The 115,343-nt window shown below is 54.8% G+C and carries 91 protein-coding genes, 1 tRNA gene and 1 other annotated feature (2 of these 93 running past the window's edge); of the genes, 55 read left to right on the forward strand and 37 right to left on the reverse strand.

Annotated features, from left to right (window positions below; translation table 11 throughout):
- From ABWQ15_RS12770 to ABWQ15_RS12870, 21 genes are all read left to right on the forward strand, one after another.
- A protein-coding gene (locus ABWQ15_RS12770) for a U32 family peptidase (RefSeq protein WP_353909158.1) crosses the window boundary here: on the forward strand, window positions 1–1,909 show its 3' portion. Its footprint begins 218 nt before the window's first position; only the last 1,909 of its 2,127 coding nucleotides appear in the window; its start codon lies off the left edge, out of view; the stop codon is at window positions 1,907–1,909.
- 72 nt (window positions 1,910–1,981) lie between these two features.
- Window positions 1,982–2,410, forward strand: coding sequence for a dUTP diphosphatase (locus tag ABWQ15_RS12775; RefSeq protein WP_353909159.1), 429 nt, complete (start codon window positions 1,982–1,984; stop codon window positions 2,408–2,410).
- An 87-nt stretch (window positions 2,411–2,497) separates the two neighbouring features.
- Window positions 2,498–3,076 carry a Maf family protein gene (locus ABWQ15_RS12780; protein ID WP_353909160.1) on the forward strand — a complete coding sequence of 193 codons (579 nt, stop codon included), beginning with the start codon at window positions 2,498–2,500 and terminating at the stop codon, window positions 3,074–3,076.
- 34 nt (window positions 3,077–3,110) lie between these two features.
- Entirely contained in the window at window positions 3,111–3,953 is an 843-nt protein-coding gene (gene mreC / locus ABWQ15_RS12785) for a rod shape-determining protein MreC (protein WP_353909161.1), read from the forward strand.
- Between the two features lie 12 nt (window positions 3,954–3,965).
- On the forward strand, window positions 3,966–4,490 hold the full coding sequence (locus tag ABWQ15_RS12790; protein WP_353909162.1) for a hypothetical protein: 525 nt from the start codon (window positions 3,966–3,968) through the stop codon (window positions 4,488–4,490).
- Window positions 4,491–4,608: 118 nt separating this feature from the next.
- Window positions 4,609–6,666, forward strand: coding sequence for a penicillin-binding transpeptidase domain-containing protein (locus tag ABWQ15_RS12795; RefSeq protein WP_353909163.1), 2,058 nt, complete (start codon window positions 4,609–4,611; stop codon window positions 6,664–6,666).
- 111 nt (window positions 6,667–6,777) lie between these two features.
- Complete coding sequence (locus ABWQ15_RS12800; protein ID WP_353909164.1) at window positions 6,778–8,649, forward strand: glycoside hydrolase family 13 protein; 1,872 nt, start codon at window positions 6,778–6,780, stop codon at window positions 8,647–8,649.
- A gap of 390 nt (window positions 8,650–9,039) precedes the next feature.
- Window positions 9,040–9,795 (forward strand): ParA family protein, encoded by a 756-nt coding sequence (locus ABWQ15_RS12805; RefSeq protein WP_353909165.1) that lies wholly within the window; start codon window positions 9,040–9,042, stop codon window positions 9,793–9,795.
- 18 nt (window positions 9,796–9,813) lie between these two features.
- Window positions 9,814–10,698 (forward strand): ParB/RepB/Spo0J family partition protein, encoded by an 885-nt coding sequence (locus ABWQ15_RS12810; protein ID WP_353909166.1) that lies wholly within the window; start codon window positions 9,814–9,816, stop codon window positions 10,696–10,698.
- A gap of 13 nt (window positions 10,699–10,711) precedes the next feature.
- Entirely contained in the window at window positions 10,712–11,245 is a 534-nt protein-coding gene (locus ABWQ15_RS12815) for a hypothetical protein (protein WP_353909167.1), read from the forward strand.
- A gap of 76 nt (window positions 11,246–11,321) precedes the next feature.
- Entirely contained in the window at window positions 11,322–12,629 is a 1,308-nt protein-coding gene (serS, locus tag ABWQ15_RS12820) for a serine--tRNA ligase (protein WP_353909168.1), read from the forward strand.
- Window positions 12,630–12,833: 204 nt separating this feature from the next.
- A complete protein-coding gene (gene mscL / locus ABWQ15_RS12825) occupies window positions 12,834–13,241 on the forward strand; it encodes a large-conductance mechanosensitive channel protein MscL (protein ID WP_353909169.1) in 408 nt (135 codons plus the stop codon).
- Window positions 13,238–13,936: a 16S rRNA (guanine(527)-N(7))-methyltransferase RsmG gene (rsmG, locus tag ABWQ15_RS12830; RefSeq protein WP_353909170.1), complete on the forward strand. Its 699-nt coding sequence runs from the start codon at window positions 13,238–13,240 to the stop codon at window positions 13,934–13,936. The genes mscL and rsmG overlap by 4 nt, the downstream gene beginning before the upstream one ends.
- 127 nt (window positions 13,937–14,063) lie before the next feature.
- Entirely contained in the window at window positions 14,064–14,807 is a 744-nt protein-coding gene (gene minD, locus ABWQ15_RS12835; RefSeq protein WP_353909171.1) for a septum site-determining protein MinD, read from the forward strand.
- Between the two features lie 14 nt (window positions 14,808–14,821).
- Window positions 14,822–15,235, forward strand: a complete 414-nt coding sequence (locus ABWQ15_RS12840) for a methylglyoxal synthase (protein WP_353909172.1) — start codon at window positions 14,822–14,824, stop codon at window positions 15,233–15,235.
- A gap of 320 nt (window positions 15,236–15,555) precedes the next feature.
- Window positions 15,556–16,911 (forward strand): histidine--tRNA ligase, encoded by a 1,356-nt coding sequence (gene hisS, locus ABWQ15_RS12845; protein ID WP_353909173.1) that lies wholly within the window; start codon window positions 15,556–15,558, stop codon window positions 16,909–16,911.
- 5 nt (window positions 16,912–16,916) lie between these two features.
- Entirely contained in the window at window positions 16,917–17,474 is a 558-nt protein-coding gene (locus ABWQ15_RS12850) for a hypothetical protein (RefSeq protein WP_353909174.1), read from the forward strand.
- Window positions 17,475–17,569: 95 nt separating this feature from the next.
- The gene (gene aspS, locus ABWQ15_RS12855) at window positions 17,570–19,345 is read left to right on the forward strand and encodes an aspartate--tRNA ligase (RefSeq protein ID WP_353909175.1); all 1,776 of its coding nucleotides are present in this window, start codon (window positions 17,570–17,572) and stop codon (window positions 19,343–19,345) included.
- Between the two features lie 36 nt (window positions 19,346–19,381).
- Window positions 19,382–20,581 carry a glycoside hydrolase family 3 N-terminal domain-containing protein gene (locus tag ABWQ15_RS12860; protein WP_353909176.1) on the forward strand — a complete coding sequence of 400 codons (1,200 nt, stop codon included), beginning with the start codon at window positions 19,382–19,384 and terminating at the stop codon, window positions 20,579–20,581.
- Between the two features lie 98 nt (window positions 20,582–20,679).
- Window positions 20,680–21,567 (forward strand): hypothetical protein, encoded by an 888-nt coding sequence (locus ABWQ15_RS12865; protein WP_353909177.1) that lies wholly within the window; start codon window positions 20,680–20,682, stop codon window positions 21,565–21,567.
- A 51-nt stretch (window positions 21,568–21,618) separates the two neighbouring features.
- Window positions 21,619–22,773, forward strand: a complete 1,155-nt coding sequence (locus ABWQ15_RS12870; protein ID WP_353909178.1) for an alanyl-tRNA editing protein — start codon at window positions 21,619–21,621, stop codon at window positions 22,771–22,773.
- Between the two features lie 72 nt (window positions 22,774–22,845).
- On the opposite strand, the gene ABWQ15_RS12875 is transcribed toward ABWQ15_RS12870, so the two are convergent.
- The 7 genes from ABWQ15_RS12875 to rpmH all read right to left on the reverse strand — a co-directional run bounded on the left by ABWQ15_RS12875 (window position 22,846) and on the right by rpmH (window position 29,629).
- Window positions 22,846–24,768: an LTA synthase family protein gene (locus ABWQ15_RS12875; protein ID WP_353909179.1), complete on the reverse strand. Its 1,923-nt coding sequence runs from the start codon at window positions 24,766–24,768 to the stop codon at window positions 22,846–22,848.
- 87 nt (window positions 24,769–24,855) lie between these two features.
- Complete coding sequence (locus tag ABWQ15_RS12880; RefSeq protein ID WP_353909180.1) at window positions 24,856–26,274, reverse strand: glycine--tRNA ligase; 1,419 nt, start codon at window positions 26,272–26,274, stop codon at window positions 24,856–24,858.
- Between the two features lie 54 nt (window positions 26,275–26,328).
- Window positions 26,329–26,538: a binding site (T-box leader), on the reverse strand.
- A 227-nt stretch (window positions 26,539–26,765) separates the two neighbouring features.
- Window positions 26,766–27,599 (reverse strand): RNA-binding cell elongation regulator Jag/EloR, encoded by an 834-nt coding sequence (jag, locus tag ABWQ15_RS12885; RefSeq protein ID WP_353909181.1) that lies wholly within the window; start codon window positions 27,597–27,599, stop codon window positions 26,766–26,768.
- Window positions 27,600–27,612: 13 nt separating this feature from the next.
- A complete protein-coding gene (gene yidC / locus ABWQ15_RS12890; protein WP_353909182.1) occupies window positions 27,613–28,764 on the reverse strand; it encodes a membrane protein insertase YidC in 1,152 nt (383 codons plus the stop codon).
- 34 nt (window positions 28,765–28,798) lie between these two features.
- A complete protein-coding gene (gene yidD, locus ABWQ15_RS12895; RefSeq protein ID WP_502919128.1) occupies window positions 28,799–28,993 on the reverse strand; it encodes a membrane protein insertion efficiency factor YidD in 195 nt (64 codons plus the stop codon).
- Window positions 28,994–29,004: 11 nt separating this feature from the next.
- Complete coding sequence (rnpA, locus tag ABWQ15_RS12900; protein WP_353909184.1) at window positions 29,005–29,352, reverse strand: ribonuclease P protein component; 348 nt, start codon at window positions 29,350–29,352, stop codon at window positions 29,005–29,007.
- A gap of 136 nt (window positions 29,353–29,488) precedes the next feature.
- Window positions 29,489–29,629, reverse strand: coding sequence for a 50S ribosomal protein L34 (gene rpmH, locus ABWQ15_RS12905; RefSeq protein ID WP_295857800.1), 141 nt, complete (start codon window positions 29,627–29,629; stop codon window positions 29,489–29,491).
- 380 nt (window positions 29,630–30,009) lie between these two features.
- Between rpmH and dnaA the strand changes: the two genes are divergently transcribed.
- The 7 genes from dnaA to gyrA all read left to right on the forward strand — a co-directional run bounded on the left by dnaA (window position 30,010) and on the right by gyrA (window position 39,098).
- Window positions 30,010–31,323, forward strand: a complete 1,314-nt coding sequence (gene dnaA / locus ABWQ15_RS12910) for a chromosomal replication initiator protein DnaA (RefSeq protein ID WP_353909185.1) — start codon at window positions 30,010–30,012, stop codon at window positions 31,321–31,323.
- Between the two features lie 281 nt (window positions 31,324–31,604).
- On the forward strand, window positions 31,605–32,717 hold the full coding sequence (gene dnaN, locus ABWQ15_RS12915) for a DNA polymerase III subunit beta (protein WP_353909186.1): 1,113 nt from the start codon (window positions 31,605–31,607) through the stop codon (window positions 32,715–32,717).
- Between the two features lies 1 nt (window position 32,718).
- A complete protein-coding gene (locus ABWQ15_RS12920) occupies window positions 32,719–32,934 on the forward strand; it encodes an RNA-binding S4 domain-containing protein (protein WP_353909187.1) in 216 nt (71 codons plus the stop codon).
- Window positions 32,924–34,030: a DNA replication/repair protein RecF gene (recF, locus tag ABWQ15_RS12925; RefSeq protein WP_353909188.1), complete on the forward strand. Its 1,107-nt coding sequence runs from the start codon at window positions 32,924–32,926 to the stop codon at window positions 34,028–34,030. The genes ABWQ15_RS12920 and recF overlap by 11 nt, the downstream gene beginning before the upstream one ends.
- Before the next feature lie 79 nt (window positions 34,031–34,109).
- Complete coding sequence (gene remB, locus ABWQ15_RS12930; protein ID WP_353909189.1) at window positions 34,110–34,376, forward strand: extracellular matrix regulator RemB; 267 nt, start codon at window positions 34,110–34,112, stop codon at window positions 34,374–34,376.
- Between the two features lie 192 nt (window positions 34,377–34,568).
- On the forward strand, window positions 34,569–36,521 hold the full coding sequence (gene gyrB / locus ABWQ15_RS12935; protein WP_353909190.1) for a DNA topoisomerase (ATP-hydrolyzing) subunit B: 1,953 nt from the start codon (window positions 34,569–34,571) through the stop codon (window positions 36,519–36,521).
- A 15-nt stretch (window positions 36,522–36,536) separates the two neighbouring features.
- Complete coding sequence (gyrA, locus tag ABWQ15_RS12940; RefSeq protein ID WP_353909191.1) at window positions 36,537–39,098, forward strand: DNA gyrase subunit A; 2,562 nt, start codon at window positions 36,537–36,539, stop codon at window positions 39,096–39,098.
- A 66-nt stretch (window positions 39,099–39,164) separates the two neighbouring features.
- On the opposite strand, the gene rnhA is transcribed toward gyrA, so the two are convergent.
- The 3 genes from rnhA to rpsT form a co-directional block, all read right to left on the reverse strand.
- Entirely contained in the window at window positions 39,165–39,602 is a 438-nt protein-coding gene (gene rnhA, locus ABWQ15_RS12945) for a ribonuclease HI (RefSeq protein ID WP_353909192.1), read from the reverse strand.
- A 33-nt stretch (window positions 39,603–39,635) separates the two neighbouring features.
- Window positions 39,636–41,558, reverse strand: coding sequence for an NAD(+) synthase (locus ABWQ15_RS12950; RefSeq protein WP_353909193.1), 1,923 nt, complete (start codon window positions 41,556–41,558; stop codon window positions 39,636–39,638).
- A gap of 390 nt (window positions 41,559–41,948) precedes the next feature.
- Window positions 41,949–42,212, reverse strand: coding sequence for a 30S ribosomal protein S20 (gene rpsT / locus ABWQ15_RS12955; RefSeq protein ID WP_040660521.1), 264 nt, complete (start codon window positions 42,210–42,212; stop codon window positions 41,949–41,951).
- 193 nt (window positions 42,213–42,405) lie between these two features.
- Here rpsT and gpr point away from each other — a divergent pair, with 193 nt between their 5' ends.
- A complete protein-coding gene (gene gpr / locus ABWQ15_RS12960) occupies window positions 42,406–43,302 on the forward strand; it encodes a GPR endopeptidase (RefSeq protein WP_353909194.1) in 897 nt (298 codons plus the stop codon).
- Between the two features lie 31 nt (window positions 43,303–43,333).
- Here the strand turns inward: gpr and ABWQ15_RS12965 are convergent, their stop codons facing one another.
- Entirely contained in the window at window positions 43,334–44,086 is a 753-nt protein-coding gene (locus ABWQ15_RS12965) for an exodeoxyribonuclease III (protein WP_353909195.1), read from the reverse strand.
- A gap of 151 nt (window positions 44,087–44,237) precedes the next feature.
- Between ABWQ15_RS12965 and ABWQ15_RS12970 the strand changes: the two genes are divergently transcribed.
- The 5 genes from ABWQ15_RS12970 (at window position 44,238) to spoIIP (ending at window position 50,409) form a co-directional block, all read left to right on the forward strand.
- Complete coding sequence (locus ABWQ15_RS12970; protein WP_353909196.1) at window positions 44,238–45,602, forward strand: MATE family efflux transporter; 1,365 nt, start codon at window positions 44,238–44,240, stop codon at window positions 45,600–45,602.
- A 99-nt stretch (window positions 45,603–45,701) separates the two neighbouring features.
- On the forward strand, window positions 45,702–47,663 hold the full coding sequence (gene metG, locus ABWQ15_RS12975; protein WP_353909197.1) for a methionine--tRNA ligase: 1,962 nt from the start codon (window positions 45,702–45,704) through the stop codon (window positions 47,661–47,663).
- A 77-nt stretch (window positions 47,664–47,740) separates the two neighbouring features.
- Window positions 47,741–48,508, forward strand: a complete 768-nt coding sequence (locus ABWQ15_RS12980; protein WP_353909198.1) for a TatD family hydrolase — start codon at window positions 47,741–47,743, stop codon at window positions 48,506–48,508.
- 5 nt (window positions 48,509–48,513) lie between these two features.
- Window positions 48,514–49,140: a TatD family nuclease-associated radical SAM protein gene (locus ABWQ15_RS12985; protein WP_353909199.1), complete on the forward strand. Its 627-nt coding sequence runs from the start codon at window positions 48,514–48,516 to the stop codon at window positions 49,138–49,140.
- 102 nt (window positions 49,141–49,242) lie between these two features.
- Window positions 49,243–50,409, forward strand: a complete 1,167-nt coding sequence (gene spoIIP, locus ABWQ15_RS12990; RefSeq protein WP_353909200.1) for a stage II sporulation protein P — start codon at window positions 49,243–49,245, stop codon at window positions 50,407–50,409.
- Window positions 50,410–50,464: 55 nt separating this feature from the next.
- Here spoIIP and ABWQ15_RS12995 read toward each other — a convergent pair whose 3' ends face one another.
- The 4 genes from ABWQ15_RS12995 to ABWQ15_RS13010 form a co-directional block, all read right to left on the reverse strand.
- Window positions 50,465–50,887, reverse strand: a complete 423-nt coding sequence (locus ABWQ15_RS12995) for a hypothetical protein (protein WP_353909201.1) — start codon at window positions 50,885–50,887, stop codon at window positions 50,465–50,467.
- A gap of 121 nt (window positions 50,888–51,008) precedes the next feature.
- Window positions 51,009–51,350: a hypothetical protein gene (locus ABWQ15_RS13000; RefSeq protein ID WP_353909202.1), complete on the reverse strand. Its 342-nt coding sequence runs from the start codon at window positions 51,348–51,350 to the stop codon at window positions 51,009–51,011.
- Between the two features lie 119 nt (window positions 51,351–51,469).
- Window positions 51,470–52,681, reverse strand: a complete 1,212-nt coding sequence (hemW, locus tag ABWQ15_RS13005; protein WP_353909203.1) for a radical SAM family heme chaperone HemW — start codon at window positions 52,679–52,681, stop codon at window positions 51,470–51,472.
- Window positions 52,682–52,921: 240 nt separating this feature from the next.
- Entirely contained in the window at window positions 52,922–53,326 is a 405-nt protein-coding gene (locus ABWQ15_RS13010; RefSeq protein ID WP_353909204.1) for a PaaI family thioesterase, read from the reverse strand.
- Window positions 53,327–53,479: 153 nt separating this feature from the next.
- Here ABWQ15_RS13010 and ABWQ15_RS13015 point away from each other — a divergent pair, with 153 nt between their 5' ends.
- The 3 genes from ABWQ15_RS13015 (at window position 53,480) to ABWQ15_RS13025 (ending at window position 56,118) form a co-directional block, all read left to right on the forward strand.
- Window positions 53,480–53,842: an ArsR/SmtB family transcription factor gene (locus ABWQ15_RS13015; protein WP_353909205.1), complete on the forward strand. Its 363-nt coding sequence runs from the start codon at window positions 53,480–53,482 to the stop codon at window positions 53,840–53,842.
- 64 nt (window positions 53,843–53,906) lie between these two features.
- Entirely contained in the window at window positions 53,907–54,125 is a 219-nt protein-coding gene (locus ABWQ15_RS13020; RefSeq protein ID WP_353909206.1) for a cation transporter, read from the forward strand.
- 106 nt (window positions 54,126–54,231) lie between these two features.
- Window positions 54,232–56,118, forward strand: coding sequence for a heavy metal translocating P-type ATPase (locus tag ABWQ15_RS13025; protein WP_353909207.1), 1,887 nt, complete (start codon window positions 54,232–54,234; stop codon window positions 56,116–56,118).
- Window positions 56,119–56,195: 77 nt separating this feature from the next.
- On the opposite strand, the gene ABWQ15_RS13030 is transcribed toward ABWQ15_RS13025, so the two are convergent.
- The 14 genes from ABWQ15_RS13030 to ABWQ15_RS13095 form a co-directional block, all read right to left on the reverse strand.
- Window positions 56,196–57,575, reverse strand: coding sequence for a cation:proton antiporter (locus ABWQ15_RS13030; protein ID WP_353909208.1), 1,380 nt, complete (start codon window positions 57,573–57,575; stop codon window positions 56,196–56,198).
- Between the two features lie 409 nt (window positions 57,576–57,984).
- A tRNA-Gly gene (locus ABWQ15_RS13035) sits at window positions 57,985–58,060 on the reverse strand.
- A 48-nt stretch (window positions 58,061–58,108) separates the two neighbouring features.
- On the reverse strand, window positions 58,109–58,816 hold the full coding sequence (locus ABWQ15_RS13040; protein ID WP_353909209.1) for a hypothetical protein: 708 nt from the start codon (window positions 58,814–58,816) through the stop codon (window positions 58,109–58,111).
- Between the two features lie 48 nt (window positions 58,817–58,864).
- Window positions 58,865–59,458: a lactate utilization protein gene (locus tag ABWQ15_RS13045; protein ID WP_353909210.1), complete on the reverse strand. Its 594-nt coding sequence runs from the start codon at window positions 59,456–59,458 to the stop codon at window positions 58,865–58,867.
- A gap of 1 nt (window position 59,459) precedes the next feature.
- The gene (locus ABWQ15_RS13050) at window positions 59,460–60,302 is read right to left on the reverse strand and encodes a YitT family protein (RefSeq protein WP_353909211.1); all 843 of its coding nucleotides are present in this window, start codon (window positions 60,300–60,302) and stop codon (window positions 59,460–59,462) included.
- A gap of 69 nt (window positions 60,303–60,371) precedes the next feature.
- Window positions 60,372–62,615: a DNA gyrase subunit A gene (locus ABWQ15_RS13055; protein ID WP_353909212.1), complete on the reverse strand. Its 2,244-nt coding sequence runs from the start codon at window positions 62,613–62,615 to the stop codon at window positions 60,372–60,374.
- A gap of 181 nt (window positions 62,616–62,796) precedes the next feature.
- Window positions 62,797–64,782 carry a DNA gyrase/topoisomerase IV subunit B gene (locus ABWQ15_RS13060; protein WP_353909213.1) on the reverse strand — a complete coding sequence of 662 codons (1,986 nt, stop codon included), beginning with the start codon at window positions 64,780–64,782 and terminating at the stop codon, window positions 62,797–62,799.
- A gap of 353 nt (window positions 64,783–65,135) precedes the next feature.
- Window positions 65,136–65,573 (reverse strand): stage V sporulation protein AC, encoded by a 438-nt coding sequence (gene spoVAC / locus ABWQ15_RS13065; protein ID WP_353909214.1) that lies wholly within the window; start codon window positions 65,571–65,573, stop codon window positions 65,136–65,138.
- A 123-nt stretch (window positions 65,574–65,696) separates the two neighbouring features.
- The gene (locus ABWQ15_RS13070; protein ID WP_353909215.1) at window positions 65,697–66,917 is read right to left on the reverse strand and encodes a sensor histidine kinase; all 1,221 of its coding nucleotides are present in this window, start codon (window positions 66,915–66,917) and stop codon (window positions 65,697–65,699) included.
- On the reverse strand, window positions 66,914–67,600 hold the full coding sequence (locus ABWQ15_RS13075; RefSeq protein ID WP_353909216.1) for a response regulator transcription factor: 687 nt from the start codon (window positions 67,598–67,600) through the stop codon (window positions 66,914–66,916). Before ABWQ15_RS13075 ends, ABWQ15_RS13070 begins: the two co-directional genes overlap by 4 nt.
- A gap of 90 nt (window positions 67,601–67,690) precedes the next feature.
- Entirely contained in the window at window positions 67,691–68,785 is a 1,095-nt protein-coding gene (locus ABWQ15_RS13080; protein ID WP_353909217.1) for a DUF4340 domain-containing protein, read from the reverse strand.
- Window positions 68,786–68,804: 19 nt separating this feature from the next.
- Window positions 68,805–70,226 carry a Gldg family protein gene (locus tag ABWQ15_RS13085; protein WP_353909218.1) on the reverse strand — a complete coding sequence of 474 codons (1,422 nt, stop codon included), beginning with the start codon at window positions 70,224–70,226 and terminating at the stop codon, window positions 68,805–68,807.
- 15 nt (window positions 70,227–70,241) lie between these two features.
- A complete protein-coding gene (locus ABWQ15_RS13090) occupies window positions 70,242–71,108 on the reverse strand; it encodes an ABC transporter permease (protein WP_353909219.1) in 867 nt (288 codons plus the stop codon).
- Window positions 71,105–72,217: an ABC transporter ATP-binding protein gene (locus ABWQ15_RS13095; RefSeq protein WP_502919127.1), complete on the reverse strand. Its 1,113-nt coding sequence runs from the start codon at window positions 72,215–72,217 to the stop codon at window positions 71,105–71,107. The genes ABWQ15_RS13090 and ABWQ15_RS13095 overlap by 4 nt, the downstream gene beginning before the upstream one ends.
- A 554-nt stretch (window positions 72,218–72,771) precedes the next feature.
- Here ABWQ15_RS13095 and ABWQ15_RS13100 point away from each other — a divergent pair.
- Together ABWQ15_RS13100 and ABWQ15_RS13105 are read left to right on the forward strand one after the other, a co-directional pair.
- Complete coding sequence (locus tag ABWQ15_RS13100; protein WP_353909220.1) at window positions 72,772–74,292, forward strand: 4Fe-4S dicluster domain-containing protein; 1,521 nt, start codon at window positions 72,772–72,774, stop codon at window positions 74,290–74,292.
- A 211-nt stretch (window positions 74,293–74,503) separates the two neighbouring features.
- A complete protein-coding gene (locus ABWQ15_RS13105; RefSeq protein WP_353909221.1) occupies window positions 74,504–77,524 on the forward strand; it encodes a phosphodiester glycosidase family protein in 3,021 nt (1,006 codons plus the stop codon).
- A gap of 154 nt (window positions 77,525–77,678) precedes the next feature.
- Here ABWQ15_RS13105 and typA read toward each other — a convergent pair whose 3' ends face one another.
- Window positions 77,679–79,502, reverse strand: coding sequence for a translational GTPase TypA (typA, locus tag ABWQ15_RS13110; protein ID WP_353909222.1), 1,824 nt, complete (start codon window positions 79,500–79,502; stop codon window positions 77,679–77,681).
- Window positions 79,503–79,898: 396 nt separating this feature from the next.
- Between typA and ABWQ15_RS13115 the strand changes: the two genes are divergently transcribed.
- Window positions 79,899–81,065 carry a phosphoglycerate dehydrogenase gene (locus ABWQ15_RS13115; RefSeq protein WP_353909223.1) on the forward strand — a complete coding sequence of 389 codons (1,167 nt, stop codon included), beginning with the start codon at window positions 79,899–79,901 and terminating at the stop codon, window positions 81,063–81,065.
- Window positions 81,066–81,207: 142 nt separating this feature from the next.
- On the opposite strand, the gene ABWQ15_RS13120 is transcribed toward ABWQ15_RS13115, so the two are convergent.
- Window positions 81,208–81,387, reverse strand: a complete 180-nt coding sequence (locus ABWQ15_RS13120) for a hypothetical protein (protein WP_353909224.1) — start codon at window positions 81,385–81,387, stop codon at window positions 81,208–81,210.
- A gap of 198 nt (window positions 81,388–81,585) precedes the next feature.
- Here ABWQ15_RS13120 and ABWQ15_RS13125 point away from each other — a divergent pair, with 198 nt between their 5' ends.
- The gene (locus ABWQ15_RS13125; RefSeq protein ID WP_353909225.1) at window positions 81,586–82,278 is read left to right on the forward strand and encodes an iron-sulfur cluster assembly scaffold protein; all 693 of its coding nucleotides are present in this window, start codon (window positions 81,586–81,588) and stop codon (window positions 82,276–82,278) included.
- An 18-nt stretch (window positions 82,279–82,296) separates the two neighbouring features.
- Window positions 82,297–83,295 (forward strand): GGGtGRT protein, encoded by a 999-nt coding sequence (locus ABWQ15_RS13130; RefSeq protein ID WP_353909226.1) that lies wholly within the window; start codon window positions 82,297–82,299, stop codon window positions 83,293–83,295.
- Between the two features lie 844 nt (window positions 83,296–84,139).
- Here the strand turns inward: ABWQ15_RS13130 and ABWQ15_RS13135 are convergent.
- Window positions 84,140–84,448, reverse strand: a complete 309-nt coding sequence (locus ABWQ15_RS13135) for a hypothetical protein (protein ID WP_353909227.1) — start codon at window positions 84,446–84,448, stop codon at window positions 84,140–84,142.
- A 15-nt stretch (window positions 84,449–84,463) separates the two neighbouring features.
- Window positions 84,464–84,754 carry a TetR family transcriptional regulator gene (locus tag ABWQ15_RS13140; protein WP_353909228.1) on the reverse strand — a complete coding sequence of 97 codons (291 nt, stop codon included), beginning with the start codon at window positions 84,752–84,754 and terminating at the stop codon, window positions 84,464–84,466.
- Between the two features lie 180 nt (window positions 84,755–84,934).
- On the opposite strand from ABWQ15_RS13140, the gene ABWQ15_RS13145 reads away from it, so the two are divergent.
- From ABWQ15_RS13145 to ABWQ15_RS13160, 4 genes are all read left to right on the forward strand, one after another.
- On the forward strand, window positions 84,935–86,257 hold the full coding sequence (locus ABWQ15_RS13145; RefSeq protein ID WP_353909229.1) for an SDR family NAD(P)-dependent oxidoreductase: 1,323 nt from the start codon (window positions 84,935–84,937) through the stop codon (window positions 86,255–86,257).
- 22 nt (window positions 86,258–86,279) lie between these two features.
- Entirely contained in the window at window positions 86,280–88,241 is a 1,962-nt protein-coding gene (locus ABWQ15_RS13150; RefSeq protein ID WP_353909230.1) for an oxidoreductase, read from the forward strand.
- Between the two features lie 450 nt (window positions 88,242–88,691).
- Window positions 88,692–88,847 (forward strand): SH3 domain-containing protein, encoded by a 156-nt coding sequence (locus ABWQ15_RS13155; RefSeq protein ID WP_353909231.1) that lies wholly within the window; start codon window positions 88,692–88,694, stop codon window positions 88,845–88,847.
- A 303-nt stretch (window positions 88,848–89,150) separates the two neighbouring features.
- On the forward strand, window positions 89,151–89,297 hold the full coding sequence (locus ABWQ15_RS13160) for a helix-turn-helix domain-containing protein (RefSeq protein WP_353909232.1): 147 nt from the start codon (window positions 89,151–89,153) through the stop codon (window positions 89,295–89,297).
- Window positions 89,298–89,361: 64 nt separating this feature from the next.
- On the opposite strand, the gene ABWQ15_RS13165 is transcribed toward ABWQ15_RS13160, so the two are convergent.
- Window positions 89,362–92,145, reverse strand: coding sequence for an AfsR/SARP family transcriptional regulator (locus tag ABWQ15_RS13165; RefSeq protein ID WP_353909233.1), 2,784 nt, complete (start codon window positions 92,143–92,145; stop codon window positions 89,362–89,364).
- 822 nt (window positions 92,146–92,967) lie between these two features.
- On the opposite strand from ABWQ15_RS13165, the gene ABWQ15_RS13170 reads away from it, so the two are divergent.
- Window positions 92,968–100,731 carry an S-layer homology domain-containing protein gene (locus tag ABWQ15_RS13170; RefSeq protein ID WP_353909234.1) on the forward strand — a complete coding sequence of 2,588 codons (7,764 nt, stop codon included), beginning with the start codon at window positions 92,968–92,970 and terminating at the stop codon, window positions 100,729–100,731.
- Between the two features lie 379 nt (window positions 100,732–101,110).
- Here ABWQ15_RS13170 and metG (ABWQ15_RS13175) read toward each other — a convergent pair whose 3' ends face one another.
- Window positions 101,111–101,470 (reverse strand): methionine--tRNA ligase subunit beta, encoded by a 360-nt coding sequence (gene metG / locus ABWQ15_RS13175; RefSeq protein WP_353909235.1) that lies wholly within the window; start codon window positions 101,468–101,470, stop codon window positions 101,111–101,113.
- A 16-nt stretch (window positions 101,471–101,486) separates the two neighbouring features.
- Window positions 101,487–103,193: a sigma-54 interaction domain-containing protein gene (locus ABWQ15_RS13180; protein WP_353909236.1), complete on the reverse strand. Its 1,707-nt coding sequence runs from the start codon at window positions 103,191–103,193 to the stop codon at window positions 101,487–101,489.
- A 321-nt stretch (window positions 103,194–103,514) separates the two neighbouring features.
- On the opposite strand from ABWQ15_RS13180, the gene ABWQ15_RS13185 reads away from it, so the two are divergent.
- From ABWQ15_RS13185 to ABWQ15_RS13215, 7 genes are all read left to right on the forward strand, one after another.
- On the forward strand, window positions 103,515–104,309 hold the full coding sequence (locus ABWQ15_RS13185) for an SDR family NAD(P)-dependent oxidoreductase (RefSeq protein ID WP_353909237.1): 795 nt from the start codon (window positions 103,515–103,517) through the stop codon (window positions 104,307–104,309).
- Between the two features lie 44 nt (window positions 104,310–104,353).
- On the forward strand, window positions 104,354–105,748 hold the full coding sequence (gcvPA, locus tag ABWQ15_RS13190) for an aminomethyl-transferring glycine dehydrogenase subunit GcvPA (protein ID WP_353909238.1): 1,395 nt from the start codon (window positions 104,354–104,356) through the stop codon (window positions 105,746–105,748).
- 18 nt (window positions 105,749–105,766) lie between these two features.
- Window positions 105,767–107,332 (forward strand): aminomethyl-transferring glycine dehydrogenase subunit GcvPB, encoded by a 1,566-nt coding sequence (gene gcvPB / locus ABWQ15_RS13195; RefSeq protein WP_353909239.1) that lies wholly within the window; start codon window positions 105,767–105,769, stop codon window positions 107,330–107,332.
- Window positions 107,329–108,429 (forward strand): ATP-NAD kinase family protein, encoded by a 1,101-nt coding sequence (locus ABWQ15_RS13200; RefSeq protein ID WP_353909240.1) that lies wholly within the window; start codon window positions 107,329–107,331, stop codon window positions 108,427–108,429. The genes gcvPB and ABWQ15_RS13200 overlap by 4 nt, the downstream gene beginning before the upstream one ends.
- A gap of 17 nt (window positions 108,430–108,446) precedes the next feature.
- Window positions 108,447–109,232 (forward strand): SDR family NAD(P)-dependent oxidoreductase, encoded by a 786-nt coding sequence (locus ABWQ15_RS13205; protein WP_353909241.1) that lies wholly within the window; start codon window positions 108,447–108,449, stop codon window positions 109,230–109,232.
- Window positions 109,233–109,372: 140 nt separating this feature from the next.
- Entirely contained in the window at window positions 109,373–110,815 is a 1,443-nt protein-coding gene (gene nhaC / locus ABWQ15_RS13210; RefSeq protein WP_353909242.1) for a Na+/H+ antiporter NhaC, read from the forward strand.
- 19 nt (window positions 110,816–110,834) lie between these two features.
- Window positions 110,835–112,433, forward strand: a complete 1,599-nt coding sequence (locus tag ABWQ15_RS13215) for an amidohydrolase (RefSeq protein WP_353909243.1) — start codon at window positions 110,835–110,837, stop codon at window positions 112,431–112,433.
- A 386-nt stretch (window positions 112,434–112,819) separates the two neighbouring features.
- Here the strand turns inward: ABWQ15_RS13215 and ABWQ15_RS13220 are convergent, their stop codons facing one another.
- Window positions 112,820–113,611, reverse strand: coding sequence for a DeoR/GlpR family DNA-binding transcription regulator (locus ABWQ15_RS13220; RefSeq protein WP_353909244.1), 792 nt, complete (start codon window positions 113,609–113,611; stop codon window positions 112,820–112,822).
- 456 nt (window positions 113,612–114,067) lie between these two features.
- Between ABWQ15_RS13220 and ABWQ15_RS13225 the strand changes: the two genes are divergently transcribed.
- A protein-coding gene (locus tag ABWQ15_RS13225; protein ID WP_353909245.1) for a Na+/H+ antiporter NhaC family protein crosses the window boundary here: on the forward strand, window positions 114,068–115,343 show its 5' portion. It continues 71 nt past the right edge of the window; only the first 1,276 of its 1,347 coding nucleotides appear in the window; its start codon is at window positions 114,068–114,070; its stop codon lies beyond the right edge, outside the window.

The raw sequence follows: 115,343 nt of genomic DNA on the forward strand, positions 1-115,343 counted from the left end.
ACTGGACGCGGCGCTTCAGTGTGCCAAGACGGCCTCCGCCCTGGGCGTGGACGCGGTGCTGGTGCAGGATCTGGGCCTTTTTGACCTGATGCGCTCCGTGCTGCCCGACCTGCCTCTTCACGCCAGCACGCAGATGAGCCTGTTTACCTCCGGCGGCGCCTGTGAGGTCGCCGCAGACGGGTGCGAGCGGGTGGTGATCGCCCGGGAATGCTCACGGGAGGATACCGCCCGAATCATTAAGCGCTGCCCGGCGGAGATCGAGGTCTTTGTCCATGGGGCGCTTTGCATGTGCTACTCGGGCCAGTGCGCCATGAGCGCGCTGATCGGCGGACGGTCTGGAAATCGGGGTCGGTGCGCCCAACCCTGCCGTCTGCCCTATACGCTGGCGGAGCTGCCCGCAATGGGCGGGACCCGTCAGGCGGACCCGCCTCCCCTGCGGGGAAAGCCGGGAAAAAACGATTATCCGTTGAGTCTTAAGGATAACTGTCTGGCCGGTGAGCTTGCGGATATGGCCCGGATGGGCGTGGCCTGTCTGAAGCTGGAGGGGCGCATGAAGCGCCCGGAGTATGTGGCGGTGGTCACCGGGGTCTATGCCCGGCTTCTGCGGGAGCAGCGGGGCCCCACGGCGGCGGAATTCTCCGCGCTGGAGGCTGCTTTTTCCCGCTCCGGCTTTACCGACGGATACTGGCAGGGGATGACCGGCCCCGCTCTGTTCGGCGTTCGCCTGGCGGATGCACCCGAACCGACGGAACTGTTTGCCGAGGTAAAGGCCAACCTGGACAAGGGCGGAATGCGGACGGTTCCCGTCACGATGGAGGCGTCCTTCCAAATGGACGCTCCCTGCTCGTTGACGGTGCGGGACGGGGACGGCCATGAAGTGACGGTTTCCGGCCCCGTGCCGGAGACGGCCCGGAACCGGGCCGTGACAGCGGAGGAGCTGGAGTCCCGACTGAAAAAAACCGGCGGCACCGCCTATCGCTGCGAGGCCGTAACGGTGACGGCAGACGAGGGCATTTCCCTCCCCGCTGCGGCGGTGAATGCCCTGCGGCGGGACGGGCTTGCCGCCTTGTCCGCGCTACGGACCGCGCCGCCGAAGCGGCGCGTCCTGCCCAGTCCCCCTTTGCCGGAGATACTTGAGGCCTCCGGGGGACCGGCGCTGACCTGCTCCATTGCCCGGGCGGACCAGTTGACGACGGAGCTGCTGCACTGCGGCCCCGCGCGGGTCTGCCTCCCTCTTGAACTGTTTGAGACGCTGAACGCCCTGCCGGAATTCGGCGGGGAGTACTGCGCCGCTTTGCCCCGCGTCTGGCGGGATCGGGACGAGACGCGGCTCCTGGCTCTGCTGGACCGGGCGAAAGCGCTGGGTGTCTCCGCCGCACTGGTGGGAAATCTGGGGCACCTGCCTCTGCTGCAGGAAAAAGGTCTTTCCCTTTACGGGGATTTTGGTCTGAACGTTTTCAATGGGCGGGCGCTGGGCTATCTTGCGGGCAAAGGCCTGAAATCCGTAGCGCTGTCCTTTGAGCTGCGGGGGGCCCAGATCCGTGACCTGCCAAAAATTCTGCCGACGGAGGCCATCGTATACGGGCGGCTTCCCCTGATGATTGCGGAAAACTGCCTGATCCGCAATGGGAATGGCTGCTCCTGCGAAAATCCCCACACACTGGTGGACCGCACCGGCGCGGCCTTTCCGCTTCTTTCCGTCTGGGGCCACCGGACAGAAGTGGAAAATTGCAAGCCACTGTATCTCGGTGACCGGGACGACTGGAAGCAGCTGGGCCTGCACTATGCCCGGCTGCGGTTTACCACCGAGTCCCCGGCGGAATGCGCGCGGATTTTCCGCGCCTATCAGACCGGCGAAACCGCCCCGGCGGAATTTACCCGGGGTCTGTTCGACCGGGGCGTCGAATAAGAGCGTTTTTAGTCCTTTTTGTTATATTTACAGTTTATTTTACAATTTGTATTCGTTTTGGAGTATTATTTTATGAATATCAAAGTCCGATATCTCTGCGGCGATCTGGAGCCTCTCCGCTATGTGGACGGAAAATCCGACTGGATTGATCTTCAGGCATCGGAGACGGTGGTTCTGAAGGCGGGGGAATTCCGCCTGATCCCTCTGGGCGTGGCCGTCGCCCTGCCGGACGGCTACGAGGCCCACATCGTTCCCCGCAGCTCTACTTTTAAGAATTACGGCATTCTGCAGACCAATTCCATGGGGGTTGTGGACAACAGCTATTGCGGGGACAACGATCTGTGGCGTTTTCCCGCCTATGCCACCCGGGACGTGACGGTGGAAAAAGGGGCCCGCATCTGCCAGTTCCGCGTAATGGAACACCAACCCAGGCTGGAATTTACTGCGGTAGCGCATCTGGACGGTCCCGACCGGGGCGGCTTTGGGTCCACGGGGAAATGACCCCCCTCGCTCACACCAAACAGCGACACGGGATTAACCAGCAGCTCTCAGGCGACTTTGGCCGCTTTTGAATAAGGAGGACACAGCATGTCTAAAATCATATTGGCTTCCGGCTCTCCCCGGCGGCAGGAGCTGCTTCGGCGCATGGGGGTAGCCGATTTTGAGATTCGGGTACCCGCGGTAGATGAGAGTTACCCTGCCGGGCTGAGTCCGCAGCAGACGGTGGAGTATATCTCCCGGAAAAAGTGCGATGCGGTGGCGGCAAAGAGCGCTCCGGACGAGATCATCATTGCCGCCGACACCATGGTATTCGTGGACGGCGAGCATCTGGGCAAGCCCGCCGACGAGGCGGACGCCCTGCGGATGCTGACGCAGCTGCAGGGGCGCAGGCATCTGGTTTGCACCGGCGTGACGGTCCACGCTCTGGCGGAGACTCTGACCGAGTCGGAGTCCACCGAGGTCATTTTCCGTTCCGCCTCTTCGGCGGAGCTGCTGCAATATATTCACACCGGCGAGCCTATGGACAAAGCCGGAGCCTACGGGGTCCAGGACCGGGGCGCGCTGCTGGTGGAGGGTATCCACGGTGATTTTTACAACGTGATGGGCCTGCCTATCCTGCGGCTGAGCCGAATTCTGGCGCGGTTCGGCGTCAGCTTTTTCAGCTGATTTGAATTTCTGAGAATTTGTTGAGGTCATTGATTTGAAAGAATTTCTGAAGCGGTACGGACTCTGGGTCCTGTTTGCCACGGCGGTAATCGCCGTTGGACTTGCGCTGCTGTCCGTGTTCAGCACCACCTCCTCCCCGCTTGTAAATTTTGCACAGACGGTCACCTCCCCCTTCCGTGCGGCTTACACCTCCGTGGCGGACTGGGTGCAGGATAAGCAGAACTATTATGAGGATACCACCGCGCTGAAGGCAGAGAACGAGGAATTAAAACAAGAAATTGCCAAAATGGAAGCCGATATGCGCCAGGCCCAGAGCGACAGCGAGGAAAATAAGCGCCTGCGGAATCTGCTGAATCTTCGGGAGCAGCGCCGGGACCTCAGCGACTTTGAGGCCGCCACCATTACGGAGCACTCCACCTCCAACTGGACCAGCTACCTGACCTTAAACCGGGGCACCGACCATGGCGTCGAAAAAAACGACTGCGTTATTACAGACAGCGGATATCTTGTGGGGGTGGTCAGCGACGTTGGGAATAACTGGTGTACCGTGCTGAACATCATTGATACGGACACCTCGCTTGGCGCTCAGGTCTTCCGGACGGACGACATCGGCGTGGCCGAGGGAGACTTCGCCCTGATGGGCAAGGGACGGCTGCGGCTGGATTTTCTCCCGACCGGGGCACAGCTCTTAAATGGCGATCTGGTGGTAACCTCCGGACTCGGTGGATATTACCCCTCCGGTCTGGTGATTGGCACGGTGGAGGAAGTTCAGACCGACGACTCCGGCGCCACCTCCTATGCCGTCCTGCAGCCCAGCGCGGATTTCGACTCTCTTAGCGAGGTCTTTATTATCAAATCCTTCGACATTGTGAACTGAAAGGCGGCTTTTATGACTCCCCGACAGGAAACCATTTATAAATGGGGGCTGTACACTCTGGTCACACTGCTTTGCTGTGTATCGCAGGGGCTGGTGCTGCAATATGTGAAGGTGCTGGGCGTGTTCCCCTTTATTTACCCCATTCTCGCCGCGGTCCTTTCCACGCTGGAAGGTCCCCTCTCCGGGATGATCTATTCACTGGCGTTGGGGGTAATCTGCGACCTGACAATCTCCGCTCCCATTCCCTGTTTTTATACGTTGATCTTTCCTCTGGCTGGGCTACTTGCGGGAACACTGGCCCGGAGCGTACTGTCCTCCGGCTTTCTCAGCGCGCTGGTGACTTCTGCGGCCGCGTTCCTGCTCACCGGCGCGTTTCATGGGCTGATCTTCTTTTTCATCTCCCGACCGGCCTGGGCAGAGACGGCCGCCGTCTGCGGGCGGGAACTGGCGGTGTCCATTCCATGGGTTCTGCCGGTCTATTTTCTGTTTCGGTTTGTTTGTCGCAGATGCTTTCAAAAGCAGTCCACGCGTTCTTAAGGCGACTGCGCACGAAGGGCGGTCTGACCTTAGGTGGCTCTTCCCAATCGATAAATAAAGACTGCGCAGTTTTTGTCTGAGCTGCGCAGTGCTGTCTTAATTTTCTGGAGGTAGTCCCTTGATCGAAACAAAATCAAACAGCAACCGCCGTTTATTCGTTCTGATCGGCTTCCTGCTCTGCGTTCTGACCTCCTATATCTGCGTCATGTATGACACACAGATCAACCGGGGAGATTACTATCGGGAGCAGTCCGTCCGCACGATTACAAGCACGGAAACGGTGGAGGCCTCCCGGGGCATTCTCACGGACCGCAACGGGCAGGTGCTGGTCTCCAACCGCCAGACCTATGCCCTGACCTTTGACGTGTCGCTGCTGAGCAGCGAGGATGATGAGAACACGGCGATTTTGCGTTTGATTCAGCTATGCCGTCAACGCGGCGTGATCTGGAACGACAACCTGCCCATGACGCAAACCGCACCGTACGCCTTTGCTGTGGATGCCGCCGGAGCGGTTCAGCGGGATCGGTTTTCCAAATTTCTTCAAACCAGTCTGAAGGCCTTGTCCACCAATGTAAAATATGAGAATGTCACCGACGCGCTGCTTTCTTCCATTCTCTCCCCCTCTGATCTGATGAAGCAGATGCGGACTTTTTTCGGGATTCCTGAAGACTGGTCGGACGGGGACGCCCGCGCGGTGGTCGGCGTGCGCTATGAGCTGGAGGTCCGCAAGATCATCAACACCACGGCCTACGTTTTTGCGGAGGACGTGGACACCGAGTTGATCTCTCTGGTGAAGGACGGAGATTACCGCGGCGCGAAGGTCTCCGCATCCTCCGTCAGAGAGTATGACACCGCCGCAGCCGCCCATGTGCTTGGCACTGTGGGTCGCATCAACGAACAGGAACTGGCCGCCAATCCCGACGTTTATAACGGCGAGGATTGGATTGGAAAGTCCGGCGTGGAACTGGCCTTTGAGAATTATCTTCGGGGCACGGACGGCAAGCGTCTGATCTCCTCAAACTCCGAGGGCAAGATTACAAGCGAGATCTACACCACCGAGCCAAAGCCCGGCAATACCGTGGCGCTGACATTGGACTTGGATTTGCAGGAAGCCGCGGAGCAGGCCCTTGCAAATACCGTCACCAATATGAATAAGGACGGCAACACCACCCGCGGGGCAGGCGCTGCCGTGGTTGAGGTTGGCACCGGCGAGGTGCTGGCCCTGGCCTCCTACCCCACGTTCGATCTGTCCTCGTACGGCACGGCTTTTACCGCTCTTTCCCAAGACCCCGCCAACCCCCTGTTCAACCGAGCCACGCAGGGTACCTACGCTCCCGGCTCTACCTTCAAGCCCTGTACCGCTGTGGCCGGTCTGGAAGAGGGCGTTATTACCACCACCACGAAAATCCGGGACACCGGGAAATGGTACTACCCCGGTGCCTCGACCGGAGACTATTTTTGGTGCTGGAAACACAGCGGTCACGGCTTATTAAATGTAAGTCAGGCCATTACCAATTCGTGCAACTACTTTTTCGGTCAGGTCGGATACATGCTGGGACTGGATAAGCTGAATGAATATGCCTCTGCCTTCGGCCTTGGTAAAAAAACCGGCATTGAAATCGGTGATAAAGCAGGCACGCTAGCCACAGAAGAACAGGGGCAGGATCTGGCCCCCTGGGCGGCATTTGGTCAGGCCAGCTACTCTGCAACCCCGCTCCAATTGGCCAACTACATTGCAACCCTGGTGGATGGCGGGGGCCACTATGACGCTCATCTTCTGAAAAGTGCCAAGACCTATAACAACGATCAGGTTGTATATTTGGATACTCCGAAACCCTCTAACTCCCTTTCCATCAGTGATTCCACACTGACCGCCGTAAAAATCGGCATGCACGATCTGACCACTTCCGGTGCCCTGGCCCCCTATTTCAAGAGCTGTGTGGTGGAGGCGGGCGCAAAAACGGGTACCGCTCAGATCAGCAGCCAGAAGGTCAACAACGGTGTGTTTGTCTGCTTTGCCCCCTTCGACGATCCGAAGATCGCGGTCGCCATCGTCATTGAAAAGGGCGGCTCCGGCGCGGCTCTGGCCTCCACCGCCGTGGACATTTTAAACGCTTACTTTACAAAAGAGGAAATCGGAACCGTGATTTTGGGAGAAAATCAACTACTTCCGTAACGATCTTTTCTGCCTTTCGGGCGCCCGGATTCCGCAGTGACAGTAACCGCCGGCCTTTTGACTTCGCCGCCTCTTAACGCCTGTATCCTTGGAAAGGACTGTTTCCTATTTATGAGCGAACCCTTTGTCTTTGACCCTCGGTGTGAACTTTGTAAGTCGCCCTTTGGGGCGGTGGCCTGCCGCCATAGCGTCCTGTTTCGCGTCCGCCCGCTGAAGCGTGAGGGCTTTACGCACTGTGCCCTGGCGCTGCATCTGGAGTTTTCGGACACGCGGGAGGAACGTGAACTGCACTGTGACGGTCCGGAGGGCGACCGGCTCTGTTTTTCCCTGATCCTTGATGCACCGGGGCAGCCGGAGCTGGTATGGTACCACTTCCGCTTCTGGCGGGATAACGGCACCGGCTGCGATCTGGACGATACCGGCTACCGCAGCGACGGTAGTCCTTCTGACTGGCAGTTGACGGTATACGACGACTTTTGCCCCACTCCCCAATGGTTCGGCAGCGGTGTGTCGTACCAAATTTTCCCAGACCGTTTTTGCCGTTTAACCATTCCGGACCCCACGGGTCTTGTGGGAGAGCGGACGGTCCATGATAGCTGGGAGGAAGCGCCCGAGTGGCGGCCCGATGAAAACGGAGAAGTCTGTAACCGGGACTTTTTCGGTGGTTCTCTGCGCGGCATTATCTCCCGACTGGGTTATCTGGAGCAGTTGTCTGTCACCACTCTCTATCTGTGCCCCGTTTTCGAATCCGCCTCAAACCACCGGTACAATACGGCGGACTATACAAGGATTGACCCCATGCTGGGGACGGAGGAAGATTTCCGGGACCTCTGCACCCAGGCGAAAAAACACGGCATTCAAGTGATTTTGGACGGTGTATTCAATCACACCGGGTCTAACAGCGTCTACTTTAACGCCGATGGATTTTTTTCAGGTGTGGGGGCAGCCCAGAGTCAGGATTCTCCGTATTACAGCTGGTACTCCTTTCACCCCTGGCCGGAGGACTACGATGCCTGGTGGGGTATTCGTACTCTGCCCGCCGTCAACGAAAGCTCCCCGTCCTACGAGGAGTTCATGATCGACGGTAAGGACTCCGTCATCCGCCACTGGCTGCGGGCGGGGGCCTCAGGCTGGCGTCTCGATGTGGCCGACGAGCTGCCGGACGAGTTTATTGCCCGCCTTCGCTCCGCAATGGACACCACCAAGCCCGGCAGCATTTTGCTGGCTGAGGTCTGGGAGGACGGTTCCAACAAGATCGCATACTCCAAGCGCCGGAAGTATTTGCTGGGCAGCGAGGCTCACGGTCTGATGAATTATCCTTTCCGTACAGCGGCGCTGGCCTATTTGCAGGGCGGGGATGCCAACGTCTTTCGGCAGGCCATGGAGGAGATTCGTGAAAACTATCCACCTCCTGCGTTTTACAGCGCCATGAATTTTCTCGGCACTCATGACACGGCCCGTAGTTTAACGGTATTAGGCGCGGAGGCCGCGCCGGAAAGCAAGGAGGACCGGGCGGCGTTTCGCCTGTCCCCCAGTCAACGGGCAAAAGGTCTGGCACTCCTTCGGGTGGCGGCGGTCTTGCTGTATGCCTTTCCCGGCTCCCCCCTGATTTATTACGGCGACGAAGCCGGGATGGAGGGCTGGGAGGACCCGTTTAATCGCCGGACATATCCCTGGGGAAAGGAAGATTCTGCTCTGCTCGCGTATTTTGTCCGTCTGGGACAGCTTCGCCGGGCGCGGGTCTCTTTGCAGCAGGGCAGTATTCGCTATTTGCACGCTGCGGAACACGGTCTTGCTTTTTCCCGCAGTTGGGGAGATGAAACCACCGTCGCCGTCTTTAACGCCGGGGATGAGCCACTATCACTGGAAATCCCCTGGCATGCTTCCGTTGCTCACGATCCACTGACCGATCAGATGTTTTCCTCTGCCGACGGTTCTGTGAAGCTGGAGCTGCCGCCTCAGACGGCTATCTTTCTGATTTAATGCGAAGCATTCATTTCTACGCAGGAATTATTGTTAGCGGTTGCTCTGCCCCGGAATGTTTCACGTGAAACATTCCGGGGCAAGATTGTTTTTAGAGGTCTAAGGCAGTCATGTGAATGTTTCACGTGAAACATTCACATGACTGCCATTCTTCTATAAACAGCGGAAGAGTTCATATTGATAACATTCTGTCAAAAATTTTCCCGCTTTACTGTTTTTCTGCGCCAATTGCCTTGTATCTCAACGTAATTCTTGCTATAATAATACCCACATGGCAGGAGAAAACTGCAACACCATCTAATTGGATGCAATTTTAGAGAGGTTGCGGTTTGGCCGTCTACATAGCGGCCTTATTCTTGTGTCTGCCGTCATGGGAAAGCGGGTGCTGTATTGGCAAAAACAGTTGCAATCGTGAATCAAAAAGGCGGCGTGGGGAAAACCACATCCTGTGTGAACCTCTGCTCCGCCATGAAAGACGCCGGTCAGCGGGTGCTGCTGTGCGACTTTGACCCCCAGGCAAATGCCACTTCGGGCATGGGCGTGGATAAAACCCTGTCAAAGGGTGTATATGAAGTCGTGATTGGCGAGGTCGCGGCAAAGGACGCCGTGGTCTCCACAAAATATGGCGACGTGCTCCCTTCCAACAAAGCGCTGGCAGGCGCCGGTATTGAACTGATTTCCATGGACCGCCGGGAATACCTGCTGAAGGATGCGCTGTCGCAGTTGGCGGAGGATTACGATTTTATTTTTATTGACTGCCCTCCTTCCCTGGAGCTTCTGACTTTAAATGCTCTGTGCGCCGCGGACTCCATATTGGTTCCGGTTCAGGGGGAGTATTTTGCATTGGAAGGCCTCAGCGATTTGTTGAATACCGTGCGCATTGTCCGCCGTTCTCTGAACCCCAGGCTAGAGCTGGAGGGGGTCTTACTCACGATGTTTGATGGACGGACAAATTTGGCGATTCAGGTGGCGGATGAGGTAAAGCACTATTTCCCCGGAAAAGTCTACACCACGGTGATTCCCCGAAATGTTCGTCTCTCTGAGGCGCCCAGCCATGGAAAACCTATTTTTGCATACGACCGCACGTCCCGCGGTGCAGAAGCGTACGGTGCGCTGGCGGCCGAATTTTTACATAAGAATCTCTGATTTTGGAAAGGAGCTGCTATGGCATTGCAAAAATCCGGGCTTGGACGGGGCCTTGGCGCCCTGTTGGGGGACGATGTGCTCAAGACAGAGACCTCCGGCACCTTCTCTTTGCCCATTTCCCAGGTTGAGAGCTGCTCCGGTCAGCCCCGGAAAAACTTTGATGAAGACGCGCTGAATGATTTGGCGGACTCCATTCGCCGACACGGAATTATTCAGCCCCTGACCGTTCGGAAACTGGCCTCCGGGTACTACCAGATCATTGCCGGAGAGCGCCGTTGGCGCGCCGCCCGCATGGCGGGTCTGCGTGAAGTACCGGTCGTGGTAATTGAGGCCGACGACCGAAAGGCCGCGGAACTGGCCATGATTGAAAATCTCCAGCGGGAAGACCTGAACCCCATGGAGGAAGCAGCTGGATTTCAGTCGCTGGTTCAGTCCTACCACATGACGCAGGAGGAGGCCGCCGAGGCCGTGGGGAAGTCCCGCAGCGCCGTGACCAACGCGCTGCGGCTTCTGACTCTCTCCCCCGCTGTAAAAGCATTGGTGGAGGACGGATCTTTGTCGGCCGGACACGCAAGAGCCCTGCTGCCTCTGTCCCCCGAACTGCAGGAGAGTGCCGCCCGATCCGTGATTGCAGGCGGGTTGTCCGTCCGCCAAACGGAAGCGCTTGCCAAAAAGCTCAGCACAGAGGAAAAAGAGCCTGCGGATTCCTCCTCCGATCAGGTAGACTATGCGGCTGAAGCGCAGAAAGATCTGGCCTCCCGCTTGGGCCGCGGCGTAAAAATTATCACAGGCCGAAAGAAAGGTCGCATTGAACTGGAATACTACGGAGTGGACGATCTGAACGGCCTGTTGGAAGCTTTGGCACTTCTGAAGGTCAAACGCGCCCAATCCAATCAGAAATGAGGAACACCTGACCATGAAACTGGAAAAGCGCAGCACAGGGGCCGAAGATGCGGCTCCGGCGCCGGAAACCTCTCCCAACGGGCGAAAGAACAAGCCCGTGATCGTCTATATCATGATTTTGTTTATTGTGGCCTTTTTGCTGATGGCGCTGTCTTTTTTAATGCACCTGCGCAGCAACGAGGAGGTCATCGGAACTCTGCAAAGCTCTGTCACTACCTTACAAGAGCTGCAGGAGAGTCAGGACAAAAACGTACAGCTTCAATCTCAGTTGGATGACACCAACAAAAAAGCGGGAGACCTTCAATCTCAGCTGGACGAGTCGAATGCCGCCAAGTCGGAGTCCGATGAGAATACCGCCGCTCTGCTGGCTCTGTATACCTTGCAGCAGCAATACGCCACCGGGGATCGCGATGCCTGCAAGCAGACGATCCAGGCCATGGAGGACGCCGGACAGCCGGCGCGTCTCTCCAAGGATGCCATCGGCAATGTGGTTTCCCCTGCTCAGCGGTATCAGCAGTTAAAAGAAGCCGTCATGTCGTCGCAGTAAATCCCATATTTCCCGCTACCAGCACTTATTATCTTTGACATAAAACCCGATATGGTATTAGAAGGAGAAATTGAACATGCTGGATATGAAATTTATCCGTGAGAACCCCGACGCTGTCAAGGAGAACATTAAGAAAAAATTTCAGGACGCCAAGCTTCCTCTGGTGGACGAGGTAATTGAGCTGGACGCCAAACGCCGCGCTTCCATTGCCGAGGCTGACCAGCTCCGGGCAGACCGGAACCGGCTCAGCAAACAGGTTGGCATGTTGATGGGACAGGCCAAGAAGGACCCCTCCAAGCTGGGAGAGGCCGAAGCTGTGAAAAAGCAGGTCACCGACGAGGCCGTTCGCCTTGCAGAGCTGGAAAAACTGGAGGCGGAGCTGGACGAAGAGGTTCACAAGCGTATGCTGGTCATTCCTCAGATCATTGACCCCTCCGTACCTCTCGGCCCGGATGACAGCGCCAATGTGGAGGTTCAGCGCTTTGGCGAACCGAAGGTGCCCAATTTTGAAATTCCCTATCACACGGAGATTATGGAGAGCTTTGACGGCATTGACATGGACGCCGCCGGCCGTGTCTCCGGCAACGGATTTTATTATCTGCTGGGCGACATTGCCCGGTTGCATGAAGCCGTTCTGGCCTATGGCCGAGACTTTATGATTGACAAGGGCTTCACCTATTGCATTCCCCCCTTCATGATCCACGGTAACGTGGTGGAGGGCGTCATGAGCCAGACGGACATGGACGGCATGATGTACAAAATTGAGGGCGAGGATCTGTATCTCATCGGCACCTCTGAGCACTCCATGATCGGCCGCTATATTGACCAGATTCTGCCGGAGAGTTCCCTGCCCGAGACGCTGACCTCCTACTCCCCCTGCTTCCGCAAGGAAAAGGGCGCCCACGGCATTGAGGAACGTGGCATTTACCGCATTCATCAATTTGAAAAGCAGGAGATGATCGTGGTCTGCAAGCCCGAAGAGTCCAAGGACTGGTACGAAAAGCTGTGGAAGTTTTCCGTGGAGCTGTTCCGGTCTATGGATATCCCCGTGCGGCAGCTGGAATGCTGCTCCGGCGACTTGGCGGATCTGAAGGTCAAGTCCTGCGATATTGAAGCCTGGTCTCCTCGCCAGCAGAAGTATTTCGAGGTCTGCTCCTGCTCCAACCTTGGCGATGCCCAGGCCCGGCGTCTGCGCATCCGCTACAAGGATCAGGATGGCAAGATGCAGCTGTGCCACACACTGAACAACACCTGCGTGGCTCCTCCCCGGATGCTGATCGCATTTTTGGAGAACAATCTGCAAGCCGACGGCACGGTCCTTATTCCGGAGATTCTTCGTCCCTATATGGGCGGCAAGGAAAAGCTGACGCCGAAAAGCAAATAATTTATAGCCTATTGAATCCTTTACGTAATATTATTGATTGATATTACAGAGCGTTGAACCTCTCTGGAGACCGTGGAACTGGGACAACATGCCCCCTATATCATTTTGTGGCTCAAAATCGGCCCTATTTCGGTCTGATTATTCAAATCACTGCAGCGCAGTGGATTGAAGGCCATTGATTTTTAAAAAGGAGAGATTTTTTCCATGATGGAGAAGACCACCGGCTTTATTGCCGAATTCAAAAAATTTATTGCCCGGGGTAATGTATTGGACATGGCCGTTGGCGTGATCGTTGGCGGTGCGTTCAAAACGATCGCGGACTCTCTGGTCAACGACATCATCATGCCCATCATTAGTTTGGCGACGGGAAATATCTCCTTTTCAGAGATGACTTGGGTTGTGGGGGACAATCTGACCGTTATCCCCTACGGCAATTTTTTTGCGGCGGTTTTGAACTTTCTTATCACGGCTTTCGCCATCTTCTGCCTTGTAAAGGCAATTAACCACTTTTACAAAAAGAAGGAGACGGCCTCCGCCCCGCCTCCCGCTCCCAGCAGCGAGACGGCTTTACTGACAGAGATTCGGGATCTTCTGAAGGAACAACGAAAATGATGGAAACAGTACTCAGGGACGGTCTCGCCCAGCTTGAACTTTCCGCCGACGTTATCCCTTCCCTGCTGCGCTACGCGGCGCTGTTGGAGGAAAAAAACAAGGTCATGAACCTGACCGCCATCACGGACCCGGACGAGGTGGCCCGTCTCCACTTTCTGGACAGCGCAGCACTGCTGAAGGTACTGAATTTTCGAGGCAAGACTGTGGTGGATGTGGGCACCGGGGCCGGCTTTCCCGGCCTTCCCATCCGTATTTTGGAGCCCTCCGCCCGTGTGACGCTGCTGGATTCTCTGGGAAAACGCATCACCTTTTTACAGGAGGTCTGTGACGATCTGGGTCTTTCGGATGTAACCTGCGTCCATGCCCGAGCGGAGGAATTCGCAGGGAAGCACCGGGAGTCCTTCGATGTGGCAGTCTCCCGCGCCGTGGCCTCCCTTCCTCTTCTGGCCGAGCTGTGCCTGCCGCTGGTAAAAACGGGCGGCATGTTTTTAGCCATGAAATCTGTGGACAGCGGCGAGGAAGTAAACGCCGCTGAAAAAGCCATTGAACTTCTGGGCGGTCGTCTGACCGATGTCAGGGACTATGCCATTCCGGGAACAGCGGTCAGTCATCGTGCGGTGCTGATCGAAAAAGTAAGGCCCACGCCGCTGAAATATCCCAGGCCCTTTACAAAAATTAAGAAATCTCCCCTTTAAAACACGAAAATATACTTGAAGCTCTCCGCTCACACACAATATGTAAATTTTCTTGGCAGCGCATGAGATTATTTTGATTTTGGCGAATTCTTACTGTAAAATCAGGATATAAAAGAGGTGAAGTCCGATGGGGGAATGTATCGCCGTGGTCTCCGGTAAGGGCGGCACCGGCAAGACCTCCTTTGTGGCGGGAGTGGGGGCCGCTATGGCCAAAGCAGGAAAGCATGTGCTTTGTATCGACTGTGACATCGGGCTTCGGAATCTTGATCTGGCACTGGGTCTTACAGACAAGGCCCTGATGGACTTTTCCGACGTGGCTCAGGACCGATGTACGCTGGAAAATGCAGTCGTGAGCCAATCCCGTCTTCCCACACTTGACCTGCTCACCGCGCCGGTGCGTAACCGGGGCCGTCCTGTCAGTGAGAGCCAGTTCCGCGCCCTATTGAATCAGGCTCAGGAGCGGTATGATTACTGTCTGCTGGACGCACCGGCGGGCCTGGACGGCGGGTTTCGTCTTGCGATCTGCGGCGCGGACCGCTGCGTGGTAGTTACCACATCGGACGCCGCATCCTTGCGGGACGCACAGCATACGGTCATGGAGCTGGAGTCCTTCCCCCGCGGAAGGCTGCACCTGGTGGTAAACCGGGTGCGCAAAAAGCTGCTTCGGAATATGCACGCCACCATCGACGACGCCATTGATGCCGCGGGCCTGCCTCTCCTTGGCGTGGTACCGGAAGACGATGGGCTGCCTCTGGCGCTGAACCGGGGCGTTCCCTTACTGCTGACGGATGACAGTCTCGCCGCCACCGCCTATCAAAACATTGCCCGGCGTCTCATGGGACAGCGCGTGCCCCTGATGCGCATAAAATAGAAAGGAGTTTTCCCATGAATATTGCAATCATGTCCCACGATAACCGGAAAGACCTCATGGTCCAGTTCTGCACGGCCTACGCCGGAATTCTCTCCAAGCACACTCTCTTTGCCACCAATACGACGGGCCATATGGTCTCTGAAGCCACAGGACTGGACGTTCACTGCTTCCTCTCCTTTGCCCACGGCGGCTGTCAGCAGATCGGCGCCCGCATTGCTTATAACGAAATTGACCTGGTCCTATTTTTTGACGACCCTAACAGCCCCAGTATGGCTGAAGATGTGACCTACATTTCCCGCCTGTGCGATCAGAACAACATTCCTTACGCCAGCAACATCGCCACGGCGGAAATGCTGATTTTGGGACTGGCCCGGGGCGACCTCGACTGGCGCGACATCGTCAATCCCAAGAAACACTCCCAAGTCTGAGCATATTCCAGGATTAACCTGAATACCGCGCTGATGCCGCAGCAGTAACCCGCAGACCACCGCACAGAGAAGAACGCCAATGGCTGAGAGCGTTTAGGTGGAATCGGGCCAAGGACAGCGGCGGAGCGGGAGCGGAGACGCTCACGGTCCCTCCCCGTACAGACGGAGGCCAAAAGGAGAGGCGGGGTTTTCTCCCCCTTTCGAATTTGGGTGGCACCACGAAGCGTTCACCGCTCTCGTCCCAAACCCAGGGGACGAGAGCGCCTTTTTTTCAGTTTTTTTATGACTAATCATAAAACACAGATGAAGGAGTATTTATTATGGCTATTTTAAAACCACGTACCCTTTCCGGCTTTATGGAGCTACTCCCTGCGCCGCAGCAGCAGATGGAGCGTATCATGGAGGTCCTGCGCCAGACCTATTCTCTATACGGCTTCACTCCGCTGGACACCCCCATCATCGAGGCCAGCGAGGTGCTTCTTGCCAAGGGCGGCGGCGAGACAGAAAAGCAAATCTACCGCTTTTCTAAGGGCGACGCCGACCTGAGCCTCCGCTTCGACCTGACGGTCCCTCTGGCGAAATACGTCGCCATGCACTACAGTGAACTCAGCTTTCCCTTCCGCCGCTTCCAGATTGGCAAGGTATACCGGGGCGAGCGGGCCCAGCGTGGCCGCTTCCGGGAGTTTTATCAGGCGGATATTGACATCATCGGAGACGGCAGTCTGGCTCCCATCAACGATGCCGAAATTCCCGCAATCATCTATAAGGTCTTCTCCACTCTGGGCCTGAAGCGATTCCAGATTCGGGTGAACAATCGGAAAATTCTGAACGGGTTTTATGCCATGCTGGGTCTTTCCGAGCTGTCCGGCGACGTAATGCGGACCGTGGACAAACTGGACAAGATCGGCGCCGACATGGTGCGGTCCATTTTGGTGGACGATTACTCCGTCCCGGAGGAAAAGGCCGACGAGATTTTGAAGTTTATTGCCATCTCCGGTGGCAGCGAGACAATTCTTCAGGCTCTGGAGGGCTATCGGGGCCGCAATTCCCTGTTCGACGAGGGCTTGGACGAGCTGAGCCTGGTGGTGAAGTATCTGAGAGCCTTCGGCGTCCCTGCAGAAAACTTTGTGGTGGACCTGACCATCGCCCGGGGTCTGGATTACTACACCGGCACGGTGTATGAGACCACCCTTCTGGACCACCCCGAGGTGGGCTCCGTCTGCTCCGGCGGGCGGTATGACAATCTGGCGGAATACTACACGGAAAAGCAGCTTCCCGGCGTGGGTACCTCCATCGGTTTGACCCGCCTGTTCTACGTTCTGGGAGAGCAGGGAATGCTGAATCCGGATCTGCCCACCGCGCCCACCGACGTGCTGATTCTGCCCATGACGGAGGACCTGGCCCCCGCCGTATCCTTTGCCACCCTCCTGCGGGAAAACGGCGTCCGGGCACAGCTGCACTGCGAGGAAAAGAAGTTCAAGGCAAAGATCTCCTACGCAGACAAACTGTGTATTCCCTATGTGGTCTTTCTGGGCGAGGATGAGATTCAGGCGGGTATCGTCGCCTGCAAGGACATGTCCACCGGCGAACAGACCAAGCTGGACCCCGCCGCCACGGTATATCGCATCAAGGCGGGTCTCGCGGAGAAGAACAAGGGCTCCGTCATTCTGGAATGAACGGCGTGAAAGAGCAGAGTCGTCAAAAGAGACTCCCTCTGAAAATCACAGTTCTGTGCCTCCTGCTGGCTATGATCGCCGGAGGGTTCTGGTATGCCCGGCCTGCGGGGCTTGACACCCTCGCCCCCGGTATGGAGCCGGAATTGATTGATATTACGCTGACCCGCTTTTATGAAAATCGGCAATCGGAGCTCCGAAACCTCCAACTAGCTTCCAATGAACCGGGATTTGACGAGCTGCTCGTCCGGCTGGAGGAGCTTCGCTTCCGGCGGCCACCCACCAATCTCGTACTTCAGGCCATACCGTGTCTGGAAAACCTGACTTCCCAACCCAAAATGCTGGAGGACGGCGACATCGAGGACCTCTTCATCACCCTCGCCCAGTCAGGCCCGGTGGATTGGAGATATGCGCAGCTGGAATTTTCGATCGACGAGTGGTCCTATCGGGACTTTGACCGCGGCGTCACTCTCCCTCTCAACATGTCCCAAAGCAAGGAAATTGGGCAGGCCCTGGGGCGGGAACTATGGGATCTGGCCCAGCCGGAACAATCCAGTTTGAAATAATTTATAATAAAAATACAGATTGTATTTTCTTTCCTTGATTAACTCTCCGTTTCAATTGTATCCGCCATCTCAAATATAGAAAGGATCTCACTGTCATGACACAATCAAGAACCCATACCTGCGGAGAACTGCGGCTGACCGACGCGGGCAAGGCCGTCACCATCGTCGGATGGCTGGAAAACGTCCGGGAAGTCGGCGCGGAGCTGGCTTTTGCCGTCATCCGGGATTTTTACGGCACCACGCAGGTAGTAGCCGAGACAGCCGACGCCGTGAAAACCCTCAAGGGCATCAACAAGGAATCCACTGTCTCCGTTGCCGGCACTGTCCGGGAGCGGGCCAGCAAGAACCCAAAGCTGCCCACCGGCGAAATTGAGGTGCTCCCCCAGACCATCGAGGTGCTGGGCCGCTGCCGCTATAACGAGCTTCCCTTCCCCATCAACCGCAGCCGGGAGGCCGACGAGCTGACACGCCTTAAATACCGCTATCTTGACCTGCGCAACCCCGACGTGAAAAAGAACATTATCCTGCGGTGCAATGTGGTCTCCGCCCTGCGTCAGTCCATGACAGAGCACGGTTTTCTGGAGATCACCACCCCCATCCTCACCGCCTCTTCCCCCGAGGGAGCTCGGGACTATCTGGTGCCTGCCCGGAATCATCCCGGCAAGTTTTATGCCCTTCCACAGGCGCCCCAGCAGTTCAAGCAGCTTTTGATGACCTCCGGCTTCGACCGCTATTTTCAGATCGCCCCCTGCTTCCGGGACGAGGACGCCCGGGCCGACCGCTCCCCCGGCGAGTTTTATCAGCTGGATATGGAGATGGCCTTTGCCACCCAGGAGGACGTGTTTGCCGTTCTGGAGGACGTGCTGCCTCCCATCTTTGCCAAATTTGGCTCCTACGACCGGGCCAGCGGCGCGCCGTTTACGCGCATTCCATACAGGGAGTCCATGGAGAAATACGGCTCCGACAAGCCGGATCTCCGCATCGATCTGACTGTGCGGGACGCCACGGAGATTCTCTCAGACTGCGGCTTCGAGCCTTTCGCGGAGAACACCGTCAAGGCTGTGGTCGTCTCCGATTTTAAAGAAACCCGAAAGTTTATCGATAAAACCCTGGCCGACGTGGAGACTCAGGCGGGGAACAAGGCCTATTGGTTCCGTCTGGACGAAAACGGCGAGCTGGTGGGCGGCATTTCCAAGTTCGTCACCCCCTGCAAGGATGCAGTTGTATCCGCGCTGAATCTGAAGGCGGGCGACTTTGTGGCTCTGTCGGCCGGAAAACTCACCGCCGCCCAGAAGACCGCCGGTGTGCTGGTGAAGACGCTGGGCGCCGCCGTCCCCGGTCATATGGATAAAGAGCAGTATGCCTTCTGCTGGATTGTGGACTTCCCCATGTATGAGATCGGCGACGAATCCGGCGAGCTGGAATTCTGCCACAACCCGTTCTCCATGCCATCCGGCGGGCTGGATGTGCTTCTCAAGGCGGAAGCGGTCGAGATCGATCCCCTCAGCATCACCGCAGACCAGTACGACCTGGTGTGCAACGGTGTGGAGCTCTCCTCCGGCGCGGTGCGCAACCACGACCCGGAGATCATGGTCAAGGCGTTTGAGCTGGTACGTCTGGGCGAGGATGATGTGAAGGCCAAATTCCCCGCCATGTACAACGCGTTCTGCTACGGCGCGCCCCCTCACGCGGGCATTGCCCCCGGTGTGGACCGGATGGTTATGCTGTTGGCAGGCGAGGACTCTATCCGGGAGATCATCCCCTTCCCCATGAACAAGAACGCGCAGGACGTGATGATGGATGCCCCCGGCGCCGTCACTCAGAAGCAGCTGGACGAGCTGCACATTGCGCTGGTGAAGCCGGAGGCCTAAAGCACAAACGCTCGCACTTCATGCGTAGGAGGTTTTATGAAACGATTGCTCTGTTCCCTTCTAGCCGTGGCCAGCCTGTTTTGTCTGACTTCCTGCAACGCGCAGACTCCTTCGGCGTCTTCAGGCTCCGCACCTGCGGAGAACTCTGGTTCCGCCGCCGGGTCCGGCGACGGCGCGGCATCCTCGTCCGCTCCCGTCCAAACCAACGAGGAGCGAGCGAAGGCCCTGACCGCCCAGATGACGCTTGAGGAAAAGGTAGGCCAGCTGTTTTTTGCCCGGGTTCCGGAGACGAACGCGGCGGCGGACGTCTCCGCCTATCACCTGGGGGGCTACATTCTCTTTGGCCGGGACACCAAGGACAAAACCGCCAACGAGATTATCCAGGCGATCAACGGCTATCAGGAGGCCGCCAAGATTCCCTTGCTTGTCGGCGTGGACGAGGAGGGCGGAACCGTGACGCGCGTCTCCTCCAACCCCAACATCCGCTCGGAAAAATTCCGCTCGCCCCAGCAGCTCTATGCCGCCGGAGGCATGGATGCGGTGGTGAAGGATACCCATGAGAAGGATGTGCTTTTAAAAGCGCTGGGGTTTAATGTAAATCTGTCTCCGGTGGCAGATGTATCCACCAACCCCGGCGACTTCATCTATGACCGTGCGTTTGGACAGGATGCGCAGGCCACAGCGGACTACGTCCGCGCTGTGGTGAAGCAAATGCGGGAAGATAAGATGGGCTGTGTCCTCAAGCACTTCCCCGGCTATGGGAATAACGTGGACACCCACACCGGGATCGCGGTGGATAAGCGGCCTTTGGAAACCTTTGAAAGTTCGGATTTTCTGCCCTTTAAAGCCGGTCTTGAAGCGGGCGGCGACACGGTGTCCGTTTTGGTGAGTCACAACATTGTGGACTGTCTGACCTCCAAGGCGGACGCGGGACTTCCCGCCTCCCTCTCTCCAAATGTCCACATTACGCTCTTGTTGATGATGCAGGAAGCAGGCGGAGGCGGTCCAATTATGACCGACGATCTTGCCATGGATGCGGTAAAATCCTATGCAGAAAACGGCAGCGTGGCGGTCATGGCGATTGAGGCAGAGAACAGTCTTCTGATCGCCACAGACTACCGCCAGCAGATACCGCAGGTCATTGCTGCTGTGGAAGATGGGACACTGTACGAACCTATTGTTGATTTGGCCTGCACGCAGGTACTCCAGTGGAAAATGACCCTGGGGCTGCTGTGAGAGAAACCTTTATTTAACTTCTTCCGTCTTTAAAGTGAAGCCGCCCGGTTTTGGAAGGCCGGGCGGCAAAACTGTGCAGGAAAAGAAGGAGGCCTCTTATGAGTTTTCAGAAAAAGCTGATGTCTCTGGCGGCGCTGCTCCTGACACTGGCCGCTTTGCTGACCGTTCCCGCCCTTGCGGACAGCGGGCCGAAACCCCTATTGATTGTCCGTGTAGAAAACGGTCCGGAGGAACCCTACTATCTCGATCTGCTGGCAGAGGGGGACCCGGACCCGAAATATATGGATTACTGTCTGGACTGGAACTATTCGGAGGAAGAACGCGCCGCGCTGGACCCGCAACTGCTGCAAGCGCTGCGGGATGCCGTCCCGAAGGGGTGGTATGCCTGCGTCGCCCAGGGAAACCAAGGTACCCCCATCTATGCAAAGCTGACCGGAGACGGCAACATCCGCAGCTTCAGCTATGTGGGTGTGCCGGACACTTATCGGGTGATCGTGGTCACCAAAAGCGGCGAAAGCTGGGTTTCGGAACCCATAACCCGCCATGCCCTTCAGTGCTCCGCCAAAGTAGACTGGGCGAAAAAAACCATCTCCGTAGCGCCGACCTGGGTGGGATATATGCTGCAATTTTTGGCCACCTGCGTTCCTACGTTGGTGATTGAAGCGCTAGTACTTCTTCTGTACGGCTACAAATGGAAAACCAGCTGGAAGCCGTTTCTCACCGTAAATCTTGTCACGCAGGGGGCTCTTTCCCTGTATTACAGTGTAACTATCGTTCGGCACGGGATGAGCTTCTGGTTTTTATTTTTATTTGTTCCGGCGGAGGTCGTCGTGGCCGTGGCGGAGGCCCTTTTGTACCGCAGATTTCTCACGGGCCAGAGCAAAACACGCGCCGTTGTCTACGGACTGACGGCCAACGCCGCCAGCGCCGTTATAGGCTTTTTTCTGGCGGAACCGGTGTGGCAGTTCGTGGTATCCATCTCTTGAGGCGTAAACGCGAATGAGCGGCGCCTTAAACGCGGAAAGGAAGTTTTCCACATGGGAACAGAAAAACTCTACTACGCCGACCCCTTTCTAAAGGATTTTACCGCAAAGGTTCTCTCCTGCGACGCGGTGAAAACCAGCTGGGCAGTGGTTCTGGACCAGACCGCTTTTTATCCCGAGGGCGGCGGACAGCCCGCCGATCAGGGGTCGCTTGGCGGTGTAAATGTCCTGGACGTCCACGAAAAGGACGGCTTGGTTTTCCACATTTGTGAAAAACCAGTGGAGATTGGGGAAACCGTGATGGGGCGCATTGATTGGAGCCGGCGGTTCGACCACATGCAGCAGCATTCCGGCGAACACATTCTCAGCGGCATCCTCTGCGAAACCTATCGCTGCGACAACGTTGGCTTCCACATGGGTGCCGACACGGTCACCATCGATTATAACACCGATATCTCCTGGGAACAGGCGCTGGAGGCGGAACGGCGTGCCAACGACTACATCTATGCCGACGTCCCGATTGAAATCACCTACCCCTCCCGAGAGGAGTTGACGTCCATTGACTACCGCTCGAAAAAGGAGCTGACCGGACAGGTCCGCATCGTGCGCTTTCCCGGCGCGGACTGCTGCGCCTGCTGCGGGACCCATGTACAGCATTCCGGGCAGGTGGGTCTTATTAAAATTCTGTCCTGCCAAACCTTCCGGGGCGGCGTCCGCATGGAGATTCTCTGCGGGCGGCGGGCGCTGGATTACCTCTCAAAAACATGGGAACAAAACCGTGCGGTGGGTCAGCGCCTCAGCGTAAAAGTTTTTGATACCTCCGCAGCGGTAGAGCGTCTGGAAGCAGAGCTGAATGCCTCCAAAGCCCGGCAGACCCAACTGGAAGACGAACTGTTCTTCCGCGTCGCCGCCGAACAGACCGGTAAGGGAGATGTGGTTGTGTTCCAGTCCTCCCTGCGGACGGACGGTGTGCGGAAGCTGGCGGACGCGGTGAGCCGGACCTGCGGGGGCCTTGCGGCAGTGTTTGCCGGGGAGGACGGGCAGTATCAATACGCGCTCATTCGCGCCGACGGCGGAGATATCTCCCCTCTGGTCAAGAGCCTGAACGCGGCTCTCCGGGGCCGGGGCGGCGGACGAAGCGGCTTTGCACAGGGATCCGTCCAATCCGACAAATCGGAGATTGAGGCATTTTTTAAGGCGTCCCGCTGAAAAAGACCACTCACCGAAAAAAGACCGTCAAACGCCGAGAGGCGTTTGACGGTCTTTTTCTCTTCAAAGCACTCAGCTCCCAGCGGGCTGATTCATCTTGTCGGTGACGTAATGCTGCCCATAATACGTGTCATAAACGATGGCGTCCCGCAGCTTCATCAGCTCCCGGTCCTCGTTAGTGAGGTTGGCGGATGACACATTCCAATAAGGATTCCCGTCCGCCGTAACGCAATATAGGTCTGTATTTACCAGGAGCGCCTTAGAAAGCCGCTCCTGCATGGCCCAGTACCGAGTTCGCGGCATGTCCGCCGCGTTCAGCACCGCGGGACCAAGCGCCGTCAGGCCCGTGTCCTGCTTCATGCCGGCGGGCTGCTTCAAGAGCGCCGCGTCGTTGGCCCAGATCAGATAATTGGTGGAATACAGATCTGCCACCTGGTCGATGCTCCAATTGGAACAGTCGTTGCCGTCACAAAGTCCCAAATGGCTGTAAATCGTGTCGCCGTCGGTTAGAAAGAGGTTTGGCCGGTGATCGCCGAAGAAGACTACAACCGTTGGCTCCTTCCGTTCCCGCAGCGCGTCCGTCAACTCACCGAGAGCCTGGTCCGCCCGGGTCAAGCCCTCCAGCATGACCTTGGTGATGGCCAGATCATCCTGATCCAGCTCGTCACTGGTAACCCCAATCTGGCACTTGTATCCAAATTTCTCCGGGTCGAAGGGCTGGTGATTTCCCATGGAAATGCCAAACAGAAACGCTTTCTTTCCATCGGCATTCGCCGCGTCCAGTCGGTTCAGCAGTGCCTGCGTGAACACATGGTCACTGAGGTAGTATCCTCCGGCATAAGGGCTGCCCTGAATGTTCAAATCCAGCGCCTGCATTTCGGCGGAAAACAGCAGATGATCAAAGCCAATTCGTGGAAAGGTCACCGTTCGGTTGTAGAGACTGCTGTTGTAGGAGTGAAGCATCTCCGTATCATACCCCGCCGTCTTAAAGGGTGTCACGATGGAGTCAAGCAAGCTGTAATCCCCGGGGTCCCGAAAACAAATATTGGTACCGGGCTTCAGGTCCTTCCCCGTCAGACCGGAAAAAATAGACTGCTCTATGTAGCCGGTGCCATAGCCGAGATAACCGGTGTAAAACCGGCCGGAGATACCCTCTTTACTCAGGCGGTGATAATTTTCCGCCGGATCCGCGGAGAGCGTCAACCCCGGAAGGCGGGTCATATCGTAAAAGGATTCAGAGAGAATAAAGATCACATTCGGCTGTTCCTGTGGGTTTGCCGCGGACTGCGAAGGTCCCAAAATCTCATCCAGCCGCTTTACAACGCTGTCCATATATTCCGCGCTGTAATCCTCCGGCTCCCGATTGGCCAGCAGACACGCGTCCCGCCACAGGCCCAGTGTCAGCCCATAATCCCGATAGGCTACGGTGGACATGACGCGGTCCTGCGTGTTCACGGAAAAAGCCTGTCCCATGGCGGACGCGCCGGGACCCACCACCAGGGCAAGCCCCAGAGCCAGCTCCACGGACAGCAATACAAACCGGGTCCGGCCGGAGCCGAGAGGCAGCTTTTTTTTCAGCAGCAAAAAAAACAGAGTCAGCAGCGCCAGCATTCCCATGGCCGCCCAGGCGAAGCCTGGAACTTTAAGGTCCCCCGCCACGCCCATAACCTGATTCATCTGGCCGATCATGCCAAAGTCCTCTACCTCCAGCGGGGTTCCGTTGATGGCAAATTTAAAATAGCTTACCAGTGCCAGCGCTGTGCCCGCAGCGGAAACAAGTAACGACCCGATCCAGAGGCGACCCGTCAATAAGCCCAGAAACAGAGCGGCTCCGCCGTAAAGCACCGCCGTCAGGCAAAACGGCGGTAAAGACGCAAGGCACCAGTCCAATGCCTCTTGCGGGTCGCCCAGCGCAATCCACTCCATGGCGAACGTCACCGCGCAGCCCAGCAGCAGCGATTCCAGCAGGACAAGAGCCGCCTTTCCAATTTTCAAAAGAGTACCCTTCAATGCATATCCTCGCTTTCAGGGGAAAGCGGGACACGGAATCCACCGCGCCCCGCTTTTCGGTTTTTCAAAAATTTAATAGGCCAGCTTTTCAGCCAGATACTGCTTCAGCTGATCGATGGGCAGACGCACCTGCTGCATGGTATCCCGGTCCCGAACGGTGACGCAGTTGTCGCCGGTCTTTTCTGCGTCGCCCACGGTGTCGAAGTCCACGGTGACACAGTAGGGTGTGCCGATCTCATCCTCCCGGCGATAGCGCTTGCCAATGGAGCCGGTTTCGTCAAAGTCCACCATCCAATCGGAGGAGAGCATCTGCTGGATCTCCTTTGCCTTATCCCCCAGCTTCTTGCTCAGGGGCAGAACCGCCACCTTAAACGGAGCGATGGCGGGATGGAAGCGCATAACCACGCGGGTATCGTTCTTCTCCGCGTCCACAACCTCCTCGTCATAAGCCTCCACCAGCAAAGCCAGCGTCATGCGGTCCGCGCCCAGAGACGGCTCAATGACAAAGGGGATATAGTGTTCGCCCGACTCCTGATCGAAATAGGTCAGGTCTTGGCCGGAGTGCTCCTGGTGCTGAGTGAGATCGTAATTGGTCCGATCGGCCACGCCCCACAGCTCGCCCCAGCCAAAGGGGAACTTATACTCAAAGTCCGTGGTGGCCTTGGAATAGAAGCTCAGCTCCTCCTTCTCATGATCCCGCAGACGCAGATTCTCGTCCTTCACGTTTAGGTTTTTCAGCCACTGATGGCAGTAGTTCCGCCAATACTGGAACCACTCCAGATCGGTATCCGGCTTGCAGAAGAATTCCAGCTCCATCTGCTCAAACTCCCGGATACGGAAGATAAAGTTGCCCGGCGTGATCTCATTGCGGAAGGACTTGCCCACCTGGCACACGCCGAAGGGGAGCTTGCGGCGGGTGGTGCGCTGGATGTTGGAGAAGTTCACAAAAATACCCTGAGCGGTCTCGGGGCGGAGATATACCTCGTTGGCGGTATCCTCCGTGACGCCCTGATGCGTCTTGAACATCAGGTTAAATTTGCGGATGTCGGTAAAGTCGGACTTTCCGCAGCCCGGGCAGGGGACCTGCTTTTCCCGGATATAGGCCACTAGATCCTCCCCGGTCATAGCCTCCACGTTGATGTCGGTGATGTTGTTCTCCTGATTATAGGCCTCCACCAGCTTGTCGGCCCGATGCCGCATTTTACAGGCCCTGCAATCGATGAGAGGGTCGTTAAAGGTGGCCACATGGCCGGAGGCCACCCATACCTGCGGATTCATCAAAATGGCGGCGTCCAGACCTACGTTATAGGGGTTCTCCTGGACAAACTTTTTCCACCAGGCGCGCTTGACGTTGTTTTTCATCTCCACGCCCAAAGGACCGTAGTCCCAACTGTTTGCCAGGCCTCCGTAAATCTCGCTGCCGGGGAAAACAAAACCGCGGCTTTTGCAAAGCGCTACGATCTTTTCCATCGTCTTTTCCGAATTATTCATGGGTTTCTCTCCTTTTCATCTTGTGACTTAAAATAAAAAACACCCTGAGCAAACGCTCAGGGCGAACGGTTGTCCGCGGTACCACCTGAATTCGCGCTCAAAAGCGCGCACTCTGACCCGATAACGGCGGGTACCGGTGCAGCCTGCTTTCGCTCAGCCACACGGCTCGGGGGCGCCTTTTCTCCCTTCCGGTGAGGACTCGCACCAAACGTCCTCTCTCTTTGCCCGGTGACGGGGGATACTACTCCCTTTCAAAGCCTTTTGCAATATCGTGTGTCACTTTATCACCTTTCCTTTCAAATGTCAAGAAGGTTTTTAACTCCACCGGTGGAAGCGGATCATGGCCGCGGGTCTATCCTGCGGTAGAAGTCAAATTTGAAGCCCCGATAACCGCAAAGCTGTGTTTCTTTTCCACAATGCTGTAAACTTTGTGAAAAAGTCCGCCCGGTCAAAAAAGACCGGGCGGATCATCAAAGAAAAGCGGACTGTACTCAGCGTACGTAGGAGACAACTACCCGCCGGTTTGGCTCTGTACCGATGGACCCGGTGGTCACATTGGGTACATCCTGCAGGGCCGTGTGAATAATATGCCGTTCATAGGCGTTCATCGGCTCCAGCGTGACGCTGCGGCGGTACTTGACCACTTTTCCGGCCACCTTCTGCGCAAGATGCTCCAAGCTCTCCTCCCGCTTTGCACGGTAGTTCTCCGCGTCAACAGTTACCCGCACGCGGCCGTTGTTGGAGCGATTCACGCAATAGCTGGTCAGCTGTTGAATGGCGTCCAGCGTCTCACCCCGGCGACCAATAATCTGACCCATGCTGGCTCCGGCCAAAATCACCTGATACCGGCCTTTTTCAGGCAGATACACGTGAATCTGAGTCTCGACCTCCATCTTCTCCATCAGACCGGAGATAAAGGAACGAATGGCATCCGCCTTTTCGTCCCGAACCTCCTCAGCGGAAGGTTTTGACGTTTCCGGAGCAGAAATCGGCGCGGGCCGCTCCGCTTTTTGAAAAGACTCCTGTGCCGTTGGGGCGGGTTTTTCAACCTTGGGTCTCTCCGTCCGAGACACGGGCTTTTCCACAGGTCTTACTTCTGCTTTCGGCTTTTCCGGAATGGGCTTTGCAAAAACAGTGGGTTCCTTCTCCTCGTCCTCACCGTAAGTCACCCGCACCTTGGCCGGCGCGCTGCCAATACCGAGGAAGCCGTTTTTGGCCCGCTCCAGAATCTGGACAGACACGTCGTCCCGGTCCATGTTCAACTGCTGAAGGGCGCGGGCGATGGCCTCCTCCTCTGTTTTGCCCGTTACATCAATATAACTCATAGCAACAAGCTCCTTATTTCTCGTTGGATTCGTCGTACCGAGTTTCCTGGAAGGCACGACCGCGGGCATAAGGACGGTCGCCAACGCGGCCGTTTTCATTGGTGCTGGCCTTTTTAGGCTTATTTCCCTTTGCCTCCTGAGCGGCCTTTCGCTTTTCCTTCAGGGTGAGCTTCTGTGCCGTATTTTGGCGCTGCTCCTCCTGCAATTTTTTAGCCTCTTCCTGGCGGCGCTTGCGATCCGCCTCAATGGCCTCCTGACGCCGGTTTTCCTCTTCCTCGATCTTCTGGTTGTAGAATTTACCCATAAACCACTCCTGAAGCGCGGAGAAAGCGCTCTGGGCAATCCAGTAAACGCACAATGCCGCGGGCAGGGTAAAGCCGATCCAAAGAGACATGAGCGGCATCATCCACAGCATCATCTTCATCTGGCTTGCGGCGGGGCCCTGCTTGCTCTGGCCGGTCATGGACGCCATGCTCATCAGGAAGCTGAGAGCGGCGGAGATCACGGGCATTAAAACAACGCCGATATTGCTCCAGGTGAACGTGAACGCTTTAATTACATTACTGGGCAGAACAGACAGGTCCAGACCCAGGAAGTTATAATTCACACTGATCCAGCCGGGAATGGATGCTGCAAAGTCCGGCAGATTGGTATTGATCGCCTTGACCATCATGATCTGACCGAAAGCAGTGACTTGCATGGTGCCATCTTTGGCTGCGGTCGCAATATTAGACATATCAACGCCGGCGTTTTGCAGCGCGGTGAGCGCAGAGGTGACCACACTGGAATCCAGCATCATGAAATGCGTGATGGGCTGGCGGATGATCGCATACAACGCAATCAGGAAAAACATGGGCAGCACGCTCCAAAGGCAGCCGCTCATGGGGTTTACACCTTGCTCGGCGTACAGCTTCTGGGTCTCCTCCTGCTGCTTGGCCGGGTTGTTGGCGTACTTCTGCTTGATTTCCTGCATTTTTCCGTTCAAGCGGTTCATGCGCATCATGCTTTTCTTACTCTTCATCTGGAAGGGCAGCAGCACAAGCTTAATCACCAGTGTGAAGAAAATCAGGGACAGACCATAGGAGCCGGTCAGATTATAAAACAGCCGCAAAAGCGCGGCAAACGGGATACAGATGTAGTATCCCAGGGTTCCTAAAAATCCCATTTGGAGACTCCTTTGTATTCAAATCTCGCTACGCTCAGGGAACGGGGTCGTAGCCCCCCTTGTGAAACGGGTTGCAGCGGAGAATGCGGCGAAGTGCTAAGTATCCGCCCTTCAGCGCGCCGTATTTCTCAATGGCCTCCAGCGCGTATTGGGAGCAAGTCGGATAGAAACGACAGCAGGCGGGACGGTATGGAGAGACGGCGACGCGGTAAAATTTCACCAGAGCCATCAGAATCTGTTTCACCGGAAATCCTCCTCCAAAAGCCCCAGTTTTTTTGAGAGCTTTAAAAAGTTGGCGTTCAATTCTTTCCAAGGCATATTCGCCGCCCGGTGGCGAGCCACCAGAATAATGTCGTATCCTTGACGCAACAGGGGGCCGTTCAACCGAAACGTCTCCCGCAGCCTGCGGCGCGCCCGGTTACGGACCACCGCATGACCGAGTTTGGTGGATACGGTGATTCCCAGCCGGTTATGTCCCAGTCGGTTTTTCCGACAATAGATCACAAGACCGCTTCCGGCAGCGGAGGCTCCCTTGCTGTACAGGCGGCGAAATTCATGGTTTTTTTTCAGTGTCAAGGCTTTTTTCATGCATTCTCCCGTTCTTTTGCAGTAACTAGAGACCTCTGGACAAAGCCAATAAGGGACGGAGGAAAACCGGTTTCCTGCCGTCCCTGTCTATTTTGTTCAGCAGGTCTCCCGCGGCAGAATCCGCGCACGCGGCTCCTTAATAGCTGAGCTGGGCACGGCCTTTAGCGCGGCGGCGGGCAAGAACCTTGCGGCCGTTGGCGGTAGCCATCCGCTTGCGGAAGCCATGAACCTTCTGAGCATGAAGCTTCTTGGGCTGATAGGTACGTTTCGTTGCCATGTTGAGACACCTCCTGTAATGAAATCTTTTCTGACCGCCTTGCGGCGGTACTTACTCGACACGGCGCTGCCGCCGCGCAGTAAATAAATTAAGAGCGCAAATCAAGCGCTCGAATTAGTATACATGCAAATCAAAAAACTGTCAATAAAAACTTATAAATCTTAAAAATTTCCGTCGTTTTGTCTCCTTTTTAGAACTTGACAATCAAAACCACAAGATATTCTTCTATAATTTCTGCTCTTTCAAGATGTTGTGGTTTTTATGCGTCCTTTTTTAATACTTATTTATTAGAATAGGTGTTGTTTTTTTTTGTGATTTTTGGTATAATCAACAAGTATTATGATTTCCCCTGTACGAAGGGAGAGAGAGGTGTCTTTTTTTTGAATTCCGTAGCCGACGTCTGGACAAACGTCCTCACCCAGCTGAAACGCGACCTCTCGGAGACCACCATTGCCACCTGGTTTGATGAACTGGAGGCTGTTGATCTTCGGGACGGCGTTTTTTATCTCCACTGCCCCAATGACTTTAAGAAAAATTATATTCAAAGCCTTTTTATGAAAAATATTAAGGAGGTTCTCCACGATATTTTTTCCACCGACTTTGATGTAAGGGTTCTATCCGCCGAGGAATACGCCCAATTCTCCGGAGGCGCACAGAAGAAAAAAACAGAGGCTTTCACCTCCGATGAATTTACCTTTGAGACTTTTGTGGTGGGGCCCAGCAATAAGCTGGCCTATGCCGCCTCCATGTCTGTTGGGGAACATCCGGCAAAAAACTACAATCCTTTGTTGATTTATGGAGACTCCGGCCTTGGCAAGACACATCTGATCTATTCAATTGCACATGTCATTCAGAAAAACGACTGCAATGCAAGAATCGCCTATGTGAAGGGCGACGATCTGACCAATGAATTGGTCAATGCCATCCGGGAGGGAAAGACCGCCGAAATGCGAGAGAAATACCGCAAGGCGGACCTTCTGTTGGTGGATGACGTGCAGTTTATCGCGGGACGAAAGCAGACGCAGGAGGAATTTTTCCACACCTTCAACAACCTCTATGAGTCCGGTAAACAAATTGTTCTCACCTCAGACCGCCCTCCCTCTGAAATGATGCAGCTGGAGGATCGGCTACGGACCCGTTTTGAATGGGGGCTTTTGGTGGACGTGGCTCCTCCGGACTATGAGACGCGCCTCGCCATCATTAAAAACAAAGCGGCCCTTTTGGGTATGGAAATTCCCAACAAGGTGGCCGTATACATCGCCGAACGCGTCACTTCAAATGTCCGACAGCTGGAGGGAACCATCAATAAACTGCTGGCCTATAAAGATCTCCTGGGAGACGATGTGGACGAGGAGCTAGTTAAGCGAGCGATTCAGGATATTCTCCGTCGGGGAGATAATATTCCCACGCCGGACTCCATCGTGGAATTTGTCTCAAAGTATTACGGCGTGGATGCTGAAGTCATTCGTGGACAGCAGCGCGTGAGAGAGGCGGTAACTGCCCGGCAGGTCGCCATGTATCTGATCCGAAGCATGACAAACCTATCCAGCGATGACATTGGAAAGTTTTTTGGTAACCGGGATCACTCCACGGTACTCTACTCCATTGAAAAGGTTGAAAAACAAATGAAGTCTGAAGCCGCCTTTTCTGAAACCGTAAAGGAGATAAAAACCAACATCAGTTCAAAACACTAATTTTTCCACTATTTTTTGTGGAAAAGTAAAACAACAATGTGGAAAACCTGCCTTTTAAAAGCTGCTGTGGAAAACCTAGAACTTTTTTCCTATTCTTTTTAAAATAACTTTTTCTTTGCTTTCAAGGGTTTCCACGCTTTTCCACTGTTTTTGTCCCTCTACTATGACTATGACTAAAATAATCTATTTTTCTTTTCTAAAAGACGATAGGGACGCAAATTTTCCATCCCTACTCTGTCTTCTATGAAAAGAAACAGCTCCGACAGAAAGGAAGACGGCCTATGAAATTCTCCTGTGAAAAAGCACTCTTGCAAAACGCCGTTGGCGTGGCTTCCCGCGCCGTATCGCAGAAAAGCTCTATCCCCGCCCTTGAAGGCCTCCTGCTGCGTGCGGCGGAGACCGTCACAGTCTCCGGCTATAACATGCAGACCGGCATTCGCACAATTTTGTCCGCTGACGTGACAGAACCAGGTGCTCTGGTTTTGAACGCGCGATTGTTTGGCGACATTATACGCCGGATGCCAGACGACGTAATCACCTTCTCCTCCGACGAGAAGCTGGTGGTTCACCTTAAATGCGGCGACGCGGACTTTAACATTATGGGTCTCAGTGCCGCAGACTACCCGGAACTGCCTGATGTGGAGGACGAGTATTCTGTTTTTATTCAGCAAAAGACGCTGCGCTCCATGATTGAGGAGACGCTGTTTGCCGTCTCTACCAATGAGAGCCGCCCGGTTCACACAGGTTCCCTGTTTGAAATCAACGAACAAGGTTTGACCGTGGTGTCCGTGGACGGGTTTCGGCTGGCAATCCGCAAGGAACCTCTGGAGAAAGTCAATGGCGGATATTTTTCCTTCGTTGCTCCCGGATCGGCTCTGAGTGAGATTGAGAAAATCTGCGGTGATGTGGAGGACCTGGCTTCCATCACTCTGGGAAAAAGGCATATTTTGTTTGAGGTGGGCCAGACCCAGCTGATTTGCCGTCGTCTGGAAGGAGATTTTCTGGATTATAAGAGCGCTGTTCCCCGAAAAAATCCGATTTCCGTTGTGGCGGATACCAAGGAGTTAATTCAGAGTATTGATCGGGTCAGCGTGGTTATTTCCGAAAAACTGAAGAGTCCGGTACGGTGTTTGTTCGATCACGACAGGGTCATTCTATCTGCAAAGACCGCCAATGGCGAAGCCAAGGATATTTGCCGTTTGGCGGGAGATGGCGGGGATCTTGAAATTGGTTTTAACAACCGCTATTTGATGGAAGCTCTGCGATATGCCCCGGCCGATACTGTGAAAATTGAATTGAATACCGGTGTCTCCCCCGCTGTGATTGTTCCCACGGAGGGCGACGAGAACTTCCTTTATATGGTTCTGCCGGTTCGACTGAAAGCGCAGGAATAATATGAAAACGATTATGATTGCCACGGAGTTTGTAAAATTGCAGGACCTTTTGAAGCTGGCAAATCTGGTCTCCTCCGGAGGCGAAGCCAAGGAGCGAATTCAAGCCGGAGAGGTCGCGGTCAACGGTGAAATCTGTACCCAGAGAGGAAAGAAAATGCGACCCGGCGATGTAGCGCGAATCGACGGACAGGACTGTACGCCATTCTATGCGGATTGAGCGGCTTTTTCTTGAGCATTTTCGAAATTACGTTCATCAGGAGGTTTCTTTTGATCCGGTTTGCAACGTGATTTTTGGAGAAAACGCCCAGGGAAAGACAAATTTACTGGAGGCCGTCCAATACCTTTCCTGCGGTCATTCCACCCGGGCGAAAAACGACCGGGAGCTGATTGAATTTCAAGCGGAAAATGCAGTTCTTGTGGGTGAAATTTTGGCGCGGGACCGGGATTTCGTGCTGCGGACGGAGTTGTATCGGGAAAAGCGGCGAAAGCTGTGGGTCAACAAGGTTCCCTGTAAAACGTCGTCGGAGTTGTCCCAGGTGTTTCAGACTGTTTTTTTCTGCCCGGAGGATCTTCTTTTAATTAGGGACGGCGCGGCGGCAAGGAGAAGATTTCTGGATAACGCGCTGTGTCAGCTGCGGCCCCGCTATTCTGCGGCGCTGGCGGCCTATCGCCGGGCATATGCCCACAAAACCCGAATTTTAAGGGACTGCGAGGAACAGCCGGGGCTACTGGACATGCTGCCTGAGTTCAATGAGCGTCTGATACAAAGCGGCGCACTCGTCATCCATTATCGTGCGCAGTTTACGGAAAAACTGGCGGCGATTGCCGCTTCCAACCACGCGGACTGCTCCGGGGGAAAAGAACAACTTTCCGTTGTTTATAAAACGGTTTCCACAATTCAAAATTCGTTGGAGGAGCTGCCCGTTTTAACACAGCAACTTCGAGCCCATATGGAGGCGCACCGAAACGCAGAACTGGCTTCCCGGCTGTGTCTGTCCGGACCCCATAAGGATGATCTTCTGGTGGAGATCGACGGGCGGGACGCCAAGACCTATTCCTCTCAGGGACAGACCCGGACAGCAGCGCTGAGTCTGAAACTGGCGGAGAGGGAGATTTATAAAAATGTCACAGGAGAGGTTCCCATTCTCCTGCTGGATGATGTACTTTCCGAATTGGACCCCCGGCGGCAGGAATTCGTTCTCAACCGGATATCCGGCGGACAGGTCTTTATCACCTGCTGTGAGGACGACCGACTGCCCGTTCTCTTGGGCGGAAAGGTTTTTCATATATTTGCCGGTCAGGTGACGGGATAAGGCCCGAAAGTAATTGAAAATTCGATGTTTCACGTGAAACGTGCAGAATTATGAGAATATTTTTAAGGAGGCACGCGGCGTGTATCTCCATATCGGTCAAAATGAAATTGTCCCCGAAAAACGTGTGGTCGGCATTTTTGATCTGGACAAATGCAGCTATGAAAAGCGGACCCGGGAATACCTCTCCAAAGCGGAGACGGAGGGGGTGGTGCTGGACGTATCCGGCGATCTTCCAAAGTCCTTTGTGGTCTGTGATCACCCCTATCACCCTCAGATCGTCTATCTGTCCCAGCTCAGCTCTGCTACCCTGCAAAAGAGAATGGAAAGCTTAACGCTGGAGCTGTGACCGTAAAAAGCAGCATTTAAGCTGTTTTCTTCAATACCTTTGATGGCTGAAAATTGTGTCAGTCATCGGAACGGCGCTCATGAATACCCAATAAAGCGTCTTTTCAAAAAGTTCAAACAAAGGCAGGGAGAAGCGGGCCTGCAAATTTGCGGGCCCGGCTCTCTTTGCCTTGTACACGGAAGGAGAAACCCAATGGCAGAAACAGAAACAATGAACTCCACCGCGGTAGGCGCGGAAAACGAGTATGACGCCTCGGAAATTCAGGTTCTGGAGGGTCTGGAGGCCGTCCGTAAGCGCCCCGGCATGTATATTGGGTCCACATCGTCTTCGGGCCTGCACCACTTGGTGTATGAGATCGTAGACAATGCCATCGATGAAGCGCTGGCGGGGTACTGCACGGAAATTCTGGTGCAGATCAATGCCGATGGGACCATTACCGTGGTGGACAACGGCCGCGGCATTCCCGTGGATATCCAGTCCCAGACCGGTCGTCCGGCTCTGGAGGTTGTGTTCTCCGTACTGCATGCCGGCGGCAAGTTTGGCGGCGGAGGCTACAAGGTCTCCGGCGGCCTACACGGCGTGGGCGCCAGCGTGGTCAACGCGCTGTCGGAGTGGCTCGTGGTTCAGGTTCATAAGGACGGCCAGATCTACGAGATGAAATTTTCCCGCGGTGCGATTACGCAGGAGATAAAGGTGGTAGGAACCAGTGATTACATGGGTACCACCGTCACCTTTAAACCAGACCCTGAAATATTTCGGGATACCACGGACTATGATTACGAGATTCTTCATACCCGCATGCGGGAGCAGGCGTTTTTGAATGCCGGATTGAAAATCAAAACCGTGGACCTGCGGGAAGGCCGGGAGCAGTCCGACGAGATGCACTATGCAGGAGGTATCCGGGAATTCGTCGCCTGGATGAATCGGACCAAGGACCCCATTCATTCCGACGTGATCTATATGGCGGGCAGCAAGGACGACTCCATGGCGGAGATTGCCATGCAGTATCACGACGGGTATAACGAGACAATTTTTTCCTTTGCCAACAACATTCATACCCCCGAGGGAGGTATGCACGAGGAAGGGTTTAAGCGGGCGCTCACCAACGTTCTAAATGCTTACGGCAAAAAGATCGGTATGCTGAAGGATGCGGATAAGGTTTCCGGCGAGGATTGCCGTGAGGGGCTTACCTGTGTGATTTCCGTGAAGCTGACCGACGCTCAGTTTGAGGGGCAGACGAAGGCAAAGCTGGGCAACAGCGAAATCCGCACGCTGGTAAACAATCTTGTGTCCAACAAGCTGGAGACCTATCTGGAAGAAAACCCTCAGGTGGGCCGCATGATTCTGGATAAGTCCCTCACCGCAAACCGCGCGCGGGAAGCTGCCCGAAAGGCCCGGGAATCCATCCGACGCAAGACCGCCCTGGGCGGAGCCGCCATGCCGGACAAGCTGCGGGACTGCAACGAGGCAAACCCGGAGCTCACCGAAATCTATATCGTTGAGGGTGACTCCGCAGGCGGCTCCGCCACCCAAGGACGGGACTCCCGCTTTCAGGCGATCCTGCCGCTGTGGGGCAAGATGCTGAACGTGGAAAAAGCCCGTGCAGATAAGGTGTACGGCAACGACAAGCTCCAGCCGGTCATCACTGCTCTGGGCGCGGGCATCGGTGAGGAGTTTGATCCGGCAAAGCTACGCTATCACAAAATTGTGATTATGGCCGATGCCGATGTGGATGGCTCCCATATCCGCACACTGCTGCTGACCTTCTTTTTCCGCTTTATGCGGCCCTTGGTGGAGCATGGATACGTTTATGCCGCAGTCCCTCCCCTGTTTAAGCTGACGAGGGGAAAGACCTCCCGGGTTGCCTATACCGAGGAAGAAAGCCGACTCCTTTCATTGGAGATGCGGCAGGACAATCCCAATGCCAAAATTGATATCAGCCGGTATAAGGGCCTTGGCGAAATGAACCCCCACGAGCTGTGGGAGACCACCATGGACCCGGAAAAACGGACCCTGCGCCGCATTACGCTGGACGATGCCGTGGCCGCCGACGAGACGTTTTCCATCCTGATGGGTGAAAAGGTGGAGCCGCGAAAGGAATTTATCGAGAAGAACGCGAAATACGCGGTCAATCTGGACTATTAAGGAGGGAGAACCGAAATGAGTAAGAAACCGCAATACGATCCCGAGGAGATTCGGTTCCCCAACCAGAAAATTGAACAGTCTCCCCTCGTTACAGAGATGCAGAAATCTTATATCGAGTATGCTATGAGCGTCATTGTCGGCCGCGCCCTCCCCGATGTGCGTGACGGCTTGAAGCCGGTGCACCGCCGCATTTTGTACGCCATGTATGAAGACGGGCTGACCTATGAAAAGGCTTTCCGCAAGTGCGCCACCGCCGTCGGCGATGTTCTGGGACGCTACCACCCTCACGGAGATCAATCTGTATACGACGCGCTGGTGCGTCTGGCGCAGGACTTTTCCATGCGCTACATGCTGGTGGACGGTCACGGCAACTTCGGTTCCATTGACGGAGACCCGCCTGCCGCGTACCGTTATACGGAGGCGCGCCTTTCCAAGATTTCCGAGGAAATGCTCCGGGATATAGACAAGGAAACTGTGGACTGGGACCCCAACTTTGACGAAACGCGTAAAGAACCCCGTGTTCTGCCTGCCCGTTTCCCCAATCTGCTGGTCAACGGCTCCAGCGGTATCGCCGTGGGTATGGCCACCAACATTCCTCCTCATAATCTGAGGGAGGTGATCAATGCCTGCGTCCATGTGCTGGACGACCCGGAGGCGCAGCTTGCCGACCTGATGCAATATATCAAGGGACCGGATTTCCCAACCAGAGGCATCATCATGGGCCGCAGCGGCATTCGCGCCGCTTACGCCACGGGCCGTGGCCGGGTGGTCATCCGCGCCCGGACGGAATTTGAGGAGTTCGGCAAGGACCGAACCCGCATTGTGGTGACGGAGATTCCCTATCAGGTCAATAAGCGCATGCTGATCAAGAATATGGCCGAACAGGTGGAGGACAAGCGGCTGGAGGGTATTTCCGACATCCGGGATGAGTCCGACCGAAACGGTATGCGGGTGGTCATCGAGCTAAAGCGGGACGCCAATCCCCAGGTGGTGCTGAACCGCCTGTTCTCTCAGACGCAGCTGCAGTCCAGCTTTGCTATCAATATGCTGGCGCTGGTGGATAACCAGTCTCAACCGAAAATTCTGTCTTTGCGGCATATCATTGACGAATATCTGAAGTTCCAGGAGGAGCTGATCGTTCGCCGGACGCGTTACGATTTAAAAAAGGCTCAGGAACGCGCCCATCTTCTGGATGGACTGCTGATTGCCCAGGACCACATCGACGAGGTCATCAAGGTCATTCGCAGCAGCTATGACAACGCAAAGCAGAATTTGATGGAAAAGTTTGGTCTGGACGATGTTCAGGCCCAGGCCATCTGCGATATGCGCCTGATTGCCCTCCAGGGACTAAATCGGGAAAAGCTGGAGACGGAGTACAAGGAGCTGGAGGAGAAAATCAATTACTTTGAAAAGCTCCTGGCTTCCAACGAAATGATTCGCGCCGTATTGAAGGAAGAATTGACGGCGATCGCCGAGAAATTCGGGGACGACCGTAAAACCGAGATACAGGATTTGGAGGATGAAATCGACATCGAAGATCTGATCGAGGAGGAGGAGTGTGTCTTCACCCTCACAGAGGCGGGGTATATTAAGCGGACAGCGGTCAGCGAGTATTCCGCCCAGTCCAAGGGCGGTATGGGTAAAAAAGGAATTACCACCCGGGACGAGGACGTGGTGGTGGACGTGTTCACCGCCTCCACCCACGACTATATTCTCTTCTTTACCGATACCGGAAAGGTCTATCGAAAGAAGGGTTATCAAATCCCCGAATCCGGAAAGACCGCCAAGGGCACAAACCTGATCAACATTCTTCAGATCGAGCAGGGCGAGCGGGTCCAGACCATGATTCACACCCGATCCATTGAGGACGACGGCCGGTTTTTGTTCATGGTGACCCGAAACGGCACGGTAAAGCGTCTGCCCGCCAGCACACTGAAAAATCTCCGTAACAACGGCATCCGCGCCCTGCGTATGGACGAGGGCGATCAGCTCATTACCGTCCGGGAGACGGACGGCAGCCAGAGAATTCTGATCGCCACCCATGACGGAATGGCCTGCTGCTTTGAGGAGACCGATGTGCGGCCCATGGGCCGGGACGCTGTTGGCGTTCGCGGTATCCGCCTGCGTCAGGGCGACTATGTGGTGGCCGCCGCTCGGGCAACTCCGGAGATGACGGTTCTTTCGATCACGGAAAAAGGCTACGGCAAGCGAACCTCCGTAGAGGATTACCGCATTACAAACCGGGGCGGTATCGGCATTAAAAACTATCTGGTGACGGAAAAGACTGGCCCGGTGGTAGGAGTTAAGGTGGTGGACGGCAACGAGGATCTGCTTCTGGTCACCCAAAGCGGTATTCTAATCCGGACGCCGGTGGACAGCATCCGCGTGGCGGGCCGGGCCACACAGGGCGTCATTGTCATGCGGTTTAAAGAGGATGGCGACCAGGTGATTTCCATGGCGCTGACGGACAAAGAGGACACAGAGTCTTCTGAGGAAGCGGAGACGATGGAGAATACAGAGGCGATGGAAGAAACGGAGTCCTCTGTTGGCACAGCGCCCGAAGAGCCGGAAGCATAAAAAACAATAAAGCTCCAAATGCCCAAGGGCATTTGGAGCTTTTTCTGTTGCATTAAATACGGAATCTCACTTAAATTTTCTGCTCTCAGAGACAGCCAGTTCATCGCAGCGGTTGTTATCGGCGGTGTCCGCGTGGCCCTTGACCCAGTGATAGTGAAGGGTATGGGTGTCCGTCAGAGCCAACAGCCGTTCCCACAGGTCGGGATTGAGGGCGGGTTTTTTGTCGGACTTGATCCAACCCCGTTCTTGCCAGCCCCTTGCCCATCCCTTGGAAAGACCGTCAATGACGTATTTTGAATCGCTCCAGAGCTCCACCGTGCAGGGTTCCTTTAAAAGCGACAGCGCCTCGATGACGGCGGTCAGCTCCATGCGGTTGTTGGTGGTGGCCGCCTCCCCGCCGGACAGCTCCCGGCGGTGCGCACCGTACAGAAGCACGGCTCCCCAGCCGCCGGGACCGGGATTGCCGGAACAGGCGCCGTCGGTGTAGATCGTGACCGTTTTCATGAATGCTCCCTCCCCGCTCGCGGCGTCGCCTTTTTATTCCAGCGCATCCAGCTCTGTCTGCCACAGCGCGATTTTCGCGTCGCTGGGCATCCGCCAGTCACCCCGGGGCGATACCGCCACAGAGCCGACCTTCGGCCCGTCGGGCAGACAGTTCCGCTTGAACTGCTGAGAGAAAAACCGACGGTAAAACGTCCGCAGCCATTTCAAAATGACAGTGCGGTCATACTTTTTGCCCCAGGCATAGATGGACAGACGATAGATCTTCCCCGGGCCAAAGCCCCAGCGCAGAAAGTAGTACAGGAAAAAGTCGTGGAGTTCATAGGGACCCACCAGGTCCTCCGTCTTCTGGGAGATGTTTCCCTGCACAGCCGGAAGCAGTTCCGGAGATACGGGCGTATCCAGAATGTCCTCTAAAACGCCGGTTAAGTCCTCGTCCTTATCTCGGTTGTCCTTAGCCAGGTAGGCCACCAGATGTCGCACCAGCGTCTTGGGGATGGAGGCATTGACGGCATAATTGCTCATGTGGTCGCCGTTGTAGGTGCACCAGCCAAGAGCCAGCTCACTCAGATCCCCGGTGCCGATGACAAGTCCGCCGGTCTGATTGGCAACGTCCATCAAAACCTGCGTCCGCTCTCGGGCCTGTCCGTTCTCAAAGGTGACGGAATGATCCGCCATGTCATGTCCGATGTCCCGGAAATGGCTGCGGACGGTGGCGGAAATGTCCACGGTTTTCAGTGTGGCCCCTAACCGTTCCGCCAGGATCACCGCGTTGTTTTTTGTCCGGTCCGTGGTGCCAAAGCAGGGCATGGTCACCGCCACGATGTCTGTCATGGGCTTGTTGCACATCTTCATGGCAAGGCCCGTGATGAGAACCGCCAACGTGGAATCAAGACCGCCGGACAGGCCCACCACGGCGGTCTTGGCACCGGTATGCTCCAGCCGCTGCTTGAGGCCCAGGGACGCGATCAGCAGGATTTCCCGGCAGCGAGCGTCCCGGTCCTCCTTCCCCTCTGGTACGAAAGGCATAGGCGCCACGTAGCGGGTGAGCTTGGTTCGCTCCGAAGTCAGAGAGAAGGAAACCGTCATCGGTCCGTCAGCGTTCTCCATCTCCGGCATTTCCTGCGTGCGCCGCCGCTCGTAGCAAAGGCGCTGCACGTCAATCTCCGAGATCAGCAAACCGCCCTCAAAGCGTTTTTCAGCCAGCAGCACGCCGTTTTCCGCAATCAGCTGGTGTGAGCCAAAGACCACATCGGAAGTGGACTCTCCCTCCCCCACGCTGGCGTACACATAGCCGCACAGTAGCTTTGCCGACTGCAGGGTCACCAGCTGGCGGCGGTAGACGTCCTTTCCAACCAAATCATTGCTGGCGGAGAGGTTGCCGATGATCGTGGCCCCGGCCTGAGCCATGGCAACGGAGGGGGAATTTGGAACCCACAGATCCTCACAAATCTCAAAGCCAAGGGTCAGGCCCGGGAGCTGTTCGCAGGAAAATAACATCTCCGGGCCAAAGAATACCTCATTGCCGCAGAGCTTCACCGTATGAAACAGCTCCCTCGGAGCCGGGGCGAACTGCCTCTTCTCGTAAAACTCGCCGTAATTAGGAAGGTGCGTCTTTGGCACGACACCTAGAATCATTCCCTTTTGTATAACTGCGGCACAATTATACAATCTGTTTTTGAACTGCACCGGCAGACCCACCGCAGTTACAACCTCCAGATTCCGGGTCGCCTCCAGCACGGTGGCAAGGGCCTGTTCCGCCCCCCGCAGCAGGGTGTCCTGATAGAAGAGGTCACCGCAAGTATAGCCTGTCAGTCCCAATTCCGGCAAGACCAGAACTCTGACCCCCGCCTGCTCCGCCTTGCGCATCATGGTAAACGTTTCCTCCGCATTGCGGGCGCAGTCGGCCAGGTGAACTTTGGGACTGCCGCAGGCGACCGAAATAAAACCGTCTTTCATGCAAAACGCCTCCTGAGTAAAATCATTTTCTTATATAGTATACCACGGACGGACTTTTCGCAAGATTTGAAAAATTCTCCAAGGTCTAAGCGGATAAATTGAAGAAAGAAACGGAATGTTTTGGTTGGCCTAGAAAATAAATAAAGCGAAAAAGACTGCCGAAGCAGTCTTTTTCGCTGTGTGTGTTTTTAGGAGGGAGAAAACGCATCGGGGTGGGAGTCCCCTTTGCTGATTATTAAGATATCTGAAAAAAATGGCCGAATTGTGCATTTGATATGAACAGTTTGTAAACAAAATGTGCTTCTCTGGCGCAGACACAAACTTTTCCAAAAAGACGGTTTTTCGAGCTTTTTGCAAAAAAAGACGCCCGCAAAAGCGGACGTCTCGTTCTCAGCCAATTTTGTTCAGCTTCAGGGTCATCGCGCTCTTGCGGCGCGCAGCCGTATTCTTGTGCAGAACGCCGCTGGCAACAGCCTGATCGACTTTCTTTACCGCGACTTTATACACGCCATCGGCCTCGGTGCGATTGCCTTCTGCGGCAACAGCCTCGAACTTCTTGATGGCAGTCTTCAGCTCGGATTTCTCGGCCTTATTGCGGGCGTTTCTCGCCTCGGCGATCAGAACGCGCTTTTTGGCAGACTTGATATTCGGCAAACCAAACACCTCCTTTGGCAATTTAAAAATACGTGAGAATTTTGAAATCTCACCGTGCAGAATGATATTTTAACAGTTCTTCGCACAAAAAGCAAGCCCTTTTCTAAAAAAACCTCAACTTTTTGTATATTGTGTATGGTTTCGGAAAACCTAGCGCAAAGATACAACATTTAGTGGGAGGCGGCTTATAGAAATGTACGCAAAACGGACGGATCTGGCGCTGGAGGCGCAGGAGCTGTGGCAGGAAAGCGCGGAGAAGACTTCAAAGCTCTCCGGGGTCAAGGCGGGCAAGTCCCGCCGGGAAGGATACCCGGTGACAAAAGTGGAGATTTTAGACGATCAGGGAGCCCAGACTCTTGGTAAACCGGTTGGGACGTATTTGACATTGGACCTTACGGCGTACTGGCAGAGAAAAGAAGACTATTTCGACCGGGCGGTCCGGGCGCTTGGAGCGGAGCTGAAGCAAATGCTTCCCGGCGATGGGGCGGCGCTGGTAATCGGCCTTGGAAACCGGGCCATGACGCCGGACGCGGTGGGGCCACTGACACTGGAGAGCGTGCTGATTACCCGGCATCTGCGGGCGGCTATGCCCAAACAGTTTGGCGGCTTTCGGCCTGTGTCCGCGTTTTCCGTGGGTGTTCTGGGAACCACCGGCGTGGAATCCGCGGAGGCGGTGAGGGGCTTGGTAAAGGAGGTGGAGCCGGATTTTGTCATCGCCGTGGACGCTCTGGCCTCCCGCCGGACGGGGCGGGTATGCGCCACCGTTCAGCTCAGCGACAGCGGGATTGTTCCAGGCTCCGGCGTCGGGAACCATCGCTCCGCGCTGAACAAAGAGTCTCTTGGCGTACCGGTTTTTGCCGTGGGCATCCCCACGGTGGTGGACGCCGCCACTTTGGCGGCGGATCTGCTGGAGGAATCCGGCGTGACGGAGTTCGACGAAAAACGTCTGCGCAGCCGTAAGCAGCCCATGACCGTGACACCCCGGGACATTGACGCTCAGGTGCGGGAGCTGTCCCGGGTCCTGGGCTACGGCGTCAACTGGGCGCTTCAGGAGCTGGAAATCGAGGATATGGCCGCTCTGCTGGGATAAACCGCCACGCAAAGACCCGGAGCAGTCTGCGTTAAAGCATAAGCTCCAGCCCCACCGGGCAGTGGTCGCTGCCGAAAACCTGATCGTAGATCAGGGAGTCCGCTGCCTTTTCCTCAAGCCGCCGGGAGACGAGAAAATAATCAATGCGCCAGCCTGCGTTCTTCTCCCGCGCGCGGAAGCGGTAGCTCCACCAGGAGTAAGCAATTTTTTCCGGATACAGTGTCCGAAAGGTGTCGGAAAAACCGGCGCGCAGCAGCTCCGTCATCTTCCCTCGCTCCTGATCGGAAAAGCCCGCGTGACCCCGGTTTGTTTTTGGGTTTTTGAGATCAATTTCCTGGTGGGCCACGTTCAGGTCCCCGCACAGGATTACCGGCTTTACCCGGTCCAGTTCTTGCAGGTAGTCCCGGAAATCGTCCTCCCACCGCATACGGTAGTCAATGCGCTTCAGCTCGTCCTGCGCGTTGGGCGTGTAGCAGCAGACCAGATAAAATTCTTTAAATTCGGCGGTGATGACCCGGCCCTCATGGCGGTGTTCGTCGCCGCCGAAGTCATAGGTCACGTTCAGCGGTGAAACGCGGGTAAACACAGCCGTTCCTGAATAGCCCGGCTTATCCGCGCTGTTCCAGAATTTTTCATAGTCCGGCAAATCAAAATCCGCCTGCTCCGGCTTCATCTTCGTCTCCTGCAGGCAGATCACATCCGCGTCCGCTGATTTGCAAAAAGCAAGAAAACCTTTTCCGAGACAGGCCCGCAAGCCGTTTACGTTCCACGAAATCAGTTTCATGGCGCCCTCCCCTTTTGACTTGTTTTTTCACAGTTTACCCGCTCAGGGGGAAAAACACAATGTTTTTTGCACCAAACCGTTGCTGGAAAAAGAAAAAAGGAGTAAAGTGGAGGCGATACAACTTATAAGTTGAGCAAGGATGGAAGATTTTATGAAGAGAGAGGAACGGGGCCTCCGAAATATGACGGTGGGCAGCCCTGCCGGACATATTTTTCTGTTTGCCCTCCCACTGCTGCTGGGAAGCTTTTTGCAGCAGCTTTACAACATGGTGGATTCCTGGGTGGTGGGAAATTACGTGGGCGACGCGGCGTTGGCCGCCGTGGGCGTTGGGTTTCCTGTGATCTTTATGTTTACCTCACTGTTTATGGGAATTGCCAACGGCGGAACGGTGGTGATCTCCCAGTATTACGGCGCGGGAAAGATGGATCGGGTGCGGGACGCAGTGGATACGATTTACACGACCTTCATCGTATCCGCCGTTCCGGTGACCGTGCTGGCGCTGCTGCTGGTGAAGCCGCTGCTCTTTTTGCTGCGGGTGGACCAGACGGCCTATCATGAGGCATGGGTTTACATGATGATCGTCTGCGCGGGACTTGTGGGGACCATCGGGTACAACACCAACGCGGGCATTTTGAACGGCATCGGCAACAGCCGCACCACCCTTTTATTTCTGGCAGTGGCTGCCGTTTTAAATATTATACTGGACCTTGTTCTGGTCTTGAACGCCGGGATGGGCGTTGCCGGCGTTGCCCTGGGGACCATCATTTCCCAGACGTTTTCGTGGCTGTTCGGCCTTTTCTATATCAATCGAAAATACCCCCAGATTGCCATTCATCCCTTTTGCTTTCATTTCGACAGGGCGCTTTTCCGGCAGGTGCTGGGAATCGGTCTTCCCGCGGGAATTCAGATGTCGCTGGTGTCGTTGGGTGTCATGGCGGTGATGAGCAAGGTCGACACCTTCGGTAAGGCATACACCGCCGCGTATACCGTGGGCAATAAGCTGGACAGCATGGCTTTTCTTACGGTGCAGGCCCTCACCAATTCCATCACCGCCTTCGTGGGTCAGAATACCGGCGCCAAGAAACCGGAGCGGGTGCGCACCGGAGTCAGGATTGCCGTGACTGCCACCGTGGTCTGGTGTCTTTTCATGACGGCGGTGCTTTTGACCGCGTCAAACGCGCTGTTTCATCTGTTTTCTCCCGAAGCGGCGGTGGCGGAAGCCGGCGGCTATTACATCCGGGCCATTATGCCGCCCTATGTGCTGTTCGGTACCATGTATATCCTCAACGGTGCCATGCGCGGCGCGGGTGAGAGCATCTTTCCCATGGCAACCACGGTACTCTCCATGATCGTGATGCGCGTTCCGGCGGTCTATTATCTGGCAAACCGATTTGGGCCGGAGCGGATGTTTTATGGTTTCGGCATCGGCTGGGCTGGCGGTTTTATCCTCTGTACGGCCTACTATTTTTCGGGACGGTGGAAACGGCGGGGAAGCCTTGCGGAAGAAAATTCCTGAATTGGTTGTTATTTTTCGTTGATTGGCATATACTTTTAACTTGCAGATATTTATGACCGCCCCCTTTCATTCGGGGGACGGAAAAGGAGGAAAAAGCCCATGGAAAAAGAGAGATTTTATATCACCACACCCATCTATTACCCTTCGGACAAGCTGCACATCGGCCACACCTACTGCACCGTTGCCACCGATGCCATCGCCCGCTACAAGCGGCTCCACGGCTATGACGTCATGTTTTTAACCGGTACCGACGAGCACGGACAGAAAATCGAGACAAAGGCCGAAGAGGCGGGCGTCTCCCCCAAGGAATTCGTGGACCGGATTGTCGAGGGACCTAAGGGCGTCAAGGACCTGTGGAAGCTGATGAATATTTCCAACAACCGGTTCATCCGCACCACGGACGATTACCATGTGAAATCCATCCAGTACATCTTCCGGAAGATGTACGACAACGGCGATATTTACAAGGGCACCTATAAGGGTAAGTACTGCACGCCCTGCGAGTCCTTTTGGACGGAGAGTCAGCTCAAGGACGGTTGCTGCCCCGACTGCGGCCGCCCCGTGGTGGACGCTGAGGAGGAGGCTTATTTCTTCCGCCTGAGCAAGTACGCGGGCCGCATCCGCACGCTGCTGGAGGATACCGACTTCCTCCAGCCTCGCTCTCGTGTCAACGAGATGGTGAAAAATTTCATTGAGCCGGGTCTGGAGGATCTGTGCGTCTCCCGTACGTCTTTTACCTGGGGCATCCCCGTGGATTTCGATCCCAAGCACGTGGTTTACGTGTGGGTGGACGCTCTGAGCAACTATATTACCGCACTGGGCTACGGCAACGACCAGTATGACGACTATCAAAAATGGTGGCCGGGTGTGAACATTGTGGGCAAGGAGATTGTCCGTTTTCACTCCATCATCTGGCCCGCCATGCTGATGAGTCTGGGTGAGCCCCTGCCCAAGCAGGTCTACGGACACGGCTGGCTGCTGCTGGACGGCGGCAAGATGAGCAAGTCCAAGGGCAACGTGGTGGACCCCTATCTGTTGGCGGAGCGGTACGGAACCGACGCCCTGCGCTTTTTCCTGCTGCGCTCCTTCCCCTTCGGACAGGACGGAAACTTCTCCAACGAGCTTTTAATCCAGTGCATCAACACGGATCTTGCCAACGATCTTGGAAATCTTCTCTCCCGCACCACCGCCATGGTGGAAAAATATTTCGGCGGACAGCTCCCGGCGGTTCAGGAGGCGGACCCCATGGACGGCGAGCTGATCGCGCAGGCGTCCGCTCTGCGGGATAAGTACGAGGCGCAGATGGAAAAATTCCAGATGCAGAACGGACTTGACGAAACCTTCAAGGTGATCTCCCGCGCCAACAAATATATCGACGAGACGGCCCCCTGGGTGCTGGCCAGGGACGAGGCAAAAAAGCCCCGCCTTGCCCGGGTCATGTACAACTTGCTGGAGACGCTGCGCATCTGCGGTACCCTTCTCGTGCCGTTCACTCCCGACAGCTGCGCCAAGATATTCGACCAGATCGGCGCTTCCGCCGAGATGACCGATTGGGACAGCGCCGCAAAATGGGGAGTGCTTCCTGCCGACGCCAAGGTCCACAAGGGCGAGAACATCTTCCCCCGCATCGATGTGGAGAAGGAGCTTCAGGAGTTGGACGCGCTGCAGGAGGCCGCCAGAAAGGCCGCCCGTCCCGCCATTGAGCGGGAACCCCAGCTGACGGAAACCGTGGACTTTGACACCTTCTGCAAGTCTGACTTCCGGGCCGTGAAGGTGAAAGCCTGCGAGGCGGTGAAAAAGTCCGACAAGCTGCTGAAATTCACGTTGGACGACGGCACCGGCACGGACCGGCAGATTCTCTCCGGCATTCACAAATGGTATCAGCCGGAGGAGTTGGTGGGCAAGACGCTGGTGGCCATCGTGAACCTGCCTCCCCGGAAGATGATGGGCATTGATTCCAACGGAATGCTGATCTCCGCTGTCCACACCGAACGGGGCGAGGAGTGTCTGCACCTGCTGATCGTGGACGACGCCATTCCCGCCGGTGCGAAGCTCTGCTGACCGCCTGAAAAAATAGAAGAGCAGCAGGGAACCGCTGCGGTTCCCTGCTGCATATTCGTTCTGAGAGGATTGCCCCCATGTATTTTGACACCCATGCCCATTATGACGACGCGGCCTTTGAAGCGGACCGGGACGCGCTGCTCTCCGCCCTGCCGGAATTTGGCGTGGGCCTTGTAATTGATCCCGGCTGCGACGTGGAATCCTCCCGGGCCGCCGTGGCGCTGGCGGAGAGGTTCTCCCATGTCTACGCAGCCGTGGGCCTTCACCCGGAAAACTGCCAAGGCTGCGGCCGGGCGGAGCTGGAGGTAATTCGGAAGCTGGCCGCCCATCCGAAAACGGTGGCCATTGGGGAGATCGGGCTGGATTATCACTGGGATACGAACCCACCCAAGGCGTTTCAGCAGGAACTTTTCCGCCTTCAGCTGGAGCTTGCCGGGGAGCTTGATCTGCCGGTGATCGTCCACGACCGGGACGCCCACGGAGACAGCCTTGCCATTGTGGAGGAATACCCGGAAGTCCGGGGCGTGTTCCACTGTTATTCCGGCAGCGCAGAAATGGCGCAGATTCTTCTGGAACGGGGCTGGTACCTGGGCTTTGACGGGCCCATTACCTATAAAAACGCCCGGAAGGCCCGTGAGGTGGCGGAGGTGACGCCGCCGGAGCGAATCCTGCTGGAGACGGACTCCCCCTACCTCTCCCCTGTTCCAAACCGGGGAAGGCGGAATGACAGCCGGAATCTGCCGTATATCGCCGCGATGCTGGGGACATGGAAAAATGTGGACCCGGACAAGCTGGCGCGAATTGCCATGGAAAACGGAAAACGATTATTTGGAATCGAGGTTTAAACGCGATGGAACAGAAAAAGGGCTTTACCATTACCTATGAATACGGCGGAAATCTGTATGTGAACACCACCAACCGCTGCAACTTCAACTGTGAGTTCTGCCTGCGGCACAACAAGGGCGGCGGCAGCATCTATACACACAACCTGTGGCTGGAGCGGGAGCCTACCCGGGAGGAGATTCTGGCGGATATTGAAAAGCGGGATCTGAGCCGGTATGCCCAGCTGGTGTTCTGCGGCTTTGGAGAACCCAGCTATCGCATGGAGGACATCTGCTGGGTAATCGACCGGATGAAGGAGCACGGAACGAAAATTTTTACCCGGATGGACACCAATGGAACCGGGAATCTCATCCATGGCCGGGATATCACTCCGGAGTTTGCCGGGCGGTTTGACATGGTTTCCATTTCTCTGAACACGGATACGGCGGAGAAATATGACGCGCTGTGCCACCCTCAGCAGAGCGGTTCCTATCAGGCCATGAAGGACTTTTCCAGGGAGCTCTGCAGGTACGTACCCAAGGTGATGATGACCGTGGTGGACACCATCCCCAAGGAGGAGATTGAGAACTGCCGCCGTATCTGCGAGGATGAGATCGGGGCGACGTACCGGGTGCGGAAATATATCGAAGACTGAACGCGCGATTGCTGAAAATAAAAACCGTCGGCCTGCTGAAAAGTGGGCCGGCGCTTCTTTTTTACGTTCCTAGTGCATAGGTTGTCCCATGAGGTGATGCAAATGAACACGGCCGTAAAAAAGCGAAACGGCCCCCGACGGCTGGGGGCCATGGGGCTGGCAGTATGTACGCTGTGGGGTGTGGCGGTCACTGCCGGAAGCGACACGGTCATATCCGCGGTCTCTGCCCTGCGGCGTGAGATTTCGGTTCCGCTGTCGGCCCTTCAATGGGAGTTGGGAGATCTGGGACCGGAAGACGGATTGTCTCCTGCTGCCGTGATGACCATTGCGGAATCTCCCCTGCTGCTTTCGGCAAGGGAGACCGTGGCAAAGCTGCTGTCCACAGAGATTCCGGATACGCCCCAGGAGCCGGTGCAGCAGACCCCAGTGGAGGAGACGCCGCTGGACACGACCCCACTCCCCACGGAAAATATTCCGGATAACGGGGTCCCCTCCAAAACGCTGGTTCCTACCGGCAACGAGGGATACACAGTCAGCGGAAAGGTGTATATTACCAACAGCACCGAGCATGCCCTGACCATTCAGGATTTGACAGCACCCTTTGACGCGGGGCTGACCGACGAGGAGCCTCAGATTTTGATTATGCACACCCACGGCAGCGAGGCCTACACCCCTGCGCCGGGTGTGGAGGTGACCTATTCCGGAAATCACCGCACCACGGACACCCGGTACAACGTGGTAGCCGTGGGGGACGTGATGGCCCAGACCTTTGGAGAGCTGGGAATCTCCGTGCTCCACGACCGGACGCTGTACGACTACCCCTCCTATTCCGGGTCCTACGACCGGTCGCTGAAGGCCATTAAGAGTTATCTCACCCAGTACCCATCCATCCACTTCATTCTGGATGTCCACCGGGACGCCATCGAAGACACGGATGGCAACGAGTACAAGGTGATCTCCCCTGTGAAAGGCGCGGGAAACGCCGCTCAGGTGACCATCGTCGTGGGCAGCGACGGCAGCGGCCTGCCTCATCCCAACTGGATGGAGAATCTCAAGCTTGCCGTGGCCTTACAGCAGGATATCACCCAGCTATATCCCACAATGCTGCGTCCCATCCTTCTGCGGAATTCCCGCTATAATCAGCAAGCCACCACCGGGTCCCTCCTGCTAGAAATAGGCGCCGCCGGAAATTCCCCGGAGGAAGCCGCCCTGTCCGGAAAGCTGTTTGCACGGGAAATGGGAGAATTTTTGCAGGAAAAAAGCAAGTAAAGCAAGCCCGCCCCGGGACACTCCGAGGGCGGGCCTGCGCGATTTAAGAGCGGCTCTATTCTCCGCAGTCGCGAAACAGACGATTCCCCCGCAGAACCAGCTGAACCTTTATAAGGGTCAAAACCGCTTCCGCAGCCAGCCAGCCGAATCCGCCCAGCACGGCCAGCCAGCCCAGCACCAGCATGCTGAACGCGAACTGCAATACAGAAAAGCCCGTAAACCATTTCCGGCATCCCGGACGGAGAGCGGGCGCTTTCCCCGTGGCCCTGGTGCCGTCTGCAAAAATATAGCGGCGAACCAAAAAAAAGCAGATATTGAAGACGATCACCCAAAACTGGAAAAGTAGTGCTTCCAGAGGGGCGTCTGCCTCTTCGCCACGGGCCAGCGTAGGTAAAATCGCCTCTGCCAGTCCAATCAGATGAAGCAGGGCCAGCATACCGATGGGTCCGAGCCGCTGGAAAAAAGTAAGCTGCCGCATAAGATTCCTCCCGGTTGTTCTAACAGAATATATGTCTAAATTTGAGACGGTCTTAATAAGAAAAGCGGAATCCCCGATCTAATACGGTTGTTATCAGAATGTTCTGAAAAGATTTTGCACATTATTCCATCAGCTTTCGTCTGTGTAAAAGAAGGCAGACAGCGTGGCAAGTAAAAAAGCCAATACCACTTTGCAAAAAGAACTGTCCACCATGAAAGACAAGACCAAAAAAGAATATTCCGAAATCTATATCTATAGAAGAAGCACCGATGTCTGCAAAAATTTCACAGACAAGCCACCCGATGACCATACCTGCTGATAGAATGTGAAATGCTCTTTTCGTTGAGAGAAATAGTCTGATATTAATACCAAGTAGTAAGAAGAACAAAAAGCGCGTAACAAACACCATATCTCCTGTTAAAACATTTGCAAAAAGAAATCTGGAAAGCCACAATATATTCAAAATAGCGCCTCCTTAATAAATCGGGGCTGTAATTTTGCGTATATTTATTCCAAGGGCATCTACAAGATCGCATTTGGTTGTCGGGTGCCGCAAGAAAAAAGCGAGTATTTCCGTCGTCCTCACCCCAGATCCACACGGAAATCTCCTCTGGCTCGGGCCTCCTCCCGGCGCTTTTTGTCCGCTCCAAGGGCGTCTAGCATTCCGCCGATGATCTGATTGGAGACGAGGAAGCCCTTCGGCGTCAGATGCCACCGGCCGTCTTCCTCCACGGCGTAGCCCGCCTGACGGCATTCCTCCAAAAAGGGCACAAAGCAATCGAACCGGCGGCGAAACTGTTTTTCAAACACCTTGGGATCCAAACCCCAGACGGTGCGCAGACCCAGCATAAGCCACTCCGTGTCCCGATCCAGCGGCGGAATGCGCTCGTTTTCCGAAAGAAGCGGCCCGCCCGCCTTGACCCCCGCGATGTAACGCTCCAGATCCTTTTCGTAGGCGTATCGCACGCTGCCAAAGTCCGAGTGGGAGCCGGGACCGAAGCCCGCATATTCCCCCAGTGTCCAGTATTTCAGATTGTGCCGGGACTCAAAGCCCGTCCGGGCAAAATTCGAGATCTCATACTGAAAAAATCCGTGGCGGTGGAGGTAGTCCACAGTCCAGAGATACATCTCAGCCTGCGCCTCGTCGTCCGGAAAGTGCTCGCTGTCCCGCCGCTGAAAGAGCGGCGTTCCATCCTCTACCTTCAGTCCGTAGCAGGACAGGTGCTGCGGAGCCAGGTCCACGGCAGCGGTCAGGTTTTTTTGCCAGGTCTCCATAGACTGCCCCGGAAGACCGTAAATCAGGTCCAGTGACAAGTTTAAAAATTTGGCCTTTCGAGCGGCCTCTACCGCTGTTTTCACTTGGGCGGCGGTGTGAATGCGGCCAATGGCGCGCAGTTCGTTGTCGTCCGCGGATTGCATCCCAAGACTCAGCCGGTTAAACCCGGCCCTGCGCAGGGCGCGCAGCTCTTTAAAGTCCCCGGCGGACTCCGGATTGGCCTCCAGCGTGATCTCTGCGTCCTTTGCGACGTGATATTTTTTTTGAATGGTCTTTAAAAGACGCACAAGCCGCTTGCTGCCAAGCAGCGACGGCGTACCGCCGCCAAAATACACGCTGTCCACCAGATGGTGGTTCGCACGGGGAGAGATTTCAACCAATTGCGTCTCCAACGCCTGTACGTAAGCATCTATCCGACTCTCCATGCCAGGCAGAGAGTAAAAATCGCAGTAGTCGCATTTTTTTGCGCAGAAGGGTATGTGGACGTAAAGGCCCAGACTTTTTTCTTCTTTTTTCAAGGCGGGTGGCCTCCTTCGAAGGTAAAAATACACGCGTGAGAATATTCTATATGGTTCAAGCCTGTTTTGCAAGGTGGTGTGGCTCCCATATTTTCTCAGTTTACCATAGCGCCTTTCTTCATTCAAGGCGTTGCATGTAATTGACGGGGACGAATATTCACGCCCTCGCGAAAGTCGTGCCGGAAAACGCGCCCGCGAACATGGATTGTCCGCGGGCGCTCTATATTCTGTATGAACGGATCACTCCGTGCCGACACAAAAAAACGTAAATCTCCCGGTGGCCATCAGCTTGCCTGTTGCCTCGGCGGTAATATCCACATTGACAAGGCAGGTTGTTTTCCCCCGATGCACCACGGTCCCGACGGCCACCGCAGTTCCCTCTTTGATGTTGGACAGATAATTCATGGAGCTGTCCTGGGTCACGTAGATGCGCCCGTCGGAGTGAGCGGCGGAACCGGCAGTGCTGTCCGCCATGGTATACAGCGCGCCGCCATGGAGCATTCCGCTGGGATTTGTGCTCTCAGGCCGCAGCGTCAGGCGACACTCCGCCCGGTCCAGTTCCAGAACACTCAGTTCAATAAAATTGAAAGTCATAAAGCGGTTTAGATTGAGTCGTCTGTTTTTGATCTCTTCCAGTGTTGGCATAGGTTTTCTCCTCATTTTTTATATTTAAACTAGTTTATCACATTTCAAAATTTTTTTCCACACCTTTGTAAAAAGGGTTGACAAACGGAGCAGACGGGATATAATGAACATATGAACAATCGTTCAACTGTTCATACGAAGGAGGACTGCTGCATGGAAGACCGCTATAACGCCGACATCTGCGATCTTGTCAATGTTCATGAGGATCTCGTAAAAAAGGTCCGGAGCGAGCTGCCCAGCGAGGACACGCTTTACGACCTGACGGAGTTATTCCGAATTTTCGGGGACTCCACGAGAATCCGCATTCTGTACGTGCTCTCCGCGTCGGAGATGTGCGTATGCGACATTGCGGCCTTACTGGGGATGACCCAATCCGCCATTTCACACCAGCTGAAGGCACTGAAGAACGCGCGGCTGGTAAAGTCCCGCCGAGAGGGAAAAACCGTGTTTTACTCCCTGGCGGACAGCCATGTGCAAACCATCATTGACCAGGGAATGGAGCATGTCTCGGAGTGAGTTCGAATCCTGCACCGCATCCGCTCAGGTGAAACTGAAAAATACATGTTCGGAGGGTTTTTTTATGAAAAAGCGTTTTACACTTACTGATTTGGACTGTGCCAACTGCGCGGCGAAAATGGAGGACGCCATCAAAAAGATTGACGGCGTCAACGACGCCGTTGTCAGCTTTATGGCGCAGAAGTTGACGTTGGATGCGGACGACGCCCGGATCGACGCAATTTTAGACGAGGTGGTCCGGGTTTGCCAAAAGGTGGAACCGGACTGTGTGATCAATCGCTGATGGGATAAAAAGGATATTCTGGGACCGGGTCGCCGGGGCCTGCGATTTATCCACGCGGGTATCGCGGTTCTGCGTTAACGGCGCGGCCGGAAAAGGGAGCGTTTGTATGAGTAAAAAACAAAAGAAAATGCTGATTCGCATTTTGACCGCGGCCGGATTGCTGATCGTTGTCCGTTTCCTGCCGCTGACGGGACTCGCACAGGCACTGTGCTATTTGGTCCCCTATGCAATGATTGGCTGGGATATCCTGTGGAAGGCCGTGCGCAACATCGCAAGAGGACAGGTTTTTGATGAAAACTTCCTGATGGCCCTCGCCACGGTGGGTGCCTTTGGCACCGGCGAATACGCCGAAGCCGTGTTCGTCATGCTGTTCTATCAGGTGGGAGAGCTGTTTCAGGACTATGCGGTGGGCAAGTCCCGGCAGTCTATCGCGTCCCTTATGGACATCCGGCCCGACAGCGCCAATGTGGAGCGGGACGGCGTGATTACCACACAGGACCCGGAAGACGTGGCCGTGGGGGAAACCGTTGTGGTAAAGCCGGGCGAACGGGTCCCTCTGGACGGCGTGGTTATCGACGGGACATCCACGCTGGATACTGCCGCGCTTACCGGCGAAGCGGTTCCCCGGGATGTCGCCGTGGGCGATCCCATTCTCAGCGGCTGTGTGAATCAACGGGGCGTGCTTCGTGTCCGGGTGACGAAACCTGCCGGAGAGTCCACGGTCTCAAAAATTCTGGAAATGGTGGAAAACGCAGGAGAGCGAAAGTCACGCAGCGAGGACTTCATCACCCGCTTTGCCCGGTACTACACTCCCTGCGTGGTGATTGCGGCTGCGCTGCTGTTCCTGCTGCCCACGCTGGCATTGGCAGTCCTTTCCTCCCCGCCGGCGTTTCTCTATGGGACGGTGTGGAGTGATTGGCTCCACCGGGCGCTGATCTTTCTGGTGATCTCCTGCCCCTGCGCGCTGGTGATCTCCGTACCGCTCAGCTTTTTCGGCGGTATAGGTGGCGCGTCCAGATGCGGCATTCTGGTAAAGGGCGGAAACTATCTGGAGGCTCTCGCCGAGACGCAGACCGTGGTTTTCGACAAGACCGGCACGCTGACAAAGGGTACCTTCTCCGTCACCGCCATTCACCCCGAGGAGGGATATTCCAAAGAACAGGTGCTGGAATGGGCGGCCCTGGCAGAGCAATTTTCCGACCACCCCATCTCCAAATCCCTGCGGGCGGCCTGCCCGGACCGGATGGAGGAGTCCCGGGCTGAGGAGGTGGAGGAGATCTCCGGGCATGGCGTCCGGGCGAAAGTCAATGGCCGCAGAGTCTGCGTGGGCAACGCGCGGCTGATGGAGCGGGAGAATGTGAAGTGGCTTCCCTGTGAGCTGCCCGGCACCATCGTCCATGTGACGGCGGACGGGTTTTACGCCGGACACATTGTGATTTCGGATGAAGTAAAGCCGGAAGCAAAAGCGGCCATTGCGGATTTAAAGGCCAACGGCGTCAAAAAGACCGTGATGCTTACCGGAGACGCAAAGGCGGTGGCGGAAGCCGTGGCCAAGGAGCTGGGTGTGGATGAATTCCACGCGGAGCTTCTGCCCGCCGACAAAGTGAATTTGACGGAGAGCCTTCTCAAAAGCGAAAGCGGAAAGCTGGCCTTTGTGGGTGACGGGATCAACGACGCGCCGGTCCTGACCCGCGCCGATATCGGCATTGCCATGGGCGCCATGGGCGCCGACGCGGCCATTGAGGCGGCGGATGTGGTGCTGATGGACGACCGACCGGACAAGATCGCCACTGCCATACGAATTTCCCGCAAGACACTGCACATCGTCCGCCAGAACATTGTCCTTGCGCTGAGTGTGAAAGCGCTGGTGCTGGTTTTGGGCGCTTTTGGCATGGCAAACATGTGGGAAGCCGTGTTTGCGGATGTGGGCGTGGCATTCCTTGCAATTTTGAACGCCATGAGAGCCATGCGAGTCCGGCAATTCGACCAATAAGGCGGCTATGGCGCAAGCACCGGCCCTGGATAATTCCGGGGCCGGTGCTTTTCCGTATATAGTCTTTATAAGACGATTCAGGTTTTGTCAGAATCCTTTGAGCCGTTCTGCTCTGCTCCGGCACTCGCTTTGCCGCCGGAGGGAGCAGTCCCACCCTTAGTCTTTTGTCTGAACCCGCTGGGATCATTGCCATGGAGCTGGTTATGCATTTCCAGCATGGACTGGGCAGCCTGATCAAACTGTCTGGCCTCCTGGAAGTTTTCCACCAGGTCGCTGTGGACGATATCGCTGTAATCCTTTTCCGGGTTTTTGGGATAAACGGCCCGAAGCAAAATAGGCGTCACAATGGTGGAGGCCACCACCATCAGAATCATCGGCGCCAGGAACACGGAGTCCATCATCCCGCTGGCGATACCCTTGTTGGCCACGATCAGCGCGACTTCTCCGCGGGATATCATGCCAATACCAATCCTCAAGCTTTCCGCGTTGGTGTAGTGGAACAGCTTTGCGCCCAGACCGCAGCCGACAACCTTGGTAATAATGGCCATTAAGATGGAAATCACCGACAGCATGATGACTTCCGCATTCATGGAAGACAGAACCACCTTTAGTCCAACGCTGGCAAAAAAGATGGGGGAGAGAAACATATAGGACAGCGTTTCGCACTGAGACTGTACATAAATCGCCCGGGCGGTGTGGGAGATAATAAGTCCCGCGCAGAACGCGCCGATGATATCTGCCACGCCGAAAACTGTTTCAGCCACAAAGGCATAGAAAAAGCAGAACGCCACCGATATCACGGCAAATCGCTTGCGGTTCCAGCGCGCGGAGGCCATCCACTTCTGAATACCCTTGTGAAGAAAGTATCCCATTCCCGCCGTCACTGCGAAGAACGCCGTAATCTTTGCCAACACCACCCAGAGGCTGACACCACCGATGGATGCGCTGGTGATCAGCGTCAGCAGAATCAGACCCAGTACATCGTCGATCAGCGCCGCACCCAAAATCGCATTGCCGGAGCGGGTAGAGAGCTTTCCAAGTTCCTTCAGCGTCTCCACGCTGATGGAGACAGAGGTAGCGGTAAACACGGTACCAACGAATAGATTTTTCAGTGGGTCGCCGCCGCTGTTGAATGCCGCCGCCAATGCGTAGCCGCCCCCCAGCGGGACCAGCACGCCGATCAAAGCGATAAAAAACGCGGCCTTGCCGGATTTTTTAAGCTCGGCGAAATCTGTTTGCAGTCCCGCGCTGAACATCAGCATGATAACGCCTAACTCCGACAGCATGGAGAGAAAGTCACTGGGCTGCACCAGATTCAAAACACTGGGGCCCAGAAGCAGCCCTGCGATCAAAGAGCCGACCACCTCGGGCATATCCACCCGCTTTGACACAATGCCGAAAATTTTTGTCACCAGGATAATGATGGCGACGTCAAACACATACTGATAGGATTCCATAACAATACCTCTTATCCGAATTGCCGCTTTCCGGCAGCATGTGCGGGGGATGAGACGCCTCAAAATGCTCTGCCGTGGCTTTTCAAACACCGCATTCCGATTATGTCGCCGTTTGGGTCAGAATGGTTCGAGTGTTTCGCATCTTCGAGCCTAACACAAACCAGCGGCGTTGTCCAGCTGGGAGATATGTCAAAAGCCACGATCTTATGAAAGGCAAATTGTATATAATAAACATAATTCTATGCAAATTAGACGAATAACAAATTATTAACAAAATCTTTGCAGGAAATCTTTCAACTATATCAATGATATCTTTTGCAGAAATACGACAGGAAATACAAGGGGGTGCGTAAGGGTCGTCTCATAAAATAAAAGCACTCCCCACCCGATTGGGTGGAGAGTGCTTTTATGGAGCGGGCAACGAGGCTCGAACTCGCTACCTCCACCTTGGCAAGGTGGCGCTCTACCAGATGAGCTATGCCCGCGAAACAAGAGTTATTTTAACAAATAACCTCCTGCCTGTCAAGCCTTTTTTATGGGGTCTGCAAATATTCAGTCGGAGGTTCAGACTCGCCCGCCGGTTGTATCGTGTCCGTGGCAGCGGGAGACAGAGTGAATTCAATCAGACCCACGGCTCCCTCTGCCGGATAGTAAGAAATCGTCCACTCCGGTGTTTCCGTCAGACCTCTTTCCGTGCGCAGATCCGTTACCGTCTTCTCTACCGCGGCCCGGTCCTCCGCCCGCCAGTAGCCGACGCGGACCGTCAGCTCCGTCTTTCCGTCGTCCAGCGCCGACTCCAGCAGGCTTTGCAGCGCCGTGACGCTGGTGGCGTTGACAATGGCCGCAATTTGCTCCGCCGTGCGGCGATAGCCCAGTTGGACAGACAGCTCATAATACCCCCGCTGAGCGGTGCTGGAGGAGGTGATGTATTCCAGCGCGTAATTGCCAAGGGCTGTTTCCTGCTGAACCTCGGCGGCCGCCTTTTCCAGTCCGTCCGCCACGGTGACGCCGTCGTCATAGCTGTATAGCCGAATTACCGCCTGATCCGTGTGCTGGCCGATCAGCAGCATCAGATCGTTGACGATGTCCTGATAATTTTCCGCCCGCAGGATGCCGGTGGACTCACTCTCCCAGAACTTGCTGGAGTGGGCCTCCACCGTGCTGTACGCCCTGTCCAGAAGGGAGGCGCAGCCGGTGAGCAGGACGCAGCTTGCCAGCAGGAAAAACATCCGCCTTTTCATCCGCCCACGCCTCCTTTGATCCGGCAAAATACAGCCGGATGACGGTTTTTAATAACCCAGATCCTCGTCGATGAGGACGACTTCAGTCTCCATCCCGTTCATAGGCCGCCACAGCACCGCCAGTCCCCGGCAGATTCGACTGGGACTCTTGCAGTCGTAGCACTGGTCGCCCTTCACGGCGCAGGGAGTCTTTGTCTGAAGCCGATGTGCGTTTTTCGGTGCGGCGATGTTCCGAGCGCGCCACAGCGCCGCGTCGTAAGTATCGGCCAGCTTGTTGCGGCCTACCACCAGATACAGCTTTTCATGGCCGTACAACATGGAGGCCACCCGATTGCCGTTGCCGTCGATGTTGATGAGATCTCCCTCTTCCGACAGTCCGTTGACGGAGGACAGATATACCTGAGCCTTCTCCGCATCGCCGGTGGAAATGGGGGTTTCCTGCCAGTGCCAGTACACGCTGTTGTGAGCGGAGAGGCTGTCGTACAGGCCCATATCCCGCAAGGTTACGGAGCCGCCAAAGCCCACCGTCCTGCCGTCAATGGCGCTGTTGAGATACTCGGCTGCCTCTTCTTTTGTCTGAAAGAGCTGCACACTAAAACCGCGCGATTTCAAATTTTCCGCTGCTTTTTTCAAGTCCGCCATGTCATAAATCCTCCTTCTTATATTCCCCAAAACCCTCGCCCAGCACGTCGTGGGCGTTGCAAACAATTAAAAATGCGCGGGGGTCGGTCTCGTGGACGATGCGCTTTATTTCAACAATCTCACGCTGCTTGAACGCCACCAGCAGCACGTGCTTCTCGTCGCCGGTATAAGCTCCCGCGGCGCTGAGAATCGTGACGCCCCGGTCGCGGGCCAGAATGGCATCCGCCGTTTTACGCCAGCTGTCGGAAATAATGTAAGCTACCTTGGACTCGTCCAGACCGTAAAGCATCTTGTCAATGACCACTGTGGAGACGAACAGAGCAACCAGACCGTACAGCGCGGCTTTAACGCTGCCGAATACCACGGCCACCAGCGCCAATACCACAAAGTCCGGGATCAGCACCAGCTTCCCCATAGGGAGCCACGGGAACTTCAGCTTCAAAAGTCGGGCCACCACATCGGTTCCGCCGGTGGTGGAGCCCTGGGAAAAGACCAGCCCCACGCCGGCGCCCATCATGGCTCCGCCCACAAGGCAGGCCAGCATCGTGTCCATGCCCGGAAATTTATACAGCAGAGCGATGCCGTCGATCGCCAAAGAGCTGACCAACATGGAGAACAGAGAGGAAACCAGCAGATGACGGCCGATTAATTTCCACCCCAGCAGAAACAGCGGCACGTTCAGCACCGCTACCAGAATACCCACCGACGCCCAGGGCAGAAGCACGTTAATGACCTGTGCAAGGCCCGTCAGGCCGCCCATGCCGATCTGATTCGGCTCAAAAAACCAATCGAAGGCCAGCGCGAAAATCACAGACCCCAGAGTGATGATGCCGTAGCTCTTCAAAGTTTTTTTGATAATATAAATATCCCCTTTCCATCCGTTCTCTTCCTAAGAAAAAAGAAAGTTTAAAAATTAATCCAACAGGCCGATCTGCTTTTCCTCGGAGTCCTCCGCCCGCAGCAATGCTCCGGCGGCGGGCACCGCCCGGACGCGATAGCGGCTCTGGTTCACAATGGCGCTCTCCTCCAGAGGGACGGCCCGTTCCAGATGGTACCTGGGCTTCATGGTCATCACCGCCACGCCCTGCGTGGACCGGGTGGTTTTGGGAGAGAGCAGCGCGGTATGGAAGATCAGCGCCCGGGGCTCGCTGGTATAGACCGCCAACTCCTCCTCCGCGTCCAGACGGCGAATCAGGGCCAGAGGCGACTTGTCGGAGTAGGCTCCCGTCAGCTTCCGGCGGTTGGAGGTGGTCTGGTACGCCGTGAAATTCACCCGGGCCGCCTTGCCGTTTTCAAAGAAAAACAGCAGCGTACCGGAGTAATCCCCGGGAAGACACGCAAAGACCGGGTTCTCCTCCGGATCCATTCCCAGCTTTGTGGGCAGGTAATCGCCCAGAACGCTTGCCTTGGCGTCGTCAAAATCGCAAACGCGGCACTTGTAGACCTGACATTTGTCGGTAAAGAACATGATCTCCGCCGCGTTGCCTGTTTCAAAGGACTGACGCAGAGCGTCCCCGTCCTTAAACTTCTGTTCGCTGTTCATCCGCAGGGAGGCGGGGGTGATCTTTTTGAAGTACCCCTCCCGGGACAAAAACACGCTGACCGGGTAATCCTCCACGGCTTCCTCCTCGTCGAAGGTCTCCACCTCGTGGCTGTAGATCAGGGTGGTCCGGCGGGGCTGACCATACTTCCGGGCTACCTCGCCCAGCTCGTCGACGATGACCTTTTTTACCCGCTGGGGGCTTTCCAGCAGGTTTTCCAAATCCTCGATCTCGTCTTGCAGTGCGTCGGTCTCCTGGACCCGCTTGAGGATATACTCTTTGTTGATGTTGCGCAGCTTGATTTCGGCGACATACTCCGCCTGCGTCTGGTCAATGCCAAAGCCGATCATCAGGTTGGGAATGACCTCGGCTTCCTCCGCCGTTTCCCGGATGATCCGAATGGCCTTGTCGATGTCCAGAAGGATGCGCTTAAGACCTTTGAGCAGGTGCAGCTTGTCCTTTTTCTTTCCCAGAACGAAGTACACCCGGCGTTTTACGGATTCCCTCCGCCAGGCGCACCATTCCTCCAGCAGCTGCCGCACGCCCAAAACCTTGGGCATTCCGGCAATCAGCACGTTGAAGTTGCAGCTGCAAGTGTCCTGAAGGGTGGTCTGCTTATAGAGTTTTGCCATCAGCTTGTCCGGGTCCACGCCCCGCTTCAGGTCGATGGTCAGCTTCAGGCCGGAGCGGTCCGTTTCGTCCCGCATGTCGGATATCTCCTTGATTTTTCCGGCTTTAATCAGTTCCGCAACCTTGTCGAGAATCGCCTCAATGCTGGTGGAATACGGGATCTCGTAAATTTCGATCAGGTTTTCTTCCTTGACATAGCGCCACTTCGACCGGACCTTTACACCGCCGCGGCCGGTGCGGTAGATCTCCTCCAGCGCGGCCGGCTCGCAAATCAGCTCGCCGCCGGTGGGAAAATCGGGGGCCAAGAGGGTATCGGTCAACGTACAATCGGGGTTTTTGAGATAGGCGACGGTAGTGTCGCACACCTCCTTCAGATTAAACCCGCAGAATTGGGACGCCATGCCCACCGCAATGCCGCTGTTGGCGGACACCAGAATGTTGGGAAAGGTGGTGGGCAGGAGAGCGGGCTCCTTCATCGTGTTGTCGTAGTTATCGATGAAGTCCACCGTGTCGTTGTCGATGTCCTTAAAAATCTCCGCGCACACAGCGGTCAGCTTCGCCTCGGTATATCGGCTGGCGGCGTAGGCCATGTCCCGGGAATAGACCTTGCCGAAGTTGCCCTTGGAGTCCACAAAGGGAGTCAGCAGCGCGCCGTAACCCACGCTGAGCCGGACCATGGTCTCGTAAATGGCGGCGTCGCCGTGGGGATTGAGGCGCATGGTCTGACCCACGATGTTGGCGGACTTTGTCCGCGCGCCGGTCAAAAGCCCCATTTTGTACATGGTGTACAGGAGTTTTCGGTGGGAGGGCTTGAATCCGTCGATCTCCGGGATGGCACGGGAGACGATGACGCTCATGGCGTAGGGCATGTAATTGACTTCCAGGGTGTCGGTGATGGGCTGGGCCACCACGGCGGCATGAAGGCCCATGACATTGGGATTTAGATCCTTGTGGCCGGCCTCTTCCGGGTGCTTTTTCTTTGGCATTCGTATCAATCCTCATTTGCGGCGGTTACCGCCCGTTTTTTTATACAGTGCAGTTCGTCCCGCAAAACATATGGGGGTCAAACAGCTGGTAAAGTCTGTGTGGAATGGATCGCTGGCAGCGGAAAGGTGCGCAGAGGCCGCGAGAGCGACGGGGCGGCAGGTGCGGGCCATCGGTCAAAAGTCAGGAAATATCGGCCATTTCCAGGTATTTAAACCCGTTTTCGGCTATGTGGTCCTTCCGGCCCTGAAGATTGTCTCCCAGCAGCAGGTCAAAGACCCGGGCTGTCTCCGCAACGTCGGAGGGCTGGACCCGAATCAGGCGCCGGGTTTCCGGATTCATGGTGGTAAGCCACATCATCTCGGGCTCGTTTTCACCCAGTCCCTTGGACCGGTCCACCTTCATCTTCTTGCCGGAAAGGTCTCTGACGATGTCGTTTTTCTCCTTATCTGAGTAGGCAAACCACGTTTTTTCTCCACTGGCGATCTCAAAGAGCGGGGTTTCCGCAATATAGACGTAGCCTTCGCGGATCAAAGTGGGAGTGAGGCGGTACAGCATGGTCAAAATCAGCGTTCGGATCTGGAAGCCGTCCACATCGCCATCGGTACAGATGACAACCTTGTTCCACCGGAGGTTTCCCATGTCGAATTCCGCCAGGTCTTTCACGTGCTTGTCCTTTACCTCTACGCCGCAGCCCAGTACCTTCATCAGATCCGTAATGATCTCGCTTTTGAAGATGCGTGCATAGTCCGCCTTCAGGCAGTTCAAAATCTTACCGCGGACGGGCATGATGCCCTGATATTCCGCGTCCCGCCCCATCTTTACGCTGCCCAGAGCGGAGTCGCCCTCCACAATGTAGATCTCCCGGCGATTCACATCCCTTGACCGGCAGTCCACGAACTTTTCCACCCGATTGGCAATGTCGATGCTGCCGGAGAGCTTTTTCTTAATATTCAGCCGGGCCTTTTCCGCGCTCTCCCGGCTGCGCTTGTTGATGAGAACCTGCTCCGCGATTTTCTCCGCGTCGAAGGGGTTCTCAATAAAATAGACCTCCAGATTGCTCTTCAAAAAGTCCGTCATGGTCTCCTGCACGAACTTATTGGTAATGGCCTTTTTCGTCTGGTTTTCATAGCTGGTGGCTGTGGAAAAATTGTTGGAGACCAGAACCAGGCAGTCCTCAATGTCATTCCAGGTGATCTTGCTTTCGTTTTTCTGGTACTTTCCGTTTTGCTTGAGATACTGGTCGATGGCGGAGACGAAAGCGGATTTCGCGGCTTTTTCGGGGCTGCCGCCGTGCTCCAGCCAGCTGGAGTTGTGGTAGTGCTCGATCATGTTCACCCGGTTTGAAAAGCAGCAGGCCGCGCTGAGCTTCACCTTATACTCGGGCTTATCCGCCCGGTCCCGGCCTTTGCGCTCCGCCTCCCAAAAAACGGGGACGGTGAGGCTCCCCTCCCCCGCCAACTCCGTCACATAGTCCACGATGCCGTTTTGATAGACGAAGTCCTCCGTCTCAAAATGGCCGGGGACAGCTTCGTTGCGGAAACGGAACGTGACGCCCGCGTTCACCACTGCCTGACGCTTCATCACGTCGGTGAAATACTCCGCCGGGATGGCGGTGTCGGTGAACACGTCCAGATCCGGAAGCCACCGGATGACGGTGCCCGTTTTTTTGCCCCGGTCGGTGGGTTCGTCGTGGAGTCCGCCACTATTTTCGCCCTTTTCAAAATGGAGCGTGTACTTTTTCCCGTCCCGGCGAACCGTCACGTCCATGTACTGGGAGGCGTATTGGGTCGCGCAGGAGCCCAGGCCGTTCAGGCCCAGGGAGTATTCGTAATTATCGCCGCTGTTGTTGTCGTATTTTCCGCCGGCGTACAGCTCGCAAAACACCAGCTCCCAGTTCCAGCGCCCCTCCTTTTCGTTCCAGTCCAGTGGACAGCCCCGGCCCAGATCCTCAACCTCGATGGAGCGGTCTAAGTACCGGGTGACGGTGATGAGGGCGCCGTGGCCCTCCCGGGCCTCGTCGATGGCGTTGGAGAGAATTTCAAACACCGCGTGCTCGCAGCCCTCCAGCCCATCGGAACCGAAAATAACGCCGGGCCGCTTCCGCACCCGGTCCGCGCCTTTCAGAGAGGAAATGCTCTCGTTGCCATAGTCCTTTTTTGCTGCCATTACCCGTTCCCTTTCCGTTTTGTTTCTTCTAATGGAAATATCGTATCATACAGTTCCAAAAATTTCAAGGCCGAGCCAAATGCGGAAATTTCATCGCCCCGGTTATGACTTTTTTGTAAAAATGTTCTTGCTCAAAATTTTACATAATCAATTTGTCACCCCGCCAATCAACCTTCAATGCGGGGTTTTGCACATTTTCCACTGAGTTTTCCACTTTGTTATGTAAACGCAAAAAACTCTGAAAAATTCACAGCTGTTTTTCTGCCTTTGAAAGTGGAAACAGAGGCCACCGCAGCGTTTTGCGGCGGCCTCTGTTTCCCGGAATTCTGCTGAATCACAGGTGCTGCAACGGTTTACTTCAGCAGCATCAGCACCGTGCCGTAGATTGCCGAGGCCAGCGTGCCGAATACGATCACCGGCCCGGCCACTAAAAACATTTTCGCCGCCATGCCCGTGATATAGCCCTCGCTTTTAAAATCGATGGCAGGAGAAACCACGGCGTTGGCAAACCCGGTGATCGGAACCAGGGTTCCGGCGCCGCCGTATTTCGCCAGCTTGTTGTACAGGTTCAGCCCCGTGAACAGGGCGGAGAGAAATACCAGGCAGCATGAGGTGGCGGAGCCCGCGTCCTCCTGGTTGAGACCCGCGGCGGACCAGCCGTTCATAATGAGCTGACCGACTACGCAGATCAAGCCGCCGATGATAAAGGCAAGGACTGTGTTTTTGACGATGGGAGACTTTTTTGACTTCTGTTTGACAAGCTCTTTATATTCCTTTGGAGTAATATCCATAAAACCGCCTCCGACGTTATTTTCAGTAGCGTTTCCAACCGTGTAAAAATTATGCAGGCTGCCGGAAAAGCCCGAAGACTTTTCCGGCAGCCTGCATAAGGCCGCTGTTTTTCCCGAAACGCGCTATTTCCGAAGAAGGGGAAGCGTCAGGATAAATCGGGTGGAGACTTCGTCGGATTCGGCGCGCAGAGTCCCCTTGTGCTCTGCGGCAATGGTCTGGGCAATGGACAGGCCCAGGCCGAACCCCGCTTTCTCACCCCGGGAGGCGTCTGCCCGATAAAACCGTTCAAAAAGGTGCGCAAGCTGCTCTGGAGGAATGCTTGGGCCCTGATTGGAGACCTGAAGCTTTGCGTGGCGGTCTGCCTTCTGGACGGACAGCTCGATGGGTGCGTCCTTTGCGCCGTATTTGATGGCGTTGTCCAGAAGAACCGAGACTGCCTGCTTCAGCTTGTCCGGATCACCGCTGATGATCACGTCCGGGTCGATGGCCTCATAATTCAGCGTCTTCCCCGCCTCAAACGCCACCGGCTCGAAAAGCAGGGCGCAGTCTGTGGCTGCGTCAGACAGAGAGACGCCGGAAAAAACGGAGGTGCGGACCATGTTGTCCGCCCGGGCCAGCGTGAGCATCTCCTCCACCAGAGACTTCATCTGTCGGGCTTCCGATTGGATATTGTCCGCCCAACGGGCGGGGCGGGGATCCAGAGGAACGGATTCCATCAGCTCCGCATTGGAGAGGATGACCGTCAGAGGTGTTTTCAGCTCGTGGGACGCGTCGGACAAAAACTGGTGCTGTTGTTTCCAGGCGCGCTCCACCGGACGGGTGACCCACCAGGCCAGAAGGACTGAGACCCCCAGCAGCAATACCAGCGCCGCCGCGCCGATTTGCAAGGTGGAGCGTATCATCGTCTGCAGTGATGCAGTCTCCATGGAGATGTCCACAAAGGCGATGCGCTCAAAAAATCCGTTGTTTACCCGCAGATAACGGAGGTTATAGGCTGGAACGGTTCCCGTTTCAGTCCCTTGGTCCATGCAGCTTTGCAGAATATCGCGTAGGGTCTCCGTATTCTCCAGATCCGAGTAGGTGCCGCCGGTGACATACACCGTCTTGCCCCAAACCTCCACGGTAAAATAGGGAAGCTGGACCTGGTCTCCGCCGATCATAATTCCGGACTGTCCTTGATCTACCCGGGGATCGCTGGCAATGACGCGGCCCAGCAGTTCCTGTGTACTGTGCCGGATACCGTCCTTCGCGGCGGTGTACATGGAAAAAAACACGCCGCCCAGCACCCCCGTCACCAGCAGCATACAAACCGCCACCACCTGTAGCCGGAGTCTGCGGATCATGCCGGGTCCTCCCCCTGAACCAGGCTGTAGCCCGCCATGCGAAGGGTGGTGATCTTTGCCCTGGAGTGGAGATGCTCCAGTTTCCGGCGGAGAAAGGAGATGTAAACCTCCACGTTGTTGTCCTCCGCTTCGGACTCATAGCCCCAGACCTTCAGCAGCAGCTTTTCCTTGGTGAGGACCAGCCCCTGGTTCAGCATCAGCATTTCCAGCATATCGAACTCCTTCCGGCTCAGACGGACGGATCGCTCCGCGCAGGAGAGCGTAAAGGTGGACTGCTCCAGTATCAGATCGCCGCAGGTCAGCGTCTCGGTATTCCGCAGCTCCGGAGACCGGCGGGTCAGCGCCCGGACGCAGGCCAGCAGCTCCCTGGGCTCGAAGGGCTTCGTGAGGTAATAGTCCGCGCCGCAGTCAAGCCCCTGCACCTTGTCGGTGACCTCCGACCGGGCAGTGAGCATTAAGACGGGGGTGGCGTTTCCCTCCGCCCGCAGACGGCGAAGGACCTCAAACCCATTGATTTTTGGCAGCATCACGTCCAGCAGGATGACATCGTAAATGGAAGTGAGGGCATTGTCCAGACCGCTTTCGCCGTCATGACTCACGTCGGCGGTATAGCCATCCATTTCCAGCAGGTCCTGCAGCGTGGCGGCCAGGCGCGCTTCGTCCTCCACAATCAAAACTCGCACGGGGAAAACACCTCCCTGAAAAAAATTTAAAGGGAAAAATGAGGGGGAATTTCACCCCCTCATTGTACCAAATTCATTAAAAAATAGCAATCAGCCCGCAGAGGAAGCTGCGTTGCCGGAAGACGCCGCGGCGTGATCCAGTCCGTTGACGGACACCTTCATCAGCATGTCCAGTTTATCCGCTGCCATGCGGTAGACGGTGGTATCGTCGTTCATGCGGACGTATCGTCCTTTACCATCCATTACCCGGTCTCCAATGGTCAGCGTCAGCGTTCCGTCGGCATTGCTCTCGCCGGCGTATTTCACGGTAATCACGGCGTCTGGTTTGTCAAACCCGCACAGGGCGGCCGCGTCACTGGTGGGGCGGTAATCCACGCAGGCATCCAGACTAAGGCCCAGAATCTGTTTGACAATGCCCTGCACCTGCTTATCGTGCGTGACATCGGTTCCGCTGGAGCTCCATGTGGTTGCCGCAGGATTGCTGTTGGAAGAGGAGGCGCTGGAAGACGAACCGTTAGAAGAGCTATTCGCATCTGCGGGCGCTTTTTCGTGAGCGGCGGAGAGAACCGTCGTCACGGGGCCGGCCAGAGTGATGGAGTTCAGCTGGTCCTCCGTCAGAGCGGGAAAGTCCGGCAGGAGGCACATGTCGTAGATCCCCACGGCCATCTCCTTTTCAAGCTCGTCGGAGATGACGTAGACCGGGGTGTCGGACCCGTTCATCAGCATATAGTAGCTGTTGCCGTCGGTGGTGGCGTTGCCCAGCGCGATGGTGGTGGTCTGGCCGTTGTCGGAGGTGGCGGTCAGCGTCTGGGTGGGTGCTGACAGGCCGTAGGCGTCCAAAGTATCCCCATCGGTAATGGTCTGCTGGGGCTTCAGCGCGGAGAGGGTGTTGACCATTTTCGTGAGATAGTCCTGATTCAGATGAAAGTCCGGGTCGTTGGTCCAGAACCACTTTCCCTCGTCGTTCAGGGAGAAGGACAGCGTGGTGTTGCCGTTGCAATAGGACAGCTCCTTATAAGCCGCTGCGGCGTTGGTGATGACACCGGACTTCGCCGCCGCTGCGGCGGCGTCCTCTTGCTTTTGCTGGGCCCGGTTTTTGGCGGCCCGCACACCCAGAAGCACCGCCGCCAGCAGTACCACGGCGATCAGCAGGACCAAAAGCGTCCGTTTTTGTTTTGCGTTCATGGGGGAACCTTCCTCCTCTTTAGAGTTTGCGCCGCCGCGTCCAGCGGACAAAGCCGAAAATCAGCAAAGCGGCGGGAATCACGAAGATAAACAGCAAGCCCCACAGTCCTCCGGTGGTAACCGTGTTGTTTTCCTCTGCCAGAGACACCGGATCCACGCTGATGGGGGATACGTCCTTAAACCCCGCAGCAATGGAGGCAACGAACAGAGCGCTGTTGTCCACATTGGCAAAGCTGGAGGTGACGGAGTCACCGCACAGAGAGTCACAGCCCAGCACCGTCAGGCGGGCGGTGATGTTATCGTCGACGGACTCCGTGGCCACCGCACCCACCACATAGCTGCCGGGGGTCTGGCTGTTGTCCGCTTTGACGGCGACGCCCTTGTCAGAGGTGGAGAGGAAGGGCTTGACGGTAATGGTGTTCCGCACGGGGTTGGTGACCGTCATGCCCCGGGAGCCGTACAGCATGATTGTAGCGTCACTGTTGAGGCCTGAGGCAGCGTCCACGGAGGTGTCCAGCGTCGGGAAGAACAAAAATGGTGTATTTTGATAGTACCGCTGCGTGTCTGTCACAAGGCCCGGGACCACATTAAGTCCGTAATCCGAGCAGAGTGCGTCAAGGTTGGGGAGGTCCTGTATCTGGGAGGCCATGCAGTAGATCATCTGCCCGCCCTTTGCCAGATACTCCCGCAGCATGGTCAGCTCATCCTTCGCCAGGTCCCGGGTGGGGGCGTCGACAATCAGCAGATCGCAGTCGTCGGGGATGGCGCCTTTCGTCAGCAGATTCACGGTATTCACCGTCATATGGAGTTTCTTCAGCGCGTCGGTGACGTTCTGAGACAAAGAACCCTCTTCATGGCCGGAGGTAAGGTAGGCCGTGTGGCGGACGGAGGTCAAAACCCCGTCGATGGCGGAGGTGAGCTTGCCCTCGGCGTCAAAGTTCGTTTCCTTTGTCTGCTGATACATATAATACGCCATCTCGTCGATGCCGATGATGTCGCTAATGTTCACGATCTCCTGCCGCCCGGTGGCCTTGCAGGTGACCACGATGGTGTTGGCGTCCGCGCCGTACTGTGACAGAACGGAAGGGTACACCGTGGGGTTCACATATTCAAGGCTCAGATGGTCGGACAGGGATACGTACTTGTCCAGAAACCGCACAATGCGGGGGTCCACGCTGGACTTGTCCGCCAGCACATGGATGGCCACGTCCTCGGTGATGCCGTTCAGGTAATTCACAGATACGTCCGTAATATTATAAATCTTTGTGTCCGTCAGGTCAATCTGCGCTTTTGAAGTCGGGATCTGGGCGACCAGCAGGTTGAAAACAATCACTGCAACCACCGCCAGAGTGACAACTCCCGTGGAAAACGCCATTTTCCCGCGGCTTTGGCGGGTGGAACCGGCGGTCTGGGCCGTTTGTTTCTTTTTGAAAATCGACATATGACTCTCTCCCTCTCAGTTCCAGCGCCGCTTCTGGAGGACCTGAACGGTCAGAAACACCAGAAGGGCGATCAGAGATAGGTACAGCAGCAGCCCCGGGATGTCGAAGACATGGTCGGTGGCAAAGCTGTTAAACGCGTCCAGCAGGGAGAAACTCCCCAGCGCTTTGGGCAGAAGGTCGGCAAACGTGCTGGATTTTTTGATATAAAAACCGAGAATCACAGCGGTTCCCAAAACCAGAGTGCCGCCGGCCAGCTTCCAGCTGCCGGACAGGGCGTTCAGCAGCAGACAGACAAAGACCAGGACTACAAAAATTCCTGCCAGAGACCCAATGGCGGAGGTGGGCAGCAAGCCCACCAGCCCGTCCCACAGATACAGCGCCAGCAGAAGGCAGAAGGTTCCCACGGCGGCGATGACCTGACTTTCCGTCAGGGCGGAGACCAGCATTCCAAGGGCGATCTCCACCGCTGCCAGCAGGAAATAGACCAGCAAAGAGGCATAGTCCGCCTTAAAGTGGGCGGTGCCGTTCATGCGGATGATGAGCGGACACAGGCACGCCAGCAGCACCGGTGCCGCCAGAACTGTCAGCATGGCGAAGTATTTCCCCAGCACCACACCCGTGAGCGTGGCGGGAGAGGTCAGCAGAAGCTGATCGGTTTTGGAGTGGCGCTCCTCCGCCAGGGACCGCATGGTCAGCACCGGCACCAGCGCCATGAATACGATCAGTGTACCGCTGAGGGTATAGGAAAAATAGGTGTAGCCGTTGATCAGGTTATTGGCGGTGAAATAAATCCCGATGAACACGGTGAGCGCCGCCACGAAAATCCATCCGGTCATGGAGTTGAAATACGCGCGCAGTTCCCGCTTATATATGGCTTTCATTCTACGGTGTCCTCCTTTTCCGGGGCAATGTCCGGGGCCTGTTCATCGGTGGGCCCCGCCGGAACGGGGTCCGGGAGCGAGGTCTCCTCCGCCGCTTTTTCAGAGGGAACGTTTTTTTCGCCGTCTGCGGCGGGAGTTTCTTCTCCGGAGGTCAGCAGCGCGGCGGCGCGGGCGGCCACCCCGTCGTCCTCGTCGGTGAGGTCCAGGAACACATCTTCCAAAGACGCCATCCGTGACCGCAGCTCAAGAAGCGGGCAGCGGGCCTGGGCGAAGGCATAAAACAGCGCCTCGCGCCGATCGCCGTCGGTGCCCACCTTTATACGTACTGTATCCGGTGTCACATCGGTGAGCGTGTGGCTGGTGATGCCCTCCACAGTTTCGAGGATGGACTCCGCCGCCTCCCGGGAGCCCTTTGCCAAAAGCTCCAGCCGATCGTTGGCGGAGAGCTTTCCCTCCAGTGCGTCCGGCGTGTCGCAGGTCACGAATTTCCCCTTGCGGATAATCAGAACCTTATCGCATACAGCCTGAATTTCCGAGAGAATGTGGGAGCTGAGAATTACGGTGTGTTCCTTGGCAAGACTGTGGATCAACTCGCGGATCTCAACCACCTGCCGGGGATCGAGACCCACGGTGGGCTCATCCAGAATGATGACCTTTGGAAAACCAAGAATTGCCTGGGCCAGACCCACCCGCTGGCGAAAGCCCTTTGAGAGGTTGCGGATCAGCCGGCGGGTCTGATCCTCCAGATGGGTCATGGATACGGCCTGCCCAATTTGATTTTCCTGTTCCGCCTTTGGAATCTGCTTCAACTCTGCGCAGAACTGTAAATACTCCAATACCGTCATGTCCGGATACAGCGGCGGCTGCTCCGGGAGATAGCCGATGCACCGCCGGGCGGCCTCCGGCTCTTCGCAGACGTCGTGTCCGTCGATGAGGACCGTGCCCTCCGTGGCGGCGAGATATCCCGTCATGATATTCATAGTGGTGGACTTGCCGGCGCCATTGGGACCCAAGAATCCGAAAATCTGTCCGTCCTCCACCGTAAAGCTCAGATGATCCACAGCACTGTGGTTCCCGTAGCGCTTTACAAGGTTTTGCACTTCGACCAAAGAAAACCCTCCTTTTTTCCCGCGCGGCGCGCGGGTGGGCCCAGCGGCCCTTTTCAACAATAAAATAGTATAAATAGCATTTCTTAATCAAAACTGAAAGCTCAGGAAGCAGTTTAGCACGTTTTGCCAACGTGTGTCCACTGGGAGCAAGAAAAACAAGAAATATTGTAAATTTCTAGATTCTTGAATTTTTCAAGGAAATTTTAATCTTTCTTTATTATACTAAAATCAATCTCAGAAACGCGGGGTCGCCGCCCTTGGCGTCTGAGATGCTTTTTCTCTTTTCTCTCTCAAAGACAGAGGGCCGCCGATTTTCGGCGGCCCTCTGTCTTTGCCTGCCAAGAGTCCTTTACCGGCGGAAGGGTGTCCGGAAGAGGCGGAGGATGGATGATGGAACGGAGACTCCCTGACTTTTCTGCAACTTTCATCAACTTTTTAAAAGAAATGAACTGCTTTAACAGGTTTTTGACTTGAAGTCTTTTCACCGCTCCTATATAATTGAAAAACATCTGAACGGAAGATGAAAAGAACAAGGAAATACGGAGGAAACTACAGTGCGAGGCATTCACAGCGCCGTTGACGATATCCGACGAAACGTGTTTACCGAGGTGGCAAGGCTTGCCTATGAAGGCGGGGACTATTCCCGCATTGATTTGATCCCCTATAAAATTGTCCCTGGAGAGGAATCCCAATACCGCAGCAATGTTTTTCTGGCCCGGGCCATCGTTCAGGAACGGCTCCGGCTGGCCTGCGGTCTGCCGCTGCAGCCCGTGAACGTGCGCGCCCCCGCCAGTGCGGGAATTGAAGAGGCCGCGGCGGCGAACGACAAGTTTTTCGAAGAGCCGCTGGTCAACGTCATTACGTTTGCCTGCAACGCCTGTCCCCCGAAACAGGTGCGGGTGACCGACAGCTGCCAGGGCTGCATGTCCCATCCCTGCCAGGTGGTCTGCCCCAAGGACGCCATCTATTTGGACGCGCAGAAGCACTCTCACATCGACCAGTCGAAGTGCATCAAGTGCGGCAAGTGCGTGAACCAGTGCCCCTACCACGCCATCACCAAGATCGAGCGGCCCTGCGCCGCGGCCTGCGGGATGGACGCCATCGAATCCGATGAAAAGGGCCGGGCCAAAATCAACTATGACAAGTGCGTTTCATGCGGCATGTGCCTTGTGAACTGCCCCTTTGCGGCCATTGCGGACAAGAGCCAGATCTTCCAGATCATCCACGCCATGAAGCGTCACGACGAAGTGATCGCCTGCGTGGCCCCGGCGTTCGTCAGTCAGTTCGGCAAGGATGTCTCCCCGGCAAAGTTAAAGGCTGCCATGCGCCTTTGCGGCTTTGCCGATGTGGTGGAGGTGGCTATCGGCGCAGACCTTTGCACCATCGAAGAGGCCGAGGATTTTTTGGAGAACGTGCCGAAGAACCAGCCTTTTATGGGGACCTCCTGCTGCCCGGCGTGGAGCGTGATGGCGAAGAAGCTGTTCCCGGAATTCAAGGACTATATCTCCATGGCCCTCACACCTATGGTCATCACCGCCCGGCTGGTGAAAAAGCGGCATCCCGACGCCCGCATTTGCTTCATCGGCCCCTGCGCCGCGAAAAAGCTGGAGGCCAACCGCAAGGCCATCCGTTCCGACGTGGACTATGTGTTGACCTTTGAGGAATTACAGGGTATGTTTGACGCCAAAAATATTGACTTCTCCCAGCTTCCCGAGGACCCTGCCGACGATTTTACCGTGGCTACCGGAGCGGGTCGGGGCTTCGCTGTGGGCGGAGGTGTGGCCGCCGCGGTGGTGGAGGCCGTGAAGCACATCGACCCGGATCGGGAGGTACTCATCGACTATGGCGACGGCCTGCGGGAGTGCCGCAAAATGCTGATGCTGGCAAAGGCCGGAAAGCGGGACGGATACCTGCTGGAGGGCATGGCCTGCCCTGGCGGCTGCGTCGCCGGCGCGGGAACCATCACCCCGGTGAAGGACGCGAGTGTCGCTGTCCAACAGTATCGGGATGCCGCTTCTGCACAAAGCGCCATGGACAGCCCCCTGAAGGAGCGGCTGAAAGAGGCACAGGAATAAGGCACGAAACAGACCGCCGGAAAGTTTATAAACTTTCCGGCGGTCTGCAACTTTTCTCGCGCTGAAACGTCTTTATAATGAAGCTTGTCCGCTCCGATTTCCAAAGATTGCATTTGGGAAAGAACCGGGGCGGGATTTACTTTCACGTCAGAAAGTGGTATTCTGAACGAGTTATGAAAACCGGAAAGACTATGGAGGCACGAACGATAAAATGAAAAACTACCTGCGTCGTATTTTCTCCTGCGCCCTGGCACTGTCCATTCTCTGCGCACTGACCGTCCCTGCCGCTGCGTCCGCCGCACTGGGCGACGATTTGACGCAGCGGGACACTCTTGTACATCAGAATACACAGTTATCCACCAATGTGTTCTGGAGCAATTCCTATAACGACCTGCGGACGGAAAATCTCGTTACCTACACACCGAATTCCGCCGTGACGCCCATTGTCACCTACGGCGGCGTTCTCACCGCCTGCAACACCATCTCCGCCACGGCCGCGGCTCTTGAGAGTCAGGGTTACCGCGTGGTGGCCGGGATGAACGGCGATTTTTACAATGTAAACAACGGCCTTCCCATCGGTATGGTCGTGGCGAACGGCGAACTGAAAAGCACCGATGGCGGCTATTGGGCCATCGGCTTCCGGGCGGACGGCACCGCCGTGATGGGAAAGCCGGTGATGAAGGTTAACGCCGATCTTGGCTACGAGCTGATGGACGATTCCGGCTACCCCACCGAGGTGGTGCGTCAGCTGACCAGCGTCAACAAAGCCCGGGTCTCCACCGGTGGAATCTATCTCTATACATATGACTTCAACAGCAAGCACACCACCGGCACAACGGAGCCCGGCGTGGACGTGGTGTGCACCATTGAGAGCGGTACCCTTGCCATGAACGGAAGCCCGCTGGTGCTGAAGGTAGACAGCGTCCTCACCGACGCCGCGGGCACCGCCATCCCGCAGGGAAAGGTGGTTCTGTCCGCCAACAACCAGGCAGAAGCCTATCACGTGAACGCCCTGAAAAACATCCCCGCGGGGGCCACGGTGACCATCACCGCCGCGCCCTCCTCCGCCGATTGGCAGGATGTACAGTACGCCGTGGGTTCGCTGTACGCTCTGGTACAAAACGGCGCGGTGGTCTCCGGCCTCTCCTCTGAGGTGAATCCCCGCACCGCCGTGGGCCAGAAGGCAGACGGTACATTGGTATTTTACACCATTGACGGCCGGAATGCCGGACACTCCATTGGCGCGTCCTTGCCGCAGGTGGCTCAGCGGCTGATGGAGCTGGGCTGTACCACTGCCTTGTGTCTGGACGGCGGTGGGTCCACCACCTTCACCGTCACGCAGCCGGATTCCACTGCCGCCAAGACCATCAACCGGCCTTCCGGCGGAAGTGAGCGGGCTGTCAGCAATCAGATTTTTCTGGTGGCCTCCAACCAGTCCAGCGGGGCTCTGGGCCACTTCTACGTCTCCGCCGACAACAGCTGTGTTTTGGCGGGCAGCAAGGTGAATATTACCGCCTCCGCCGTGGATACCAACTATATTCCCATGAGCGGCAGGAGCTATTCTCTCAGCACCAGCGCCGGAGCAATCGAAAGCGGCGTCCTCACCACTCCGTCCAGCGGCGGCGACGTCACGGTCACCGCTTCCGGCGGCGGACAGTCCGGCTCTACGGTGGTGCACGCCGTTACCACGCCGGACTCCATCTCCGTGAAAAACGGCTCCACCGCCATCACGACGCTGACCGTGGCCCCCGGCGGCACGGTGACACTCACCGCCTCCGCGATCTATAAGCATCTGGCGCTGAAGGCGGATCAGGAGGCATTTACCTGGACCGTCGGCGGCAATATCGGCACGGTGGACAAGACCGGGAAATTCACCGCCGGCTCCCCCGGTACCGGCACTTTGACGGTTTCTGCCGGCGGAAAGACCGCCACGGTCCAGATTTCCGTCTCCAACATTGCTCTGGCCACTGTGGAGGACTTTGAAGCCGGCGTTCCCGGGCTGGCCTCTTACAGCTACGGCGCGACCATCGCCCGGGTCACTGACGCAAATCTGGTGAAGTACGGAAAAGCCGCCGCCGCGGTAAACTATACCATCGGCGCGGATGGAAACGCCTCGCTGCTGTTTGCAGCGCCCTACTCCATCGGCAGTGCCTACACGCAGGTGAGCTTCTGGATGTATGGCGATAACTCCGGCAGCGCCCTGACCATGGTGACCTCAGATGGGACCAACACGGTGGAGACCGCCGTAGGCAATGTGGATTTCTCCGGCTGGAAGCAGATTACTGTGACCCTGCCAACCGGTACCGCATCTCTCGCCGGGTTCAAACTGACGCAGGCGCTCAACGCGGACGGAACGGCCACCTCCGCCTCCGGCATACTGTATCTGGATCAGATTGTGGCGTCCTACAACAACGTGGTGGACACCGCGCCGCCGGCGGTCACCGCCTCCGTCTCCGGAACGACCCTCACCGCCACCATCACCGACGCGGCGGATAAGGTCCCCGCCCAAAGCGGCGTATCCGTCACCATGGACGGCAAGGCCGTGGCGTTCACCTACGATGCGACGAAGGGTACGCTCACCGCCGCCCTGCCCATCAGCGACACCAATGCCCACCGGGTCACGGTGACCGCAAAAGACGCCTCCGGCAACATCGGCCGGGCCTCCTGCGATATTGCCGCCACCGGCGGTGCGTCCCAGTTCAGCGATACCGCGGGCTACTGGGCCGGCACCTATGTGGATTGGCTGAAGACCACCGGCATCACCACCGGCTTTGAGGACGGCACCTTCCGTCCCAACCAATCCATCACCCGCCAGCAATTTGCCGTGATGCTCTACCGCTATCTGGGGTTGGACGGAACGAAGTACGCCTCCGTAACGCTCCCCTTCGCCGACAACGGAGAGATCGGAGAATATGCCCAGACCGCCATTAAAACGCTCTATTCCATGGGCATTCTCAACGGCTCCGAGGAAAACGGAAAAATCTACTTCCACTCCGCCGCCAGTCTGACCCGCGCCCAGGCGGCGACGATGATCGGCCGGACCCAGCAGAGGGGCTATGCAACGGCGGCGCTGAGCTTCACCGATGCGGCCGGCATTCCCGCCTACGCTTCCTATTATATCCAGACCATGGTGGCTCAAAAGGTCATCAGCGGCTATGAAGACGGTGCGTTCCGCCCCAACCAGTCCATCACCAGAGGACAGATGGCGAAAATCCTTTACAACCTGCTGTAAGAGCAGCGTTCATAAGAATACCCCCTGATGTAGTTCTATGTTCCTACATCAGGGGGCTTCTTATCTATTTTCCGCATCTGTCAGACCTGTTCAAAGGCCTTTCCTTCCGCAGGCTTTTCTCTTTCGGGCAAACGGGCCGTCACAGCCTCGCCATTTACTTCTTGCCGTGAATGGACTTCATGCGCTTCTCGTGGTCCAAAATCCGCTTGCGCATCCGCAGACTCTTCGGGGTGACCTCCAGCAACTCGTCGTCAGCCAAAAACTCCAGGCACTGCTCCAGACTCATCTGCCTGGGAGGCACCAGACGCAGCGCCTCGTCGGAGCCGGAGGCGCGGGTGTTGGTCAGCTGCTTTTTCTTGCAGATGTTTACATTTATATCCTCGCTGCGGGGGCTGACGCCGATGATCATTCCGCCGTATACCGGTATGCCCGCGCCAATAAACAGAGTGCCCCGCTCCTGCGCGTTGTAAAGGCCGTAGGTAATGGACTCGCCGGTCTCAAAGGAGATCATGGAGCCGGTGCCACGGCGCTGGATATCGCCCTTATAGGGGGCATAGGAATCGAAGACGGAGGCCATGATGCCCTCGCCCTTGGTGTCCGTGAGAAAATCATTCCGATAGCCAAAAAGGCCGCGGGCCGGAATCAAAAATTCGATTCTCATGCGGGCTCCAACAGGGGTCATCTCAAGCATATCCGCCTTCCGCTGGCCCAGCTTTTCAATGACCGCACCCACGCTGTCGCCGGGCACATCCACCACAAGGCGCTCAACAGGCTCGTACGTCTTTCCGTCGATCTCCTGATACAGTACGCGCGGAGGAGACACCTGAAACTCATAGCCCTCCCGGCGCATGGTCTCGATCAGAATGCTGAGGGACATCTCGCCCCGTCCCGCCACGTTGAAAGACTCGGATGTATCCGAACCGGTGACCTTCAAGGACACGTCCTTCAGCATCTCCCGGAACAGACGGTCTCGGAGCTGACGGGAGGTAACAAACTTCCCCTCGCGTCCGGCATAGGGCGAATCGTTGACGGAGAAGGTCATCTCCATGGTGGGGGCGGAAATCTTCACAAAGGGCAGTGCCTCCACGACGGTGGGGTCGCAGATGGTATCACCGATGGTGACGTCCGGAATGCCGCTCATGGCAATGATATTGCCGGCGGTGGACTCGGCGACGGGCTTGCGGCTGAGGCCCTCGAACTCATAGATGGCGGTGGCCTTGGCCCTGCGGAGTACGGATTCCGGATCGTGGTAGTTGCACACCGCGATCTCCTGATTCTGCTTCAAAACACCCCGTTCAATGCGGCCGATGGCAATCCGGCCCACAAAATCGTTGTAGTCGATGGAGGAAACCAGCATCTGGAAGGGCTGGTCGGTGTCCGCCTTCGGTGCGGGAATATATTGGAGAATGGTCTCGAACAGAGGAACCAAATCGGTCCCCAAATTCTCCGGCGTATAGGAGCAGATGCCCTGCCGCGCGGAGCAGAACAGCATGGGGCTATCCAGCTGCTCCGGGGTGGCGTCCAGGTCCATCAGCAGCTCCAGCACCTCATCCACCACCTCGTGGATACGCTGGTCGGGGCGGTCGATCTTGTTCACCACCACGATGACTCTGTGGCCCAGCTCCAGCGCCTTACTCAGCACAAAGCGGGTCTGAGGCATGGGGCCCTCGGCGGCGTCCACCAGCAGAATGACGCCGTTGACCATCTTCAAAATACGCTCCACTTCGCCGCCAAAATCCGCGTGGCCCGGAGTGTCCACCACGTTGATCTTGACGTCCTGATAGCGGATGGCGGTGTTTTTCGCCAGAATCGTGATGCCGCGCTCCCGCTCCAGATCGCCGGAGTCCATGACTCGCTCCACGACCTCCTGATTCTCGCGGTACACGCCGCCCTGTTTGAGCATCTCGTCCACCAGGGTCGTCTTGCCGTGGTCAACGTGGGCAATAATGGCGACATTTCTCAGCTTTTCATTCTGCATATCTGTATCTTCTCCTCCTGTATGGCGGGATCCCGATGGCTCCCGCGCCACGCACCGCGACCAGCGACACGCATGTATTTTCCGTTATTTTGCACAGCCTTTTATTATAAGACAAGTTCCCTTGTTTTGCAAGTAAAAATTCCGAAAAAGCAAAAAATTGCAAAAAACCAGGCACTTTTTAACGGCAAGACATCGGAACCCGGCGTCTGGCATCAGAAGTAATACCTTTTTCACAAAAACCGGCTGCAAAGGAAGTCGGATTTCGCCCTTTCGCTCATTGACGGTGCCCTCCGCGCTGCCCTATACTGAAGATGCTGCGACGGAAGCGGTGCTTGGCGCCGCACGTTCCGCCGCAAGTATTGCGGTCCGCTGGGACCGCCCTGGAGGCTCATCGCCATGTATCACATCAAAACATTCAATAAGATCTCTCCCGTGGGGCTGAACAAACTGGACCGGGAAACCTACGTGGTCTCCGACAGCGAGGAAAACGAGGACGGCATTCTGGTTCGCTCCGCCAAGCTTTTGGATTATCAGTTTCCCCGGAATCTGCTGGCCATATCCAGAGCGGGCGTAGGCGTGAACAACATCCCCGTCGACCGGTGCTCCGAAAACGGCATTGCCGTGTTCTCAACGCCGGGAGCCAACGCCAACGCCGTGAAGGAGCTGGTGCTGTGCGCCATGCTGCTGTCGTCCCGGGACGTGCAGGGCTCCTCAAACTGGGTCCGCAGCCAGGCAGCCGCGGGCGTGGACGTTACCACCGTTGTGGAAAAGGGAAAATCCGCTTTCGCGGGGCCCGAGATCTATAAGAAGACCATCGGCATCATCGGACTTGGGGCCATCGGCGCGCTGGTGGCCAATATCTGCCTTTCCATGGGCATGAATGTGTACGGCTACGACCCCTTTCTCAGTGTGGACTCCGCGCTGAGGCTGGACCGCCACATCCATGTCGTAAAAGATATAAACGAGCTGTATCGCCGGGCGGATTATATCACCGCCCACATCCATTTTACCGAGAAGACCTATCACACCATCGACGCCGCGGCCATCGCGAACATGAAGCGGGGAGTGCGGATTATCAATCTGGCCCGGGGCGAGATCGTGGACGACGACGCCATTCTGGCCGCTCTTGAAACCGGAAAGGCCTCCTGGTATGTCACCGATTTCCCCAACAACAAGCTGCTGCAAAACAAGCGAGTCATTCCCTTCCCCCACCTGGGCGCCTCCACACCGGAGAGCGAGCAGAACTGCGCGGTGATGGCGGTGGACGAACTGACGGAGTATCTGGAGACCGGCAACATCCGCAACAGCGTGAATTTGCCTCCCGTGAACTTCCCCCGCAGCGGCGTGATGCGCATGTGCATCATCCATAGGAACATTCCCGCGATGCTTGCCAATATCACGCGGCTTCTCAGCAAGGACAACATAAACGTGGCGAACATGAGCAACAAATCTCGGGACAGCTACGCCTATACCGTGGTGGATCTGGACACGAGAATTGATCACACGGTGATTGACGACGTAAAAGCTCTGAAGGGCGTCATCCGCGTCCGGGTGATAGAATAAGCGCCGTTCCCGTGCTGCGGCGCGGCCCAGCCAGCTTGCGCGCAATCACGTGAATGACACAAAGCCCCCGTTCCCTTCGGAGCGGGGGCTTTGTCAGCTCAATACAGATGCTTTTTGGTGGGGTGCGAATCTCAGGGAGAGATCAGGAGATCACCGGCTGCACTCCGCCATGCGGGAGCTGCACGGCAGAGGCCCGCTCTTTTTCCTGTTGATAAAGTATATGGGAGAGCCGGAAAAGGAAGACACTGCGCTGCTTTTGCTCGATAAGCAGGTCACCGAGTTTTATAGAATCTATCGGAATCAAAACAAGTGAAGTGCTCATGCGCTCCCTTAATGCAATAACGAAACAAGCATTGGCTGACTGGGGAGAGCCGTCAGCACGAGTCCGCCGAAAATTGGAAAGGAACTGTATCTCATTCCTTGACAGGTTAATCGTTTACCAGTATAATAATGGTGAAATCCTATGACAGGAGATAAAATTACGCCTGTTTTGAGAAAACGCAGGAAAGGAAGCGTTCTTATGATCTATTCCGCTGAAGTGCAGCATATGTGCCCCGTGGCCAAGGGCGCATACCACGGCCCGGCTCCCATTCCCGAGGAGGGAAAATGGGTCCAGGCTAAGGAAATCAAGGATATCTCCGGCCTGACCCACGGCATCGGCTGGTGTGCCCCGCAGCAGGGTGCGTGCAAGCTGACGCTCAATATCAAGGATGGCATCATTGAGGAGGCGCTGGTGGAGACCATCGGCTGCTCCGGTATGACCCACTCCGCCGCCATGGCCTCCGAGATTCTGATCGGCAAGACCATTCTGGAGGCGCTGAACACCGATTTGGTGTGCGACGCCATCAACACCGCCATGCGGGAGCTGTTTTTGCAGATCGTATACGGCCGCAGCCAGACGGCATTCTCCGAGGGCGGGTTGCCCATCGGCGCGTCTTTGGAGGATCTGGGCAAGGGTCTTCGCTCCCAGATCGGCACCATGTTTGCCACCAAGGAAAAAGGCCCCCGCTATATGGAAATGGCTGAAGGGTACGTTACCCGCGTGGCGCTGAATAAAGATAGCGAGATCGTGGGCTACGAATTTGTGAACCTGGGCAAGATGATGGAATCCGTCAAAAAGGGCGTGGACGCCAATGAGGCGCTGGAAAAGGCCAAGTCCCATTATGGTCAGTTTGAAGGCGCCGTCAAATATATCGACCCCCGCCAGGAATAAGAAAGGAGGACACGAAAAATGGCTCTGTTTGAAAGCTATGAGAGAAGAATTGACAAGATTAGCGGTGTCCTCGCGGAATATGGCCTCAAATCTGTGGAGGAGTGCCGCGAGCTCTGCAAGGCTGCGGGCTTCGACCCCTATGAGATTGCCAAGGCCATCCAGCCCATCTGCTTTGATAATGCCTGCTGGGCGTACTGCGTGGGTGCGGCCATTGCTCTAAAAAAGAATGTGAAGACCGCTGCTGAGGCTGCCGAAGCCATCGGCGTGGGACTGCAGTCCTTCTGCATTCCCGGCTCCGTGGCGGAGGATCGCAAGGTGGGCCTTGGCCACGGAAACCTGGGCGCCATGCTGCTGCGGGATGAGACGAAGTGCTTCGCGTTCCTCGCGGGTCACGAGTCCTTCGCCGCCGCCGAGGGTGCCATCGGCATTGTCCGCAACGCCAACAAGGCCCGCAAAGAGCCCCTGCGGGTTATTCTGAACGGCCTTGGCAAGGATGCAGCCCAGATCATCAGCCGCATCAACGGCTTCACCTATGTCCAGACCCAGTTCGACTACTATTCCGGCGAACTGAAGATCGTCCGGGAGATCCGGTACTCCGAGGGCGAGCGGGCCGAGGTCCGCTGCTTCGGCGCGGATGATGTCCGCGAGGGCGTGGCCATTATGCATCACGAGGGTGTGGATGTTTCCATCACCGGCAACTCCACCAACCCCACCCGGTTCCAGCATCCCGTGGCAGGCACCTATAAGAAAGAGTGCATTGAGCAGGGAAAGAAGTATTTCTCCGTGGCTTCCGGCGGCGGCACGGGCCGCACGCTTCACCCGGACAACATGGCCGCCGGTCCCGCCAGCTACGGCATGACCGATACCATGGGCCGGATGCACTCCGACGCCCAGTTCGCCGGTTCCAGCTCCGTCCCCGCCCATGTGGAGATGATGGGCTTCCTCGGTATGGGCAACAACCCAATGGTCGGCGCGACGGTTGCCGTCGCCGTTGCCGTGGCAGAAAGCAAAAAATAATCAAAACGGCTGCTTTCCAGAACTTTTCAGAGCAAATTAGAGCGTCCGATTCTAGATGGAATCGGACGCTTTTTGCATTTTGTCAACCAAAATTTAAGATGTTGACAACCGACGCTACTGCATGATCGGCTCAGACTCATCTTTTTCCATCCATCCGCCCATCCACAACGGCATCCAGATAAACGGTTTGATTCTCTATCATAAACAGCGCTTTATACCATTTTGTGAAAATGGCCTTGTGGTACTGCCCATCTGGCAGATTTAAATCTTCCTCCGGCGGAAATTGATAGGGATTGTCGGCTTAATGATGCAATATATCCCCAAAGTCCTTGTAAAACTGTTTTGCGGCGGTACCTTTTTCTGCTAGAATAGTTGCATTAGTATGTCGAAGACTGTGGAAATCGAATTTGTCAGAACCCAATTCGCGGGTTGCTACCTGACTAACATATTGCGTATTACGACTAATGATATAGCTCCCATCCATCCACACCATAACAAGTTTCACTTCCAGGCCGCCTCCGGTTGTATTTAACCGATTATTTTGGTCCCGATAATAATGCGTGTAGAGTTTGTCATAAAGAGATGAGGCTTTTATCCATAAAAGCAGAGTGAAGTATCAGCCATTTGAATTTTTATCCTTTTAAAAATTTACGCAACTTGGTGTACCTTATCCATTAATATACTAAATCGTTATTAGGAAGTAGCATTAGTCTGTGCCTGCTTTTTTTCATTTCAACAATTCATGCCCAGTGTTGAATTTCTCAACGCCAGGCATATTGTTGTTTATTTACAAAAAAATTAAATTCCAATACGATGGAACTGTGAAAAAGAAACAGATCTATATCTATATCTTCTTTTCATTCCGATTCAGTATCTCATCCAATGATGCAAAGAAGCCCTTACTGGCTGCGGCATCCAGAATGGTAGCCAGCGTGTCAGGTGGGATTTTCATTCCGCTTTTAATCCACTGCTGAGAGGCGAAAAAGTGGCCATAGCAAAAATACTCCAGCACCCAGTCAACGGACTCTCGCATCTCCTTGCTCAGGTCTACGACAGACAGCTTCTTCTGATTCAGGACCTTGTTCAGAAGACACTGCCAGTTGCTCAGGTTTTCCTGCAGCACATAATCATACAGATTGTTCTGTCCCTCCAACGCGATTGCTTTGGTTTAAAACTCCTTTTCTCTATAGGTTGCTCTGAGGACAAACCGAGAAATGTTGTACAGGGTCTCATCGCCACTGCAGTTCATGATGAACTCGTGAGTTGGAACAGTGACATCTACATGATAGGTCCAGTTAATTAGGTCCTGAATGTCTTTGAAGTGATAATAAAAGATGCCTCGGTTGACACCGCAGGAGAAGACCAGCTTCTGAACAGTGACGGATCTAAGCGGTATGCTTGAAGAGAGCTCTTTCAGCGTCTTAGATAGCAGAAGTTTGGTTCGATCAATTTTTTCCACTGAGTGCCTCTCCTTCTAACTGACGTTTATAAAACCGTATCGGGATGAACTCATACATTATTAAACTATGCACAATTTGGTGAGACTGTCAAGATACGCTTCACAAATATTGTCTCCATGGGTTCTGTGTGCATAGGCATGTCAGAATCTTGGGAAATACTGTCAAGGGGGAAGCAAAGCATGTTCAAAGAGTACAAGGTAGTGATTTCAGGCGCAACTTCGGGAATCGGACTGGCTACTGCCAGAAAATTTCTTGACGAGGGTGCCACCGTTATCGGCATCGGAAGAGATTTCAAGAAAACCGCAGACTTTGGTGAAAAATTTATCCCCTGCATATGCGATGTTGCCAGCTATGATGAGATTGAAAAGGCCTGCAAGTTTATTGAGGAGACCTTTGGCGGCGAGGTGGATACCTTTGTGAACAACGCCGAAGCTGGTGCTCACACTGGCATTAAGCAGTATGACAACAAAGAACATCACCAGGCTATGGACCTGCTGCTCAACGCTGCAGTGCAGTTTGGACGGAATCTCTATCCCATGCTCTTGAAGGCGCCTCATAAGAACCCTAGCATTGAAATTGTCGCATCAGCCGAGGCCCACTCCATTTCGGCGGACGTGCTCAGCTATAATTTGGGTAAGACCTCCGTGCTCCGCTACACACACATGGCAGCATCTGGCTTCATCGGCGTGTGTTGCAACAGCGTGTGTCCTGGCTACATTAAAACGCCCATCTTTGGCCGTCCTGGTACAGATCTGCCGCCCGAGGCCATTGAGGCCACTTATGCCGCAGTGAGCGGGATTGTGCCTTTGGGCAGAATTGGCCAACCAGAAGAAGTGGCAGAGGCCACCCAAGGCGCCACCGTAATTGCCGTCGGCAGAAATTTTGACAAGGTTGGAGATTTGGGGCCTCAGTATATTCCCTGTAAATGTGATGTAATCGAAGAAAAGCAGATTGATCAGGCCGTGAAGATGGCCGAAGTTCGCTTCGGAATGCTGGACTCACTGGTGCTCAACGCCGGTGCCGGCATTGCCGCTCCGGTAGACACCATCACCAGCGACGTCCTTGATTATCAGTACAAACTCCTGCTTCGGGCAAACGTGCTGTTTGTGCAGAAGTGTGTGCCTCTGCTCAAGAAGTCCAAGAATCTCAGCATCTCCTTCACCGCCTCTGTGGCCTCAATGATGGTGGATGACACCTTCCCCTACAACATGCTGAAACTTGGCGTGGTGAGCCTGTGCCGCAACAGCGCCCGAACACTTAAGAATATCCGCTGCAATGCCATTTGTCCGGGCCTCATCCACACACCATTAATGCCTGAAGCGGCGTGGCAGGCACTGGGCACTGAAGAGGCTCTTCAACAGATACCCAGTCGCCGCATCGGCACGCCCGATGAACCGGCCAAGCTCTTTGCATTCTTGGCTTCCACCAAGGCATCCTACATCTCTGGCGCCATCATCACCATTGACGGCGGCTGGTACACTACGCATCCGAGAGTACTGTAATACACACAGAGGTAGATATATAATGAAAAAAATGTTTGAAAAATGCTATATTGGTACATGCCAAGTCAAAAACCGGGTGGTCATGACGGCCATGACCACCGGCTTTGCCGGTTCGAATGGTCAGCCCACTGAGCAATTGGTGCGCTATTATGAGGAGCGGGCTAAGGGCGGCGTGGGATTGATCATCACTGAGATCTTCTGCATTAATACTGAACATGGCAAAGCATTCCCCAACCAAATGAATGCTCTGATCCCCGGCAACATGCCCTCGCAGGACCAGATGACCGACCGGATTCACCAGTACGGCACCAAGATGTTTGCCCAGATCCATCACGGCGGCAGCACCAATGTGCCCGCCCTCAATGGTGGCAAACTCTACGGCGCCGACGCAATTCCCAACATCTCCGGAATCGTGCCCGAGCCTTTGTCTCTCGCTCAGATTGAGGAACTGAAGGGTCAGTTCATCGCCACCGCGGTCATGTGCAAGGCGGCTGGATTTGATGGTGTCGAAGTTCACTGTGCCCATGGCTATCTGCTGTGTGAGTTCCTCAGTGAGAGCTCCAACCACCGAGCGGATCAGTACGGCGGTTCCTTTGAAAACCGCTGCCGTCTGCCCATCGAGATCCTGCAGGGCATCAAGACCGCTTGTGGTAAGGACTATCCCGTATCTGTCCGCATTAGCGCCGACGAGTATGATCCGACCCATCCTGGCTCCATCACCCTAAAGGATGGTGTGGAGATTGCCAAGGTCTTGGAAGCAGCGGGTGCCGACTGCATCGACGTGTCCTGTTGCAACTACTTTAGCTCTTGGACATCCATCGAGCCATATTCCTATGAGCAGGGCTGGCGCAAAGAGAATGCCCGTGCCATTAAAAAGGCAGTCAAGGTGCCCGTTATCGCCACCAATACTATCAAGGAGCCGGAGTTTGCCGAAAAGCTGCTGGAAGAGGGCATTTGCGACTTTGTGGGTGTGGGACGCGGCAACATCGCCGATCCCCAGTGGGTGCGCAAGGCCAAAGAGGGCCGTAGCGCCGACATCCGCAAATGCATCGGTTGCCTGTACTGTTTTGAGAATCTGACCGGAGCACGGGGCCAGATGCATTGCACGGTGAATCCCAGAGCCGGCCGTGAGGTCTGCTTTGCTGAAGAACCAAAGAAAGACGGAAACGGTAGAAAAATTGTCGTGATCGGCGGCGGTCCCGCCGGTATGCAGGCTGTAAGCCTGTTGGGCAAGCGGGGTTTCGATGTGACTCTCATCGAAAAGGACTCTAAGCTGGGCGGCGCCATGAATCTGGCGGACAAAACCGCACCCTACAAGGTAAAAATTACCTGGTTGCGGGATACCCTTGCCCGGGAATTGGAGCAGGCCGGTGTTAAATTGTTGATGAACACCGAGGCCACTGTGGACACTGTGAAGGCCCTGCAGCCTGAGGCCGTCTTCCTCACGGGCGGCGCAGATCCTATTTACCCGCTTCTTCCGGGAGTGGACAGTGCTAAGGTAGCGCAGTCGGATGACGTCATCGCTGGTAAAGTACAGGTAAGCGGCCGGGTTGCCATCATCGGCGGTGGCCTGACCGGTCTGGAGACGGCAGAATTGCTGAGCCACTCCGGAAAAGTTGATTCTCTGGTGGTGGCGGATATGCTACCCGCCATCGGCACTGGTATGTATCCCATAATTTTTATGGATGTGATGAACCAGATCGGTGCTTTTCCCATGGAACTGATGGCAGGTCATCGTCTGGAAGAAATTACCGAAAGCGGTGTAAAGCTCACAAAGTTGGAGGATAACTCCACTGTGGAGGTTGCCGCGGATTATGTAGTGCTCTCTATTGGGTTGAAACCCAACACCGTGGTGCGAGAGGCCTTTGAATCTGCCTTCGACCGGGTTGTCGTGTTGGGTGAAAACCGACATGCACCGGGACGGATTGCAACTTCCCTCAGCGAGGCCTATATGGCCGCCTATGGCTTTGATCCAGAAGTGTAAAATCAGATACCTAAGAAGAGGCAGGGAACCTTTAGGTTCCCTGCCTCTTCTTTTGCTTGTTTCATTAGACATGAATAATCTTAAATGCGGAGCATTGACGGTTTTCAAGTGATACAGTGGGTGCGTTTGGACCTGGCTGTTAGAATTTTGTTCCATTGCGCGGTGCTGCCATAATCTGAAGGTAAGTCAATCGTACCCCCAAACGCTGACCAGAAAGTGAGCCACTTGAAATACCCTCAAGCCAAGGGATAGCGTGGGTGTGACGCAGAAAATAGAAATCCAAATCAGGAGAAATCACAGGATCTCCTTCCTAATATGTGCCGTGAATCACTCTGGCAACATGCTGCATAGTTCGCGGCTGAATATAACTGCCATCTTCCCGAACCATAATCATCGATATGGGATACGCTACTCTTAGCGTACCACCGGAATCCGCTCTATCAGCGCACTGTGACGGCAAGTAGTTTAAATGTCCGATCCACTCCAGACGGAGCGATTGTGGATGGCCTAAAGCGCAATACTGTGGTCACGGTTTTGGAGGTTCACGGGGCTTGGTCCAGAATCGGAGCCGATCGCTGGGTAAGCACTTCGTATCTGAAGGCATAAGGCAAAAAAGGGAGAGCAGCGGCGGCTACTCTCCCTTTACCAAGCATTAGATTTACTTCTAAGAAGCGGCTAAATTTTTATCATTTATTTTGTCCCTATTTATCAAAAATCTTGTCGCGCTACACTATTTCAGATGGACAAAAGAGATCTACGCAAAAAATGCGAACAATATGTGGTCAAACCGCGTCGAAACGAGATTGGCGACTACGGCTTGATGAAGTATGATGTGCTGAAATTGCATAACGCCATTTACCGTGAGGACGACAACCGTAAGACATTTAATAGCAACGACGATCCATGGGCATGAAACCAGAAGTTTTGACAGTTCAGGAAACCGCTCAGCTCCTGAAAGCACACTTCCAGCAAGTGCGAAAAATGTTTCAGAACGGAGAATTTCCGGCCGTAAAGGTTGGCCGAGAGTGGCGCATTGAACATGAGAAAGAACGATAATTCAAGGCGCAATTTTACGTCCTGATTTATCATTTCCTGTAATAATCACCTTACCCCAGCAATCTTAACGATCATCTCTATCCTTGATTGCTTCGTTATAAATGCTGCTGTACTTGATCCTTCCTGGCATTGCCCAAAAAGCCTCAAAATCCGATAGATACTCCCCAGTGTAAAGATGCATGAGTGTTTGACGATCCTTACTGCTGCCGGAATTCCGAAAGCGCTCAGCCGCATTTTCAAAAAGCTCGAAATCACACTCGATTTCATCCCGGCAAATTGAACACATCTTCCCGTTATAAACAGTGCAGTCTTCAATGCCGAGCGATGCCAAATCCTTCTTTATCTGCGCCAGATGAACTCTGGCCATCCTTTTGACATCCTTCGATTCGGATTCCGGCCAGACGGCATCGCAAATCTGGTCCTTTGTGACGCCCGTTTCCCCGGTATCAAGCAGGAACGCCAGCAGCTCGCGCTCTTTTTTTCTCGCAATTTTCAAGGGGCTCGTTCTATCGGCATACGGGTAAACAAAAAATCCGCCAAAAGTTTTTATGTATGCTTTTTTCGCTTTATATCCGGAAAATTCCCTCATTTCTTTCACTATTTCTGGCATAATTCCGCGCTTGTCCGCAAATTCAAGAATCGGGTCATAGACCTTTCTAATTCTGAAATACTCGTAAATTCCGTTTTCATGGCAAAGTGACAGAAAGCGGCCTATCAAAAACCCGGTCTCATCCTGTTTTTCTTCCGTCATCGCGATCCGCGCGAGGATGCCGTAAGCAAGCGCCACATAGAGATACATGCCGGTCCGCTCTCCTACGTCTACGGCCATTTTTGCACACTTTGCCGCTTTTGCCGGATCGGGTATGGCACCATAGTACCCGGAAAGCCTCATAAGAGAGATCGTTTTGAAAAAATCTCCGACCGAATCAAGGTTTTCAAATATTTCTTTCTCGATTTCCTCCTTCGGTTCGGAGGTGAAAATCAGACTATATGTAAGCTTCAGCATTTTCGCCCACCTGAGCTGAAAATCTGATTTGCGGAAAAGCGGGGCGTATTCGTCCGCCAGTGTGAAATACCGGATGGTTGCCTCATACGAGGCGTCCTTTCCGTTCATCATGTCAATGAACGCGTTCTGATAGTGTATCTCGGCGGCGAAAAGATAACCCGACCAGATTTCCTCGTACTTGCTGGTGATTCTCAGCTTTTGAAGCTCGTCCGTAATCAGCGACACGGCTTTTTCCCGATTTCCGAGCATCTGATACGACTTTGCCGCGTAAATTCCTATGCTGTGCAAGTCAAGATAGGAGCGCTCATCTTCGGAAAGCTTTAGAGAGTTTTCATAGTGGAAAACCGATTTCCTCATATCCCCGGTGAAGAAATATATGGCGCTCATGAATCGCTCATACCATGCTTTCATTTTCAAGTTGCCAGCTCTTGCACATTCCTCGATGGCATTCTGGCAAAGCGTCATTGCCTCCGCTGTTCGCGCTTCCCAGCACAGGTTATATAGCTTTTCTATCACGACGGCGTAAGCACTTTCGGACGCAAACTCATCAAGTCTTTCTATCAGTTTGTCGAGCAACTCGTCGGATTCCTCGAATGAGACAAAGTTTCGCAGTACCCTTGCCTTACTCACCATGGCCTCCATGAAAAGCTCCGCCTCGCTGGGTCGAAGATTGGGTATTGCCTTGTCAAGGCATTCGTTCGCCGCAACGAAGTTCCCGACGGCGGACAAAAAAGTTCCTTTGGCAACAAGGATCTCCGGGCCGGGATTCCTGATATCGCCTAAGGCCTGAAACCATGTGCGGAGCTCGCTAAAACGGCCCGCCTGAATCATTTCTTTATGGCTTTCGAGAATTATTTTCAGCAGGAAATCCCTATCATCCGCTTTCGAGGCATACTCGGCAGCTTTTGAATAGTCGCTGTTTCGAAAATAATACTGAGCGGCTTTGTCCATCAGGACACGTCCCTGCCCGGGCTCACTTTTTTCCAGCAGACAGTCCCTGAAAAGAGCGTGATAACGGTAATATCCGTCTGCGGTTTTCGTTGTGAATATGTTTCGCAATACAAGACTTTCCAGAATAAGCCTTGTGTTTTTCTTTCCAAGGACCTCGTCCAGCATCGGTGGATCAAGCTTCTCGAAGCAGGCGGAGGTTTTCAGAAAATCGACCGTACCCGACGACATCTGCCTGAAGCATTCATAAAATAGATAGATGTAGAGAGTGCCTTTTCCTTTTTCCGGAACATCGGGCGGCGTTACGCCGTTTTCCAGGAGCACCCGGAAGGAACCGGCGGCGAGCGGCCAACCTTCGGTGATGCGGTAGATTTCGTCGTCCTCAAGGCCCAGCAGCTGATACATTTCATTCCTGGTAAAGATCAGATCGTTTTGCGTGAGCTCGAAGATTTTACCTTTTAAATAGAGTGGAACGAGCTCCTGCCAGAGAGGCTCGCGGCTTCCCATCAGGAGACGGATGTTTTTTGACGCGTATTTGAGAAAGTCCGCAATCAATTCTTTTATCTGTTGGCATGCAACCGTATGTAGGTCATCCAATATAATCGTAACCGGTTCGCCGAGCTTTTCTATGCTGGCGATAACGGCGTTCGAGAGGATGGTTATAAAGTTGTCCTGTTCCGCAAAAGGCAGATACTCGGACGCGACAAAATTGTAATCCTGGAAGGAATTCCGGATAGAATCACACAAAGTCTCCAAAAACAAAAAAACATCGCTTTCCCCGGCAAGCGTAAGCCATACCGCTTTTTTCGCCGTAACGGCGAGCTGTGACAAAAGCGTCGTTTTTCCATAGCCTGCTCCCGCGTGAATATAGATGAACTTTTTTTGGCTTCCCAATGCCTTCCCAATCAGCTCATGACGCGTAATTTCGCTGGCGTACGCTTCAGGTGATGAAAGCCTCGCGTTCGATATGCTGTTCGTTATGTTACGCCCCCTCAATAATCTGACTACATTATATATCGGAATATGACAAAAAGAACATAAGTCTTTTAAAAAAGTCAAAAAATCTGTTTTTGTTAACGCTTTTGTTAACGGGTGATGTCCTATAGTAAAGATAAGTAATTTAATCGACTGAAAACAGCGTGAGGTGAATTTGGTTGAAAAAAAGCAATGAGAACGAAACAGCTCCGGCCGGCACGGTTTTCAATGCATTTGAGGAGTGCAGGGTTTCTGAAGAGCAATTTCCCCATATCGGGAAATGCTGCCGCAGAAAAGTCGGCCCGGGCGGAGCGGATTACGAAAAAATATGTCCGCACTGTACCGTATGGATATCGCCGCCCGACCCGGCGACCCTTGAGATCGCGGCAATTATAGAGTGTCCGAAATATGGATTTGGAAAACGAATCACGGGATAAACAGGACGCTACGTAGATTTAAGGCTTAAATATAAAATATAGAGAGGTCTGTGAAAAAATGAAGAAAAAAATACTGACCTATTTTTTGCTTTTTTGTTTGATATTGAGTCTTTTCCCTTCAAGTGCATTGGCTGTGGAGGAAACGAATACACAAACGGAGACAGAAACGAGTGAAGGATCGGATACGGGCTCTCAAACCGGAACGGGCACAAGTGCGAATGCAGGGTCGGACACGGGCTCGCAAACCGGTACCGGCACAAGTGCGGATACGGGGTCGGACACGGATCATGATACGGAAACCGTGTTGCCAACCACCGATAGTACGCTTGCCTCCTTGCTGACGACTATAACTTCCGAGGCGGCCGTCCTCTCGGTTTCTAACAACACTTATACGGACACGGGTTCTCACAGTGTAAACCTTGACAACACTACTTACAGTCTGACGCTGGATGTGGATCCAACCAACTTTACCGGAACGCCGAAGCTCGTGGTATCCATCCCGAAGGGCATTACGTTGTCCTCTTATCCCACGTCGTCCAATACCACGCTTTCAAGTTATATTCAGAGCGTCGGCACAGAGACGGAGACGGATGGAAGTACAACCCTCACCTATACGTTTAACACCGGCATCAGCACCGTGGGCTTTAACATCTCTCTCCTGCCCACCTACAAACTGATGACAGGCAGTAGTTACGCAGTGACGGCAAGTATCTACGACGGCGACAACAGCACGCCAGAGGGTACGGCGTCGGACTCGATTACCATTGCTTCAAATCCAACTCTCGCCAATTGCGCCTATAACTGCTCCCGTGAGGCGCTCCAATATATCAATCTTTCAACTGTGGACTACTACTACGCCAAGGCGGATCTGTACTTTGCCACCTACTATGCAAACCATTATGACTACGATTCCCTGACCATTACGGTCCCGATTCCGAAGGAGGCAACGCCAGGCTATTACGACAGCAATGGCAGTTTTGTCGTGCTGACGGATGGAACTCCTTACAGTTTCCCGGACGGGACGGCCACCTATGAAACGAATCAGACCTTTACAAACGACAGTAACAACACGGTCGGAACCGGAAATGCCGTCGTATTCAATCTGTCGGCCTCCCATGGATTGACCACTTCGGCTTGTCAGAGTTTTAATATGTACAACAGTAATATGGGCGGTATTTACCTCCGTTTCCCCAGTAATACGGAGGCCGGAACCTACACGCCAGGCGTCTCTTCCAAGGTCGTCGCCCAGGTCGGAAACAGCAATTATACGCTTCTGGAATACGACTCGTACCCCGGACTGAGCTATCAAACCGTCAGCTATACGTTCCAGGATTATGATGTCAATAACTTTATCTATACCGGCATGGGCAACGGATACAAATCAGTCAATACCGGTAATTATCTGATGCCGCAGGCGGACAACCAATACTTCTACTCCTATTTGTATAATTTAAGCGGGGATGATCTCGCGGATGTAGAGGTAGAGTATTCCGGCGGCTTCTCCGACAGCGATGTTACCCCCCTCTCGGCGGACATTCACTGTTACAAGCTGGTGTTTAATCTCTCCTCTGGGGTAAACCCATCTACTGTGGACGTGACATACTCCTATTATGATGCAAGCACAGGAAAAACCAATACAGACGGTCACGCCTATCTGGCTGCCTCAGATGCAACCCTGTCGCTGGACGAAGGGGACTATTTCACGGATATCCGTGCGACCTATGACCATGTGGGACTATCTGCTTACTCTTATTCCAGCATTACCACACTCAGCGCATACTGCTACAATGCCAAGAATTTGAACGAAGGAACCTGCAACATTTATTCGAAAATTCTTTCGGCCAAGACAAACACAACTACATATGGCGCCTCAGTCTGGACAAAGACCGCCAACACATGTTTTTATCCGCGTACGGAGTTGTCAGTTTGCCCCAATTCCATTAATCTGCAAGGAACGTCAAACGGCATGGATAAGGGCTCGAAGTATTCCTTCAGTTTTTACCCCGCTACCTATGGTACGTTAAACGACCTGTGTGTATATTTTCTGCTGCCCTATGGGTATGAGTTTCAGTCCTATACACCACCCTACGACTGGGGTGTGACGAGCAGCGACTATACGATCTCCTCCCGGACCATCACAGTGGGATCGGATACAAACCTTGGCACCGGCGGCTACAGCTGCAAGGTCACGGCCGGCACTTATACGCTTTATACAATCCAATATACGGACGGAGCCAATCATATTTCATTGTCTTTACACAACGTCTGCTTCTCGCTGGGGCCCACCGTGGACACCGCCGAGGTCAAGACCGGCGTAACCGTCCCTGCGGCAATCGGCATGACCACCGCGAGCGCCGTCTACCCGTTTGACTGCGGCAGCTATTACCAGCTTCAAGACCTTCTGGACTTTGATGATGACAATGACACTGCCGAGACGTTTGCCCGGTTCTATTCTCTCACATCCGCCACGCAGAATGCGGCAAAGGTAATCAGCATGTCCGGCGCTCTGACCTCATCGCATGAAAGCGGCTCCGGCTCGATCAAATCCTATCAGTATAACTCCACGGGCGGCTATACGTTTACGGTCTATAACGGCCTCGACAGCGGCAACACAGCGCAGGATGCCACAATCAATATCGCAGTTCCCTCCAAAGGGACGGGCATCGCCGCGCGCCTCACCGGGGCGCCTACACTGGACGGCAATTTTCTTGCCGACGCCGCGGTCACATACAGTTCGGACAGCGGCTCGACCTATGTCCCCGAGTCCTCTGTAAGTGACTGGAACACCGTCACAAATATCAAAATTATAACGGCATCCGGCGTGGGACTCTCCAGCGGCGCCTCGGCCTACGTCACCGTGCCGTTCACTGCAAGCTATGATACGTTGGTATCATCCTCCTCCACAGCGGTATTCACCGGCGCCATGTCCTATTCTCTATATAAGAACAGCGCACTTTCCTCCACACCCAGCGCAGCTGCGCAGGACTGCACAATGGAAGCCGCTTCCCTCCCCGTCAGCGGTACTGTGTATAAGGACTATGATGACGACGGCGTCCGCGACGCAAATGAGCAGAACAACGGCAAGTTCTACATAGCCGGTCTGTATTCCGGCGCCTATACCAGCGGAACAACAGGATTGACTTCAATTAGCTCATGCTTGGCAGACAGCACCACAGGTGCTTTCTCATTCCCAAGCAGCATCTATCAGCCCGGAACCTATACACTTAGCATGAGCCTTGCAAGTACGGAAAAGCTCGGCACGCATTCCACCGGCTGGACTTTGGACAGCAACGGCTGCGCCTATTACACGTTTACGGTCGGCGGCAGCGTGACAAGTGTGAAGGAAAGCCTGCCCTTGAACGCGCCACGCACGCTGCTTCTCAACTACTCCAGCTGCTATTTGTACAATACCGCCACAAAAAAGCTTATTCCAACTGTCCTGCCCGCCTTGGAAAGCAAGGAAGCCGTGACCTATGAATCGTCGGACCCCGATGTTGTCACCGTGGCCTCTGACGGCACCCTTACCTATGTGGCCGACGGCACGGCGATCATCACAGCTACAGTACCCGGATATGCCGGCGGCGACACCGTCTCAGCCACCTGCACGGTCTATGCTCGTAAAGGCTCTTATTCAATCACCCTTCACGCGGGAGATAATACGACGCTAAGTGAAACCGGCTACACCCTGTCCTCCGGCTGCTATACCGGCAGTTATACATCATCCGGCAGTTGTATCTATCTGCCCACAGCTTCTTTTATGACAAACAGCGATGCAACATACTATTTTGAAGGCTGGTATGACAACGCCGATTTCACCGGCTCATCGGTTCCCTATATTACAAGCACCGACTACGGCAGTAAGGAATATTACGCCAAGTGGAGCCAATATGAAGCGGCCTATGAAACGGATGCAAATACTTGGGTTTATGGGACGTTTTCAACGGCACTTTCAGGCGTCTATAACGGCGGCACAATAAAATTGCTCAAGGACGTATCATTCTACGGCTTACCCACAATTACAAAAGACATTACGCTGGCAACCGACGGGAACGCCCGTACACTGACGATCAACTATTTCCTATATGTTACGACCGGTTCGCTGACCATTGACAGTGCGGATCTGACCATAACCGGCAGCACATATTACAGCTACCTGATTTTGAACAGCGGCGGCACCGTGAACATCAAAGTAGGCACGATTTCATCCACTTCGCTTTACGGTATCCAAAACAGTGGCACATTGAATATATCAGGCGGAACGGTTAACTGTACCAATTCTTTCTCAGGTGCTGCGGCGATTTACAATCATGACAGCGGAGCCGTTTCAATAACGGGCGGCAGTATTACAAACTCACATACCGACGGATCTGCCATTTGCGAAGGAGTCGACGCTACCGGCTTAATCACGATTTCCGACGCTCCTGTTATAACATCGGCTTCGGAATATACGATTGAATGCCTGTCCCACGCCACGGATACGGCCGCAATCGATTATTTCGGTAAGACATATTACAGCAGCAGCCTGTCAAACATAACGCTGACGGGTACATACGACGGATCGGGCAATTATGTTATAAACTCTGAAAACTGCGACGAAGCGATCGTTAGCGCCAAAAACATTCAAAGCGGATATGCCCTTATCGCGTGGACAAGCGATTCCGGACACAGCAGCCAGCTCAGTACGGTCAACGGTGCGGCCGTTTCAAGTCTGCAAAGTGCGGACAGTTCTCCCTTTACAACTGTTTACGCCTATTTGGGACAAGCGCAGTATACGGTCAGCGGAACGGTCAGTAAGGGCTCGGCTTCATTGTCGGATCTCAGCGGGATAACCGTAACCCTGTACTCCTCGGGATCGGCCACCACATACACGGCACAAACAGATGCAAGCGGAAGCTTTACAATCCCTAACGTACCGGCGGGAGACTATACGGCAGTTGTCGAAAAAGATGAGTCCGGCAAATATGCCAGATCAAAATCAATAATGTTTACATTAACAGACACAGCTTACAGCGGCTTGAGCATTACGCTTTCCGCGCCAGTTACCAATGGCTATCCGATTTTCGTCATCTCGAAGGGTACGTCGGCAGATTCTGAGTACTACTATATCTATGAGAAAAAGTCGGACGGCAGCGTGTTTGAACCGTTTAAAGATTCAAATGCGGTTGATGACAGCTATGGATATTCCAGCATCAAGGATGTCATGACGGACGTGAGCGCCGAATCCGTCGATTATTCGCCGACGCTGTATTTTGGGGCAACCGGTACCGACACCGATTGCATCAGCGGCTCGCTGAATCTTGGCAGCGAGTATGTATATCTTGGAGATGGCAACACATACACAGTAAAGGGCAGTATTACCAGCGCCATGGATTCAGACCCCACGATCTTCCTTGGTGATGGCACTTCGCTGATAATCGACGGAGCGCATATTGACAGCACCGGCAGCGAAGCTGTTGAGAATGACGGCGCGGGAAGCATAAAACTAATCAACGGCACGGTAACATCCGAGAATTATCCTGCGATTGAATCTTATGGAGAGGACAGCTCTATTGATATCAGCGGAGGTACGGTATCCGGGGAAGCATACGCGGTATCCGGCGAGAACATCCATATAAGCGGAGGAAATATTGAATGCGCGGGTGGGCCGGCGCTTGTCTGCTTTGGCGGGGAAAACACGATATCCGGTGGAACTCTGACCGTGTACAACAGCAGTATCAGCTTTGATCCCGAATCAAATTCCATTCCCGGCACCGTATTGCTTTACAGTCAGTCCGATCATAATCAACTGACTGTCAGCGGCGGTACGATCAAAAACACCGCTGCCACCGGATATGCAATATATCTATATAATTGGCAGCACAACAGCTACTCCTACAGCAGCGAGCTTACGCTTTCGGGTCATCCCTCAATTTCAGGCGCCGGGGATATCTGGGCAAACACGGCAATTTATGCGAACGACGGCGCGGTATCCAATCCCGCGTCCTATACCGGCGGCGCGCTTACGCTGTATTACGGCGGCAGTGACTTACAGGTTGGAACAGTCGCGGTTCGTAATGTGACAGAGGGCACGAACGACGAAAAATTCAGCCTGACGAACACAGGCTACGGCCTGCTGAGAAACAACACGGACCTCGTTATCGCGACGGCACCCGCTGCCCCGACGGGACTAGTCGGGACTGCACCCACCTCGGAAAACGGCACCGACGGAAGCATTTCAGGCACGACGACCGCCATGGAGTATAAGCCTGTTTCAGGCGGAGTTTTCACTGCCTGCGCCGATCATAGCACGACGGTTGGCAAAACGGGGAATTATCTCGTCCGTCACGCGGCGACGGATACTTCAGCCGCAAGCCCGACCGTAACCGTATATGTGCCGCCGTATATCAGCCACAGCGTCAGCGGCACTGTGGACAATGATTCCAATCAGCCTGTATCCGGCGCTGCGGTTAGGGTCATGCAGGGCAACACGCAGTTCGGCATCACCGTGATGACCGATGCCGACGGCAAATTTACCGTTTTGGGCATACCGGGCGGGGAGTTCAACCTTGTGGTCACAAAGAGCAGCAACACCGTTACGAAATTTATCGTCGTCAGCGGTGCGGACTATGTTGCTGGAACAATCGTCCTCCCGGACAACGACAGATACAGCATTCTGGCAATCACGGGAGACGATACCCCAGACGTCGTAGTGAACGGCCTTGATCAAGAGGCGAAGGCGCAGACAGAAGATTCCTGCACCGTCACCATGACCGTTGAACAGAAGGCGGCAAACGATGCTGCAATTCAGGATCAGGCTTCAGCCATCGCTGTTATAGCGGACGGTCAAACGATTGAATATCTGAAGATCGACGTCACGAAAACGGTTGGAATCGATGCCCCGACGCCATTAAATAGCCTGACCAATGTTCAGGAAATTGCCGTTCCCTATGATTTCAGCGGGAAAACAGATGTCATTGTTTATCGTTATCACGGCGATTCCGCAGCCGCTCTGACATCCCTGAGTGCGCGGCCAACCTTGAGCGGCGCGAAGGACGGCACCTTCTACGCGGATTCCGTAAACGGAAAGATTTACATCTACGCCAATAAATTCTCCACCTATGCGATCGGTTGCAGTTCCGATTCCGGTTCCGGTTCTGGTGGCTCGTTTCCCAGTACGGCAAGCTATACCATAGCGGCATCCGCGGGCACGGGAGGGAGTATCAGTCCCAGCGGTTCCACAAGCATCGTATACGGTGGCAGCAAAACCTATAGGATCACGTCTGACGATGGATATTCAATTATCGACGTCTTGGTGGACGGCGTAAGCGTCGGCGCGGTGGGCAGTTACTCCTTCAAGAACGTTCAAAAAGCACATACCATCAAGGCGGTGTTTGCGAAAACCTCTGGTTTGCCGTATTATATCGGTAGCGACGGCAGCAAGATATTTATCGGCTTTGCCTCGGATAAGAACGGAGCAATGAAGTATATCGCTCCCGGCAGCGTGACGGTGCTGTTCGCGCCGAATCTAAAGGATTTCACTGATATTACAGGCCATTGGGCAGAGTCCTATATTGACTTTGTCACCGAACGTGAGCTGTTTGTTGGCACTGCTGATCATGTCTTTTCTCCTGACACAGGCATGACCCGTGCTATGTTCGCTGCGGTAATTGGACGGCTCTACGAGAGGTCGTATGGAACCCTTACGAATCGTTCGGAACACGCATTCACCGATGTCAATTATAACGATTACTATGGCAGATACGTTGATTGGGCATCTCAGAACAAGATTATTTCCGGAGTAGGCGGAGGGCTGTTTGAGCCGGACCGTGAGATTACCCGCCAGGAGATGGCGGCAATCCTGTACCGTTTCGCCGAGTTTCTGGGTGTTTCCATGAAAGACTGCCAGAATACACTGCTTACTTATCCCGACGCTTCAAGCATATCTTCTTGGGCAATGGACGCAGCAAAATACTGTCAGCAGACAGGAATCATTGCTGGCCGCGACAACGGCAATTTCGTCCCCCGGGGAACGGCGACACGAGCGGAAGTTGCGGCGATTCTGAAACGTTTTATTGAAACGGTCGTATAAAAGTAATCGAACGTAGGAATTTTCTATTTAAACTTAACCATTTAAGCGGGACAGTACGGATTTTCCGACTGCCCCGCTTTAGTTATATTGCTTTCATGGTTCATGGTACCATATGTTGCAGCAATGACGATTACTTGCTAAATAATTGGCTTTTTTGAAAATCACCTTGACAAAACGCATCTGAAGATACGCTGCTTTCTGCGATGGAGGTCGCCGGTGCTAATGAGAGAGTTGCTTCATGTAGGTATGCTATCAAATCAAGGGTAGATATTTGCAAGCGCTTAAATAACGGCTGTATGGATATAGATTAGATAAAGCTTTTGTGCGAGCGCGGCATTTTGCTCCATCTCCAACACCCCTGCCTGCGGGCATAGCTTACTTAGCTGACAGCGTGGCCCATCGGGCAGGAATCATCAGCAAACAGTACCTTACAGTCATCCTGCTCAGGCATATCGACCGCAATTAGCATTCCTTCACTCAAGATATTACAAAATTTGTGCGGCTTCAAGTTGACGAGCACAATAATTTTCTTGCCAATCAAATCCTCTGGCTTGTAATAAGCGCGGATGGTCGACATGATGGTGCGCTGACCTTGACCATCATCTACCGTGAGCTTCAGAAAACTTCGGCTCTTAACGACCTCTTCACATGCGATGACCTGACATACGCGGAAATCAAGCTTTTGGAAATCCTCCAATTCAATTTCTGGCTTTCTTTCCTCCGGAATTTCTCCTTCCATAGATACTTCCAAATATTTATTTGTCAAGATGTGATTGATCCATCTTGCGATAAAGGGTGCGAACACTGATACCAAGGGCCTGCGCGACGTGCACTTTTCCCTTGGAGTCCCAACCGTATTTATTCAGCAGATCGCGAATGACACAGCCTTCGGCTTCTTTGAGCGCCGGGAGTGGTTGTGCTTCCACTTCGTTCAGGAAATGCGGCGGTAAATCAGTCAACTGCACAATGTCGCTATCAGCCATATTGATACAGTACTCCACAATGTTTTCCAGCTGCCGTATGTTCCCGGGCCAACTATAACGGTTAAACTGTTGGATCACACTTTCATCAAAACCTTTCACGGCTGCGTTGAGACGATAGTTGTATTTGCTGAGAAAAGCGTTCAGCAACTCCGGAAGATCCTCCATTCGTTCGCGCAGAGGCAGAACTTCTATGCTGATAACATTGAGCCGGTAGAAAAGGTCTGCGCGAAAGCAATCATCTTCGATTCGCTGCTGAATGTTTGCGTTGGAAGCGGAGATGATTCGAGTATTTAATGTGATGGTTTTTGTCCCGCCAACATGTTCAAATTGCCGATCCTGCAGAACGCTCAAAAGCTTTGCCTGCATACTCATTGGCATCTCACTGATCTCATCAAGGAAAAGCGTTCCGCCCTCGGCAAGCTCCATTTTTCCGGATTTGCCGGTTTTTAATGCCCCGGTAAACGCACCTGCCTCGTAGCCAAACAGCTCACTTTCAAACAACGATTCCGAAATATTTGCACAATTGATAATAATGAAAGGCTTATCAAAGCGATTGCCTTCGTAGTGAATGGAACGTGCCAATACACCTTTTCCGGTGCCGGTTTCGCCAGAGATAAAGATAGAAGACGGGCTGTTAACGATCTTTCGCATACGTCTGCGCACACTTTCCATGTGTGCCCCACTGCCGCGCATTTTTTCATACTCGCAAACTTTAGAGGGTGGCGATACAACAACCTGCTTTGCAATCAACCGCACTGCAAAACCGCTGATGCTCCCAAGTGAACGGAAAATAGGTGCAGAAGAAAGAGTAATGGTTATCCCTTGCCGTATTTCCACCGCTTGATTTGCAACCTGCCGTCCGCTCATCACTTCGTCGGCCAACTCAATTGGGAGAAAATCGCGAATAGATTTTAAACACGCGCCGCTGAGAATGCTCAGTGCGGAATCATTGATGTCCAGAATATTACCATCTACGTCAGTTATCAGCAGACCGTCGGGGATCAGGGCAGAAACAGCAGAAAATTGGTTTTTAATGTTGGTTAAGGCATTGCTTCTTGTATTATTTAAAACGGCTGCCAGTAGATCAGAAAAGTCAGCAATGATTTGCTTGAAGTAGTCGATCCGTGTGATAATCTCGTCATGCTCACCCTCTGAAAAAGCGGAAAAGGACAGAACGCCGACTGGGACGCCCTCGCTTGTGATCCGCTTCAGCAGCTCTAATGTCGCGGGGCAGTTGCTGCTGAAGCGGCATCCGACACAAGACACCATCTTGCCGGGACACAAAGCGGTGACCTCGTCATTTTCTATGACTTCGGCGATGGATGGCTTATGCACAGTGGTGCCTTTGATCTCCAGGTACTTTTTGCTTCCTGCAATCAGGACTGCGTTTGTGTCAAATACAGCGGACTCAATGCCAAACAGATGATGGATTGTTTGCAGTACCAAAGTAATCTCGGGAACATAGTTTGAAAGTTCCATAATGCATCTCCTGTCGGAAGGATGACTTTCTTTTGCTTCAGTATAGCCGTGTTTTTCTTACAAATCAATATGCTTTGTCAAATTTGGCACAATTAGTGACAAAAAAGGCAATTCAGAAGGGCCGTGTTCACGGCAGGAATGACCCGTGCTGTGAACATGGCCCAATAATTCGGTTATATTGCTGCAGAAAACTACGCAAATTTTGTTATAGTAACTGAAATTTTTAATTAATTGTTGCTTTTTAAAGAATGGAAGAGAAATTGCTTTAGTACCAGTGCGTGGCTTTACAATTTGGTACTGCAGAGAAAGGAGGAGTAAAACATGATCGACAAGAAAGACTACTTAGACTTATCCGAAAAAGTTGCAGTGATTACCGGCGCCGGCGCTGGCATTGGTCTGGGTGTTGCGCAGATACTGTCGGCTTATGGAGCCGCAGTTGCAATGGTTGATGTCTCGCCCAAGGCCGAGGAGAAAGCACGGGAACTGCGTGACGCAGGTCGAAAAGCTGCTTTTTTTCAGTGCGATGTAACCAATGAAGAAAGTGTCATACATACGGTGCAGGCAATTGTGGACAATTTCGGACGCATCGATATCCTGCATAATAACGCCGGTGTTACGGTACGCAAGAGCATTGATCAGCTCGAGGAAAAGGAATGGGACTTCGTCTTGGATGTCGGTCTCAAGGGTCTGTTTCTGATGAGCAAGCATGTCATTCCCGAAATGCGCAAGGTCGGCGGCGGATCGATCGTCAACACCGGTTCCGGCTGGGGCCTCAAGGGCGGAGATCAGGCAGCGGCTTACTGTGCAGTAAAGGGCGGGATTGTCAATGTGACCCGAGCAATGGCCATTGACCATGGCAGGGACAATATCCGCGTCAACTCCATTAACCCGGGTGACACAGTCACAGCCATGATGATCAGCGAAGGCCGGCAGATCGGCGGGATTAAGAGCGACGCAGATATTGACGAATTCCTCAAGTCCTGCGGCGCAGGCCGCCCGCTGGCTCGCATCGGTCAACCGGAGGATATCGCCAAGGGTGTGCTGTTCCTGTGCTCTGACCTCGCCAGTTGGGTGACCGGTGCGGCACTGGTCGTCGATGGCGGAGGCATTGCATAAGAATTCTTTACAACCAATATTCACATTAAGAAAGGAACATGGAGATGAGCGTAAAGGGATTCAAAAGTCATCCTTACATCCCAAACTCGGTACCCGAGGTCGAGCAGGAGATGCTGCGGGAGATCGGCTTGCATTCAATTGAGGAGCTTCATGAGGAAGTGCCTGACGAGATCATATTGAAAGAGAATATGAATCTGCCGGAGGCGTTTGGCTCGGAATACGAGCTGCGCCGCCATGTGGAGAGTCTGTTGAAGAAGAACAGCAGCTGCGCCGATAATCTGAATTTCATTGGTGCGGGCTGCTACCAGCATTATGTGCCGGCAATCTGCGACGAAATCAATGGCAAGGGCGAATTCCTCACCGCTTACGGAGGCGAGGCCTACAACGACTTCGGCCGTTTTCAGACGCTGTTTGAGTTTCAAAGCATGGTTGCCGAGCTGGTCGACATGGAGGTCGTCAACGTCCCGACGATGGACTACTCTCAGGCTGCTTCCTCTGCAATTCGCATGGGCTGCCGCGTGGCGGACCGTACCGGCGTGCTGGTCCCTGCGGCAATGGACCGCGAGAAACTGGCGGTCATCAGAAATTACTGCACACCGGATCTTCTGATCGAGGAAGTTGCCACAGATGCCAAGACCGGCTGCATGGATCTTGCTGATCTCAAGGTCAAACTTAACGAAAGCGTCGGCGTTGTATATTTTGAAAACCCTGCTTACCTCGGCATGTTTGAAATGAACGCCTGTGAGATTGCAAACGCAGCGCATCAGGCAGGTGCGCAATGCGTGGTTGGCGTGGACCCAATTTCCCTTGGCGTAGTCGCGGCTCCCCGCGCCTATGGCGCCGATATCGTTTGCGGCGATGTGCAGCCGCTGGGTATCCATATGAACTACGGCGGCGGACAGTCCGGATTCATGGCCACGATGGACGATCCTAAGTACGTGCTGGAGTTCCCATCCCGTCTGTTCGGCATCTGCTGCACCAAGGAGCCGGGTGAGTACGCCTTCGCGGACGTTGCCTATGACCGCACCTCCTTCGGTCATCTGCGTGACAAAGCCAAGGAATACGTTGGCACCCAGACCGCCCTGTGGGGTATCACCGCCGGCGTGTACCTGGCCACGATGGGACCAAAGGGCATGCAGGAAGTGGGCGAGACCATCATGCAAAACGCCCAGTATGCAGCTGAGAGACTCGCGGCCCTCAAGAACGTTTCCCTGCGGTTTGACACGCCGTTCTTTGAGGAGTTTGTGCTGGACTTCAACAAGACCGGCAAGACGGTTGCCGAGATTAACCAGGCGCTGCTTGAGCGCCACATCTTTGGCGGCAGGGACCTGTCCCATGACTTTGCCGATCTCGGTCAGTGCGCCATGTACTGCGTGACAGAGGTCCACACCAAGGAAGACATTGATGCGCTGGTTTCAGCGCTAGACGAGATCCTGTAAGAAAGGGGAGACACAGATATGAAAAAGATCGACAGAAGCTCCAAGGTTCGCACCGGCTTTCACCAGGCAAAGTGGGACGAGCCCATTATCTTTGAATTGACGCAGCCCGGTGAGCGCGGTATTCTGGTCAACAAGGCTGATGCAAAGGTTGCATCCTCCGTGCAGGGCACCAAAGTGCTTCCCGAGTTCCTGCAGCGCAAGGCCGCTCCCGTTCTTCCGGAAATCTCACAGCCGCGCGTGCTGCGCCACTACGCCAGACTTGCTCAGGAGACACTGGGCGCCGACGTAAACATCGAGATTGGTCAGGGTACCTGCACGATCAAATACAGTCCCAAGGTCAATGACCAGCTTGCAAACCTCCCCCAGCTGCGTGAGATGCACCCGCTGCAAGACGAAAGCACCTGCCAGGGCATCATGGAAATTATGTATAAAACGAATCAATACATGTGCGAGATATCCGGCATGGATCGCTTCTCCTTCCAGCCCAGCGGCGGTTCGCAGGGCATCCTGGCGATGGCCTCTTTGGCGTATTCCCACTTCAAGTCCAGAGGGGAAGAGAAACAGCGCAACGAAATCATCACCACCATCTATTCCCATCCGTCTGATGCGGCAGCTCCGCACGTCAAGGGGTTCAAGATCATCTATCTGAATCCGGACAAGGATGGCTATCCTGATTATGAGGCATTCAAGGCAGCTGTCGGCGAGCATACCGCGGCGTTTTTCGTCGCCAATCCCGAGGACACTGGCGTTTATAACAAGAATGTTCTCAAGTTCACCAAACTCGTGCATGAGAGAGGTGGCCTGTGTGCCTACGACCAGGCCAACGCAAACGGCCTGCTCGGTGTGACCCGTGCCCGTGATGCCGGCTTTGATATGTGCTTTTTCAACCTGCACAAGACCTTCTCCACGCCGCACGGCTGCGGTGGTCCTGCCTGCGGTGCAATTGGCTGCGCACAGTTCCTGGAAAAGTTTCTGCCCGCTCCGCTGCTGCAGTTTGACGGCAAAAAGTACAATTATGACTATCAGACAACCAATAACGCCAGCGCCATCGGCAAAATCCGCGAGTTCAACGGTGTTGCACCGGTCGTTCTCAAGGCGTATGCCTGGATCCGATCCCTTGGCCCCAACGGCTTGTATCAGGTCGCCAAAACGGCTGTGCTCAACAATAACTATATGATTAAGAAGCTCATGGAACTGCACTGTGTAGATGCGCCTTATATCCCCGGAAAGCAGCGCATCGAACAGTGCCGCTACACGCTTGAAACACTCTACAGGGAAACCGGCGTGGGAACTGCTGATATCCAGCGACGCATGATGGATTTCGGTATGCATTACTGGACCAGCCATCACCCTTATTATGTACCCGAGCCAATGACGCTTGAGCCGACAGAAACGCCTTCGAAGGAAGACATTGACGAGTATATCGAAACGCTTAAGTACGTTTTTGACGAGGCGTACCAGAATCCGGAGCTTTTCAAGGGCGCGCCGTATCAGAGCGTTTGCCACCAGCTTGACGAGTCCAACATGGATGATCCGGAGCAGTGGGCCGTGACCTGGCGCTGCTATTCTAAGAAGTTCCAGTGAAAGCGGTCGGACTGATCATCAACCCGATTGCCGGGATGGGCGGCAGCGTCGGACTCAAGGGAACCGACGGCGTTGTGGATGAGGCAATCCGCCGCGGCGCCAAGCCAACAGCACAGGCGCGGGCGGCCTTGGCATTGAAGCAGCTGCTACCCATGAAGGACAGCTTGCAGATGCTGTGCCCATCTGGCGAAATGGGTGAGCAGCTTGCCCGGGAGTTGGGATTCGATACGGAGGTGGTTCATGGCAGCACGGGAAAAGTATCATCCCGTGACACCGTGGCGGCGGCGCAGGCGATGGCCGGTGTGGATCTACTGCTCTTTGCTGGCGGCGACGGCACCGCGCGGGATATCGTCTCCGCCGGTGTCCACTGCACTGTGATCGGCGTCCCGGCAGGAGTGAAGATTCACTCACCTGTCTATGCCACGCGTCCGGAACGAGCCGGTGAGCTGGCGCTGCGTTTTCTGCAAAGCGGCTGCCGCCATACCCGCGAGGCGGAAGTGGTCGATATTGATGAGACGTCCTACCGCGACGGACGCGTGTGTACAAGCCTATACGGCTATTTGAATGTCCCGGACGACCGGGATTTCCTGCAGCACGGCAAAGCGCCGTCTCCCGCGAGTGAGCGTGCAGAGCAGGAGAGTATTGCGGCGGAAATGATCCACCGGATGCGGGAGAATGTTTACTATCTCGTCGGCCCCGGCTCCACCACGCGTGCGCTGATGGACAAGCTGGAGCTGCCGGGCACGCTGCTGGGCGTAGATTTGGTCTGCAACCGGAAGCTGGTACAGGCAGACCTGTGTGAGCAGGAGATTCTGCAGCGGCTGGAAGAAAGGGAGACCCATCTCGTGCTCACGCCGACCGGTGGGCAGGGCTACCTGCTCGGGCGCGGCAATCAGCAGCTCAGTGCCGCGGTGCTCAGAAAGATCGGCAGGGAGCGGCTCCATATCCTGGCCACTCGGGAAAAACTGTTTCATCTCGAGGACAGGCCGCTTCTCGTCGATACCGGCGATGCCGACGCTGACCGGATGCTCAGCGGGTATGCCCGCGTGATTGTGGGTTTTATGGAAGAACAAGTGTGCCGCATCAGCGGCGAATAAAAAGGAGTGTACGTTTTATGTTAAAGCAAGATTACAAATTCGAATCCCGTGCCCTGTATCCCGAACTCAAAGGCAAGCGTGTTGTCGTGACCGGAGGTGCTTCCGGTATCGGCAAGGCAACGGCAAAGCGCTTCGTGCTCGAAGGCGCCAAGGTCGTTGTGTTCGACTATAACGATAAGGCGTTCGACGCTCTGAAAGAGGAAATCCCCGGACTGGCCGGCGCCGTGAAGGTGGATGTGAGCAGCGAGGAGAGCGTCAAGGCTGCTTTTACCCAGATGGATCAGATCCTCGGCGGCATTGATGTCCTCATTTCCAACGCCGGCATCTCCCTGCGCAAGAAATTCATCGAGACAGACTTTGCGCAGTGGAAGCGTGTGATGGGCGTCAACCTTGACGGTATGTGCCTTTGCATTATGGAAGCGCTCAAGCGCATGCAGAAGGAAAAGACCAAAGACAATGCGGGCGTTATCCTCTGCACCGCGTCCACCAATGGCATGGAAGGTCATCCGTTCTACACGGACTACAACGCCTCCAAGGCAGCAGTCATCAACCTCGTGCGCAGCGTGGCGCTCGAGCATGCGCCCTGGGTCCGCTGCAATTGCATCTGCCCGGGCTACGTGCTTACGCCGATGCAGGAAGCTGAATATACGCAGGAGATGTTTGAGGAATGCAACAAGGGCATCCCGATGCAGCGTCACGCCGATCCTGCGGAGGTCGCGGCGCTGTATGCATTCCTAGCCTCCGACGAAGCCAAGTATATCACCGGTCAGCACATTCCGCTCGACGGCGGCGAAACTGCCTGATTGGGATTAAGACATTGCTGCAAATACACGTTGTTCGATACTTTTGATGTTCGGAAAAAAACTGCTTGTATGTGGATATAGGCTTTTGAAGTACAAAAGAACTTAATAAAAACAACTGAATAAAAGGAAGGGAAAATACCATGGAAGAAGCAAAAACGCTGTTCCGCCCCAAACTTTGGGTAGCACTGACAAGTATGGCATTCCTTATTGCAGCAATGTGTTGTGCGATCTTTTTGACCGGACAGCAGCTCCACATCACAATGATGACCTGCCTTGGCTTCACCATCCTCTTGCTGGTCCTGACGGGTTGCCCCTATGCCACGATCGAAGAAGCAATTCTTCACGGCGGCAAGCTTCTGATTCCCACGCTGGTCATTCTTTACTGCATCGGCGCTCTGATGGGCTCCTGGATCGCCAGCGGCACAGTCCCTATGGTCATTTATTGGGGCCTCAAGCTCATCAGCCCCAAAATCTTCCTTGCCACTGCCTGCTTCGCCTGCGTCCTCACATCTATGGCAACCGGCAGCTCCTGGTCCACGGCCGGTACGGTCGGCGTTGCCTTGATGGGCGTCGGCATGGGCCTTGGCATTAACCCCGCTTGGACCGCAGGCGCCGTCGTTTCTGGCGCTGCTTTCGGCGACAAGATGTCCCCGATGTCCGACACCACGAACGTTGCCCCGGCTGTTGCGGAGGCAGACCTGTTCGATCACATCAAGGCCATGTGTTACACCGGCGGCCCCGCAATTGTGCTTGCGCTGATCGGCTACACGGTCATGGGCTTCTCTGCCAGCGGCAGTGTGAACAATGAGACAGTGAGCCAGATACTTGTCTCTCTTGAAGGTATGTTCAAAATGAACTTCATCGAGCTGATCCCCATTGTCCTCGTGCTTATCCTCGCGTTCAAACATTTCCCGGCATTCCCGACTCTGCTGATCTCCGGTCTGGTTGCAGCAGTGATCGCAATTTTGCACCAAGGCGTTTCGATTTCCAACATCATGAGCATTATGGAAGGCGGCTTTGTTTGCAAAACGGGCTTCTACGACATCGATAAGCTTCTCTCCCGCGGCGGTATGTTTGCCATGAACTACACGGCCTCTCTGTCCGTGATCGTCATGGTGTTCGGCGGCGTGATCGAAAAGTGCGGCATCCTTGACGTCCTGCTCGAAAGGATCAAAGGCATGACCAAGACGGTGGGCACCCTGGTCCTCACCACCGTTCTCGTTGAGATCGCGCTCAACCTCGTGACCGCCTCCCAGTACATGACCCTGATCCTCGGCGGTAAGCTGCTCATGCCCGTTTACCGTGAAAAGGATCTGCTTCCGCAGTGCCTGTCCCGTACTCTTGAGGACTCTGGTACCGTCACCTCCCCGCTGATCCCGTGGAACCTGTGCGGCGCATTTATCGGCGCTGCTCTCGGCGTCAATGCGTTTGCCTACCTCCCGTTTGCCCTGTTCTGCTGGATCTGCCCGCTGGTCGCCATCCTGTGGGGCTTCATGGGTAAGTTCCAGTGGAAGACTGGGGAGATCCCCAGCAAGAAGACCTACCGCCCAGTGGAAACGGCAGTTAAGAGCGAAAAGCAATAAATCGGGAAAGGAACGACAAATGTCCAATTCTACAGCCTATATTAACGGTAAGGTCTATACGATGGAGCGCGAAGGCGCGATGTGCTCGGCATTCGTTGTGCGTGACGGTAAATTCATTTACTGCGGCACAGATGACCAGGCACGGAGTGTGGCCGATGAGACCGTCGACCTGCACGGCACAGTCGTGCTTCCGGGACTGATCGATACCCATCAGCATCTCTATTCCTATGCCAGCAACTTTGAAAAGCTAATGCTGGACCACGTCCGGTCCATGCGTGAGCTGAAGGACACGCTGCGCGATTATGCGAAGAATGTCCCGGAGGGCGAATGGATTTACGGCTTTGGCTTTGACAACGAGTTTTTCACAGACAGCAAAGCGATGCCAAATCGCTGCGATCTGGATGAAGCCTGCCCGAAGAATCCGGTGCTGCTCTCGCGCAGCTGTATGCATTTCTTCTCTGCCAATTCTCTTGCACTGAATGCGGCAGGTATCGACAGAAACTTTAAACCGGAGATCGAAGGCAATGTCCGGTTCGATGCCGAAGGAGAACCGACTGGCGTTGTTTGCGATGCTGCCGGTGCAAGACTCGCTGCGCTGGTACCCGACAAGCTCGCGTCGATAGAAGCCAAGAAAAATGTTCTGGAAAAGGCGATCCATGAGCTCAATGAGCACGGCCTGACCGGTGTGCACCCGATCCAGGGCAAGCACGTCGACCTGATGGAATATATGGATGCCTATCAGGAACTGAATCTGGAAGGACGCCTGACCGCTCGCATCTATCTCGGCTATGATGAACTGCCAAACTGCTGCATCCGCACCGGCCTTGGCGATGACATGGTGAAATACGGCTTCTACAAGATGTATGCAGACGGCAACTTTGGCGGTCACACCGCTGCGCTGCTGAAGCCCTTCAGTGATAAGCCCGATACCTCCGGTCAGGCCAATTATACGCAGGAAGAAATGACTGCCCGGGTCAGAGCGGCCTATGAGCGCAATATTCAAGTCGGTATGCATGTCATTGGAGACCGCGCGGCGGACATGTTCACAACGGCCATTGAGACTGTTTACCAGGAGAATCCCAAGCCCGACCCGCGCTTCCGCATGATCCACATGTCCGTTCTGAATGAAGATATCATTCAGCGGATCAAGAAGTTTCCGGTCATCGTGGATGTGCAGCCCATGTTCATCCATACGGATATGCCGTGGATCGAAGCCCGCGTTGGCGCGCAGCGTGCCCCGTATGTCAATCCGTGGGGGAAACTGCTCAGGGAGGGCATCATTCTCACAGGCGGCTCGGATGCTCCCGGCACTCCGCACGATCCGTGGGAGGGTATTTATGCCGCCGTAACTCGCAAGAATCTTTCGGGTGCGCCCGAGGACGGCTGGTACCCCGAAAACTGCATCAGCGTATACGAGGCGCTGTGTATGTACACAAAGAGTGCGGCGTATTCGTCCTACGAGGAGAACATCAAGGGTACCATCAAAGCCGGAAAGTTGGCAGACTTTGTTGTGATCGACGATGATGTTTTCGCAATGGATCCGATGAAGATCAAAGACATTAAGGTCAAGTATACCTATCTTGGCGGCAAACTGGTGTACGAGAGAAACAAGGAATGACTCCTGATCTTTGTTTTACTATTTTTTTAATAAATGTCAGTTTCAACCAGAAGCACACAGTGATTATTACATAGCGAAAGCACTGATCGATGTGCACAAGTGATGGTATATACGCACAAAGGAAGCAAGAGAGAAGGCAGGCGGGTTATGCCTTCTCTCTTGCTTACACAGTCCTGACGGATTGTACGACACAAATATGACAGTTTGCTCTTGCTCCCGTCAGGTTGTCGCGCGTATGATTATGGAAATAATAAAGAGACGCAAGGCATTGGTGCCTTGCGTCTCTTTGCTATGCTATCTAAGTAATGACTGATTATTCCAGCTCGAACGTTGACCCTTCTGACCAGGAGCCTTATATGAACAGGCGGATTTACAATTGCCGGACATCAGCCTTTTTCGTCGGAATGATTGGAACAATAGTCGATCGTAATTCTATTTTCGCGGCAGAATTGCGCCCACCTTTCCGGAAGAACCTCGTCCGTAATGATGATGTCCACCGACTTTAAATCCCCAAACAGCAGATTCGCACTGGAGTTGAACTTTGTGTGGTCCAGAACCAGAACTTTCTGCTGAGAGTGAAGAAGCATACTCTCGCGAACCCGGGACTCATCCAGATGATTGTCCGACATGCCCTGCTCCAGCGTCACCTTTGGGCAGCTGATAAAAGAACGGTCGGCAAAATAGCCCGAAAGAGTATCCGTAACATGATAACCCACAAAGGAGGAAGTGCGGCTGCGAAAGGAGCCTCCCAAACAGATCAGGTTGATGTTGGATGCCTGCTCATTGCAAAGATTGCAGATCAGCAGGGAATTCGTGATGATCGTAATGCTGAGCTTTTGATTGAGAAGCGCTTCGGCCAGCGCCAGGCAGGTTGTGCTTGAATCGAGCATAATGACGTCGTTTTCCCGGACGTAGTGCAGCGCCTGGCGGGCCAGACTGGCCTTCAGGTCAGGATAGTATACTTTACGCAGCTTGGTGGGATAGCTCTTGTCGTATTTGTCCATCAGATAAGCGCCGCCGTGCGTCCGCGTCAGCTTGCCAATGGACTCCAGTTCCTTCAAATCACGGCGGATGGTTTCCTCACTGCACTGCAAAAGCTTGCTCAGCGTGGGAATCAAAACGCTTCCGTTTTTGGCCAGCTCCTGCTCGATCACTGTCTGGCGGTCAATTTTCAGCATACAGATATCTCTCCCTGCTTTTCCAACATAATTCCATCTGCGAAGGTTCATTTTTCCAGCGTGGAAATAAGTTGCACACAGATTTCCGTCCGGGGGCCGTGAAAACCGGACGGTATCGCTGTCGGAATTATAGTAGATATTTTTGAGAATTGCAAGACAAACATACCTGAAATTAACAAATGTCAACAATATTATGTGTAAATTGCAAAATATGCCTTAGTAAATTTAATGCAAGTTGAAAGAATTTGTGCAGTATTTGATATGTACGTTGATTTATGTTAATAAATGTTGTATTATTTTGATATAAACAAGAGTCTGAAAGGAGGCCGCAAACCGTTCCACCGGATTCGATTGACGGAGCGGACGAAAAATACCTCAAAGCACATGTGAACGATTCCAGCGCAGTGAGCTCTTTAGGATGATCGGATTACTTCACAGGGAAGAAAGGGGAAAATCATGGGAAACGAAAACAAAAAGGGAAACTTTATCGGTCTGCTCCCGCTGATTATTTTTGTCGCACTTTACATTATTTCCACCATTATTACCGGCAATGCCGGCACAATGCCTCTGAATGTCGGCATTCTGATTGCAATTATCTTCGCATTTATTTTCTGTAACAAGAAGCGCAAGGCCGAAGGACTGAAATTTGACGACATGGTCACCAGCTTCTGCAAGGGCGGCGGTGACGATACGCTGATTTTGATGTTCTTCATTTTCCTGGAGGCTGGCATTTTCTACTGCGTGGCCGGTGGTATGGGCGCCGTCGGCTCTGTATCCAATCTGGGCTTGAAGCTCCTGCCCTCCAGTATGATCCTTCCCGGATTGTTCCTGATCGGCTGCATCCTGAGCTTTTCCATGGGTACTTCCATGGGCACGGTGACGGCTCTGATGCCGATTGGCATTGACATTGCCACCAAAACCGGCATAAGCATGCCTCTGGTCTGCGGCATCGTCGTCTCCGGGGCCATGTTCGGCGATAACCTGTCCTTTATTTCCGACACGACCATTGCGGCCACCCGCACACAGGAAGTGCAGATGAAGGATAAGTTCAAGGCGAACTTCCTGATGGTGCTCCCCGCTGTCATTCTGACCTTTGTTCTGCTGATCTTCCAGTCGACGCCCGCGCCTTTGGACAAGAGCGCACTGACATGGAACTTTGTTCAGCTGATTCCCTACATTTTGGTTATTGTCCTGTCCCTGGTCGGCGTGAACGTCATTTTGGCGATGGGCGCGGCCATTCTGACCGGCATTGTAATCGGTCTTGCGCAGGGATCGTTTACGATGGTCACCGCGCTGTCCACTATCGGCGACGGCATCAAGTGCATGGAGGATACCGCCGCAATCGCCGTTATGGTCGGCGGTCTGGTGGCACTGATGAGCTATCTTGGCGGCATCGACTGGCTGCTCAATAAGCTGACCAAGCGTGTCAAGACCGGACGCGGCGCCGAGCTGTCCATTGCCGCGCTGGTTACTCTTCTGGATCTGGCCACGACCAACAACACCATTTCCATTATTACCGCCGGTCCCATTGCAAAGGATATCTCCGACCAGTTCGGCGTTTCCCGCGTCCGCACCGCCAGCATTTTGGATCTGTTCTCCTCCGCCGGAAACGGCGTGTGCCCCTGGGCGGGTCAGATTCTGGCCGCGGCGGGACTTTCCGGTGTGTCCACGCTGTCCATCGTACCGTTTTGCTGGTACAGTATTCTGATGTTCGTGTTCGGCATCCTGTTTA

Source organism: Oscillibacter sp. (assembly GCF_040505565.1).
Classification (GTDB): domain Bacteria; phylum Bacillota; class Clostridia; order Oscillospirales; family Oscillospiraceae; genus Oscillibacter.

What these genes read in the sequence shown, in the direction of transcription:
- ABWQ15_RS12775 (WP_353909159.1), top strand. Translation starts at nt 1,982, where the DNA reads ATGAATATCAAAGTCCGATATCTCTGCGGCGATCTGGAGCCTCTCCGC.
- gcvPB (WP_353909239.1), top strand. Translation starts at nt 105,767, where the DNA reads ATGAAAAAGATCGACAGAAGCTCCAAGGTTCGCACCGGCTTTCACCAG.
- ABWQ15_RS13115 (WP_353909223.1), top strand. Translation starts at nt 79,899, where the DNA reads ATGTATCACATCAAAACATTCAATAAGATCTCTCCCGTGGGGCTGAAC.
- ABWQ15_RS12810 (WP_353909166.1), top strand. Translation starts at nt 9,814, where the DNA reads ATGGCATTGCAAAAATCCGGGCTTGGACGGGGCCTTGGCGCCCTGTTG.
- serS (WP_353909168.1), top strand. Translation starts at nt 11,322, where the DNA reads ATGCTGGATATGAAATTTATCCGTGAGAACCCCGACGCTGTCAAGGAG.
- ABWQ15_RS12800 (WP_353909164.1), top strand. Translation starts at nt 6,778, where the DNA reads ATGAGCGAACCCTTTGTCTTTGACCCTCGGTGTGAACTTTGTAAGTCG.
- metG (WP_353909197.1), top strand. Translation starts at nt 45,702, where the DNA reads ATGGAAAAAGAGAGATTTTATATCACCACACCCATCTATTACCCTTCG.
- ABWQ15_RS13015 (WP_353909205.1), top strand. Translation starts at nt 53,480, where the DNA reads ATGGAAGACCGCTATAACGCCGACATCTGCGATCTTGTCAATGTTCAT.
- ABWQ15_RS13180 (WP_353909236.1), bottom strand. Translation starts at nt 103,193, where the DNA reads ATGGAACTTTCAAACTATGTTCCCGAGATTACTTTGGTACTGCAAACA.
- ABWQ15_RS13080 (WP_353909217.1), bottom strand. Translation starts at nt 68,785, where the DNA reads ATGAACGCAAAACAAAAACGGACGCTTTTGGTCCTGCTGATCGCCGTG.
- ABWQ15_RS13150 (WP_353909230.1), top strand. Translation starts at nt 86,280, where the DNA reads ATGAAAAAAATGTTTGAAAAATGCTATATTGGTACATGCCAAGTCAAA.
- ABWQ15_RS13215 (WP_353909243.1), top strand. Translation starts at nt 110,835, where the DNA reads ATGTCCAATTCTACAGCCTATATTAACGGTAAGGTCTATACGATGGAG.
- gyrB (WP_353909190.1), top strand. Translation starts at nt 34,569, where the DNA reads ATGGCAGAAACAGAAACAATGAACTCCACCGCGGTAGGCGCGGAAAAC.
- ABWQ15_RS13120 (WP_353909224.1), bottom strand. Translation starts at nt 81,387, where the DNA reads ATGAGCACTTCACTTGTTTTGATTCCGATAGATTCTATAAAACTCGGT.
- spoVAC (WP_353909214.1), bottom strand. Translation starts at nt 65,573, where the DNA reads ATGGATATTACTCCAAAGGAATATAAAGAGCTTGTCAAACAGAAGTCA.
- ABWQ15_RS13160 (WP_353909232.1), top strand. Translation starts at nt 89,151, where the DNA reads ATGAAACCAGAAGTTTTGACAGTTCAGGAAACCGCTCAGCTCCTGAAA.
- rnpA (WP_353909184.1), bottom strand. Translation starts at nt 29,352, where the DNA reads ATGAAAAAAGCCTTGACACTGAAAAAAAACCATGAATTTCGCCGCCTG.
- ABWQ15_RS13060 (WP_353909213.1), bottom strand. Translation starts at nt 64,782, where the DNA reads ATGGCAGCAAAAAAGGACTATGGCAACGAGAGCATTTCCTCTCTGAAA.
- hisS (WP_353909173.1), top strand. Translation starts at nt 15,556, where the DNA reads ATGGCTATTTTAAAACCACGTACCCTTTCCGGCTTTATGGAGCTACTC.
- ABWQ15_RS13145 (WP_353909229.1), top strand. Translation starts at nt 84,935, where the DNA reads ATGTTCAAAGAGTACAAGGTAGTGATTTCAGGCGCAACTTCGGGAATC.
- ABWQ15_RS13085 (WP_353909218.1), bottom strand. Translation starts at nt 70,226, where the DNA reads ATGTCGATTTTCAAAAAGAAACAAACGGCCCAGACCGCCGGTTCCACC.
- yidD (WP_502919128.1), bottom strand. Translation starts at nt 28,993, where the DNA reads ATGGCTCTGGTGAAATTTTACCGCGTCGCCGTCTCTCCATACCGTCCC.
- ABWQ15_RS13055 (WP_353909212.1), bottom strand. Translation starts at nt 62,615, where the DNA reads ATGCCAAAGAAAAAGCACCCGGAAGAGGCCGGCCACAAGGATCTAAAT.
- ABWQ15_RS12965 (WP_353909195.1), bottom strand. Translation starts at nt 44,086, where the DNA reads ATGAAACTGATTTCGTGGAACGTAAACGGCTTGCGGGCCTGTCTCGGA.
- rsmG (WP_353909170.1), top strand. Translation starts at nt 13,238, where the DNA reads ATGATGGAAACAGTACTCAGGGACGGTCTCGCCCAGCTTGAACTTTCC.
- gpr (WP_353909194.1), top strand. Translation starts at nt 42,406, where the DNA reads ATGTACGCAAAACGGACGGATCTGGCGCTGGAGGCGCAGGAGCTGTGG.
- gcvPA (WP_353909238.1), top strand. Translation starts at nt 104,354, where the DNA reads ATGAGCGTAAAGGGATTCAAAAGTCATCCTTACATCCCAAACTCGGTA.
- ABWQ15_RS13125 (WP_353909225.1), top strand. Translation starts at nt 81,586, where the DNA reads ATGATCTATTCCGCTGAAGTGCAGCATATGTGCCCCGTGGCCAAGGGC.
- ABWQ15_RS12920 (WP_353909187.1), top strand. Translation starts at nt 32,719, where the DNA reads ATGAAAACGATTATGATTGCCACGGAGTTTGTAAAATTGCAGGACCTT.
- minD (WP_353909171.1), top strand. Translation starts at nt 14,064, where the DNA reads ATGGGGGAATGTATCGCCGTGGTCTCCGGTAAGGGCGGCACCGGCAAG.
- ABWQ15_RS12870 (WP_353909178.1), top strand. Translation starts at nt 21,619, where the DNA reads ATGGGAACAGAAAAACTCTACTACGCCGACCCCTTTCTAAAGGATTTT.
- ABWQ15_RS13130 (WP_353909226.1), top strand. Translation starts at nt 82,297, where the DNA reads ATGGCTCTGTTTGAAAGCTATGAGAGAAGAATTGACAAGATTAGCGGT.
- ABWQ15_RS12980 (WP_353909198.1), top strand. Translation starts at nt 47,741, where the DNA reads ATGTATTTTGACACCCATGCCCATTATGACGACGCGGCCTTTGAAGCG.
- ABWQ15_RS12995 (WP_353909201.1), bottom strand. Translation starts at nt 50,887, where the DNA reads ATGCGGCAGCTTACTTTTTTCCAGCGGCTCGGACCCATCGGTATGCTG.
- ABWQ15_RS12790 (WP_353909162.1), top strand. Translation starts at nt 3,966, where the DNA reads ATGACTCCCCGACAGGAAACCATTTATAAATGGGGGCTGTACACTCTG.
- ABWQ15_RS12880 (WP_353909180.1), bottom strand. Translation starts at nt 26,274, where the DNA reads ATGAATAATTCGGAAAAGACGATGGAAAAGATCGTAGCGCTTTGCAAA.
- ABWQ15_RS13220 (WP_353909244.1), bottom strand. Translation starts at nt 113,611, where the DNA reads ATGCTGAAAATTGACCGCCAGACAGTGATCGAGCAGGAGCTGGCCAAA.
- ABWQ15_RS12780 (WP_353909160.1), top strand. Translation starts at nt 2,498, where the DNA reads ATGTCTAAAATCATATTGGCTTCCGGCTCTCCCCGGCGGCAGGAGCTG.
- ABWQ15_RS12950 (WP_353909193.1), bottom strand. Translation starts at nt 41,558, where the DNA reads ATGAAAGACGGTTTTATTTCGGTCGCCTGCGGCAGTCCCAAAGTTCAC.
- ABWQ15_RS12865 (WP_353909177.1), top strand. Translation starts at nt 20,680, where the DNA reads ATGAGTTTTCAGAAAAAGCTGATGTCTCTGGCGGCGCTGCTCCTGACA.
- ABWQ15_RS13010 (WP_353909204.1), bottom strand. Translation starts at nt 53,326, where the DNA reads ATGCCAACACTGGAAGAGATCAAAAACAGACGACTCAATCTAAACCGC.
- ABWQ15_RS12860 (WP_353909176.1), top strand. Translation starts at nt 19,382, where the DNA reads ATGAAACGATTGCTCTGTTCCCTTCTAGCCGTGGCCAGCCTGTTTTGT.
- aspS (WP_353909175.1), top strand. Translation starts at nt 17,570, where the DNA reads ATGACACAATCAAGAACCCATACCTGCGGAGAACTGCGGCTGACCGAC.
- ABWQ15_RS12985 (WP_353909199.1), top strand. Translation starts at nt 48,514, where the DNA reads ATGGAACAGAAAAAGGGCTTTACCATTACCTATGAATACGGCGGAAAT.
- ABWQ15_RS13030 (WP_353909208.1), bottom strand. Translation starts at nt 57,575, where the DNA reads ATGGAATCCTATCAGTATGTGTTTGACGTCGCCATCATTATCCTGGTG.
- rpmH (WP_295857800.1), bottom strand. Translation starts at nt 29,629, where the DNA reads ATGGCAACGAAACGTACCTATCAGCCCAAGAAGCTTCATGCTCAGAAG.
- ABWQ15_RS13020 (WP_353909206.1), top strand. Translation starts at nt 53,907, where the DNA reads ATGAAAAAGCGTTTTACACTTACTGATTTGGACTGTGCCAACTGCGCG.
- ABWQ15_RS13045 (WP_353909210.1), bottom strand. Translation starts at nt 59,458, where the DNA reads ATGGCGGACTTGAAAAAAGCAGCGGAAAATTTGAAATCGCGCGGTTTT.
- nhaC (WP_353909242.1), top strand. Translation starts at nt 109,373, where the DNA reads ATGGAAGAAGCAAAAACGCTGTTCCGCCCCAAACTTTGGGTAGCACTG.
- recF (WP_353909188.1), top strand. Translation starts at nt 32,924, where the DNA reads ATGCGGATTGAGCGGCTTTTTCTTGAGCATTTTCGAAATTACGTTCAT.
- rnhA (WP_353909192.1), bottom strand. Translation starts at nt 39,602, where the DNA reads ATGAAAACGGTCACGATCTACACCGACGGCGCCTGTTCCGGCAATCCC.
- mscL (WP_353909169.1), top strand. Translation starts at nt 12,834, where the DNA reads ATGATGGAGAAGACCACCGGCTTTATTGCCGAATTCAAAAAATTTATT.
- ABWQ15_RS12970 (WP_353909196.1), top strand. Translation starts at nt 44,238, where the DNA reads ATGAAGAGAGAGGAACGGGGCCTCCGAAATATGACGGTGGGCAGCCCT.
- ABWQ15_RS12815 (WP_353909167.1), top strand. Translation starts at nt 10,712, where the DNA reads ATGAAACTGGAAAAGCGCAGCACAGGGGCCGAAGATGCGGCTCCGGCG.
- ABWQ15_RS13185 (WP_353909237.1), top strand. Translation starts at nt 103,515, where the DNA reads ATGATCGACAAGAAAGACTACTTAGACTTATCCGAAAAAGTTGCAGTG.
- ABWQ15_RS13090 (WP_353909219.1), bottom strand. Translation starts at nt 71,108, where the DNA reads ATGAAAGCCATATATAAGCGGGAACTGCGCGCGTATTTCAACTCCATG.
- spoIIP (WP_353909200.1), top strand. Translation starts at nt 49,243, where the DNA reads ATGAACACGGCCGTAAAAAAGCGAAACGGCCCCCGACGGCTGGGGGCC.
- ABWQ15_RS13105 (WP_353909221.1), top strand. Translation starts at nt 74,504, where the DNA reads ATGAAAAACTACCTGCGTCGTATTTTCTCCTGCGCCCTGGCACTGTCC.
- yidC (WP_353909182.1), bottom strand. Translation starts at nt 28,764, where the DNA reads ATGGGATTTTTAGGAACCCTGGGATACTACATCTGTATCCCGTTTGCC.
- ABWQ15_RS13205 (WP_353909241.1), top strand. Translation starts at nt 108,447, where the DNA reads ATGTTAAAGCAAGATTACAAATTCGAATCCCGTGCCCTGTATCCCGAA.
- ABWQ15_RS13040 (WP_353909209.1), bottom strand. Translation starts at nt 58,816, where the DNA reads ATGAAAAGGCGGATGTTTTTCCTGCTGGCAAGCTGCGTCCTGCTCACC.
- metG (WP_353909235.1), bottom strand. Translation starts at nt 101,470, where the DNA reads ATGGAAGGAGAAATTCCGGAGGAAAGAAAGCCAGAAATTGAATTGGAG.
- ABWQ15_RS13025 (WP_353909207.1), top strand. Translation starts at nt 54,232, where the DNA reads ATGAGTAAAAAACAAAAGAAAATGCTGATTCGCATTTTGACCGCGGCC.
- ABWQ15_RS12840 (WP_353909172.1), top strand. Translation starts at nt 14,822, where the DNA reads ATGAATATTGCAATCATGTCCCACGATAACCGGAAAGACCTCATGGTC.
- gyrA (WP_353909191.1), top strand. Translation starts at nt 36,537, where the DNA reads ATGAGTAAGAAACCGCAATACGATCCCGAGGAGATTCGGTTCCCCAAC.
- typA (WP_353909222.1), bottom strand. Translation starts at nt 79,502, where the DNA reads ATGCAGAATGAAAAGCTGAGAAATGTCGCCATTATTGCCCACGTTGAC.
- jag (WP_353909181.1), bottom strand. Translation starts at nt 27,599, where the DNA reads ATGAGTTATATTGATGTAACGGGCAAAACAGAGGAGGAGGCCATCGCC.
- dnaN (WP_353909186.1), top strand. Translation starts at nt 31,605, where the DNA reads ATGAAATTCTCCTGTGAAAAAGCACTCTTGCAAAACGCCGTTGGCGTG.
- ABWQ15_RS13070 (WP_353909215.1), bottom strand. Translation starts at nt 66,917, where the DNA reads ATGATCCGCAGACTCCGGCTACAGGTGGTGGCGGTTTGTATGCTGCTG.